The organism is Pelomonas cellulosilytica, from assembly GCF_021353265.1.
Lineage (GTDB): Bacteria > Pseudomonadota > Gammaproteobacteria > Burkholderiales > Burkholderiaceae_C > Pelomonas > Pelomonas cellulosilytica.
Window position 1 is genome coordinate 220,855 of the sequence record NZ_JAJTWU010000010.1, and the last position, 111,919, is coordinate 332,773.

General features: G+C 69.8%; 103 protein-coding genes, 5 tRNA genes and 1 pseudogene (2 of these 109 running past the window's edge). 57 read left to right on the forward strand and 52 right to left on the reverse strand.

The window, feature by feature from the left end:
• A protein-coding gene (locus LXT13_RS23740; RefSeq protein WP_233374794.1) for a B12-binding domain-containing radical SAM protein crosses the window boundary here: on the forward strand, positions 1-807 show its end. Its footprint begins 1,098 nt before the window's first position; only the last 807 of its 1,905 coding nucleotides appear in the window; its start codon lies off the left edge, out of view; it ends in the stop codon at positions 805-807.
• Positions 808-852: 45 nt separating this feature from the next.
• Positions 853-1,620 (forward strand): ParA family protein, encoded by a 768-nt coding sequence (locus LXT13_RS23745; RefSeq protein ID WP_233374795.1) that lies wholly within the window; start codon positions 853-855, stop codon positions 1,618-1,620.
• On the opposite strand, the gene LXT13_RS23750 is transcribed toward LXT13_RS23745, so the two are convergent.
• From LXT13_RS23750 to LXT13_RS23765, 4 genes are all read right to left on the reverse strand, one after another.
• On the reverse strand, positions 1,606-4,452 hold the full coding sequence (locus LXT13_RS23750) for a M16 family metallopeptidase (RefSeq protein ID WP_233374796.1): 2,847 nt from the start codon (positions 4,450-4,452) through the stop codon (positions 1,606-1,608). The two genes, LXT13_RS23745 and LXT13_RS23750, sit on opposite strands and share 15 nt — an antisense overlap.
• A 67-nt stretch (positions 4,453-4,519) precedes the next feature.
• On the reverse strand, positions 4,520-5,503 hold the full coding sequence (locus tag LXT13_RS23755; protein WP_233374797.1) for an AEC family transporter: 984 nt from the start codon (positions 5,501-5,503) through the stop codon (positions 4,520-4,522).
• A gap of 7 nt (positions 5,504-5,510) precedes the next feature.
• A complete protein-coding gene (locus LXT13_RS23760) occupies positions 5,511-7,379 on the reverse strand; it encodes an ATP-binding protein (RefSeq protein WP_233374798.1) in 1,869 nt (622 codons plus the stop codon).
• Between the two features lie 63 nt (positions 7,380-7,442).
• Positions 7,443-10,043, reverse strand: coding sequence for a DNA topoisomerase III (locus LXT13_RS23765; protein WP_233374799.1), 2,601 nt, complete (start codon positions 10,041-10,043; stop codon positions 7,443-7,445).
• A gap of 246 nt (positions 10,044-10,289) precedes the next feature.
• Here LXT13_RS23765 and LXT13_RS23770 point away from each other — a divergent pair, with 246 nt between their 5' ends.
• The 3 genes from LXT13_RS23770 to LXT13_RS23780 all read left to right on the forward strand — a co-directional run bounded on the left by LXT13_RS23770 (position 10,290) and on the right by LXT13_RS23780 (position 12,273).
• Entirely contained in the window at positions 10,290-10,754 is a 465-nt protein-coding gene (locus LXT13_RS23770) for an SET domain-containing protein (RefSeq protein WP_233374800.1), read from the forward strand.
• A 131-nt stretch (positions 10,755-10,885) separates the two neighbouring features.
• A complete protein-coding gene (locus LXT13_RS23775; RefSeq protein ID WP_233374801.1) occupies positions 10,886-11,611 on the forward strand; it encodes a biotin--[acetyl-CoA-carboxylase] ligase in 726 nt (241 codons plus the stop codon).
• Positions 11,608-12,273, forward strand: a complete 666-nt coding sequence (locus LXT13_RS23780; RefSeq protein ID WP_233374802.1) for a hypothetical protein — start codon at positions 11,608-11,610, stop codon at positions 12,271-12,273. The genes LXT13_RS23775 and LXT13_RS23780 overlap by 4 nt, the downstream gene beginning before the upstream one ends.
• On the opposite strand, the gene LXT13_RS23785 is transcribed toward LXT13_RS23780, so the two are convergent.
• The 6 genes from LXT13_RS23785 to rrtA all read right to left on the reverse strand — a co-directional run bounded on the left by LXT13_RS23785 (position 12,227) and on the right by rrtA (position 17,201).
• Positions 12,227-14,368 (reverse strand): S8 family serine peptidase, encoded by a 2,142-nt coding sequence (locus tag LXT13_RS23785; protein ID WP_233374803.1) that lies wholly within the window; start codon positions 14,366-14,368, stop codon positions 12,227-12,229. The genes LXT13_RS23780 and LXT13_RS23785 overlap by 47 nt on opposite strands.
• A 96-nt stretch (positions 14,369-14,464) precedes the next feature.
• Complete coding sequence (locus tag LXT13_RS23790) at positions 14,465-15,355, reverse strand: DMT family transporter (RefSeq protein WP_233374804.1); 891 nt, start codon at positions 15,353-15,355, stop codon at positions 14,465-14,467.
• Complete coding sequence (locus tag LXT13_RS23795) at positions 15,356-15,955, reverse strand: hypothetical protein (protein ID WP_233374805.1); 600 nt, start codon at positions 15,953-15,955, stop codon at positions 15,356-15,358.
• Positions 15,945-16,235, reverse strand: coding sequence for an ArsR/SmtB family transcription factor (locus tag LXT13_RS23800; protein WP_233374806.1), 291 nt, complete (start codon positions 16,233-16,235; stop codon positions 15,945-15,947). The genes LXT13_RS23795 and LXT13_RS23800 overlap by 11 nt, the downstream gene beginning before the upstream one ends.
• On the reverse strand, positions 16,232-16,597 hold the full coding sequence (locus LXT13_RS23805; protein WP_233374807.1) for a VOC family protein: 366 nt from the start codon (positions 16,595-16,597) through the stop codon (positions 16,232-16,234). The genes LXT13_RS23800 and LXT13_RS23805 overlap by 4 nt, the downstream gene beginning before the upstream one ends.
• A gap of 28 nt (positions 16,598-16,625) precedes the next feature.
• Positions 16,626-17,201 carry a rhombosortase gene (rrtA, locus tag LXT13_RS23810; protein WP_233374808.1) on the reverse strand — a complete coding sequence of 192 codons (576 nt, stop codon included), beginning with the start codon at positions 17,199-17,201 and terminating at the stop codon, positions 16,626-16,628.
• Positions 17,202-17,297: 96 nt separating this feature from the next.
• Here rrtA and LXT13_RS23815 point away from each other — a divergent pair, with 96 nt between their 5' ends.
• The 3 genes from LXT13_RS23815 to LXT13_RS23825 are packed head-to-tail and all read left to right on the forward strand — an operon-like array spanning position 17,298 to position 19,287.
• Complete coding sequence (locus LXT13_RS23815) at positions 17,298-18,440, forward strand: PP2C family protein-serine/threonine phosphatase (RefSeq protein ID WP_233374809.1); 1,143 nt, start codon at positions 17,298-17,300, stop codon at positions 18,438-18,440.
• A gap of 43 nt (positions 18,441-18,483) precedes the next feature.
• Positions 18,484-18,828, forward strand: coding sequence for an STAS domain-containing protein (locus tag LXT13_RS23820; RefSeq protein WP_233374810.1), 345 nt, complete (start codon positions 18,484-18,486; stop codon positions 18,826-18,828).
• A gap of 9 nt (positions 18,829-18,837) precedes the next feature.
• Positions 18,838-19,287: an ATP-binding protein gene (locus LXT13_RS23825; protein ID WP_233374811.1), complete on the forward strand. Its 450-nt coding sequence runs from the start codon at positions 18,838-18,840 to the stop codon at positions 19,285-19,287.
• On the opposite strand, the gene glnE is transcribed toward LXT13_RS23825, so the two are convergent.
• Positions 19,288-22,098, reverse strand: a complete 2,811-nt coding sequence (gene glnE / locus LXT13_RS23830) for a bifunctional [glutamate--ammonia ligase]-adenylyl-L-tyrosine phosphorylase/[glutamate--ammonia-ligase] adenylyltransferase (RefSeq protein ID WP_233374812.1) — start codon at positions 22,096-22,098, stop codon at positions 19,288-19,290.
• A gap of 61 nt (positions 22,099-22,159) precedes the next feature.
• Between glnE and LXT13_RS23835 the strand changes: the two genes are divergently transcribed.
• From LXT13_RS23835 to LXT13_RS23845, 3 genes are read left to right on the forward strand one after another with little or no spacing between them, the layout of a single operon-like run.
• Positions 22,160-26,218: a YhdP family protein gene (locus tag LXT13_RS23835; RefSeq protein WP_233374813.1), complete on the forward strand. Its 4,059-nt coding sequence runs from the start codon at positions 22,160-22,162 to the stop codon at positions 26,216-26,218.
• Between the two features lie 9 nt (positions 26,219-26,227).
• The gene (locus LXT13_RS23840; RefSeq protein WP_233374814.1) at positions 26,228-27,022 is read left to right on the forward strand and encodes a carbon-nitrogen hydrolase family protein; all 795 of its coding nucleotides are present in this window, start codon (positions 26,228-26,230) and stop codon (positions 27,020-27,022) included.
• A complete protein-coding gene (locus LXT13_RS23845) occupies positions 27,019-28,311 on the forward strand; it encodes an MFS transporter (protein WP_233374815.1) in 1,293 nt (430 codons plus the stop codon). Before LXT13_RS23840 ends, LXT13_RS23845 begins: the two co-directional genes overlap by 4 nt.
• On the opposite strand, the gene LXT13_RS23850 is transcribed toward LXT13_RS23845, so the two are convergent.
• From LXT13_RS23850 to LXT13_RS23860, 3 genes are all read right to left on the reverse strand, one after another.
• Entirely contained in the window at positions 28,271-28,825 is a 555-nt protein-coding gene (locus LXT13_RS23850; protein WP_233374816.1) for a hypothetical protein, read from the reverse strand. The genes LXT13_RS23845 and LXT13_RS23850 overlap by 41 nt on opposite strands.
• Before the next feature lie 68 nt (positions 28,826-28,893).
• Positions 28,894-30,276: a sensor histidine kinase gene (locus tag LXT13_RS23855; protein ID WP_233374817.1), complete on the reverse strand. Its 1,383-nt coding sequence runs from the start codon at positions 30,274-30,276 to the stop codon at positions 28,894-28,896.
• Between the two features lie 4 nt (positions 30,277-30,280).
• Positions 30,281-30,949 (reverse strand): response regulator, encoded by a 669-nt coding sequence (locus LXT13_RS23860; protein ID WP_233374818.1) that lies wholly within the window; start codon positions 30,947-30,949, stop codon positions 30,281-30,283.
• Positions 30,950-31,066: 117 nt separating this feature from the next.
• Between LXT13_RS23860 and LXT13_RS23865 the strand changes: the two genes are divergently transcribed.
• From LXT13_RS23865 to LXT13_RS23880, 4 genes are read left to right on the forward strand one after another with little or no spacing between them, the layout of a single operon-like run.
• The gene (locus tag LXT13_RS23865) at positions 31,067-31,906 is read left to right on the forward strand and encodes an alpha/beta hydrolase (protein ID WP_233374819.1); all 840 of its coding nucleotides are present in this window, start codon (positions 31,067-31,069) and stop codon (positions 31,904-31,906) included.
• The gene (locus LXT13_RS23870) at positions 31,890-32,147 is read left to right on the forward strand and encodes an acyl carrier protein (RefSeq protein ID WP_233374820.1); all 258 of its coding nucleotides are present in this window, start codon (positions 31,890-31,892) and stop codon (positions 32,145-32,147) included. Before LXT13_RS23865 ends, LXT13_RS23870 begins: the two co-directional genes overlap by 17 nt.
• Positions 32,147-33,367 carry a beta-ketoacyl-[acyl-carrier-protein] synthase family protein gene (locus tag LXT13_RS23875; protein ID WP_233374821.1) on the forward strand — a complete coding sequence of 407 codons (1,221 nt, stop codon included), beginning with the start codon at positions 32,147-32,149 and terminating at the stop codon, positions 33,365-33,367. The genes LXT13_RS23870 and LXT13_RS23875 overlap by 1 nt, the downstream gene beginning before the upstream one ends.
• 55 nt (positions 33,368-33,422) lie before the next feature.
• Positions 33,423-36,164: a M16 family metallopeptidase gene (locus LXT13_RS23880; protein WP_233374822.1), complete on the forward strand. Its 2,742-nt coding sequence runs from the start codon at positions 33,423-33,425 to the stop codon at positions 36,162-36,164.
• Positions 36,165-36,200: 36 nt separating this feature from the next.
• Here the strand turns inward: LXT13_RS23880 and LXT13_RS23885 are convergent, their stop codons facing one another.
• On the reverse strand, positions 36,201-38,126 hold the full coding sequence (locus LXT13_RS23885; protein ID WP_233374823.1) for a M61 family metallopeptidase: 1,926 nt from the start codon (positions 38,124-38,126) through the stop codon (positions 36,201-36,203).
• 122 nt (positions 38,127-38,248) lie between these two features.
• Positions 38,249-38,620 (reverse strand): hypothetical protein, encoded by a 372-nt coding sequence (locus LXT13_RS23890; protein WP_233374824.1) that lies wholly within the window; start codon positions 38,618-38,620, stop codon positions 38,249-38,251.
• A gap of 167 nt (positions 38,621-38,787) precedes the next feature.
• Between LXT13_RS23890 and LXT13_RS23895 the strand changes: the two genes are divergently transcribed.
• The 14 genes from LXT13_RS23895 (at position 38,788) to LXT13_RS23960 (ending at position 47,660) form a co-directional block, all read left to right on the forward strand.
• Entirely contained in the window at positions 38,788-38,964 is a 177-nt protein-coding gene (locus LXT13_RS23895; protein WP_233374825.1) for a hypothetical protein, read from the forward strand.
• Positions 38,965-39,331: 367 nt separating this feature from the next.
• A tRNA-Arg gene (locus LXT13_RS23900) sits at positions 39,332-39,409 on the forward strand.
• A gap of 7 nt (positions 39,410-39,416) precedes the next feature.
• A tRNA-Glu gene (locus tag LXT13_RS23905) sits at positions 39,417-39,491 on the forward strand.
• An 8-nt stretch (positions 39,492-39,499) separates the two neighbouring features.
• Positions 39,500-39,575, forward strand: a tRNA-Trp gene (locus LXT13_RS23910).
• Between the two features lie 106 nt (positions 39,576-39,681).
• Positions 39,682-39,757: transfer RNA gene (locus LXT13_RS23915), tRNA-Asp, on the forward strand.
• A gap of 22 nt (positions 39,758-39,779) precedes the next feature.
• Positions 39,780-39,857, forward strand: a tRNA-His gene (locus LXT13_RS23920).
• A 65-nt stretch (positions 39,858-39,922) separates the two neighbouring features.
• On the forward strand, positions 39,923-40,099 hold the full coding sequence (locus LXT13_RS23925; RefSeq protein ID WP_233374826.1) for an SEC-C metal-binding domain-containing protein: 177 nt from the start codon (positions 39,923-39,925) through the stop codon (positions 40,097-40,099).
• Positions 40,100-40,165: 66 nt separating this feature from the next.
• Positions 40,166-40,726 (forward strand): HNH endonuclease, encoded by a 561-nt coding sequence (locus LXT13_RS23930; RefSeq protein WP_233374827.1) that lies wholly within the window; start codon positions 40,166-40,168, stop codon positions 40,724-40,726.
• A 495-nt stretch (positions 40,727-41,221) separates the two neighbouring features.
• Positions 41,222-42,367 (forward strand): slipin family protein, encoded by a 1,146-nt coding sequence (locus tag LXT13_RS23935; RefSeq protein ID WP_233374828.1) that lies wholly within the window; start codon positions 41,222-41,224, stop codon positions 42,365-42,367.
• 153 nt (positions 42,368-42,520) lie between these two features.
• The gene (locus LXT13_RS23940) at positions 42,521-43,195 is read left to right on the forward strand and encodes a hypothetical protein (protein WP_233374829.1); all 675 of its coding nucleotides are present in this window, start codon (positions 42,521-42,523) and stop codon (positions 43,193-43,195) included.
• Between the two features lie 14 nt (positions 43,196-43,209).
• Complete coding sequence (locus tag LXT13_RS23945; RefSeq protein WP_233374830.1) at positions 43,210-44,427, forward strand: RtcB family protein; 1,218 nt, start codon at positions 43,210-43,212, stop codon at positions 44,425-44,427.
• Between the two features lie 139 nt (positions 44,428-44,566).
• The gene (locus tag LXT13_RS23950) at positions 44,567-45,439 is read left to right on the forward strand and encodes a Tll0287-like domain-containing protein (protein WP_233374831.1); all 873 of its coding nucleotides are present in this window, start codon (positions 44,567-44,569) and stop codon (positions 45,437-45,439) included.
• A gap of 19 nt (positions 45,440-45,458) precedes the next feature.
• Positions 45,459-46,943: a serine/threonine-protein kinase gene (locus tag LXT13_RS23955; protein WP_233374832.1), complete on the forward strand. Its 1,485-nt coding sequence runs from the start codon at positions 45,459-45,461 to the stop codon at positions 46,941-46,943.
• 90 nt (positions 46,944-47,033) lie between these two features.
• Positions 47,034-47,660 carry a hypothetical protein gene (locus LXT13_RS23960; RefSeq protein ID WP_233374833.1) on the forward strand — a complete coding sequence of 209 codons (627 nt, stop codon included), beginning with the start codon at positions 47,034-47,036 and terminating at the stop codon, positions 47,658-47,660.
• Here the strand turns inward: LXT13_RS23960 and LXT13_RS23965 are convergent.
• Positions 47,653-48,573, reverse strand: coding sequence for a class I SAM-dependent methyltransferase (locus tag LXT13_RS23965; protein WP_233374834.1), 921 nt, complete (start codon positions 48,571-48,573; stop codon positions 47,653-47,655). The two genes, LXT13_RS23960 and LXT13_RS23965, sit on opposite strands and share 8 nt — an antisense overlap.
• A 24-nt stretch (positions 48,574-48,597) precedes the next feature.
• Between LXT13_RS23965 and LXT13_RS23970 the strand changes: the two genes are divergently transcribed.
• The gene (locus LXT13_RS23970) at positions 48,598-49,521 is read left to right on the forward strand and encodes a glutaminase (protein WP_233374835.1); all 924 of its coding nucleotides are present in this window, start codon (positions 48,598-48,600) and stop codon (positions 49,519-49,521) included.
• Between the two features lie 174 nt (positions 49,522-49,695).
• Here the strand turns inward: LXT13_RS23970 and LXT13_RS23975 are convergent, their stop codons facing one another.
• From LXT13_RS23975 to LXT13_RS23995, 5 genes are all read right to left on the reverse strand, one after another.
• On the reverse strand, positions 49,696-50,301 hold the full coding sequence (locus LXT13_RS23975) for a redoxin domain-containing protein (protein ID WP_233374836.1): 606 nt from the start codon (positions 50,299-50,301) through the stop codon (positions 49,696-49,698).
• A gap of 2 nt (positions 50,302-50,303) precedes the next feature.
• The gene (locus LXT13_RS23980) at positions 50,304-52,397 is read right to left on the reverse strand and encodes a protein-disulfide reductase DsbD family protein (protein ID WP_233374837.1); all 2,094 of its coding nucleotides are present in this window, start codon (positions 52,395-52,397) and stop codon (positions 50,304-50,306) included.
• Positions 52,398-52,406: 9 nt separating this feature from the next.
• Positions 52,407-52,955, reverse strand: coding sequence for a tRNA-uridine aminocarboxypropyltransferase (locus tag LXT13_RS23985; RefSeq protein WP_233374838.1), 549 nt, complete (start codon positions 52,953-52,955; stop codon positions 52,407-52,409).
• Entirely contained in the window at positions 52,952-53,524 is a 573-nt protein-coding gene (locus LXT13_RS23990; RefSeq protein WP_233374839.1) for a hypothetical protein, read from the reverse strand. The genes LXT13_RS23985 and LXT13_RS23990 overlap by 4 nt, the downstream gene beginning before the upstream one ends.
• A gap of 126 nt (positions 53,525-53,650) precedes the next feature.
• The gene (locus tag LXT13_RS23995) at positions 53,651-53,821 is read right to left on the reverse strand and encodes a hypothetical protein (protein ID WP_233374840.1); all 171 of its coding nucleotides are present in this window, start codon (positions 53,819-53,821) and stop codon (positions 53,651-53,653) included.
• Positions 53,822-53,970: 149 nt separating this feature from the next.
• Between LXT13_RS23995 and LXT13_RS24000 the strand changes: the two genes are divergently transcribed.
• On the forward strand, positions 53,971-55,353 hold the full coding sequence (locus LXT13_RS24000; RefSeq protein ID WP_233374841.1) for a leucyl aminopeptidase family protein: 1,383 nt from the start codon (positions 53,971-53,973) through the stop codon (positions 55,351-55,353).
• Here the strand turns inward: LXT13_RS24000 and LXT13_RS24005 are convergent, their stop codons facing one another.
• From LXT13_RS24005 to LXT13_RS24015, 3 genes are all read right to left on the reverse strand, one after another.
• Positions 55,354-56,196, reverse strand: a complete 843-nt coding sequence (locus LXT13_RS24005; protein ID WP_233374842.1) for a ProQ/FINO family protein — start codon at positions 56,194-56,196, stop codon at positions 55,354-55,356. It lies immediately after the preceding gene.
• Between the two features lie 86 nt (positions 56,197-56,282).
• Entirely contained in the window at positions 56,283-56,957 is a 675-nt protein-coding gene (locus tag LXT13_RS24010; RefSeq protein ID WP_233374843.1) for a DUF4197 domain-containing protein, read from the reverse strand.
• Positions 56,958-57,005: 48 nt separating this feature from the next.
• The gene (locus LXT13_RS24015; RefSeq protein ID WP_233374844.1) at positions 57,006-58,004 is read right to left on the reverse strand and encodes a sensor domain-containing diguanylate cyclase; all 999 of its coding nucleotides are present in this window, start codon (positions 58,002-58,004) and stop codon (positions 57,006-57,008) included.
• A 211-nt stretch (positions 58,005-58,215) separates the two neighbouring features.
• Between LXT13_RS24015 and LXT13_RS24020 the strand changes: the two genes are divergently transcribed.
• Positions 58,216-59,154: a histone deacetylase family protein gene (locus LXT13_RS24020; protein ID WP_233374845.1), complete on the forward strand. Its 939-nt coding sequence runs from the start codon at positions 58,216-58,218 to the stop codon at positions 59,152-59,154.
• Positions 59,155-59,164: 10 nt separating this feature from the next.
• Entirely contained in the window at positions 59,165-61,861 is a 2,697-nt protein-coding gene (locus LXT13_RS24025) for a bifunctional acetate--CoA ligase family protein/GNAT family N-acetyltransferase (RefSeq protein ID WP_233374846.1), read from the forward strand.
• 6 nt (positions 61,862-61,867) lie between these two features.
• On the opposite strand, the gene LXT13_RS24030 is transcribed toward LXT13_RS24025, so the two are convergent.
• Together LXT13_RS24030 and LXT13_RS24035 are read right to left on the reverse strand one after the other, a co-directional pair.
• Positions 61,868-62,806 (reverse strand): nucleoside hydrolase, encoded by a 939-nt coding sequence (locus LXT13_RS24030; RefSeq protein WP_233374847.1) that lies wholly within the window; start codon positions 62,804-62,806, stop codon positions 61,868-61,870.
• On the reverse strand, positions 62,803-63,570 hold the full coding sequence (locus LXT13_RS24035) for a fumarylacetoacetate hydrolase (protein ID WP_233374848.1): 768 nt from the start codon (positions 63,568-63,570) through the stop codon (positions 62,803-62,805). The genes LXT13_RS24030 and LXT13_RS24035 overlap by 4 nt, the downstream gene beginning before the upstream one ends.
• Positions 63,571-63,630: 60 nt before the next feature.
• On the opposite strand from LXT13_RS24035, the gene LXT13_RS24040 reads away from it, so the two are divergent.
• From LXT13_RS24040 to LXT13_RS24050, 3 genes are all read left to right on the forward strand, one after another.
• Complete coding sequence (locus LXT13_RS24040; RefSeq protein ID WP_233374849.1) at positions 63,631-64,524, forward strand: DUF3108 domain-containing protein; 894 nt, start codon at positions 63,631-63,633, stop codon at positions 64,522-64,524.
• A gap of 123 nt (positions 64,525-64,647) precedes the next feature.
• A complete protein-coding gene (locus LXT13_RS24045) occupies positions 64,648-64,920 on the forward strand; it encodes a BTH_I0359 family protein (RefSeq protein ID WP_233374850.1) in 273 nt (90 codons plus the stop codon).
• Between the two features lie 90 nt (positions 64,921-65,010).
• Positions 65,011-67,323 (forward strand): ATP-binding protein, encoded by a 2,313-nt coding sequence (locus LXT13_RS24050; protein ID WP_233374851.1) that lies wholly within the window; start codon positions 65,011-65,013, stop codon positions 67,321-67,323.
• Positions 67,324-67,715: 392 nt separating this feature from the next.
• Here the strand turns inward: LXT13_RS24050 and LXT13_RS24055 are convergent, their stop codons facing one another.
• The 4 genes and pseudogenes from LXT13_RS24055 to LXT13_RS24070 form a co-directional block, all read right to left on the reverse strand.
• Entirely contained in the window at positions 67,716-68,144 is a 429-nt protein-coding gene (locus LXT13_RS24055) for a GNAT family N-acetyltransferase (RefSeq protein WP_349254862.1), read from the reverse strand.
• A gap of 57 nt (positions 68,145-68,201) precedes the next feature.
• Positions 68,202-68,708 (reverse strand): annotated as a pseudogene (locus LXT13_RS24060) (GNAT family N-acetyltransferase); the annotation flags it as partial.
• Positions 68,705-69,271 carry a helix-turn-helix domain-containing protein gene (locus tag LXT13_RS24065; RefSeq protein ID WP_233374852.1) on the reverse strand — a complete coding sequence of 189 codons (567 nt, stop codon included), beginning with the start codon at positions 69,269-69,271 and terminating at the stop codon, positions 68,705-68,707. The gene LXT13_RS24065 and the pseudogene LXT13_RS24060, both read right to left, overlap by 4 nt.
• 28 nt (positions 69,272-69,299) lie before the next feature.
• On the reverse strand, positions 69,300-70,295 hold the full coding sequence (locus LXT13_RS24070; RefSeq protein ID WP_233374853.1) for a questin oxidase family protein: 996 nt from the start codon (positions 70,293-70,295) through the stop codon (positions 69,300-69,302).
• Between the two features lie 51 nt (positions 70,296-70,346).
• Here LXT13_RS24070 and soxR point away from each other — a divergent pair, with 51 nt between their 5' ends.
• The 7 genes from soxR to LXT13_RS24105 all read left to right on the forward strand — a co-directional run bounded on the left by soxR (position 70,347) and on the right by LXT13_RS24105 (position 79,198).
• Positions 70,347-70,805 carry a redox-sensitive transcriptional activator SoxR gene (gene soxR / locus LXT13_RS24075; protein WP_233374854.1) on the forward strand — a complete coding sequence of 153 codons (459 nt, stop codon included), beginning with the start codon at positions 70,347-70,349 and terminating at the stop codon, positions 70,803-70,805.
• Positions 70,806-70,896: 91 nt separating this feature from the next.
• The gene (locus tag LXT13_RS24080; RefSeq protein WP_233374855.1) at positions 70,897-73,500 is read left to right on the forward strand and encodes a PKD domain-containing protein; all 2,604 of its coding nucleotides are present in this window, start codon (positions 70,897-70,899) and stop codon (positions 73,498-73,500) included.
• Positions 73,501-73,647: 147 nt separating this feature from the next.
• A complete protein-coding gene (locus LXT13_RS24085; RefSeq protein WP_233374856.1) occupies positions 73,648-74,424 on the forward strand; it encodes a ferredoxin--NADP reductase in 777 nt (258 codons plus the stop codon).
• A 172-nt stretch (positions 74,425-74,596) separates the two neighbouring features.
• Entirely contained in the window at positions 74,597-75,721 is a 1,125-nt protein-coding gene (locus LXT13_RS24090; protein WP_233374857.1) for a hypothetical protein, read from the forward strand.
• Positions 75,718-77,358 (forward strand): substrate-binding and vWA domain-containing protein, encoded by a 1,641-nt coding sequence (locus LXT13_RS24095; protein ID WP_233374858.1) that lies wholly within the window; start codon positions 75,718-75,720, stop codon positions 77,356-77,358. Before LXT13_RS24090 ends, LXT13_RS24095 begins: the two co-directional genes overlap by 4 nt.
• Positions 77,355-78,005, forward strand: coding sequence for a hypothetical protein (locus LXT13_RS24100; RefSeq protein ID WP_233374859.1), 651 nt, complete (start codon positions 77,355-77,357; stop codon positions 78,003-78,005). Before LXT13_RS24095 ends, LXT13_RS24100 begins: the two co-directional genes overlap by 4 nt.
• Positions 78,002-79,198, forward strand: coding sequence for a toxic anion resistance protein (locus LXT13_RS24105; RefSeq protein WP_233374860.1), 1,197 nt, complete (start codon positions 78,002-78,004; stop codon positions 79,196-79,198). Before LXT13_RS24100 ends, LXT13_RS24105 begins: the two co-directional genes overlap by 4 nt.
• A 156-nt stretch (positions 79,199-79,354) precedes the next feature.
• On the opposite strand, the gene LXT13_RS24110 is transcribed toward LXT13_RS24105, so the two are convergent.
• The gene (locus tag LXT13_RS24110) at positions 79,355-80,356 is read right to left on the reverse strand and encodes a bile acid:sodium symporter family protein (protein WP_233374861.1); all 1,002 of its coding nucleotides are present in this window, start codon (positions 80,354-80,356) and stop codon (positions 79,355-79,357) included.
• Between the two features lie 91 nt (positions 80,357-80,447).
• Between LXT13_RS24110 and LXT13_RS24115 the strand changes: the two genes are divergently transcribed.
• On the forward strand, positions 80,448-81,362 hold the full coding sequence (locus tag LXT13_RS24115) for a LysR family transcriptional regulator (protein ID WP_233374862.1): 915 nt from the start codon (positions 80,448-80,450) through the stop codon (positions 81,360-81,362).
• Here LXT13_RS24115 and LXT13_RS24120 read toward each other — a convergent pair.
• From LXT13_RS24120 to LXT13_RS24160, 9 genes are all read right to left on the reverse strand, one after another.
• Positions 81,349-82,170 (reverse strand): LytR/AlgR family response regulator transcription factor, encoded by an 822-nt coding sequence (locus tag LXT13_RS24120; RefSeq protein WP_233374863.1) that lies wholly within the window; start codon positions 82,168-82,170, stop codon positions 81,349-81,351. The two genes, LXT13_RS24115 and LXT13_RS24120, sit on opposite strands and share 14 nt — an antisense overlap.
• 15 nt (positions 82,171-82,185) lie before the next feature.
• Positions 82,186-82,581 carry a hypothetical protein gene (locus LXT13_RS24125; protein ID WP_233374864.1) on the reverse strand — a complete coding sequence of 132 codons (396 nt, stop codon included), beginning with the start codon at positions 82,579-82,581 and terminating at the stop codon, positions 82,186-82,188.
• Entirely contained in the window at positions 82,578-84,053 is a 1,476-nt protein-coding gene (locus tag LXT13_RS24130) for a sensor histidine kinase (RefSeq protein WP_233374865.1), read from the reverse strand. Before LXT13_RS24130 ends, LXT13_RS24125 begins: the two co-directional genes overlap by 4 nt.
• Positions 84,054-84,283: 230 nt before the next feature.
• A complete protein-coding gene (locus tag LXT13_RS24135; RefSeq protein ID WP_233374866.1) occupies positions 84,284-84,850 on the reverse strand; it encodes a YceI family protein in 567 nt (188 codons plus the stop codon).
• A gap of 50 nt (positions 84,851-84,900) precedes the next feature.
• Entirely contained in the window at positions 84,901-85,443 is a 543-nt protein-coding gene (locus tag LXT13_RS24140; protein ID WP_233374867.1) for a YceI family protein, read from the reverse strand.
• A gap of 14 nt (positions 85,444-85,457) precedes the next feature.
• Positions 85,458-85,994 (reverse strand): cytochrome b, encoded by a 537-nt coding sequence (locus LXT13_RS24145; protein WP_233374868.1) that lies wholly within the window; start codon positions 85,992-85,994, stop codon positions 85,458-85,460.
• A gap of 105 nt (positions 85,995-86,099) precedes the next feature.
• Positions 86,100-87,020 carry a DMT family transporter gene (locus tag LXT13_RS24150; protein WP_233374869.1) on the reverse strand — a complete coding sequence of 307 codons (921 nt, stop codon included), beginning with the start codon at positions 87,018-87,020 and terminating at the stop codon, positions 86,100-86,102.
• Positions 87,021-87,072: 52 nt separating this feature from the next.
• Complete coding sequence (locus tag LXT13_RS24155) at positions 87,073-87,849, reverse strand: substrate-binding periplasmic protein (protein ID WP_233374870.1); 777 nt, start codon at positions 87,847-87,849, stop codon at positions 87,073-87,075.
• A 42-nt stretch (positions 87,850-87,891) separates the two neighbouring features.
• Positions 87,892-91,434 carry an indolepyruvate ferredoxin oxidoreductase family protein gene (locus tag LXT13_RS24160; protein ID WP_233374871.1) on the reverse strand — a complete coding sequence of 1,181 codons (3,543 nt, stop codon included), beginning with the start codon at positions 91,432-91,434 and terminating at the stop codon, positions 87,892-87,894.
• A gap of 217 nt (positions 91,435-91,651) precedes the next feature.
• Here LXT13_RS24160 and LXT13_RS24165 point away from each other — a divergent pair, with 217 nt between their 5' ends.
• The 7 genes from LXT13_RS24165 (at position 91,652) to LXT13_RS24195 (ending at position 98,529) form a co-directional block, all read left to right on the forward strand.
• The gene (locus tag LXT13_RS24165; RefSeq protein ID WP_233374872.1) at positions 91,652-92,149 is read left to right on the forward strand and encodes an Lrp/AsnC family transcriptional regulator; all 498 of its coding nucleotides are present in this window, start codon (positions 91,652-91,654) and stop codon (positions 92,147-92,149) included.
• 121 nt (positions 92,150-92,270) lie between these two features.
• Positions 92,271-93,158, forward strand: coding sequence for an EamA family transporter (locus LXT13_RS24170; RefSeq protein ID WP_233374903.1), 888 nt, complete (start codon positions 92,271-92,273; stop codon positions 93,156-93,158).
• Between the two features lie 9 nt (positions 93,159-93,167).
• Positions 93,168-93,803 (forward strand): hypothetical protein, encoded by a 636-nt coding sequence (locus LXT13_RS24175; protein ID WP_233374873.1) that lies wholly within the window; start codon positions 93,168-93,170, stop codon positions 93,801-93,803.
• A gap of 157 nt (positions 93,804-93,960) precedes the next feature.
• The gene (locus LXT13_RS24180; protein ID WP_233374874.1) at positions 93,961-94,326 is read left to right on the forward strand and encodes a methylglyoxal synthase; all 366 of its coding nucleotides are present in this window, start codon (positions 93,961-93,963) and stop codon (positions 94,324-94,326) included.
• A 79-nt stretch (positions 94,327-94,405) separates the two neighbouring features.
• Positions 94,406-96,520, forward strand: a complete 2,115-nt coding sequence (locus LXT13_RS24185) for a putative bifunctional diguanylate cyclase/phosphodiesterase (RefSeq protein WP_233374875.1) — start codon at positions 94,406-94,408, stop codon at positions 96,518-96,520.
• A gap of 43 nt (positions 96,521-96,563) precedes the next feature.
• Positions 96,564-96,728 carry a hypothetical protein gene (locus LXT13_RS24190; protein WP_233374876.1) on the forward strand — a complete coding sequence of 55 codons (165 nt, stop codon included), beginning with the start codon at positions 96,564-96,566 and terminating at the stop codon, positions 96,726-96,728.
• Positions 96,729-96,816: 88 nt separating this feature from the next.
• Complete coding sequence (locus LXT13_RS24195) at positions 96,817-98,529, forward strand: NAD(P)/FAD-dependent oxidoreductase (RefSeq protein ID WP_233374877.1); 1,713 nt, start codon at positions 96,817-96,819, stop codon at positions 98,527-98,529.
• Positions 98,530-98,545: 16 nt separating this feature from the next.
• Here LXT13_RS24195 and LXT13_RS24200 read toward each other — a convergent pair whose 3' ends face one another.
• The 5 genes from LXT13_RS24200 to LXT13_RS24220 form a co-directional block, all read right to left on the reverse strand.
• A complete protein-coding gene (locus LXT13_RS24200) occupies positions 98,546-98,818 on the reverse strand; it encodes a DUF5063 domain-containing protein (RefSeq protein ID WP_233374878.1) in 273 nt (90 codons plus the stop codon).
• Between the two features lie 217 nt (positions 98,819-99,035).
• Positions 99,036-99,257: a DUF7661 family protein gene (locus tag LXT13_RS24205; protein ID WP_233374879.1), complete on the reverse strand. Its 222-nt coding sequence runs from the start codon at positions 99,255-99,257 to the stop codon at positions 99,036-99,038.
• Positions 99,258-99,259: 2 nt separating this feature from the next.
• On the reverse strand, positions 99,260-99,907 hold the full coding sequence (locus LXT13_RS24210; RefSeq protein WP_233374880.1) for a glutathione S-transferase family protein: 648 nt from the start codon (positions 99,905-99,907) through the stop codon (positions 99,260-99,262).
• 14 nt (positions 99,908-99,921) lie between these two features.
• Complete coding sequence (locus LXT13_RS24215) at positions 99,922-100,296, reverse strand: c-type cytochrome (protein WP_233374881.1); 375 nt, start codon at positions 100,294-100,296, stop codon at positions 99,922-99,924.
• Positions 100,293-100,544, reverse strand: a complete 252-nt coding sequence (locus LXT13_RS24220; protein ID WP_233374882.1) for a hypothetical protein — start codon at positions 100,542-100,544, stop codon at positions 100,293-100,295. Before LXT13_RS24220 ends, LXT13_RS24215 begins: the two co-directional genes overlap by 4 nt.
• Positions 100,545-100,570: 26 nt before the next feature.
• On the opposite strand from LXT13_RS24220, the gene LXT13_RS24225 reads away from it, so the two are divergent.
• The gene (locus LXT13_RS24225) at positions 100,571-100,852 is read left to right on the forward strand and encodes a DUF427 domain-containing protein (RefSeq protein WP_233374883.1); all 282 of its coding nucleotides are present in this window, start codon (positions 100,571-100,573) and stop codon (positions 100,850-100,852) included.
• Here LXT13_RS24225 and mltA read toward each other — a convergent pair.
• From mltA to apaG, 3 genes are all read right to left on the reverse strand, one after another.
• Complete coding sequence (mltA, locus tag LXT13_RS24230) at positions 100,842-101,945, reverse strand: murein transglycosylase A (protein WP_233374884.1); 1,104 nt, start codon at positions 101,943-101,945, stop codon at positions 100,842-100,844. The genes LXT13_RS24225 and mltA overlap by 11 nt on opposite strands.
• Positions 101,946-102,048: 103 nt before the next feature.
• Positions 102,049-104,025 carry a site-specific recombinase gene (locus tag LXT13_RS24235; RefSeq protein WP_233374885.1) on the reverse strand — a complete coding sequence of 659 codons (1,977 nt, stop codon included), beginning with the start codon at positions 104,023-104,025 and terminating at the stop codon, positions 102,049-102,051.
• 88 nt (positions 104,026-104,113) lie between these two features.
• On the reverse strand, positions 104,114-104,488 hold the full coding sequence (gene apaG / locus LXT13_RS24240; protein ID WP_233374886.1) for a Co2+/Mg2+ efflux protein ApaG: 375 nt from the start codon (positions 104,486-104,488) through the stop codon (positions 104,114-104,116).
• A gap of 73 nt (positions 104,489-104,561) precedes the next feature.
• Between apaG and LXT13_RS24245 the strand changes: the two genes are divergently transcribed.
• Both LXT13_RS24245 and LXT13_RS24250 read left to right on the forward strand, forming a co-directional pair.
• Positions 104,562-105,287, forward strand: a complete 726-nt coding sequence (locus LXT13_RS24245) for a substrate-binding periplasmic protein (protein ID WP_233374887.1) — start codon at positions 104,562-104,564, stop codon at positions 105,285-105,287.
• Positions 105,284-105,901, forward strand: coding sequence for a DNA-3-methyladenine glycosylase I (locus LXT13_RS24250; RefSeq protein WP_233374888.1), 618 nt, complete (start codon positions 105,284-105,286; stop codon positions 105,899-105,901). Before LXT13_RS24245 ends, LXT13_RS24250 begins: the two co-directional genes overlap by 4 nt.
• Before the next feature lie 168 nt (positions 105,902-106,069).
• Here the strand turns inward: LXT13_RS24250 and LXT13_RS24255 are convergent, their stop codons facing one another.
• Together LXT13_RS24255 and LXT13_RS24260 are read right to left on the reverse strand one after the other, a co-directional pair.
• Positions 106,070-106,522 (reverse strand): fasciclin domain-containing protein, encoded by a 453-nt coding sequence (locus LXT13_RS24255; protein ID WP_233374889.1) that lies wholly within the window; start codon positions 106,520-106,522, stop codon positions 106,070-106,072.
• 74 nt (positions 106,523-106,596) lie between these two features.
• The gene (locus tag LXT13_RS24260) at positions 106,597-107,544 is read right to left on the reverse strand and encodes a fasciclin domain-containing protein (protein WP_233374890.1); all 948 of its coding nucleotides are present in this window, start codon (positions 107,542-107,544) and stop codon (positions 106,597-106,599) included.
• Positions 107,545-107,745: 201 nt separating this feature from the next.
• On the opposite strand from LXT13_RS24260, the gene LXT13_RS24265 reads away from it, so the two are divergent.
• Genes LXT13_RS24265 through LXT13_RS24275 form a run of 3 tightly spaced genes read left to right on the forward strand, consistent with a single transcriptional unit; the run spans position 107,746 to position 109,538 of the window.
• On the forward strand, positions 107,746-108,360 hold the full coding sequence (locus LXT13_RS24265) for a TetR/AcrR family transcriptional regulator (protein WP_233374891.1): 615 nt from the start codon (positions 107,746-107,748) through the stop codon (positions 108,358-108,360).
• Positions 108,361-108,371: 11 nt separating this feature from the next.
• Entirely contained in the window at positions 108,372-109,061 is a 690-nt protein-coding gene (gene rpe / locus LXT13_RS24270; protein ID WP_233374892.1) for a ribulose-phosphate 3-epimerase, read from the forward strand.
• A gap of 3 nt (positions 109,062-109,064) precedes the next feature.
• The gene (locus tag LXT13_RS24275; RefSeq protein ID WP_233374893.1) at positions 109,065-109,538 is read left to right on the forward strand and encodes a low molecular weight protein-tyrosine-phosphatase; all 474 of its coding nucleotides are present in this window, start codon (positions 109,065-109,067) and stop codon (positions 109,536-109,538) included.
• Here the strand turns inward: LXT13_RS24275 and LXT13_RS24280 are convergent, their stop codons facing one another.
• Positions 109,539-111,919: the 3' portion of an efflux RND transporter permease subunit gene (locus LXT13_RS24280; RefSeq protein ID WP_233374894.1), read on the reverse strand. Its footprint extends 718 nt past the window's final position; only the last 2,381 of its 3,099 coding nucleotides appear in the window; the start codon falls outside the window, past its right edge; its stop codon occupies positions 109,539-109,541.

Genomic DNA, 111,919 nt, shown 5'->3' on the forward strand with positions numbered 1-111,919 from the left:
CATGGCTGCTACTGGAAAAAGTGCAGCTTCTGCGACGTGAGCCTCGACTACATCTCCCGCTACGAGGCCGCCTCGGCCGAGGTTTTGGTCGACCGCATCGAGGCCATCGTCAAGGAGACCGGGCAGACGGGCTTTCACTTCGTCGACGAGGCCGCGCCGCCAAAAGCGCTGAAGGCGCTGGCCGAGGAGTTGCTGCGGCGCGGTGTGGCCATCAGCTGGTGGGGCAACATCCGCTTCGAGAAGACCTTCACGCCAGAGCTGTGCCAGTTGCTGGCCGACAGCGGCTGCATCGCGATCTCAGGCGGGTTGGAAGTCGCGTCGGACCGGCTGCTCAAGCTGATGAAGAAGGGCGTCAGCGTCGAGCAGGTGGCCCGCGTGACCAAGGCGTTCGCCGACGCCGGCGTGCTGGTGCATGCCTACCTGATGTATGGCTTCCCGACGCAGACGGCGCAGGACACGGTGGACGCGCTGGAGTACGTGCGCCAGCTGTTCGAGGCCGGCTGCATCCACAGCGGCTTCTTCCACCGCTTCGCCTGCACGGTCCATTCGCCCGTCGGGATGAACCCGGCGGAGTACGGCGTCACACTGCAGCCGCTGCCGGCAGACGCGCGCTTCGCGAAGAACGACATCGCCTTCGTCGACCCGACCGGCACCGACCATGACCGCCTGGGCCAGGGGCTGAAGAAGGGTCTCTACAACTTCATGCACGGCATCGGCATCGATAGCGACATCCGGAGCTGGTTCCCCGTGCGCGTGCCGAAGACGACGGTGCCGCGGCGGTTCGTCGAGCGGGCCCTGAGCCATTGACATTGCTGCAGTGCACAATCACCGCAACCAACCGGAGGTGGCGGTATGCGGCGAGTCGTGTTCAACCAGAAGGGCGGCGTGGGCAAGTCCACGATCACGAGCAACCTGGCGGCCATCGCCGCGGCCCAAGGACGCCGCGTGCTGGTCATCGACCTGGACTGCCAGGGCAACACGACGCGCTACCTGCTGGGTGACGCGGCCGACGAGGACCTGGCCGGCTCGGCCGACTTCTTCGCGCAGACCCTCAAATTCAGCGTGCGTGACCGGGACGCCGGCGAGTTCATCAGCGAGACCCCGTGGGAGCACCTGCACGTGATGGCCGCCAGCGCGGAACTCGACGAGCTGCACGGAAAGCTGGAGAGCCGCTACAAGATCTACAAGCTGCGTGACGCGCTGCAGGCGCTGGACGCGCACTATGACGAGATCTGGATCGACACGCCCCCGGCGCTGAACTTCTACACGCGCTCAGCGCTGATCGCGGCGCAGGGCTGTCTGATCCCATTCGACTGCGACGACTTCTCGCGCCGCGCGCTGTACGGACTGCTCGAAGCGGTGCAGGAGATCCAGGCCGACCACGCGCCCGAGCTGCACGTGGAGGGCATCGTCGTCAACCAGTTCCAGGCGCGCGCGTCGCTGCCTCAGCGCGTCGTGCAGGAGCTGCTGGACGAGGGCCTGCCGGTTCTCGAACCCTATCTGTCCAGCAGCGTCAAGGTCAAGGAGTCGCACGAGCTGTCGATGCCCATGATCCACCTCGACCCGCGCCACAAGCTCACGCAGGAGCTCGTGGCGCTGTACGAGTCACTGCCCGGCTGAAGGCGCCACGGGTCGTCCGTCCGCATCGCGCACCTCGGCCTTGCGGCCGATGGCGTCGAGTTGCGGCAGCACCTTGGCCTTGTCACCTACGGCCACGACGATGAGCTGAGCCGGGTCCAGATGCTGCTGCGCCGCCTTGAGCGCGGTGGCCGGCGTGACGGCGCCGTACTGCTTGGGCAGGTCCGTGATGGCCGACAGTGGCAGACCCGACGACCAGTTGCCCGCGTAGCCGGCGACAACGGCGAGGTTCGTGTCGAACAGCCCGGGCAGCGACAGCAGCTGCGCATTGCGCACACGGTTGAGCTCGGCAGCGCCCATCGGCGTGGCGCGGATGCCCTCGATCTCCTTCCACATGTCCGCCAGCGCGGCGCCCGTCACGTCGGTGCGCACGCTGCCACGGATGCCGAACTGGCCACGCTCACGGCCCAGTGTGTAGCCGGAGTAGATGCCATAGGTGTAGCCCTTGACCTCGCGCAGTTGGTTGTTGATGCGCGACGTGAACAGGCCGCCCAACGCGGCATTCATGACCTTCAGCGGCGCCACGTCGGGTGTGGACGCCAGCGGCCCCGGGGCCACGACGGCCAGCGCCGTCTGCGGGGCGCCGGGCTTGTCGACGACGACGGTGCGCGCTCCGATGGGCCGGGGCGGCGGCAGCCGGGTTTCGGGGGGCGCCGTGCCCTCGACCTTCCACGCGCCGAACAGCGGCTCGACCAGCGCACGCAGCTCGGCCTCGGTCAGGTCGCCGGCCACGACCAGCGCCGCCTGCTCGGGCCGGTAGTGGGCCTGCCAGAAGCTGCGCAGCGCGGCCACATCGATGGCCTGGATGCTGGCTCCGGTGCCCAGCGCGTTCTCGGCCAGCGGGTGGCCGTCGCCGAAGACGACGCGGTTACCGATGGCACTGGCCAGCACCGGAGCCTGCTCGCGCTGCTGGGCCAGCGCTGCCAGGCGTTGTGCCTTCTGGCGCTCGATCTCGGTTGTGCCGAAGGCAGGATGCAGCGCCACGTCGGCCAACAGCGCGAGGCCCTCGCGCGCCGCGGCCTTGCGGCCGGAGAAATCGATGCGCACCTCCTCAGAGCCGGCCTGCGCGTTCAGCGTCGCGCCCAGCGCTGCGAGGCCCTCGGCGATCTGTTGTGCGCTGCGAGTCGTCGTGCCCTCGGGCAGCATGGCGGCCACGAAGCCCGCCAGTCCCGGGTGGCGCGCCGGATTCGCCGCCTGGCCGGCGCGCAGCACGAGGCTCGCGCTGACCAGCGGCAGGCCGGGCTTGGGCGAGTGGATGACCGTCAGCCCGTTGGCGAGCGTGAAGCTCTGCGCCGCTGGCAGCGCCAGCGCCTTGGCCTTTGCCGCCGCGGGCGGCTTGGCGCGCCAGGGTTCGGCGGCGTTCAGCGCCTCGCGTTCACCCTTGCCCACCTGGGTGGGCGCCGGCGGGGTCGGCACCTCGGGTGGCAACACCTGTTCGCCGGGCTTGGCGATGACGGCGACGCGGCGGTCCTTCTGCAGCCATTGCGCCACCGTGGCGCTGACGTCGGCCGGCTTGAGCTTCGCATAGCGTGCCAGGTCCTGGCCGACAAAGCCGGGGTCGTCGGCCATCTGGTTGTAGTGGTTGACGAGGTCGGCCAGCGACGCGACCTTCTCCATGCGCTGCAGCAGCTGCGTCTCGATGGTGGCGCGGGCCTGGGCGACCTCAGCCTCGGTCGGCGGCTCGGCAGCAAGGCGGGCCACTTCGGCGTCGACCAGCGCCTCGATCTCGTCCAGCGACGCCCCCGGCCGGGCCACCACCTCGATCTCGAACACCGAACTCAACGACTGCGAGCCCTGCCCCACCTCCACGCTCTGCGCTAGCTGCTTGTCGCGCACCAGCAGGCCGTACAGCCGGCTGGCCTTGCCACCGCCGAGCACGTGGGCGGCGACGTCCAGCTCGGCGTCACCGGCCTTGAACATGGGCGGGGTGTGCCAGGCGAGTGTCAGGCGGCTCAGCTCGACGCGGTCAGTCACGACGACGCGACGCTCCTTCGTGATCTCGGGCATGGCCACGTGAACCTCGGGCGGCTTGGGCCCGGCTTTCAGCGTACCGAAGTACTTCTGCAACAGCGCCTTGGCTGCCTTGGGATCGAAGTCGCCGGCCAGCACCAGCGTCGCGTTGTTGGGCCGGTAGTAGGTGCGGGCGAAGTCCTTCACGTCCTTGAGCTGGATGCTCTGGATGTCGGCATGCGAGCCGATGACCGACGCACGGTAGGGATGACCCGCGGGATAGAGCGCCTGGTACATCGCCTCGTCAGCGACGCCGTAGGGGCGGTTCTCGTAGCTTTGGCGGCGTTCGTTGCGCACGACATCCTGCTGGTTGGCCAGCGAGACCGAGTCCACCTCGTCGATCATCCAGCCCAGCATGTCCGCCTTCAGCCACAGGCCCAGCGCGAGTTGGTTGGACGGCAAAGTGAAGAAGTAGTTCGTGCGGTCGAAGTTGGTCGACCCGTTGGCGTCTGTCCCGCCGGCGGCGTCGATGTACTTGTCGAACTCGCCACGCGGGATGTGGCGGCTGCCGGCGAACATCAGGTGCTCGAACAGGTGGGCGAAGCCCGTCTGCCCCTGGGCTTCGTTACGGGGGCCGGCATGCACCCACAGGTTGAAGGCCACCAGCGGCAGGCGGTGGTCTTCCACGAGGATGACCTCGAAGCCGTTGGCCAGCTTGAACTTCTCATGGCGAATGGCGAGCTGGCCGGCTTCGGTGCTGACGGCGCCAGGCTGGGGAGCCACAGGCGCGCTCCAGGCAGGCAGCGACAGCGCGCCGGCCAGGGCCAGCAGCGCGACAAGACGTCGGGGGGCGGGAGAGTTCATGAGTCGGTCTGCAACAAGGAAAAACGGATTGGGCGACAACAGCCGGTGCGGCCCACAGTGCCGATGGTCACCATGGGGACACCCAAGCCAGCAACGCCAGCCACAGTGGTGCTGTGGCGACGTAGAGCACGGTGGACAGCACAGTCGCCGCGGTGACCTCGGCCTCCAGCGTACGGTAGCGCTGGGCAAAGATCAGCGCGTTGGAGCCGGTCGGCAGCGCCGCGAGCATGACGACGACGGCCAGCGGCAGTCCGTTCAGGCCCAGTAGCCCATGCGCGATGCCGAACACGACCGCGGGGATCAGCAGCAGCTTGGCCGACACAAGTCCGCCGAGGCCACGCCACGATTTGGGCCAGCCGTAGTACGCCAGCGACATGCCGATCAGCGTCAGGCACAGCGGCACGACGGCCGTGCCGAGGTTCTGCAGCACTTCGTCCAGCACGGCCGGAATGGGCCATCCGGTCGCGTTCCACGTCAGCCCCGCCAGCACCGGCAGCACGACCGGGTGGATGACGGTGTTGCGCACCGTTTGGCGCAGCGTCGTGCCGAAGGTGCGCGAGTGGCGCTCGCGGGCCACGTCCAGCTCCACGAGGCTGGTCAGCAGCGTCAGGATGGTCAGCGAATGCAGGCTGACGACGGCAATGTGGATGGCCAGGCCCTGCTCGCCGAACACGCCGGCCGCCACCGGCACGCCCACCTGCAAGGTGTTGCCGAAGCCGGCCGTGATGGCCTTGACGCTGGGCGCCGTGACCGGCTCGCCCGGCCGGCGCCGCCAGCGCTCGAACGCGTAGATGAGCGCGACGACCACCAGCACCGGCACGAAGAAAGCGAACAGGAAGGCCCAGGGCAGCGTGGACGTGTCCAGCCGCGCAGTCGTGCGGAACAACAGCGCAGGCACGAAGATGAAGAACGCCGCGTTGGCCAGCACGCGGGCCGGGTCGCTGTCGCTGCCCGCCGCGCCGCCACCCAGCCAGCGCATGCGGCCCACGATCCAGCCGATCGCCACGGCGACCAAAATGGCGACCAGCTTCGCGGCGATGGCCCAGGTCATCTCTGCATCAGGCCAGCGGCAAACGGAGTTCGAACGAGAAGCTGCTGCCCTGCCCCGACGTGCTCTGCACGACGATCTGGCCGCCCATCAGGCGCACGAGCTGCTGGCTGATCGACAGACCCAGGCCCGTGCCGCCGAGGTGCCGTGAGTCTTCCGACACCTGCTCGAAAGCCTGAAACAGCCGGGCTTGCTGCGCTGGCGTCATGCCGATGCCCGTGTCGGCCACCTCGAAGCGCAACCGGACCGGCCCGCCGTCCTGCGCCGCCTCGACAACCGACGCCGACAGCCGCACGGTGCCCGCGTCGGTGAACTTCACCGCGTTGGACAGGAGGTTCAACAGTACCTGGCGCAGCCGCTGGCCGTCCGCCACCACCTGGGCCGGCAACTGCGCGTCCACGTCGTGCAGGAAGCTCAGCCCCTTCTGCTCCGCCCGCAGCCGCACACTGTCGCTGGCCAGCTCCAGCAGCCCCAGCAGGTCGGTCCTCACCGGCTTCAGCGACACCTTGCCTGCCTCGATGCTGGCCATGTCGAGCACGTCGTTGATGAGTTCCAGCAGGTGCAGGCCCGAGTCGCGCATCAATTGCAGCCGCAGCTGCTGCGCCGCCGGCACCGCCGCGTCCATCTGCATGAGCTGCGTGAAGCCCAGGATGGCGTTCAGAGGCGTACGGAACTCGTGGCTCATCGTCGCCAGGAACCGGCCCTTGGCCTGGTTGGCCGCTTCGGCGCGAAGCTTGGCCTCGCTCAGCTCGGCCGTGCGCTCGGCGACGAGGTCTTCCAGGTGGTCGCGGTGGCGCGTCAGCTCGGCCTCGGCCTGATGGCGCAGCGAGATGTCGCTGACCATGCCCTCGATGCGCCGTTCGCCGCCCTCGGTTTCCACCCAGTGCGCATTGAGCTCCACCCACAGCGGCCGGCCGCCCGCGCCGCGCAGCTGCAACTGCGCCTGCTGGACCTTGCCCTGCTGGGACATGATCTCCGACACCCGCAGCATCTCTTCGCGGTCGATGCCCGTGACCTCGCGCAGCCGCCGGCCCACCGGGCTCTGGGCGCCCAGGCCCAGCATTTGCGTGAAGGCGCGGTTCATGCTGAGCACGCGGCCGCTGGCATCGGCCTGGAAGATGCCTTCCGTCGCGTTCTCGAACAGGCTGCGGTAGCGCGCCTCACTGGCACGCAGGCCCTCGGAACTGAGCTGCACCTGGTCGGACGCGCTGCGCAGCTTCAGGCTCATCGCGTTGAAGCGCATCGTCAGCTCGCCGATCTCGTCGTGCCGCTCCACGGCCTCCTGCGCGCCCAGGTCGCCCTTGGCCACGCGCTGGGCCAGCGCACCCAGCCGCGCGACGGGCTTGCACACCAGCCAGCGCACCAGCCACCAGCTCGCGACGACGATGCCCACGACGACGACGGCCAGCAGCTCCACGACAAAAAGCCGCGTGCGGTGCAGTTGCTCGTCGACGAGGTCGCGTGTGAAGGTCAACACGGCCGTGGCCACGGGGTCCCCCCGCGCATCGACCGTGGGCTGGTAGGCGATGGAGAACTCCCGTGTCACCGGCCCATTGGCGGGCTGGTCGCGCTCGCGCCGCGCGACGCCTCCGCGCAGGCCCATGCCGTGCAGCTCGATCGTGTGGACCTCGGGGTCGGCCATGACGGCATCGAGCAGGTTCTCGATGGCGACATGGTCCAGGTTCCAGATCGCGCCGGCAAAGCCCCGCTCGATGAGGCCGGCCATGCGCGTCTGGCGCTGGTCCAGCGCCCGCAGCAGCTCTTCCTCCTCGTGGGCTGTCCATGTCCAGCCGACGGCCAGCACCACCAGGCTGGCGACCAGCGCAATGCCGGCCGTCAGGCGCGTCTGGATGCCGAAGGTCAACGGCGCCATCGCCATGCGCTCTTCCTCCCCGGCCTTGTGTTCAGTGCCGTGCGGCGAGCATAGGGCCTTTGCCCGGGGTCAGGCCTTGGCGGCGGCCTTCTTGGCTGCCGCCTTCTTGGCCGGCGGTGCCTTGGCCGCGCGCGGCTCGAACTCGAAGACGACCTTGCCTTCCTTCTTGTCGTAGGCCAGGAAGGCCTTGAACTTGCGCCGCGTCTTGTTCGACACGAAGTTCTCCAGCAGGTCGGTCTTGCCGGCTGCCAGCAGCTTGTGCACCTGGGCCGCGTCGATGGGCTGCGTCAGGATCACCTTGCCGGTCTTGAAGTCGCAGGTTACCTTGTCGCCCACCGCGTGCTCGCAGACGTAGTTGGCGCCATGCTCGTAGACATGGCCCCGGCACTTGGGGCAGGGGCCCAGCGACGCCTGGCCGGTGAAGTCCACCGGCTCGCCGTCGCCTTCGGCCTTCTTCGCGTCCTCGCCGAAGTCGAACTCCAGCTTCCAGTTCTGGATCTCGTCGTCGTAGACCAGCGCCAGCTCCGCCGTGAACGGCCAGCCGGCCTTGGAGCGGAAGCCCTCCAGCGGACCGATCTTCTTGTCGCGCAGGAACTGCTCCACCTCGTGCAGCTCGAAGCTGCGGCCACCCGGAATCTTGCCGATGGAGAAGCCGCAGGCGTCGTCGCCGCCGCCGCTCTTGCCGGTACAGGTGAAGCGGCGGTAGTTCTCGCGCACGATGCCGCCACACTTGGGGCACGGCGCCTGGAGCGTCGCGTAGTCGCCGGGGATGGTGTCGCGGTCGTAACCCTTGGCCTTGGCGACCATCTTCTCCGTCATCGCCGCGATCTCAGCCATGAACTGCTCGCGTTTGAGCCGGCCCTTCTCCATCTCGGCGAGCTTGAACTCCCAGTCGCCGGTCAGCTCGGGCTTGGTCAGGTCTTCCACGTCCAGGCCGCGCAGCAGCGTCATCAGCTGGAAGGCCTTCGCCGTCGGGATCAGCTCGCGGCCTTCGCGCAGCATGTACTTCTCGGTGATGAGTCCTTCGATGGTGGCCGCCCGCGTGGCCGGCGTGCCCAGGCCCTTCTCGGCCATGGCCTCGCGCAGCTCGTCGTCGTCGATGAGCTTGCCGGCGCCTTCCATCGCGGAGAGCAGCGTCGCTTCGGTGTAGCGCGCCGGCGGCTTGGTCTGCAGCGCCTTCACGTCCACGCTTTCGGTGCGGACGATCTCGCCCGGCTGCACCGGCACGAGGTTGGCGTCCTCGTCGTCGATCTCCTTGCCGTAGACGGCCAGCCAGCCCGGCTTGACGAGCACCTTGCCATTGGTCTGGAAGTGATGGGTCTTGCCCGCAGCCTCCACCTTGCTGATGCGCGTCGTGACCAGGAACTCGGCCGGCGGGAAGAACACCGCCAGGAAGCGCTTGACGACCATGTCGTACAGCTTGGCCTCGGCCTCCGTCAACGCCTTGGGCGCCTGCAGCGTCGGGATGATGGCGAAGTGGTCCGACACCTTGGCGTTGTCGAAGACCTTCTTCGTCGGCTTGATATAGCCCTCCTTCAGCGCCGTGGCGGCGTGCTGGGACAGCAGCGCCAGCGGGCCGGGCAGGTCCTCGGTGGCCAGCATCTTGGCAGTGTCCTTGGCCACGGCCAGGTAATCCTCGGGCAGGAAGCGCGAGTCCGTCCGCGGGTAGGTCAGCACCTTGTGCTTCTCGTACAGTGCCTGGGCGATGGACAGCGTCGTCTTGGCCGAGAAGCCGAAGCGCGAGTTGGCCTCGCGCTGCAGCGTCGTCAGGTCGTACAGCGCGCCGCAGCTCGTCGTGCTGGGCTTGCTCTCCTCGGTCACGGCGGCTGGCTGGCCGAGCACGGCCTTGGCGATCGCCTCGGCTTCGTCCTTGGCCCAGAGGCGGTCGGCGCGGCGCTCGGCATCGTCGTTCTTCTTCCACGCCGGGTCGAACCACTTGCCTTCGTACTGGCCGGCTTGCGCATCAAACGAAGCGCGCAGCTCCCAGTAGTCGCGGGCGACGTGCTTGCGGATCTTCTCCTCGCGCTCGACGACGACCGACAGCGTCGGTGTCTGCACGCGGCCGACGGTGGTCAGGAAGAAGCCGCCGTCGCGCGAGTTGAAGGCCGTCATCGCCCGCGTGCCGTTGATGCCCACGAGCCAGTCGGCCTCGGAGCGGCAGCGCGCCGCGTCGGCCAGCGGCAGCATCTGCGCATCGCTGCGCAGCTTCTCGAAGCCCTCGCGGATGGCGGCCGGCGTCATGGACTGCAGCCACAGCCGCTGCACCGGCTTGTTCAGCGGCCCCTTGGCCGGCTGCGCATACTGCAGGATCAGCCGGAAGATCAGCTCGCCCTCGCGGCCGGCGTCACAGGCGTTGATGAGGGCCGTCACGTCCTTGCGGCGGATCAGCTTGGTCAGCGCGTTGAGCCGGCCCTTGTTCTTGTCGATCGGGTTCAGGTCGAAATGCGGCGGGATGACCGGCAGGTTGGCAAAGCTCCACTTGCCGCGCTTGACGTCGAACTCCTCCGGCGCCGCGATCTCCACGAGGTGGCCCACGGCCGAACTGACGACGTACTGCTCGTTCTCGAAGTGATCGTCGTGCTTGTCGAACTTGCCGGCCACGGGCGTCAGCGCGCGGACGATGTCCTGCGCGACGGAAGGCTTCTCGGCAATGATCAGGGTCTTGCTCATCGGTCGTTCAATCGCTCGTTCTGTCAGGTTGTGTGCTCGCCTTACGGGCCGAGCGCCAGGCCGCCCCAAGCCAGCCCGCGGGGCGACGTGCATGGCGGTCAATCCGTCATGCATCGCCGCCCCATCGGGGGGGCGGTTCAGCGCCATCGCTGAACCAGGGGCAACACTTCTTGCTGCCTACAATCCGGGCCTCGCGCGCACGCTCATACGTGCGCGCACCCATGAAATCACCGTACCACAGCGCCGATGACCGCCAAAACCCCACGCCGCAAGATCGAAGTTCGTGATTCCGGTGTGCACGGCCGCGGCGTCTACGCCAAGGCGCCAATCAATGCGGGCGCGCGCATCATCGAGTACACCGGCGAGCGCATCACGTGGGACGAGGCCGTGCGCCGCCACCCGCACGACCCGGCGCAGCCCAACCACACCTTCTACTTCCACCTCGACGGCGGCCTCGTCATCGATGCGCTCTACGGCGGCAACGACGCGCGCTGGATCAACCACGCCTGCGAGCCCAACTGCGAGGCCGACGAGGTCGACGGCCGCGTCTTCATCAACGCGCTGCGTGACCTGGAGCCCGGCGAGGAACTGTTCTACGACTATGGCCTCGTGCTGGACGAGCGCCACACGGCCAAGGTCAAGAAGCAGTTCGCCTGCTGGTGCGGCGCGAAGACCTGCCGGGGCACCATGCTCGCCCCCAAGCGAAGATGACTCCCGCTACCGGCTTCGCCGGCCCCCCATGGGGCGCTCCACGCAGCCCGGCAAAGCCGGTTCTGCGGGAGCCGCGCGGGAAGACACTCCACACCAACGCCTAGACGGTCGATCAGGTCCGCGCCGCACCCATGGAATTCGCCCGCCGCCACCTCGCCGAATGCGGCTCCACCAACACCGAGGCCCTCGCCCACCTGCGCGATGGCGGCGGACCGCTGCTGCTGTCGGCCAGCCGCCAGACGGCCGGCCGCGGGCGGCTGGGCCGCGCCTGGCAGAGTGACGATGCGGCGCTGACCTTCTCCGTCGCGCTGCCGCTGCCGGCCGAGCTGGAGCTGTCGGGCCTGTCGCTGGCCGTGGGCTGCGCCGTGGCCGACGTGCTGGACCCGTCGGCCGGCCGCATCCGGCTGAAGTGGCCCAACGACCTGTTCCTCGATGGCGCCAAGCTCGGCGGCATCCTCATCGAAACCGTGCCGCTGCCCGCGCAACAGCGCGGCGTCGTCATCGGCATCGGCCTGAACCTGCAGCCGCTGCCGCCCGACGCCGACCGCAGCGCCTACGCCAGCGGCCACGCGGCACTCGCCACGCTGCACCCGGCCGCAACCGCCGCCACGACGCTGGACCGGCTGGCGCCCGCGCTGCGGGCGATGCTGGCGGACTTCCAGACACTCGGCTTCGCGCCCTGGCACGCCGCCTTCGTGCGCCGCGACCTGGCTGCCGGCCGGCCCGTACGCGTGGGCGAGCAGCCAGGCATCGCCCGCGGCGTCACCGCCACCGGCGAACTGCTGCTGGAGACGGCCGAAGGCCTGCGGACCGTCAGCGCCGGCGAACTCAGCCTCAAGTTGGAGACCTCTGCGTGATGCGTGTGCTGGTGCTCGTGTTGCTGGCGGTCAACGCCCTGTTCTTCATCTGGTCGCGCGGCTGGCTGGACGCCGTCACGGGCCTGCCGGCGGACGGCGGCCGCGAGCCGCAGCGCGTCGCCGCGCAACAGCACCCGGAGCGCATCCAGCCGCTAGCGGCCAGCTCCGTCGTCGCGCTGGCGCAGAAGAGCTGCGTGGAACTGGGCCCCGTCGAGGGCGATGCGGCGCTGGCCGCCACGCAGGCCGCGCTGAAGGCCGCCGGCACCGACGCCCGGGTGCAGAGCAGCGAGCAGCCAGGCGTGTGGGTGGTGGCGACGATCAAGCTGGCCGACCCCGAGTTCCGCGCCCGCAAGGAAGAGACCTACAAGCGCCTGCGCCTGGCCTTCGAGCCGCTGGAAGGCCTGCCGGCCGAACAGCCGGCCTTCGTGCTGAGCCGGCATGCCACAGAGGCCGCCGCCAATGCTGACATCGCCGCGCTGGACAAGCGCGGCCTGAAGGGCCTGCGCGTGCTGGCTCTGAAGGCCCCCATCACGCGCCACACGCTGGTGATTCCGCAGGCCGATGGCCTGCTCGCCGGGCGACTCAAGGCCAGCCGCGACCCGGTGCTCGCCGGCGTCAGGCCTTGCAGCGTCGCGGCGCCGGCGTCGACCGCCTCACGCTGAACGCCGCCAGCAGCAGTGCTGCCAGCCAGGCGGCGCTCGCAGCACCACCGCCCCCGCCACCACTGCTGCTCGTCGTGCCCGTCGTGGCGGGCGGCGTGACGACCGCGGCGGCGACGCTGATCGTGGCGGTCTGGCTGTAGGTCAGGCCCGTGTTGTCGGTGATGTCGGCGCGCACCGTGAAGCTGCCAGCGCCGGTCGGCACGACGGTAGCCGTGGCCGTGCCGGCGCCGCTGGCGAAGCCGGTGACGATGCCGCCGCCGTCCGCGATCGTCCATGCCGTGGACGTGACGCTGCGGCCGCTGGCCAGGCCCGTCGCAGCGGCGGTCAGCGTCAGCGTCTGGCCGGCCGTGAGGCCGCTGGCCGGGCTGGGCGTGACGGTGACCGTCGCGTCGTTCAACAGCTTGGCCGTCGTCACGGCCGCCGCGGCGTCCACCATGCCGGCGCCGCAGGTGCTGGTCGTGCAGTAGCACTCGTCCTGCACAGCCGTCGTGGGTGCCTTGCATTGCTGAGGATTGCCATCGGCCGCGCTGCCGCCACCAGTCGTCGGGAACGCCCGGGCCGTCAGCTTGAGGATCTGCGTCGCCTCGGCGGACGTCAGGTTGGGACGCACCGACGCCATCAGCCCGACGATGCCGCTGACGATGGGCGCCGAGAAGCTGGTCCCCACGGACGCGCCGCTGCCGGTGTAGACACCGTCGCCCGTGTAGGCCACCGGCGACGTGGTGCCGCTGTTGGTCGTGCTGACCATGGGGTACAGGCAAGGCTGGCTGCCCAGCGTGTTGATGCAGTTGCCACCCGGCGCGGCGATGGTCACTTCGGGCCCAACGCTCGCGAAACCCACTTTGGTGCCCACATGGCGCAGCGCGGTCACCGTCACGACGCCGGGGCAATTGCCCGGCAGACCCACGGCCTGGCCCTCGGAGTTGCCGGCCGCAATGACGATGGTCGCGCCAGCAGCGTTGACCTGCGTGATGGCGTCACGGTAGAGCGCGCCGGTGCCGGTCGTGCCGCAGCTGCCACTGCCGCCCAAGCTCAGGTTCAGCACCTTCGCCTTGTTGGGATTGGCGGGCAGCCCTGGCACGGCGATGCCCGCGGCCCACTTCATGCCTGCAATGATGTCGCTGTCGTAGCCGCCGCATTTGCCGAGCACGCGCACGGGCAGGAGTTTCAGATTCCAGCCGACGCCGGCCATGCCGACGCGGTTGTCGCTCCCTGCGCCGATGAGACCGGCCACCCGGGTTCCATGCCAGGAGCTATTGATCGCGGGATAGTTGCCACTGCTGTCGGGTTCACAGTGGTAGTACTGGGTGCCGGGCGTCGTGTTCTCGGCCAGCGTGATCCAGTCCCCCGGATCGGAAGCGTCGGCGTCGGCACCATCACCGTCATTGGCCAGACTGACGGAATTGGACTCCTGAGTGGTGCCCTTCGAGCTGAAGCCGACCATGTCGTAACCGGCAAACGACTGCCCAGCCAGCACGGGCGGCAGCAACTTGGCCGCCAGGTCGGGATGGTCCGAACGCACGCCCGTATCCAGGATGGCCACGACGACGTTGGCCGAGCCCGTGGTCACGTCCCACGCAGCCGGCGCATTGATGCTCGACACGACCGCAGGATTGGTCGTGCTGCCCGGCGCCTTCAGGTACCACTGGTCGATGACACGGTTCTGGATGCCGCCGGAGGTCGTTTCGGAGTTGACGGTGGCCCCACCGAACAGCGGGTCGTCGGGCAGCGCCAGCGCCTTGCGCCGCCCGTCCACGGCGACGAACTCCACCTCCGGGTCCGCCGCCAGCTGGCGCGCCAGCTGGGCGCCACTCAGCCCGCTGGCCATGACGACATGCGTGCGTTCGTCCAGGCTCAGGCCGGCGCGCAGCGCATGGCCAGTGCGCATCCCGAGGGCCGTAGCACGCGTCTGCGCCACGTCGCGCGCCTCGCCACGGGTGGCGCGCAGCGCCAGCGCCTTGGCCCGCACACTGTCCGCCTGCGGCTTGAAGCGCACGATGACGCGCGCCTCGGGCGCGGCTGCCGTCTGGGCCAGCGCCGGGGCTGCGAGCACGACGGCGACAAGGGCGGTCAGCAGCGGGCGCAAGAACTTCATGGCGGCGGCGGAAGGCTGTGGCGAGCCGGTCAGTTTAGGCGGCGCCACCTGTCAGCAAGGCAACAAATGCCCCGGCTCGGTGACTTCTTGGCGTCGCTACCGGTTGACGCAGATGATGCCGATGGCCAGTGCGACGAGTGCCACGACGAGCCGGCCACTGATGCCCTCGCCCAGCAGCAGCGCGCCGGACAGAAGGCCGAACAGCGGCGTGCTCAGCGTGAAGACGGCCAGCCGCGTGGCCGCGTAGTGGCGCACGAGCCAGAACCAGACGAGGTAGCTGGCGAACGACACGATGACGGCCTGGAAGCCGAACAACCCGAGCAGCCGAAGCGACAGCTGCGCCGGCAGCGTCTCGCCGGCGGCCACGGCCGCGGCGCACAACGCCAACGCCGAGACGGCCAGCTGGTACAGCAGCGTCTTCTCGGCGGACGCCGCAGACAGCCGCGTGGCGCGGATGGCCAGCGTCGTGCCACCCCAGAACACCGCGGCGGCCAGGCCCATCGCATCGCCCCACCACTGGTGCGGGCCCTGTGGCGCGGCCAGGCCCTCGGCAAAGGCGAACGCCACGGCGCCAAACGCCAGCGCCAGGCCTGCCCACTGTCGCGGGCCGAGCCGCTCGGACCGGGCGATCCACGGCATGCCCAGCGCGACGACGAAGGGCGACAGGTACAGGAAGACGACCATGCGCGACGCGCTGGTGAACTGCAGCCCGAGGAAGATGCAGCCGAACTCCGCCGCGAACAGCGCGCCGGCCAGCAGCCCGCCGGGCAGGCTGCCGTCGCGCTCGAAGAGCCGGATGCCGCGCGCCAGCGCCCACAGCCACACCAGCAGACCGGCCACCGCGGACCGCAGCCCGGCCTGCCACAGCGGGCCGATCTCCACCAGCGCGGCCTTCACGGCCACTTGGTTCAACCCCCACAGCACGCAGCAGACCAGCAGCAGGATGATGGCGCGGGCGTCGAGCTCCGCCCGGCGGGCCTGCGGCATCTAGCGACGCACGTAGCGTGTGGCGGTCAGCTTGTCGGACACGGCGCTCGTCTTGTTGTCGACATAGCCGCGGCTGCGCAGCTCCAGACGGATCTCGGTGTCCGACGGGCTGGCGTCCGGACCCTTGGGGTGCACGACCCAGACAGTCTTGCAGCGCATGCCGGCATGGAAGTCGGCCAGCCGCGGCAGCTCGGCGGGCTTGCTGAGCACGGCCACCAGCATGGCCGCATCGCGCGGGTTGCCGGTCACGGCACCGGCCAACGCCTCGGCCAGCGCCGGGTCCAGCGCCCCCACGGTGGGGCCAATCAGCAAGGCCGGATTGTCGGCGCTGACGCCCAGCTTGGCGGCCAGCGTGGGCGGCGGCGTCTGCAGCTTCTTCAACCACCGCTCGGCCTCCTTCTCGCCCAGCTGCAGCGCGATGGCCTCGCCGCCCACGTCGAAGCGCAGCGCCTCGCCGTCGATGCGCAGCTGCTGCAGCGCGGCGATGTCCCAGCGGCGCTTGATGTCGCCGCGCAGCACGACGGTGGTCGACTCCAGCAGTGCCTTGACCTCGGCGGCCTCGTTGCCCACGTGGGCGGTGCAGACGGCTTCACGTCCCATGATGATCGGTTCCTTCAAAACTGGCCTGCAGCGCGGCCATGACTTCCTGCAGCCGCGCCGGATCGGTGCGGTACATCCAGAAGCGCCCGCGCACCTCCAGCGTCAGCAGGCCGGTCTTGCGCAACACCTTCAGATGTTCCGACACGCTGGCCAGCGCCAGCGACGACACCTCGGCCAGCTCGCCGGCCGCGCATTCTCGGTCCAGGCATTCGCGCAGGAAGAGCCGGCGCTCGCCGTGGGCCAGCGCGCGCAGTGCCTCGTCCAGCTCGGCCGGCGTCACGCGCGACGGTCGCCGCCCTGAATGAGCGTCAGCAGGTTGCCGGCCGGGTCGCGCACCTGCGCCTTGCAGACCCAGCCGTTGTCGGTGGCCGGCATCTCCACGCGCCCCCCGCACGCCTCGGCCTGTGCGAGCGCCCGGGCCAGGTCGGGCACCATGATGCCGAGCGTGACGGACGCGTCGGGCTGCTCCACGAGGGCGCCGTTCGGACTGCCTTCGGGCGTCTGCAGCTGCGCGTAGCCCGGGCCACGCGGCGCGACCTGCCAGCCGAATACGTCGGCATAGAACGGGCCCAGCCGGGCGAGGTCGGGGCCGGCCACATCGAAATGGCCGATGCCGAAGGCGGGGTGCGTTGGGAGGCTCATGACGGTTCCTGTAGCGCGGGTGCCGCCATTATTTCGGCCTAATACGAAACGTCAAGCACCAGCCCAGCACGCCGGCTAGCGCCCCAGCCAGGTGCGCGAAAGGCGCGACGGCGAAGTCGAAGCCCGGCGTGGCCCGCAGCGCCGGGCCCAGCGGCTGCTCCAGCACCAGCTTGGCCACAAGGCCGGCGAGCACGGCCACGCCGATCCAGCGGTCGCGCCCGCGGTGCGTCAACAGCGTCAGCGCGGCGATGGCCGCGAGCCCATGCAGCACGCCGGACAGGCCGGCATAGCGCAGCAGGTCGGGCCGCAGCAGCAGCGCCAGCTGCGTCAACGGGAGCGCGACGAGCGCGGCCAGCGTCTCGCTCCGGCCCAGCCCGGCGCGGTGACCCAGCAGCGCCAGCACCGCGCAGCCGGCCAGATTGGCAGCGAGGTGGATCGGCGTCCAGTGGACGAAGGCCGCCGTGACGGCCCGCCAGGGTTCGTGCGCGGCGAGCGCCGGCTGCCAGTCCAGCGCCTCGCGCGGCGCGGGCCAGGCCAGCAGGCACAGCAAGGCCAGCGCGGCGCACAACGCGGGCCAGCGGCGATCGGGGGGCGAGGCGGTCATGAGGGCGGCAGTGTGGCGCAGGCCACAGTGCGGCGCCCGAACGGCCTGTCCGCAGGTACGCTCGCGCCTTCGCGCCGCACCCCCAGCCAACCCACCATGAGCGATTCCGGCGACACCGAACACGCCTCCAACGACCGCACCACCATCATGACGACGCTGGCCCGCCCCAGGCCCGTGGTGGCCGACGCGCGGGAGCACTACCTCGTGCAGCTGGACGGCCTCACGCCCGGGCAGCGGATCCCGTTCGGCCGCCAGCCGCTGCGCCTGGGCCGGCGCGCACCCGCCCATGTGCTGCTGGCCGACCCCGAGGTGTCGGGCCTGCACTGCGAGGTCGTCGCGCGTGGCTCGGCAGGCGACGCGCTGGTGACCGACCTGAACTCCACCAACGGCACCTTCCTCGATGGCCGCCGCGTACAGGGCAGCATGCGGCTGGCGCAGGGCATGAAGCTGCAGCTGGGCCGGCAGGTCTTCGTGCACGAATACCGCACGCCGGCCGACGTGGCGCAGGCTGAGGAACTGGCCCACGACCTGGAAAAGGCCTGTCGCTATGTGCAGTCGCTGCTACCGGCGCGACTGACCGACGGTGACGTGCTGACGGACTGGTGCTTCCAGCCGTCGACGCAGCTGGGCGGCGACGCCTTCGGCCATTTCGCGCTGGATGACGACCGCTTCGCCTGCTACCTCATCGACGTGTCGGGGCATGGCGCCGGCGCGGCGATGCACAGCGTCTCGGTGATGAACGTGCTGCGCCGGCGCGTGCTGCCGGGCACGGATTTCGGCGACCCGGCAGACGTGCTGCGCAGCCTGAACGCGCTGTTCCCGATGGACGCGCACGACGGCCTGGTGTTCTCGATCTGGTACGGCGTGTTCGATCGGCGCGACCGCCGCCTGCGCTACGCGTCGGGTGGCCACCATCCCGCCTACCTGGAAACGCCGGCCGGCCTGGTGCCGCTGCGCACACGCAACCTCGTCATCGGCGCCTGGCCGGACGCTGGCTTCTCAGCCGCTGACGTGGCCGTGCCGCCGGGCGCGCGGCTGTTCGTGTTCAGTGACGGCGCCTTCGAGTTGCATGCGCGCGACGGCACGGCCTGGACGCTCAACGACCTGCTGCCGTGGCTGGCCCGCGTGCCGCCCGGCGACGACGCGCCCGCGCGCTGGCTGCAGCGCGTCGTGCTCGATCAGGCCCGCCCCGGCCCGCTCGACGACGACTTTTCGCTGCTGACTGTCACACTCATGTAGCAGCGCGAGGCTAGAAAGAAAGATTCACCTCGCAAGGCTCACCATGGACATCGACGTCACCCCGCTGGATCCCACCACGAACCTGCTGCGCCTTCAAGGCCGGCTGGACGCCCCGACCGTCGACCGCATCGAGGTCAAGGTCAATGCCTCGGCCGTGGCGCCCGGGCGCGACCTGCTGGTGGACCTGAGCGACGTGGCGTTCATCGCGTCGCTGGGCATCCGGCTGCTGATCACCGCGGCGCGCTCGCTGAAGGCCAAGGGGGCACGCATGGTGCTGTTCGGCGCGCAGCCGCTGGTGCTGGAGGTGCTGGAGCACACGGCCATCGACCAAATCGTGCCGGTCGTGGCCGACGAAGCCGCGGCCCGCGCGCTGCTGGCCGCCGGCTGAGCCCTGCCGATGCCGCCGCGAGACGCCATCCTGCCCGAGCGCCCGCCCGAGCTGTCGTTGGCGCTGCCGTGCGAACTCGCCTCCTGCGACGTCGCCCGGCAGGCGCTGCAGCGCCTCATCGCGCCGCATGAACCGTCGGCGCGTGCCGGCTTCGGGCTGGAGGTCGTGCTGGAGGAGCTGCTGATGAACCAGCTGCTGCACGCCCACCCGGGCGGCCACGCGTCGGCCAGCGTGCAGCTGCTGGCCTGGGTGGCCGGCGACACGCTGTTGCTGCAACTGGCGGACAACGGCATCCCGTTCGACCCGCTGGCACAACCCGCGCCCGTCGCGCCGGCCAACCTGGACGACGCCCGGCCCGGCGGACTTGGGCTGCACCTGCTGCGGCGTTACGTCAACACGCTGGCCTACGAGCGCTCGAACGGCGAAAACCGGCTGACCGTGGGCCTGGCCCTTCGCTGATCAGCCGAACACCGCGCGCCACAGCGCCAGCACCGCGTCGCGATGCGCCGCCAACGGCGCGGCGGCCTCGGCCGTCAGCGCAGTGGCTTCCTCGTTCAGCCGCGCGCGGTGCTGCACGCGGCGCAGCTCGCGGTACGCACTGGCCGCCGCCTCGCCCACGCCGGGCGGCAGCAGGCCCAGCGTCTCGGCCAGGCGCAGCAGCGCGATGTTGCCGAGGTCGTCCTGCAGCGTCGGATGCGCCGCCGAGTGCGCCAGCACGAGGAACTGCACGACGAACTCCACGTCCATCATGCCGCCCTCGCTGTGCTTCACGTCGAAGAGGCCGTCCTTCACTGGCCGGGCCGCGCGCACCTTCTCGCGCATGGCCTGCACCTCGCGCCGGAGCGCCTCGGCGTCGCGCGGCGCCGTCAGAACCTGGCGGCGCACGCTCTCGCAGCGCTCGGCCAACGCCGGGTCCCCCGCGCAGAATCGCGCCCGCGTGATGGCCTGGTGCTCCCAGGTCCAGGCGGTATTGCTGCCGCGGCCGGTCTGGTAGGCCTCGAAGTGGGTAAGCGACGTGACCAGAAGTCCCGAGTTGCCGTTGGGCCGCAGCGCCGTGTCGATGTCGAACAGCTCGCCGGCTGCCGTGCGCAGCGTCAGCCACGTGATGAGCCGGCGCACGAAGGCACCGTAGATCTCGGCCGCGTTCTCGTCGTCATCGTCGAAGACGAAGACGACATCCAGGTCGCCGCCATAGCCCAGCTCCTTGCCGCCGAGCTTGCCGTAGGCGATGACGGCCAGCCGCGGAGCGGGGCGGTGCGCCTGCAGCCGCCCGCCGGGCCGCCCCAAGGGCGGCGCCCCCCCCTCGGGAGGCAGTCCGGCCGCAGGCTGGGCCTGGGGGCTGCGCGGCATGCGGGCCCAGGCCCATTGAATCGCGATCTGCAGCACGGCATCGGCCAGCAGGCTGAGATCGTCGGCGACCTGCTCGACGGTGATGCAGCCCTCCACGTCGCGCACCAGCGTGCGGAAGACCTCGGCATGGTGGGCACGGCGCAGCGTGTCGAGCAGCGCCTCCTCGTCGGCCTGGCCGCTGCGGGCCCAGCCCTGCTCGCGGTCGCGCAGGTCGGCCAGGAAGGCATCGCGGTCGAAGCGGGCCGACAGCAGCAGCGGGTCGGCCAGCTCGTCGATGACGCCGGGATGCTGCATCAGGTAGCGCATCGGCCAGCGCGCCAGGCCCAGCAGGCGCAGCAGCCGCGCCTGCACGGCCGGGCGCTCCACGAGCAGCGCCAGATAACTCTCGCGACGCAGCAGCGGTTCCACCCAGTCGACGAAGCGCAGCGCCGCGTCCAGCGAACACTCTCCCGCCTCCACGGCCTGCGAGGCGCGCTGGAAGAGCTTGCCAAGCCGGTGGCGCGACTCCTCGCGCAGCCCCTGGACGCGCGGGCTCTCGGCCAGCGTACGCACGGCGGCGGCCAGCGGCGCCGGCAGGCCGGCCAGGAAGTCTTCGGCATCCACCGCTGGCTTCGGCCCGCCGCATTGGCCGCCCTTGCAGCTGCCCGGTGGCTTGCCGCCCTCGTGCAGCAGCGCGTCGAACTCGGTAGCCACGAGCTCGCGCACCTCGCCGAGCTGCTCGAACAGCTCGCACGTCTCCCGCGAGCATTGCAGCCCCATCGACGCTGCGATCCACGCCAGGTCGGCATCTGCCTGTGGCAGGCAGTGCGTCTGCTGGTCGTCGAGGAACTGGATGCGGTGCTCCACGCGGCGCAGGAAGACGTAGGCGTCGGCCAGGCGGCGTGCGGTCTCTGCCTTCATCAGGCCGCGCGCGGCCAGCCGGCCCAGCGCCTTGACAGTGGAGCGCGTGCGGATCTCCGGGAACTGGCCGCCACGCACGACCTGCAGCAGCTGCACGATGAACTCGATCTCGCGGATGCCGCCGCGGGACAGCTTCACGTCGTTGGCGCGCTCGGGACGGCCGGCGGCTCGCGCCTTGGCCTCGCTGCGGATCTTGCCGTGCAGCTGGCGCAGGCCCTCGAAGACGCCGTAGTCCAGGTAGCGGCGGTAGACGAAGGGCGCCACCAGGTCGCGCAGCGCCAGCGTGCGCGGGTCCGCCGGCGAGCCGAAGCCGGTCAGCGGCGCGACGACGCGGCTCTTCAGCCAAGCGAAGCGCTCCCACTCGCGGCCCTGCACGAGGAAATACTCCTCCAGCATGGCGAGGCTGACGACCGGCGGGCCGCTCTTGCCGTTGGGCCGCAGCGCCAGGTCCACACGGAACACCTGGCCGTCGTCCGTCACGTCGCCGATCAGCGCGTACAGCCGCCGCGCCACCTGCGCGAAGTACTCGTGCGCGGAGACGGGCCTGGGGCCGTGCGTCGCGCCGTCTTCCTCGTAGACGTAGATCAGGTCGATGTCGGACGACACATTGAGCTCGCGCGCGCCGAGCTTACCCATGCCGAGCACCCAGAAGGCAATGTCGCCGCCGTCCGCACTGCGAGGCGCGCCGTGGATCTCGTCCAGCTCCGCGCGGGCGTCCGTGAGCGCCAAGTCCAGCGTGATCTCTGCCAGATGCGTCATCGCCAGCGTGACGTCGTCCACGCTGGCGCCATGCTCGACGTCGAGCACGGCCAGGCGCTCCAGCACCAGGTGGCGGGCCACGCGCAGCGCGCTTGCCAGCGTCCGCCCGGCCGGATTTGTGAGCAATGTCTCGATCAGCGCGGCAATGGCGGCGCGGTCGGGAAGGCCCGGTGGCAGCAGCGGCAGCGCCTCGGCATAACGGCGCCGGACACGTTGCACATAGCGGCTGTGTTCAGCAACGACGGGAAACGTTTGGCTCATGACCCTGTGCTAGATTGCCTGACGGCCGGTTATCCACGTGCCTCACGTGCCCTTAGACAACGTGTCTGACTACTTCTCGGCCGCCTTCCACCACTGTTCTCGTGTCACCCACTGGCCCTTGCGCCTGTGCTGGGTCGGTCTGCGCTGGGCGCTGCTGCTGCTGGCGCTGCTGTGGGGACTGGGGGTGGTGGCCTGGAGCGTGTTGCACTGGGCCATTCTCCCGCACGCCAACGACTGGCGTCCGTGGCTGGAAAAGGAAGCCTCAAAGGCATTGGGGGTAGAGCTGCGCATCGGCCGGCTGGACGTGCAGTCCGGCGGCTGGATGCCGCGCATGGAGCTGGGCGACGTCAGCGTGCTGGACCCTGCCGGCCGCACGGCACTGCGGCTGCCACGGGTGTCGGCGGTGCTGTCGGCGCAGTCGCTGGTGGTGCTGCAGCCGCGCTTCTCCCAGCTGCTGATCGACGCACCGGAGCTGACCATCCGCCGGGACGCCGCCGGCCGCATCTACATCGGCGGCATCGACGTGGACGGCAGCGACCCGGCCGACACCGGCACGACCGAGGCGTCGCTGGACTGGCTGTTCAGCCAGCCGGAGCTGGCCGTCCTGCGCGGCCGGGTGCGCTGGATCGACGACCAGCGCAAAGACGCCCGACCGCTGGAGCTGTCGGCGCTGAACTTCATCATGCGCAACGGCCTGCGCAGCCACCAGTTGCGGCTGGACGCCACGCCGCCGGCCGACTGGGGACGGCGCTTCACGCTGATGGGCCAGTTCACGCAGAGCCTGCTGAAGCGCCCGGCCGAGTTCCAGCACTGGAGCGGCCAGCTCTATGCCGACCTGCCCTACGCCGACCTGAGCCAGCTGCGCCGCCATGTGGCGCTGCCCTTCCAGCTCAGCGAGGGCGACGGCGCCGTGCGCGCCTGGGGCCAGGTCAAGGACGGCCAGCCCGTAAGCGCCACGCTGGACGTGGCGCTGCGCACCGTGCGGCTCAAGTTGCTGGAAAGCGCGCCCGAGCTGAACCTGGACCACATCCAGGGCAGGCTGGACCTGACGCGCGCCAAGGACAGGCTCAGCCTGCAGGCCCACCAGCTCGGCTTCGTCAGCGGCGACGGCGTCATCTGGCCGCGCTCGGACTGGGGCGTGTCGCTTCAGCTGGGCCCGGCCGACCAGGTGTTGGGCGGCGAGGTCAATGCGCAGCGGCTGGACTTCGCGCTGATGGCGCAGATCGCCCAGCGCCTGCCGCTGGGCGAGCGCACGCACCAACTGCTGGCCGAGCTGGTGCCGCAGGGCGTGCTGACGGCGCTCATCGGCCAGTGGCAGGGTGCGCTGGACGCGCCGCGCAGCTACCGCGTCAAGGCCCAGCTCGACGGCCTGGCGCTCGCCGCCCGCGCAAACGAGCAGGACGGCCATGTCGGCCGGCCGGGTGTGCGCGGCGCCAGCCTGGAGCTGGACGCGAACGAGCGGGGCGGTTCTGCCCGGCTGGAAGTCCACGAGGGCGACGTGACGCTGCCGGGGCTGTTCGAGGAGCCGGTGCTGCCCATCACGCGGCTGTCGACGCAGTTGCTCTGGCAGCTCCCCCAGCCGGGCGCCAAGGGCGGTGGTGACGTGGAGCTCAAGCTGCGCGACCTGCAGCTGCAGACACCCGACCTCAGTGGCGAGTTCGACGCCACGTGGCGGCGTCCGGCCGGCGCAACGACGCCGGGCTTCCTGGACCTGTCCGGCAAGGTTCAGCGTCTGGCCGCCACGCATGTGGCCCGCTACATGCCCCGCCAGCTGCCCGCCACGCGCAGCTGGCTCGCGCGCGCGCTCCTGGCCGGCGAGGCTCGCGGCATCGGCGTGCGGCTCAAGGGCGAGCTGGCGGACTTCCCGTTCGACGCGCCACGGTCCGGCGGCGTCTTCCGTGTCGGCTTCCAGGCTCAGGGCGTCACGCTGGCCTATGTGCCGGCCGCCGAGCCCGGCGGCACGTCGAGCTGGCCGGTCATTGACGGCGTGGACGCCGAGATGGTGTTCGAGCGCGGCAGCATGCAGATCAAGGAGGGCCACGGGCGGCTGATGGGCTATGAGCTCAGCAATGTCAACGGCGGCATCCAGGACCTGCAGCACGGCCGCGTGCTGGCGCTGGACGGCAGCGGCCGCGGCGCGGGCGCCGACCTGCTGCGCTTCGTGCGCTCATCGCCGCTGGACGAATGGCTGGGCCACGCGCTGAGCAATGCGTCGGCCCAGGGCCCCACGGCGCTGAAGCTGGGCCTGAACATCCCGCTGGACGACAGCAACCAGACGACGCTGAAGGGCCAGCTGCAGCTGGGCGGCGTGGATCTGAAGCTGCGGCCCGAGCTGCCGCCACTGGCCGGCGCGCGCGGCCGCATCGACTTCGACCGCCGCGGCCTGCAGCTGGCCGGCATGACCGCGCGGCTGCTGGGCGGCGATGCCGGCATCGAGGGCGGCTCGCAGCGCGACGGCAGCCTGCGCTTTGCCGTCCAGGGCCAGGCCACGGCCGACGGGCTGCGGCGCGCGACCGAGCTGGGAGCCGTCGCGCGGCTGGCCCAGGCGGCCAGCGGTCAGGCGGCCTACCGCTTCCAGCTGGCCGTGGGCAAGGAGGGGCAGACGGAGCTCAGCGTGGCCAGCAGCCTGCAAGGCCTGGCGCTGGACCTGCCGGCGCCCGCGCGCAAGGACGCCGATGCGGCGCTGCCGTTGCGGCTGCTGATCGCACCGACCGGCTCCGGGCATGACGAAGTGCGCCTGGAAGTGGGCGCCGGCGCCGCGCCGCTGCTGCAGGCGCAGTTGCAACGCGACGTGTCGGGTGCCGGCTCGCAGGTGCTGCGCGGCGCGCTGGCCGTGCAGGACAAGCTGCCGGCACTGCCCGCCGCCGGCGTGCTGCTGCAGGCCAACGTCGCCGCGCTTGACCTGGACGCCTGGCAGCAGCGCCTGGGCGCGCTGGCCGGCGGCGCGGACGACGCGGGCGGCGGCAGCGCCGGTGCCGACGTGGGCGGCCTGCTGCCCGGCCACATCGCACTGCGCAGCCAGGCGCTGAAGATCGGTGGGCGCCAGCTGGGCCGCGTGTCCGCGGTCGTGTCGCGCGAGGGCAGCCTGTGGCGGCTGAACGTGGACGCCGAGCAACTGGCCGGCCGCATCGAACTGCGCGGCGTGAACCTCGACCGCGGCCAGGTCGACGCGGTGCAGGCGCGGCTGGTGCGGCTGTCTCTGCCGCGCTCGGAGGCCGAGTCGGTCAGCGAGCTGATGGACCCCGGCAAGGCGGCGGCCAGCAGCAGCCCGCTGCCGTCGCTCGACATCGAGGTGGACGACTTCGAGCTGCGCGGCAAGCGGCTGGGCCGGCTGGAGGTGCTGGCGCAGGCTCCGGCCGCCGCGCGCGACTGGAAGCTGGAGAAACTGCAGATCCAGTCGCCCGACGCGCAGCTGACGGCCAGCGGCCGCTGGGGGGGCGATGCCACCGGCCGGCGCCGCACGCAGTTGGACTGGAAGCTCGACATCGCCGATGGTGGCAAGCTGCTGGAGCGGTTGGGCCAGGGTCAGAAGGACAGCCCCATCCTGCGCGGCGGCAAGGGCGTGCTGGCCGGCCAGGTGGGCTGGGACGGCTCGCCGCTGGCGCCGCACTACGCCAGCATGGCCGGTGCGTTCAACATCCAGCTCGACACCGGCACCTTCCTGAAGGCCGAGCCGGGTGTGGGCCGGCTGCTGGGCGTGCTGAGCCTGCAGTCGCTGCCGCGGCGCTTCCTGCTGGACTTCCGCGACGTGTTCGCAGAGGGTTTCACGTTCGATGGCGCAACGGGCGACGTGAAAATCGCCGCCGGCGTGGCGCGCAGCGACAACATCCGCATCCGCGGCCTGCAGGCCGCCGTGCTGGTCGAGGGCAGCACCGACCTTGCCGCCGAGACGCAGGCACTTCGCGTGGTCGTCGTGCCGGAGGTGTCGGCCGGCGGCGCGTCGCTGGCCTATGCGGCCATCAACCCGGCCATCGCGCTGGGCGCCTTCCTGGCCCAGCTCATACTGAGCCGCCCGGTGGCCGCGGCCAGCACGCGGGAGTTCCACATCACCGGTACCTGGGACGACCCCAAGGTTGAGAAGGTGGAAGGGCTGGCGGCCCGGGCGGCCAGCGCCCCGTAGGATCGCGGCATGAAGATCGCCGCCCTCCAGATGGTGTCAGGCCCCGAAGTGGCCGCCAACCTCGCCACCGCCCGCCGGCTGCTCGACGACGCCGCGGCGCAGGGCGCCCGGCTCGCCGCGCTGCCCGAGTACTTCTGCCTGATGGGCCAGCACGACCGCGACAAGTTGGCCATCGCCGAGACGCCGGGCCAGGGGCCCATTCAGGCCATGCTGGCCACGGCAGCGCGCGAACTGGGCCTGTGGATCATTGGCGGCACGCTGCCGATGCGGGCAGATGCCCCGGACCGCGTGCGCAATGCGACGCTGGTGTTCAGCCCCGACGGCCGCTTGGCTGCACGCTACGACAAGATTCACTTGTTCGCCTACGACAACGGCCGCGAAAGCTACGACGAGGCACGCGTGCTGGAGCCCGGCACGGCGCCGACGGTGTTCGACGCCGGCGGGCTTCGCACGGGTCTGTCGGTCTGCTACGACCTGCGCTTCCCGGAGCTGTTCCGCCGCTACAACCCGTGTGACCTGGTCGCCGTGCCGGCCGCGTTCACTTACACGACCGGCGAGAAGCACTGGGAGCTGCTGCTGCGCGCCCGCGCGGTGGAGAACCAGTGCTACGTCATCGCCCCCGCCCAGGGCGGCCGGCATCCCAACGGCCGCCGTACCTGGGGCCACAGCATGGTCGTGGACCCCTGGGGCGAGGTACTCGCGGTGTTGCCGGAAGGCGAAGGCGTCGTCTGCGCCGACGTCGATGTCCAGCGACTCGCCCAGGTGCGCCAGCAGCTGCCGGCTCTGGCCCACCGCAAACTGTGAGCGCCGCCGTCGCCCCGTCGGCCGCCCGAGCCTGGCTGGTCATCCTGCTGGTGGCCGTGTCCGGCTATGGCAATTACTACTGCTACGACGCCATCGGCCCGGTGGCGGACCTGCTGCAGCAGCAGCGCGGTTTCAGCGACGCGCAGATCGGCCTGCTGAACGCGATCTACAGCCTGCCGAACGTCGTCATGGTGCTGGTCGGCGGGCTGCTGGTGGACCGCTTCGGCGCGCCGCTGATGACGCTGGCGACGGCCACGCTCTGCCTGGTCGGCGCGCTGCTGACGGCCTTCAGCCCCGATTTCTACGGCATGGCGGCGGGACGGCTGCTGTTCGGTATCGGCGCCGAGACCATGGGCATCGCGTCGCTGGCGGCCGCGGCCGACTACTTCCACGGCCCCGGCAGCCGCGTGGCGCTGGCCATGGCCTCGCTCCTGGCTATCGGCCGGCTCGGCTCCTACAGCGCCGACATGTCGCCCACCTGGTTCGCCGGCGCCTATGCGCAGGGCTGGCAACCGCCGTTGGTCATCGCCGCGGTGATGGCCGCCACGTCCTGCCTCGCCGCGGCGCTGTACTGGTGGGCCGACCGCGGCCCGCGCCGCGCGGGGCAGCTGCCGACGTCGCAGCGCGCCGAGGCTTTCGTCTGGCGTGACCTGCTGCACTTCGGCCGCGCCTACTGGGTGATGCTGCTGCTGTGCGTGCTCTGGTACGCCGTGATCCTGGCCTTCCGCAGCACCTTCTCGATCAAGTATTTCCAGCATGTGCACGAGCTGGACCTGGCCACGGCCGGCGAGATGAACAGCTATGTGTTCCTGGCCGCCGTCGTCGCAACCCCGGCCTTCGGCTGGCTCTGCGACCGCCAGGGCCGCTACGCCCCGTTCCTGGCCTTCGGTGCGCTGCTGCTCCCGCTGGCGCTGGCCATCCTGGCGCTGACGCACTGGAACCTGTGGATCACGACGGTGCTGATCGGCGTCAGCTATTCGCTGGTGCCGGCCGTCATGTGGCCGCTGGCGAGCCGGCTGGTGTCGGCGCAGCGCCTCGGCACGGCGATCGGCCTGATGTGGGTGGTGCAGAACGCCGGCGTCGGCGGAGCCAACCTCGTGGCCGGCTGGCTCAACGACCGCGCCGGTGCCAGCGCCGCCAACCCGGCGGGCTACGACGGCATGATGCTGTTCTTCGGCACGGCCAGCACCTTGGGCCTGGCCTGCGCGCTGGCGCTGTGGTGGACGGCCGGGCGCCGCCACCACGAGCTCAGGGCCGCAACGTCACCAGGTCACGCAGCAGCAGGTTGATGTTGGCGCGCAGCACGCGCTCGTTGGCCAGGCGCAGCCGCTCCGACGGCGACACGATGGCCTCGGTGAAGCCGGCCTCGTCGGTGTTGGCGATGCGCCGCTCGTAGACGGTGCGGCCGCTGGACTTGTCCACCAGCGCATAGCGCACGGCAGCCCCCACCGTGACGCCGGCCACCGGGATCAGCGGCTGGTCCAGCGGCAACAGCTGTGCCTGCAGCTCGAAGCGCGGTGCCGGCTCCGGCGCGGGCGGCTTCATGCCGACGGCGTAGAGCGACTCCTCCAGCGCCTGCTGCAGCGCCTCGGCACTGACCTGCGAGCCCCACCAGCGGCCCGTCATCGCGCCGCCCTTCACGGGCGCCACGGCGACCTGGTGAAGTAGCGCCTCGGGCACCCAGCTGCGGATCTGCAGCGCATCCACCGGCGTGACGGTCATCGGCAGCGGCTGGCTGGGCGTGCCGCAGCCAGCCAGCGCGAGGGCCAGCAGCACGGCAGGAGCAAGGACGAGGCGGCGCATGGGTCCCCCATGCTAGGTCGAACGGTCGGGCCTGGCGACGCGAATAGCGCGACCGCGGCCGGGCTTCTTCAACCTTCGGACACGGGCGGCAGCGTCAGCCGGGCGCGCAGGCCGGGACCGCCATGGGCGTCGAGCAAGTCCAGCCGCCCCCCGTGACGGGCGGCGATGTCGGCCGCGATGGCGAGGCCCAGGCCGCTGCCCGCGGTACGCATGGATTGGTCGCCACGGCGGAAGCGCTGCATCGCCGCCGGCCGCTCGGCAGGTGGGATGCCGGGGCCGTTGTCCTCGACTTCCAGCCAGGAACCCTCCTCATCGTTGCCGCAGCGCACCGTGATGCGCGCGCCGGGGCCGGCGTAGTTGACGGCGTTGTGGATCAGGTTCTCCAGCAGCTCGCGCAGCAGGAAGGCATGGCCCAGCGCCGGCGCCTCGGCCAGCTCGAAACCGAGGTCCACGTCGTGCGGCAGCGTGCGGTGAGCCCAGTCCTGGCCGCTTTCCATCGCCACGTCGCGCAGGTCGATGCGCTGGCCCACGTCCACGCTGCGGTCCTCTGCCCGCGCCAGCGACAGCAGCTGCTGCGCGAGGCGGGCGCTGCGCACGACGCGCTGGCGCAGCCGCTGCAGCAGCGGGTCCAGGCGCTGGTCGTGAGGCTCCAGCAGCGCCAGCTCGATCTCGGTCTGCAGCGACGTCAGCGGCGTGCGCAGCTGGTGGGCGGCATCGGCGAGGAACTCGCGCTGCGCCTCGGCGGCGCGGCCCAGGCGGTCGAACAGCCGGTTGAACGCCGCCTGCAACGGCACCAGCTCGCGCGGCAGCGAGGCCCTCAGCGGCGTCAAGCGGTGCAGGTCGCGCCGCTCCAGTTCGGCGCTCAGGCCGGTCAGCGGCGCCAGGCCCTGGCGCGTGGCCCACCACACAGCCACGCCCAACAGCAGCGCCAGCGCAATGCCGTTGACGGCGACGTAAGTCGCAATCTCGCGCTGCAGCGCGTCCCGCTTGTGCAGCGTCTCTGCCACGAGCACCTGGCAGGCACCCTGGCCGCACTCGCGGCCCAGCTGTACCAGGCGGAGCTCCCGGCCGCGCAACCACACGTCACCGTAGTAGGCGCTGCCGGCGACCTGCGGGTGGGGCCGCGGCTGCAGCTCGACGAGCCCGGCATCGCCCTGCAGCACCGTGCCGGCCGGCGACAGCACGAGGTAGAACACATCGTCCTGCCGGTCGAAGCGCAATGCGCGGTCCATCGTCGCGCTGATGTCGATGCGTGGCTCACCGCCCCGCAGGTCGATCTGGCCGGCCAGCGTCAGCGCCGTGTCCTCCAGGCCTTCATCCAGCCAGCCCTGCGCGCTGTGCTGCACCTGCCGGTACAGCGCCGCCCCCAGCAGTGGCAGCATCACCAGCAGCGGCAGCATCAGCCAGCCGAACAGGCGGCGCCGCAGGCTCGACCGAGCGGGCGCGGGCACCGCGTCAGCCTATTTCTTCGAGAAGGTAGCCCAGCCCACGCACAGTACGCAGCTGCACTCCGGCGGGCTCGATCTTGGCGCGCAGGCGCGACAGGCAGACCTCGATGGCGTTGTCGCTGACGCCCTGATCCCACGCATTGCTGGCCAGCGCGATGTGCTCCTTCGGCACCACCTTGCCGGCCCGCGCCATCAGAAAGCCGAGCACGTCCCACTCGCGGGCCGACAACGCCAGTGGCTCGTCGTCGATGTAGGCACGACGGGCCTCCTGGTCGATACGCAGGCGCGCAAGCTGCAACTGGTTGCTTGTGCGGGCCTGGCTACGGCGCACCAGCGCGCGGGCACGGGCGACCAGCTCGGTCAGCGCGAAGGGCTTGACGAGGTAGTCGTCGGCACCGCCCTCCAGGCCGCGCACGCGGTCCTCGACGGCGTCGCGCGCCGTCAGGATCAGCGTGGGCACGGCTAGGCCCTCGGCGCGCACGCGGCGCAGCGTCTCGAAGCCATCGATGCCGGCGAGGCCGATGTCCAGGATGAGCAGGTCGTAGGCGTCCTCGCGCAGCGAACGCGGCACCGGTTCGCCGCGCGCTGTGCAATCCACGACCCACCCCTGCGACCGCAGGGCCCGGGCCGTGGTTTCCACCAATTGCTCGTCGTCTTCCACAAGGAGGATGCGCATGACCGACAGTATGGCGCGAGCACGCCGGAAGCGCTGACGAGGGCCTGTCACGCCGCGTCAGCTCGCGGCAAGGCTTGAGTCAAGCGTGTGACGGCCGGGGTTTCGACACTGCCGGCCATGACTTCGTTGGATGCGCGCCGCCCGGCGGTACTGTTGTTTCACGGCCTGTGCGCCAACCCCCTTGAACTGGCTCCCGTGGCCAAATCACTGCGAGAGGCTGGCTATGTCGTCGAGACGCCGGCCATGGCCGGCTACGGCGTTAGCAGCAAGACGGGCGAGCAGTTGCCGGTGCCGCCGTTCGAGCATTGGCTGAACGAGGCCGAGGCGCTGTTCGACCGGCTCGCCGCCACGCATGGTCGCGTCGCCGTCGGCGGGCTGTGCATGGGCGCCGTGCTGGCGCTGGCGCTGGCGGCCCGCCGCCCCGCTGCGGCGCTGGTGCTGATCTCGACGACGCTGCATTTCGACGGCTGGAACGTCTCGCCCTGGCGCCGCCTGCTGCCGCTGGCCTACCTGCCGCCGCTACGCCGGCGCATGAGCTTCAAGGAGACAGCCCCCTTCGGACTGAAAAACGAGCGGCTGCGGGCCTGGGTCGAGCAGGCCATGGCGTCGGACCAGGTCTCTGCCGTCGGCGCCGCGCGGCTGTCGGCGGCGTCGCTGTACGAGGCCACGCGGCTGATCCGCCACGTGCGCGGCCGGCTCGGCGCTCTGAGCGCGCCGGCCATCGTGCTGCATGCGACGGAGGACGACGTGTCCGGCCCGCGCAGCGTGCACGAGCTGCAACAGCGCCTGGCCCAGGAGCCCGAAGTGCACTGGTTCCACGACAGCTATCACATGCTGACGCTCGACAACGAGCGCATCGCCGTCGCCCGCACCGTGCGCGACTTCCTGCTGCGGCGCTTGCCGCCGGCCCCATTCCGCCACCCGACTCCCGGAGCCCTTTATGAGCAACACGCTTGACCAACTCTGCACCATCGCCCAGCGCGAACTGGGCGCCGAGGCACTGAACGACAAGGTCGACACGCCCTTCGTCGAGCTGGGCCTCGACTCGCTGGGCCTCGTCGACTTCATGTTCACCGTGGAAGACCACTTCCACGTCAACATCGAACACGACCGCGCGCTGCAGAACCCGACGCTGGCTGGCTTGGCCGCGCTGGTCGATGAACTGCTGGCCGCGAAAGCGGAGCCCGCGATCGCCTGATGACGCCCGTCTGGATCACGGGCCTCGGCGCGATCAGCGCGCTGGGCGCCGGCGCCGACACGCTGGCCGATGCGCTGCAGGCCGGCCGCTCGGGCATCACGGCCCAGCCCGGCAGCGAGGCGCATGCCCTCAAGCCGTTCGCCGCGGGGGTCGTCACCGAGGCGCTGGCCGCCGGCATGCCGCCCGCACAGCGCAACCTGTACGACCGCCATGGCCTGCTGGCGCTGGAGGCGGCAGCCGAGGCCTGGGCGCAAGCCGGCCTGCCGGCCGCGGCGCCCGACCCGGAGCGCGCCGCCATCGCCTGGGGCACGGGCCTGGGCGGCTCGATCTCGATGGAGACGTCGTACACACAAATGTTCACGGCACGCCCGCCGCGCATCCACCCGTACACGGTCGTGCGCGTGATGGCCAACTCGGCGGCCTCGCACCTGGCGATGCGCCACCAGCTGCGCGCCGCACAGCTGGCCATCTCCAACGCCTGCGCCTCGTCGGCCCAGGCCATCGGCGAGGCGCTGTGGCTGCTGCGCAATGGCCGCGCGGACCTGGCCCTGGTGGGCGGCTCGGAGTCGATGCTGCATGTGGGCAGCGCGCTGGGCTGGCAAGCCATGGGCGTGATGGCGCCGCTGGACGCCGACGCACCCGCGCAGAGCTGCCGCCCGTTCGACGACGGCCGCAAGGGCCTGGTGCTCGGCGAAGGCGCGGCGGCGCTGGTGCTGGAGACTGAGGCACACGCCCGCGCCCGCGGCGCGACGCCGCTGGCGGTGCTGGCCGGCTACGGCCACAGCGTGGACGCGGTGCACCTGTCGCGCCCCGACGCCGCCGGCCAGGCCCGCGCGATGACGGCCGCACTCCGTGACGCCGGCCTGGCAGCCGCCGACATCGGCTATGTCAACGCGCATGGCACGGCCACCGAGGTGGGCGATGCGGTGGAAGCCGAGTCCATCGCTGCGGTGTTTGGCGAACGTGCCGTGGCCGTGTCCGCGACGAAAGCGCTGCACGGCCACCTGATCGGCGCTGGCGGCGCACTGGAACTGGTGGCCACCGTGCAGGCGCTTCGCCGCGGCCTGCTGCCGCCCAGCGCCCATGTGCGCAGCAGCGCGCTGGCCGCGCAGGTGGACCTCGTCACGGGCGAGGCCCGCCCGGCGGCTGCCCGCGCGGCGATGTCCAACTCCTTCGCCTTCGGCGGCAGCAACGTCGCGCTCGTCGTCCGCCTGACTTGAGTCATGCGGCCGCAGGGCTGGCTATGCTGGCCGCTCCCCAACCGCCCGTGACGCCATGCGACTCGCCCCACGCCTTGCCGCCCTGACGCTGCTGCTGCCGCTGCTGGCCGCCGCCGCGCCCGCCACGAACCCGCTCGCGCCAGTGCGCGAGGCCGAGGGCGTCAGCGAATACCGCCTCCCCAACGGCCTGCAGGTGCTGCTTATCCCCGATGCCAGCAAGCCCACGGTCACCGTCAACGTGACCTACCGCGTCGGCAGCCGCCACGAGGGCAGCGGCGAGACCGGCATGGCGCACCTGCTGGAGCACATGGTCTTCAAGACGTCGCGCCAGCACTCCAACATCGGAACCGAGCTGTCCAAGCGCGGCATGCAGTTCAACGGCACGACCAGCGCCGACCGCACCAACTACTACGAGACCTTTCCGGCTGATCAGGCGCAGCTGAGCTGGGCGCTGGCGATGGAGGCCGACCGAATGACCGGCGCCAAGGTGCTGAAGAGCGACTTGGACACCGAGATGACCGTCGTGCGCAACGAGATGGAGGCCGGCGAGAACAACGCGCTGGGCATCCTCGTGCAGCGCACGCACGCCGCCGCATACCAGTGGCATGCCTACGGCCGCAGCACGATCGGCGCACGTGCCGACGTGGAAAACGTCGACATCCCGCGGCTGCAGGCCTTCTACAAGCGCTACTACCAGCCCGACAACGCGACGCTCACCGTTGCCGGCGCGTTCGACGCGCGCCGCACGCTGGCGGAGATCGGCCAACGGTTCGGCGCGATCCCGAAGCCGGCACGCACGCTGTCGCCGACCTACACCGTGGAGCCGGTGCAGGAGGGTGAGCGCCTCGTGACGCTGCGCCGCATCAGCGCACAGCAGGGCGTGATCGCGAGCTATCACATCCCGGCGCTGGCCAGCCCCGACTATGCCGCCTTCGAGGTGGCCGTCACGGCGCTGTCCGACACGCCCAACGGCCGCCTGCACAAGCGCGCCGTCGAGCCGGGCATGGCGGCGCAGGCCTTCGGCTGGGCCGGCCGCAGCGCTGAGCCGGGCCTGCTGAACCTGGGCCTGGTGCTGAAGTCGGACAACGACGTGGACCGTGCTCAGCAGCTGCTCGTCGACACGGTGGAGGGCCTCGTCAAGGAGCCCATTACCGCCGAGGAGCTGCAACGCGCGCAGACCCAGTGGGCCAAGAACTTCGACGAGCTGATGGCCAACCCTCAACAGCTGTGCGTGGAGCTGTCCGAGGCCATCGCCGCCGGCGACTGGCGGCTGCTGTTCCAGCTGCGCAACCGCGTCGAGGCAGCCACGGTGGATGGCGTCAACGCGACGCTGCGCCAATGGCTGCTGTCCAGCAACCGCACGCTCGGCCGGCTCTATGCCACGGCCCAGCCCGAGCGCACGCCGCTGGCGCTGCCCGTCGCCGCGGCGGACGCGCTGAAGGACTACAAGCCGAAGGCCGCCGTCGCCGCCGGGGAAACCTTCGATACCAGCCCCACCAACATCGACCGCCGCACGCAGCGCTTCCAGCTGGCCAACGGCCTGCGCGTGGCGCTGCTGCCGAAGCGCTCGCGCGGCGAGACCGTGGAGCTGGCGTTGAACCTGCACTACGGCACGCTGGACACGCTGCGCGGCCGGCGCACCGAGGCCGACGTCATCGGCGAGACGCTGATGCTGGGCACGGGCCAGCACAGCCGCGCGCAGATCAGCGACCTGCTGGACCGCCTGAAGACGCGCGTGTCCGCGAACAGCGAGCCGACCGGCAGCGCCGTGCTGTCGCTGTCCAGCCACCGCCCGCAGCTGGGCGAGGCGCTTGCACTGCTCGCCGAGCTGTTGCGCGAGCCGAGCTTCCCGGCCGATGAGGTCGCGCAGTACGCGCGCCAGAAGATCGCCGGCGCCGAAGAAGCCCTGCAGCAGCCGCAGGCCGTCGCGTCGCACGCGCTTCGGCAGGCGCTCGCCGCGACCTACCCGGCCGACGACCCGCGCCACGTAGGCAGCATCGACGACGACATCGCCGCTCTGAAGGCCTTGACGCCACAGCAGCTGCTGGCCTTCCATCGCGAGTTCTGGAGCACGGCCCATGGCGAGCTGGCGCTGGTGGGCGACTTCGACCCCGCCGAAGTCAAGCCGCTGCTGGAGCGCCTGTTCGGCAGCTGGACGGTGCCGCAGCCCTATGCGCGCGTGCCGCGCCCTCTGCCGGCCGTGCAGGGGCTGCGCATGAGCACGACGCTGAAGGACAAGGCCAATGCCATGGTGTCCGGACGCCTGCTGCTGCCGATCGACGACGATCATGCGGACTACCCAGCGCTGCGCATCGCGACCCATGTGCTGGGCGCGAGCGGCTTCGACTCGCGGCTGCTGACGCGGCTGCGCCAAAAGGAAGGCATCTCCTACGGCGCGGGCGCCGGCCTCAGCGCGTCCAGCTTCGAACCCAATGCCCAGCTCGGCATGGGCGCGATCTTCGCACCCGAGGCCCGCGCCCGTGTGGAGGCGGCGTTGAACGACGAACTAGCCCGCCTGGTACGCGACGGCCTCACGCAAGCGGAGCTGGACACCGCCAAGCGCGCGATGAAGGCGGCCAGCGACACCTGGCGCAGCGATGACGCCGCCGTGGCCAGCGCCATCGCGGGGCAGCTGGAGCGCGGGCGGCAGTTCAAGTGGAACGCCGAGCTGGACGCCCGTGGCGAGGCGCTGACGCTGGCGCAAGTGAACGCCGCCATCAAGCGCTGGATCGACCCGGCCAAGGCCAACTGGTCGTGGGCCGGGGATTTCGACAAGGCGGCAGCCGCGGCGAAGTAAACACGACGGCGGCGCGATGCCGCCGTCGCGGGTGCTTCAGGCGCGCGGCGCCATGATTTCACTAAGCCGGTCGGGCGTGCTGTCTACGCGCACCAGCTGCGGGTAGCGCAGCCCGCCGCGGTAGTCGACGCGCACGGTGCGGAAGTCGTCGCCTTCGCGCAGCAGCAGCGCCAGCGGCGCCTGACCGCCGATGTTGGCCGTGATGGCGTCGGCCAGCAGATCGGCGTCGTAGGCGCGGTCGTTGACCGCCACCAGCTTGCCCCCAGGCGCCAAGCCGGCGGCAAAGGCCGGGCTGTCCCACAGCACCTCCTTCAGCCGCCCGTCCTTGGCGATGCGCAGGCCGATGGAGAAGCTCAGGTCCTGGCCCTCCTGACGGCCCGGCCGGCCGGCGGCGAAACGGGCGAATTCGCTCTCGCGCTCGGTGTAGCCCAGCCGCCAGCCGCTGCGGGCCAGCCCGTCCAGCGGTGCGCCGGGGCCGTGCCCGTCCAGCCGCTCGCGCAGGAAGCCGCGCCAGTCGTGCGGCTGCACGGCGGTGAGTGCCGCCACCACGTCCTCGAAGGTGTAGGGCAGCGGCTCCATGCGCCCGTCCTGCACGCCGAAGAGGGCGCGCGCGGCATCGTCCAGCGAGCGCCGGCCGCCGCTGCGCTCGCGGATCAACGTGTCCACGTCCAGCCACAGCAGCGTGCACTCGGCGTAATAGTCCGCCGTGCGTTGCCAGCTCGGCCAGTCCTTGAAGCGGGCCGTGGCATAGAACAACGGCTCGGAGGTCGTGTCCTGCAGGCTGCGCCATGTCCGGCCGCGTCGCATCTCCAGCGTGGCGGCGTCGTAGGCCAGCGCGTCGCGGGCCTGCTCCAGCGTGCACAGGCCGCTGCGCGGCGTCAGCACATCGCCCCAGTAGGTCGTCATGCCTTCGTAGACCCACAGCAGGCTACCGCGCATGGGTTGCTCGTAGTTGCGGGTCAGCAAGTCGGCCGGGCGGCGGAACTTTCCGCACCAGGAGTGCGTGTACTCGTGCGGCAGCAGGCCGCGTGAGGCGACGCTCTTGTCCCAGTCCTTGAAGTAGCCGGTGCGCACGGCGTTCTCGCTGGACTCGTGGTGCTCCAGGCCGATCCCGCCGAAACGGTCGCTGACGGCTAGCAGGAAGTCGTAATGCCGGTAGTGGCGCGAGCCGTAGAGCCGATCGGCCTGCTGCACGAGCGCCCGGTGGGCGTCGAGCTGCGCGGGCGTCGCGGCGATGTCGGCCGGCGTATCGCCGAACAGGTGCAGCACGACGGGCCGCGCAGCGCCAGGCGGATCGAGCTCGACGCGCCGGTAGTGCGGGCCGGCGAACAGCGGCGAGTCGATCAGCCGCTCCAGCGAACAGGCGCCGAACTGCCACCAGCCCTGGGCATCGGCCTGGGCGAGCTGGCCATCGGGCGCCCGCAGCGCCGTGGCGGCCTGCCAGCCCGCAGGCAGGCGCAGACGCACGACCGTCTCGATGGCCGCTGCGGTATGGCCCTCGGGGTATAGCAGCAGGTTGTTCCACTCCAGCCCCAGCAACGCGGGCGTCATCGTGACGCGGTCCTGCTCCTCGCTTTGTGGGCTCAGGTGCTGCAAGCGCAGCCGCAACCGGTTCACGCCCGCCGGCACCTGTAGACGGAAGGCCAGCGCGTCGATGGTGTCGCGCTGCCAGCGCAGCGGCGCGCCGCTCTCCGATTCGATAGTTAGCCCGGCCAGCAGCGCTGGATTACCGTTCGGCCCATGCTCGCCGGGGAGCCACTGCGGCAGCCGCAGCGTCAGCGGCCCGGGTCGCACTGGCAGTGTCTGCACGACCTGCACGACACGGTGGGCCAGATCGGTGGCGTCCACTTCGAGTTCGAGGCGGCCCGGATAGGGGCGGCTCGACAGCGGCGCGCCAGGCTGGGCCCAGGCCGACAACGCAACGGCGCTCGGCAGCGCGAGCAGCAGACCACGACGACGCATGGAGGGGGCGGAGAAGGCTGGCGGAATGGCGGGCACGTACGGACTCGAAGTCAGGGAGCCCGCACGCTAAGTGCTCGCTGGCGTCGGCGCAAGCCCGTCTTCCCGCAGGGCCGGCCGGGCCGTCACGCGCCCGACCCGAAACCTTTCAGCCATTGCCGCAGCTGCTTGCGGCCATCGCTGTTGGTACCACGATAGGCCTTTAGTGCCAGTGCCAGGAACTGCTGCTCGGCGGGTGTCAGCCCCGCCGGCTCGCGCTCCTCGTCGAGCCAACCGGCCTCCTTGCCACTGTGGTGCTCGATCTGCCGCGCGAGCTTGTCGCCGATGGGCCGCGAACCGCTCTTGGCCATGGACCATGTCGCGCCGCTGACGCCGATGCGCGCGGCCCACGCAGCCTCCAGCCCCTTGGGCGGATCGCCCGCGGTGATGCGCTCCTCCGCGAAGGACTGGAACAGCGCGAGCGCATTGAGCCGGCGGATGGTGGAGGGACTGGGCATGGTGAGCTGGTATGGCGGAGTGTTGTGAAAACACTTCACACTCATTCTAGGTGGCACGTCGCGCTTGACCAAGTCGTGAACGTTCTTAACAATGCGCTGATTCGCTCAACACTGCTTGAGCCGCAACATCAACCACAACCCAGACCGAACCGCTTTCGCGCCCTGACATGAACCGCCTTCTCGCCAACGTCATCGACTTCACCGGCTCCCTGAGCTGGTGCGATGCCGCGCGGCCGACACGGGATCAGGGACCGAAATCGCTGGGCATGCCCACGGTCGCCTATGCACACGGCTTCGGTCGTGAGCGCCATGACACCAATCCATCGGGTGAAGGCCCAGGCTAGACGCCGCCCTTCCACGCTCATTAGAGGCCCGGTCCCTGCCAAGGAACCGGGCCTTTTTGTTTTTCCGCGGTCAACCGCACCCAGCGCCGGGCACGCCCCGACGCCGCTGCGTTCGCGCAGTGCCTGCTCTTTCACAACTCGCATCGAGCACCCGCCGGCCACATCGGCGCGGCGCTCAAAACCGGCAGGCGCCGAGGGTTCGTCCCCGGCTGCCCTGCCCCATCTCGGGTGTGCCCACGCACAAGCACCGGCCGGTTCGGTGTGCATGTGCGCTCGGGCGGCCGCCTGTCGCGTGCAGCGACGCATCTCCAGCCTGCGCAGGCCGGTCGCGTCGCGTGTGGACACAGCCGAGATGGCTTCTCTTCTTGCCTCGTTAGCTCAGTGGAGTGAGAGCGCCGGTCTACGAAACCGTGGGTCGGACGTTCGAGTCGTCCACGCGGCACCACCACAACGCCCCGTTGGACTTCCGGTGAGGTCCTCGGCCCTTCAAGCCGAAGAGGCGGGTTCGACTCCCGCACGGGGTACCAACACCGATTGGTCATTGGCGCAACTGGCAGCGCAACGGTCTCCAAAACCGAAGGTTGCAGGTTCAAGTCCTGCATGGCCAGCCACCCAACGAAGCCCCTTGGCGAACTCACGCTTCGAGGGGCGCAAACCGGCCGCAACGATTGGGCGGCGTCGGAACCCGTCACCGACAACCCTTCTCATTTTTCTCACGTCGCCATAGCTCAGCGGGGAGAGCGTCGGTCTGTCGAACCGGAGGTTGCGGGGTCGGAGCCCGCTGGCGGCGCCATCTTTCCATCCGTGTGCTTGGGGGTGGTCGTCGCCTAGAGGCCGAAGGCTCCAGGTCGTGACCCTGGCATCACCGGTTCGAATCCGGTCGACCACCCCCAAGCGCATTCAACCAGCCACCCGGGAGCCATCATGAAGAAGACCACCCGTCACAGCTTTCGAAACGATGAGCAAGCGCCGCAAGGGCTTCCCGTCTGAAACGCAGGTCAAGCGCGGCGACCGCGTCGTGCACGGCCACAAGGAATTGGTCGAGAAGCTCGGCCGTAACGACCCTTGCCCATGCGGCTCCGCGAGGTCGTTTCAAGCGCTGCTGCCTGCGCAGCGGCTGCTTTCGACGGCATGAACCGCGACCACTACCAGCGTTGACCGCCACCCTCAACCGTGCCCTGCCCAGAGAAAGGAGGCTCCGATGCACGACGCTTTGCAGTTGGACATCACCGGCCTGCCGCAGGCCTGGATCTCGGTCGAGCAGGCCGCTACGCTCGTCGCCACCGACGCCGTCGTGTGGTCGGCAGGCGAGCGTCCGCTCGCGGTGCTGCGTGGCGGCTTCAACGCCGCCACCGGCCGCCAGTCGATGCTGGAGGTTCCGGCCATCGTGGCGCTGGGCGGTTCTTCGAGGCTCAACCTCTTCGACCTCGCGCCGGTCTACGGCAAGGCCAAGGTCATCAAGCGTGACCGCTGCACCTGCGCCTACTGCGGCGTGGTGCACGATGCGCGCGTGCTGACCATCGACCACATCGTGCCGGCCAGCCGCGGCGGCCCGTTGAGCTGGATGAACACGGTCGCGGCCTGCCGTGCCTGCAATGCACGCAAGGCCGACCGCACGCCGGACGAGGCCCGCATGCCGCTGCTGTTCGCACCGTTCGTGCCGAGCCGCTTCGAGGACTTCATCCTCAAGGGCCGCCACATCCGCACCGACGTGCACGAGTGGCTGGCCGCGCGCCTGCCGAAAGGATCCCGCCTCAACTGAGGCGGCCACGAATCTGCCGAAGAAGGCAAAGGCCCACGGGCCGGGGTTCCCACGCCCCGCCGGTGCGCCGTGACCGGGCTTCATCGCTCGTTGCCACGGCGTATGCCGCCCTGCCGGAATCGGCTGATCTAGGAAATGCATGGTGCCCCGCAAGGGTTGGGTTCGATTCCCAACTTTCCTGCCATTTGGATAGCTCAAACGGTAGAGCAACGAACTCGTAATTCGTCTGTCGTGGGTTCGACTCCCACTCCAAAACCAAACCGGTCGCAAGACCACTCCGCCGAACGTGCGCCCCGGCCCCGGCCGGATCGCGCATCAGCGGCCCGCGCTCGTGCGCCGGGCAAGCGGGGCTTCGCATCCACGGTCAGCCGAGAGCGTCTGCAGCGAGTAGGCGTTCGACGCGCGCCCTGGCTCCGGGCCCAGGCATCCGGCGTCCGCACGGGTCCCTGTAACGGCACCCTTTTCCAAACAAACACGCAACCCAAGGAGGATCCCATGAAGATCAAGCGTGTGACCGTGAAGAAGAACGAGCGCGGCCTGCTGCTGCGCAATGGCGATTTCGAGCGCGTGCTGCAACCGGGCACGCATTGGCTGTTCGCCGGCTTGGACGAGCTGAAGGTTGAACTCTTCAACCTCGGCGCACCGGCCTTCGTGCACCCGCTGACGGACTACCTGATGGCCCACGAGCCCGAGGTGGTGGACGCCGAGTTCACGCGCGTCGAGCTGGGCGAGCACCAGGTCGGCTTGCGCGCCGAGAACGGCGTGCTGGTCGAGCTGCTGCCGCCCGGCACGCGGCGCCTGTACTGGCGCGGCTTCGTCGACGTGCAGGTCGAGGTGATCGACATCCGCGAGTCGGCCGAACTGCCGGCGGCCGCGGCTGCGCGCCTCGCGCAACCGCAGCTGCGCCCCCGCACCCTCACCGGCCTGGCCGGCGTGCTGCAGGTCGAGGTGCCCGAACACGGTGCCGCGCTGCTGCGCGTGGACGGCAAGGTCGAGCGGCTGCTGGAACCCGGCGCGCACGCGTTCTGGAAGTTCGGCCGCAACGTGGCCGTGGAGCTGGTGGACCTGCGACTGCAGGCGCTGGAGGTGACGGGCCAGGAAATCCTGACCCGGGACAAGGTCGCACTGCGGCTCAACCTCTCGGCGAACTGGCGTTATGCCAGCCCGGCGGACGTACTGCGCGCGTTCGAGCAACTGTCCAAGCCGGCTGACCACCTCTACCGCGAGCTGCAGTTCGGCCTGCGCGCGGCGGTGGGCACCCGAACTCTGGACGAGTTGCTGGAGAACAAGTCGGTCATCGACGAGGTCGTGACGGCGCATGTCGTGCCCAAGCTCGCCGGCTTCGGCCTGCAACTGGACGGCGTCGGCGTGAAGGACATCGTGCTTCCGGGCGAGATGAAGACCATCCTCGCCCAGGTGGTGGAGGCCGGCAAGGCGGCCGAAGCCAACGTGATCCGGCGCCGCGAGGAAACCGCGGCCACTCGCGCCCTGCTCAATACGGCCAAGGTGATGGAGGACAACCCCGTCGCCCTGCGTCTGAAGGAGCTGGAAACGCTGGAACGCGTGGCCGAGCGCATCGACAAGATCTCCGTGTTCGGAGGTCTGGACCAGGTGCTCAACGGGCTGGTGAAGCTGCGTTGAGTGCCGCCCTGCCGGCGTGGCCGGCAGGGCTTCATTTCCAAGGAGAGACCCATGACGACGCCGGCTTTGAATGCGGCGGTCCGGCGCGCCTACGAGGTGTTCGGCGCCTACACGCCGCCCAAACACCCGCTGGACGTCTGCACGTCCTGCTGCATGGACGAAGAGCTCGAACGCGAGATGCGGGCCGTTCCGCTGCGCCAGCTGAAGCGGCTGCATTTCTACGAGTACAGCACCGGCGCCAAGTCCGTCGACGGCCAGCCGGCCGACGAGGTGAAGTACCTGCTCCCGCGTTTGCTGGAATTGCTGGCGAACGGCGAAGACACCCACCACTCGGTTGAGCTGACACTTGACCGCGTAGGCCGGTGCCCCACCGGCTCATTCGATGCCGACGAACGCGCCGTTCTCAACGAGTTCATGCTGGCCTCATTCGACGCCTGCCTGCGCGGCGAGTGGACGGCTGATGGCATCTGGTACGACCTCGAAGACCCACTCGCACTGCTGGTGATGGCCGACTACGCCAGTCTCGCGCTGGAGCCCTTGCTGCAACACTGGGCTCAACACCCCAGCACGCACGCCACCGTACGCTTTGTCGAAAGCACCTACTGGGGTTTCTGGCCGAGCCACAAGATCACCAACGCCTTCGCGAGCGACCGACCACGGTTGCAGGCAATTTTCAAGGACTGGATGCTGGCGCCCGGCACCAGGGCGGCCTTCACCCAAAGGCTGCTGCAACCTCAGTTTCTGGATCAGGTCGAACTGACAGCGTCCAACACCTGCGCACCGTTCCCGGTGATGGTGGATGCGGTGTTCGATCACCTGACCTATTGAAAGAAAGAACCACCATGGAACCCCAACACATCCACGAAGACGTCCCCGGCGGCGTGCCGCTGAAGCTGTGGACGCAGGGCGTGCCCGTCGAAGACGCCGCCAGGCGCCAGCTGCAGAACGCGGCCCGCCTGCCTATCGTGTTCAAGCACATCGCCGCGATGCCGGACGTGCACTTCGGCATTGGCGCCACCGTCGGCTCGGTCATCCCCACCGTCAAGGCCATCATCCCGGCCGCGGTCGGTGTGGACATCGGCTGCGGCATGATGGCCTGCAAGACGACGCTGGCTGCCGAAGACCTGCCCGACAACCTCGGCCCGCTGCGCGCGGCCATCGAGCGCGCCGTGCCGCACGGCCGCCAGCCGGGCAACCGCGACCCGGGCGCTTGGCAGAAGCCGCCCGGCTCGGTCAACACGGCATGGGCGCAGCTGGAGCCCGAGTTCACCGAGCTGTGCCGCAGCTACCCGAAGCTCGCCAAGACCAACCACATCCAGCATCTGGGCACGCTGGGTTCAGGCAACCACTTCATCGAGGTCTGCCTGGATGAGGCCGGCGCGGTCTGGTTCATGCTGCACTCGGGCTCGCGCGGCGTGGGCAACTTCATCGGCACGATGTTCATCGAGCTGGCCAAGCAGGACGCGCTACGCCACCAGGCGAATCTGCCGGACCGCGACCTGGCCTACTTCGAGGAAGGCAGCCGCTACTTCGGCGATTACGTACGCGCGGTCAGCTGGGCACAGAAGTTCGCGGCGCTGAACCGTGAACTGATGATGAAGCGCGTCATCGAGGCCGCGAAGACGGTCATCCGCAAGAACTTCCAGAGCCACATCGAGGCGGTGAACTGCCACCACAACTATGTGCAGAAAGAAACGCACTTCGGCCAGGAGGTCTACTTGACCCGCAAGGGCGCGGTGAGTGCCAAGGCCGGCCAGCTGGGCATCATCCCGGGCAGCATGGGCGCGCGCAGCTACATCGTGCGCGGCAAGGGCAACGCCGACAGCTTCGAGAGCTGCTCGCACGGCGCCGGCCGCGTGATGAGCCGCGGCGAAGCCAAGCGCCAGTTCACGCTGGCCGACCACCGGGCTGCGACCGAGGGCGTGGAGTGCCGCAAGGACAAGGACGTTATCGACGAAACGCCCGCCGCGTACAAGGACATCGACGCCGTCATGGCTGCGCAGCGCGAGCTGGTCGATGTGGTGCACTCGCTCAAGCAGGTGGTGTGCGTGAAGGGCTGATGGTGCGTGCCGCACCGCTGCAGGGCGTCTGACCTCGGTCAGGCGCCTTTTTTTTGGGACGCCGGTTCGCCACGGGAGCATTCACGAGGTCGCGACGACACATGCCCGCACTAACATTGCCGCCCTCCACGAGGTCACCATGAAACTGCTCGCCAAATTCAACCTGGTCTACCTGCTCGTCATGAGCCTGGGCATCGCGCTGAGCGGCTACATCGCCCGCCAGCTGCTGCAGGACAACGCCAAGCAGGAGACCGTGGCGAGCGCGCAGATGCTGATGGAGAAGGCGCTGGCGGTGCGGGCCTACACGAACACCCAGATCAAGCCGCTGCTCGTGTCGCAGATGGCCAACGAGTTCCTGCCGCAGACGGTGCCCAGCTACTCCGCCACCGAGGTGCTTGGCACCTTGCTGTCCAAGCACCCGGAGTTCGCCTACAAGGAGGCGACGCTCAACCCCACCAACCCACGCGACCGGGCCACCAGCTGGGAGGCCGACATCGTGGGCCAGTTCCGCAGCAACGCCGACCTGAAGGAAACCGTCGGCCAGCGCGACACGCCGGCCGGCCCGTCGCTCTACATTGCCCGCCCGCTGCGCATCACCGACCCCGCCTGCCTGGCCTGCCACAGCAGCGTGGAGGCCGCACCGGCCACGATGGTGGCGAAGTACGGCCCGGCCAACGGCTTCGGCTGGAACCTCAACGAGGTCATCGGCGCGCAGATCGTCTCGGTGCCGCTCGGCGTGCCGCTGCAGCGGGCGGACCAGACCTTCAAGGTGTTCATCACGTCGCTGGTCGGCGTGTTCATCGCCGTCGGCATTGTGCTGAACCTGATGATCTGGCTGCTGGTCGTGAGACCCGTCACCAAGCTCTCGGCGCTGGCCGACCGCGTCAGCCAGGGCGACCTGGAGGCCCCGGAGTTCAAGGCCAGCGGCCGCGACGAGATCGCCACGCTGTCCGACTCGTTCTCGCGCATGCGCGCCAGCGTCGTGCAGGCCATGAAGCTGCTCGACGCCTGACGCCGGCTCATCTCACGCCATGACTGAGCGCAAGCACCCCACCCAGCTCGGCAAGTACCGCATCACCGCGGTGTTGGGCGAGGGCGCGATGGGCGTGGTCTACAAGGGCTTCGACCCCGACATCCAGCGCACCGTCGCGCTGAAGACCATCCGCACCGGGCTGGACGCCGAGGACGACAGCCCCGGCGCGCCGGCCTCGCGCTTCCGCAACGAGGCGCAGGCGGCGGGGCGGCTGGGCCATCCGGGCATCGTGGCGGTCTACGACTTCGGGCGCGACCAGCACATCGCCTACATCGCGATGGAGTTCGTTGAGGGCCGGTCGCTGGCCAGCTACCTCAGCGCCAAGGTGCGCTTCACCGACACCGACATCCCCGGCATCATGAGCCAACTGCTCGATGCGCTGGACCATGCCCATGACAAGGGCGTGTGGCACCGCGACGTGAAGCCGGCCAACATCATCATGATGAGCAACGGCCGGCTCAAGGTGGCCGATTTCGGCATCGCGCGCATCGACAGCACGCACCTCACGCAGACGCACTACATGGTGGGCACGCCCAGCCACATGGCGCCCGAGCAGTTCCTCGGCAAGCCCATGGACCGGCGCGTGGATGTGTACGGCGCCGGCGTCGTGCTCTACCAGCTGCTCACCGGTCGTGCGCCGTTCGCCGGCACGACCGAGGCGCTCATGTACAAGGTCGTCAACGAGCAGCCCGAACCGCCGTCGCTCGTCGCGGGCGTGGACCGCCCGGCGTGGTTCGACCCCATCGTCATGCGCGCGCTGGCCAAGCGCGCCGAGGACCGCTTCGACACCGCCGAGGACTTCAAGCAGGCGCTGCTGGACGCCGTCGGCCAGAGCATCGACGACAGCAGCTGGGAGAAGACGGTGATGATGGCGCCGCCGCGCATGGCCCGGCCGCCGATGTCGCCGCCCACCTTCGCCCCGCCCTCGGTCGGGTCGCCCAGCAGCGGCGCGCCCAGCCTCGGCTCGGCCGGCACCGCCTTGCCCACGCACTGGGACAAGGCGCAGCTGACGCTGGCCGAGCAGTCTCTGGCCCGCTACGTCGGCCCGCTGGCCAGCGTGCTCGTGCGCCGCGCGGCCCGCGAGTGCCACGACCTCAACGAGCTGTACGGCAAGCTCGCCGAGCAGGTGACCGACCCGCGCGCCCGCGACGCCTTCCTTGGCCAGGCCAGCCTCGTCACAGGCGGCAGCCCCCGCACGGCGGGCGGCACGCGCGGCACGCCTTCGTCGCCAGGCTCCCGCGGATCGCTTGGCTCGGCAGGGTCTGCCGGAGCCACCACCATCGGCGGCCCGCTGAACGACGCCGTCATCGACAAGGCCCAGGCGCTGCTGGCCCAGTACGTGGGCCCGATCGCCAAGGTGTTGGTCAAACGCGCGGCCACGGGCATCGACAGCCGGGCGGTGTTCTTCAACCGGCTGGCGGAAGCCGTCAACGACCCCGCGGCGCGGGAGAAGCTGCTGAAGGACCTGGGCCGCCTGGGGTGAATACCCCCCGCGGGCCCGGCCCGCCATGCGTGGCAACATCCGGCGCCGCGGCCTGCCGCCGCCTCTCTGCCCCGCCACCGCCTTGACACCATGAACAAATCCGTCTTGTCCGCCGCCCTGCTGCTTGGTACCGCGCTGCTGGCGCCGCTCGCCTCGGCGCAGGAGCTCCGCGCCGTCACCGAGGACGGCCGCAGAGTCGTGCTTCTGCCGGACGGCAAATGGCGCTTCGACAACAAGGCCCGGCCGGCCGGCGCCGGCAGCGCGGCCTCCAACGACGGCATCTCGCCCTACCAGACCGCGGTCAAGAAGATCAGCATGGCCTTCAACGCCAGCGAGTGGACGCTGACGCCCCGGCGCGACAGCGAGGCCGCCAACAAGCGCATGTTCCAGCACCGCTCGCTGCCGCTGTACGCGATGGTCATCGCCGACGAGATGCCGGCCAGCAACGAGGCGATGAAGAACGTGCTGCTGACCAACGCGGCCAGCGCTGGCTTCGCGACGACGACGCTGCTCGATGAGCAGAAGCAGTTGTCCAACCACCAGATCGGCAACCTGCGCTTCACGGCGTCCAACAAGGGCGTGGACTTCGTCTTCTCGGCCTACTACTACGCCGACGAGGACGGCAACGTGCAGGCCGTCTGCTACACAGGCCAGGCGTTGTTCCACAAGTACCAGGCCGACTGCGAGAAGTTCCTGAGCGGCCTCGTCATCAAGTGACGCCCACCGCCGGCCGGCGGTAGACCACCACCTTCAGCGCCCGCTCGGGCGCGATGTCGTCGAAGGCCGGCGGGTTGTCCACCCGCCCGACGAGGGCCAGTTCTGGCGCATGCTCGGCCATCACGCCGTGCAGAAAGTCCAGGCCCAGTTCCGGCGCGTTCAGGCACAGCAGCGCGTGGCCACCGGGCGCCAGCAGCGCCGGCAGTCGCCTGGCCAGCCGCGCATAGTCCTTGGTCGCAACGAAGCTGCCCTTCTGGAAGCTCGGCGGGTCGCAGACGACGAGGTCGTACGGCCCGCCCCGCGTGAGCTTGCCCCAGGAGTTGAAGATGTCGTGGGCCAGGAACTTGGCGCCGGCCTTCACGCCGTTGAGCTCGTGGTTTGTGCGGCCGGCGGCCAGCGCGCCGGAGGCCATGTCCACGTTGACGACCTCGGCCGCGCCGGCCTGCAGCGCGACGACCGAGAACGCGCAGGTGTAGGCGAACAGGTTCAGCACCTTCGCCCCCGGGGCGACATGCTCGCGCACCCAGCGCCGGCCCTCGGCCATGTCCAGGAACAGCCCATGGTTCTGGCCGCGCAGCAGGTGCACCGCGTAGCGCGTGCCGGCCTCGGTGACGACATGCGGCTCCGGCACCGCGCCGGCCATCGGCCGCGTCTCGGCGCCCTCGCCTCGGCATTGGTAAGCCCAGTTCAGCGGCTCGGTCGATATTTCGCGCCAGCGGGCCGCCAGCACCTCGCCGACGGCCGCGAGCTGCGCATCGTCCAGCGGCTTGAACGAAGTCAGCAGCAGCACCGGCGGGTAAGCGTCCAGCGCCAGGTGCTCGCAGCCGGGAAAGCGGCCGCCGCGGCCGTGGAAGAGGCGCCGGGCCTCGGTGGGACAGGCCATCGTCGCGATGGCATCGAGCAGGGCTTGCATGGGCGGCATTGTCCGGGCCGCAGAATGCGGGCCATGGACTTCCAGCCCATCCTCGACGAGATCGACGACGAACTCCGCCCGATGCTCGGCACCGCGGGCGGTACCGTTGCCCGCTACATCCCGGCGCTGGCGCGCGTGTCGCCGCTGCAGTTCGGCATCGCGTTGCGCACCTGCAGCGGCGAGACGGCCGCGGCCGGCGACGCCGCCGTGCCGTTCTCCATCCAGAGCGTGTCCAAGGTGTTCTCGCTGACGCTGGCTATCAAGGCGCTGGGCGAGGCGATGTGGGACCGCATCGGCCGCGAGCCCTCCGGCACGGCGTTCAACTCGCTGGTACAGCTGGAGAGCGAGCGCGGCATCCCGCGCAACCCGTTCATCAATGCCGGCGCCATCGCCGTGGCCGACCGGCTCGTGTCGCTGGGCGATGCGAAGGCCGAGCTGCTGGCCATGCTCGGCCGCCTGTGCGGCGAGCCCATCCACATCGACGAGGAAGTGGCGAGCTCGGAAGCCGACACGGGCTTCCGCAACCGCGCGCTCGCCAACTTCATGAAGGCCTTCGGCACGCTGGACAACGACGTGGACGAGGTGCTGGACGTCTACTTCCACCAGTGCGGCATCGCCATGACCTGTGAGCAGCTTGCCTGCGCCGCCGGCTACCTGTGCCGCGACGGCCGCCACCCGCTGGCCGGCACTCCGGTACTCAGCAAGGCGCAGGCGCGCCGCGTCAACGCACTGATGCTGACGTGCGGCACCTACGACGCAGCCGGCGAGTTCGCCTTCCGCATCGGCCTGCCGTGCAAGAGCGGCGTGGGCGGCGGCATCGTGGCCGTCGTGCCGGACCGCCTCACACTGTGCGTCTGGTCGCCGGCGCTGGATGCGACCGGCAACTCGCTGCTCGGTCGACGGGCGCTGGAACTGTTTGTCGAGAAGACCGGGATGTCGGTCTTTTAGCCTCTCGCCCAGCCTCGCGCCGCTGAACGGGCGCCAACCTGTTCGGTCCCCCGAGGGAACACCGATGCTTGCAGCTTCGAGCCACAAGCACATCGCCATGGCGGGCCGGCTCGAGAGCGACCCAGCACTCGGCCCACGAGGCGCACCAAGGCGCCCACCGAGACGCCAGCCCTGTCAGCTTGCGTACTTCACCGAGCAGCCGTAAGGCCGCGTCGACGCCTTCTCCACCTTGCGACCCGCGGCCACCGCAGCGAGCGCGTTCGTCAGGTAGGGCTCGGCCTTGGCGATGTCGGCCGGGTCGGCGGTGGCGAGGCTGTCGATGCCGCCCTTGTAGGCCAGCATGCCGTCGCCCTTGATGACGTAGAGATGCGGCGTGGTCTGCGCGCCGTAGAGGCGGCCCAGCTCGCCCTTCGGGTCCAACAGCGTTGAGGTGGGCGCCGCGCCGCGGTCGGCGTTGAGCTTCTGCGCGGCGGTGCCGTCGACGAAGCCCTGCTGGCCCGGCGCGGACGAGATCACCTGCAGCCAAACGACACCCTGGCCGGTCGCCGCCTTCTGCTGCGCCTGCATGTTGCCGCTGCCGTAGTGCTTCTTGACGTAGGGACAGTCGTGGTTGGTCCACTCCAGCACGACGGTCTTGCCCTTGAAGTCTGCCAGGTTGACGGTCTTGCCGTCGGCCGTGGTGGCGGTGAAGGCGGGCGCCGGCGCGTCAACGGTGGCGGCGGCATGCGCCAGCACGGGTGCGATCAGGGCGGCGAGCAGGCTGCGGCGAAGCATGGGCATGGCTAACTCCTGGAGGCGGTGGTGGGAGGTGGGGAGACGGCCTCGATGACGAGGCCGGGGGTGAGGATCTGCGGCAGCACCTGGGCCTCGGCAGCGCCCGGCGCGTAGTAGAGGTACAGCGGCACGCCGGAGCGGCCGTGGGCCTTCAGAACGGCGGTGATCTTCGGGTCCTCGCGCGTCCAGTCGCCCTTGAGGTAGACGACGCCGGCCTTGGCGAAGGCGTCCTTCACCTCGGGGCGGGACAGTGCGACGCGCTCATTGACGAGGCAGGAGATGCACCAGGCGGCCGTCAGGTTGACGAACACCGGCTTGTTCTGCGCGCGCAACTCGGCCAGGCGCTCGGCGCTGAAGGCTTCGACACTCGAATCGCCGGCCGCTGCCTGGGCCGCGGCGGTGACCGGCTTGATCCACGTCGCCACGCTGAAGGCGAGCGCGAAACTCACGGTCATCACCACAGCACTCGCGAGGCTGCGGCTGGCGCGACGCAGCCACAGGCCGAACGCCAGCAGCACCAACCCACCCAGCGCCAGCGCGACGCCATCGGCTCCCGCCTGCTGCGCCAGCACCCACAGCAGCCAGACGACGGCCGCATACATCGGGAAGGCAAGGAACTGCTTGAAGGTGTCCATCCACGCCCCCGGCCGCGGCAGCCAGCGCTGCGCCGCGGGCCAGAACGCCAGTACGAGGAAGGGCAGCGCAAGTCCCAGGCCCAGCGCGAGGAAGACGGCCAGCATCACCGCCGCCGGCTGCGCCAGCGCGAACGCCAGCGCCGCGCCCATGAACGGCGCCGTGCACGGCGTGGCGACGACGGCCGCCAGCACGCCCGTGAAGAAGCTGCCGGCCAGGCCTTGCTTGGCCGCGAGACCCGAGCCGAGACCGGTGACGCCCGCGCCGAACTCGAAGAAGCCCGACAGGTTCAGGCCGACGAGGAACAGCAGATAGGCCACCACCAGCACGAAGACCGGCGAATGGAATTGGAAGCCCCAGCCCACCTGCTGGCCGCCGGCGCGCAGCGCAATGAGCACGGCGGCCAGCACGGCGAAGCTGGCCAGCACGCCGGCCGTGTAGGCAAGTCCCTCGGCCTTGTGGCTCCCTTCCTCGCGCACCAGCGCCAGCGCCTTGATCGACAGCACCGGGAACACGCAGGGCATCAGGTTCAGGATCAGACCGCCCGCCAGCGCCAGCGCGAGCGCGGGCAGCAGGCCCAGGTCGCTCTCGGGGGCGGCCACGGGCGTCGGGGCTTCCGTCACGGGTGCGGAGAGATCAGCCGGGCCGGGGCCCTTGCCGGCGCCTTCGGGCACGGGCGCCGAGACCGTCCAGGCCTGCTCACCAGACGCGGTCGTCAGCACGACGACGCCAGACAGCGGCTGGCCGGCCTTCAGCGGCTCGTCGCCGGCGGGAATGTCCAGTGCCCAGCCGCCGCCGTCCTGCGTGAGCGGTTGCGGCGCGCTGTGGGCGACGGCGCCCCAGGCGTCTGCGAAGAAATAGGCCTTGGTGACGCCCGCTGTCGGGCCGCTCAGCCTCACGCCCTGGGGCGCCGGCTGCAGCTTGACGGCGAACGGCGCCGGCTTGGGAATGGCGGCGCGCCACTCGTCGATCTGCGGCGCGTCGGCACCGGCCTTGGGCTCGGCGGCCACGGCGAGGTCCAGGCCCAGCGACACCTGCTCAGGGATGCAGACGTCCTTGCAGACCAGCCACTTCACGTCAGCCTGGGGCTGGAAGCGGGCGCCGGGCTTGGCATCGGCCGGCACGGTCAGGTCGACCAGCAACGCGGCGCGGCCCTCGTAGCCGTAGTTGACGATGGGGCCGATGGCCTGGATGGACGGCGTCGGCCACTGCAGCGGGCCGGCCTGGGCGCCTGTCCAGTCGATGGTCGTGGCCTGGCCGGAATCGCCGGGGTTGACCCAGTAGGTGTGCCAGTGCGGCTTGATGACTTGCTCCAGCGCCACCGTGAAGCGCTGGCCCGGCGCAACGGTCGACTGGCTGGACACCAGGCGCGCCTGGACATGTTCGGTCGACGCCTCGGGCGCGGCCGCGAAGGCGATGACGGGGGCGGCCAGCAAGGCCGGGAAAAGCAGGCGCAGGACGGAGAGCATCCCGAAATGCTAGGGCAAACGCGTTTCCCCCCGTCTCGACAAGCCCGCATGAACAAATGCGTGGAACGCCGCCCACAGCGGCGCGAAGCGCTCGGGGCTGCCTTCCAGCGTCGTGAGCGCAAGCAGGCCGGACTCCAGCGTCGACAGCTGTCCGGGCCGGTGCGCCCGCCGCAGCGCGTAGCGGCCGGGCTGTGGCGGCAGGCTCAGCCGCGGCAGCCCGGCCAGCCAGGGGTTGGCGGCCAGCAGGCGGCGGCTCTGGCGCCAGGTACCGTCGAGCAGCACAAGTTGCCCGACCGGGCCGCTCGGCGCCGGCCCATCACCGGGGTAGAGCAGCACCGCACCGCCGGCGGCGACGCTGGCGTCGAACACCTCGCCGCACAGCAGCCGCGCCCGTTGCAGGCCCAGCGTCAGCAGGGCCGCCGTGTTCTTGGCATGCCCGGCCTCGGCCGGATGCTGCAGGATGAGCAGCTCGGTGCGGTGCGCCAGCGGCGGCGGCAGCGTCGCGCAGAGGCAGGTGCGGGTCGGGCGACCACAGCGCCTGCAGGCGGGTCGCGTCAATGCGGCGGCGCGACGGTCTGCGGACCGGGCACAGACGCGGTGCTGTCGACGTCGTCCGCCGCTGCGCCAGCCGTCTGGGAGCGGCGCCGCGAGCGAGTGTGCGGCAGGCTCAACTGCTTGCGCCGGGCCAGCTTGCCCGCCAGCCAGACGCCGCCGATGACGCCGAAGATGTTCAGCGCGCCGAACAGCGGCGCGGCGTCGGACGCGAGCAACACGCTCTGCAGCGGCGCGGAGTAGGCGCGGGGTTTCAGCGCGAAGTTGAACGCGCCGAAGATCAGCCAGCCGGCCCAGGCCACGCCCACGCCGGACAGCATCCAGGCCGTGGCGGGCCGGTGGCGCCGGCGGGACGGCTTGAGGGACACGTAACCCCAGACTGCGGCCAACAGAAAGAGCAGCAGCGCCAGCACCACCGCCTCGCCGAGCATGACCGGCAACGCATTGCGCCCGCCGAACGGGACATAGACCTGGCGCGGCAGGCCGGTAGCGGCGTACTTCATGGCCGCGCCAATACCGAAGGAGTAGAGCAGGACGCCGGAGACGAAGGCGACGGAACGGCGGGCAGCTTTCATGGCGCGCATTCTCGCGGCAGCCGGCCGGGGCGCTGCAAGCGGGTGTGCGCCGGGCAAAACAAAACCCGCCGTCCGTGACAGATGGCGGGTCGGGTCGGAAGGCGCCGCGCGGGCGGCGCGGGAGGATCAGCGCTTGCGGTCGAAGCGCAGCGCGCGGGCGAGACCGCGGCGTTCGCCGCTGTAGAAGCCGGTGTCAAAAGCCTCGTGCTTGCGGCCCTTGTCGGCGCTCCCCTCGTGGCCCAGGTCAGGCATCGGGAGGCGGCGCTGGGGGTGGTCGTTGCGGGGTTGCATCTTCATCATGGTGGTTCTGGCCTGGCGGCCGTCTCGCGGTTTGGGGCGCGATTGCGAGTCACAACGCCGGCACTTCGCCGCCGGTTGACAGCGCGCTAACACTTCTTTGCATTCCTGATGGTTTGACAATCCCGGTTTCGATTCAGGCGCCCACCATGACCGTCAAGCTCAAGAAATCCCTCCCGGCCCAGGCCACCCCCATCACCGTCGTCGACCGCGCGAGCTTCCCCGCACTCGCGGCGACCCTGCCGGACGCCACCCGTCACTGGCTGGCCACGGTCGGCTTCACCGGCGCGCCGGACAGCCACGCGCTGGTGCCCAGCGCGGATGGCAAGCTCGGGCAGGTGTTCGCGGGCGTCGGCCACATCGCCCAGCCGTTTGCGCTCAGCAGCCTGCCGCTGGCTCTGCCGGCCGGCGACTACTGCCTGGACGGTGCCGGCCTGGCCCTGCGCGCTGACGCGGCGGCAATGTCCTGGGCGCTGGGCGGCTACCGATTCGACCTGTACAAGCCGGCCCAGCGCGAGCCGGCCACGCTCTGGCTCAAGCCGGGCGCCGACGCCGAACGCGGCCTCGCGCTGGCGGCGGCCATCGAGGCGGCCCGGGATCTCGTCAACACACCGGCCGAACACATGGGCCCGGCCGAACTGTCCGCCGCCGCCAAGCTGCTGGCCAGGCAGCATGGCGCGACCTTCTCCGAGGTGGTCGGCGACGCCTTGCTAAAGAAGAACTTCCCCAGCATTCACGCGGTCGGCCGCGCGAGCGTGCGCTCACCTCGCCTGATCGAGGTGAACTGGGGCAACCCCAAGCACCCGCGGCTCGCGCTGGTGGGCAAGGGTGTCTGCTTCGACTCCGGCGGCCTGAACATCAAGCCAGGCGAAGGCATGCGGCAGATGAAGAAGGACATGGGCGGCGCCGCCAACGCGCTGGCGCTGGCCGGGCTCATCATGGCCTTCAAGCTGCCGGTGCGGCTGCAGTTGCTGATCCCGGCGGTCGAGAACTCGATTGCCGGCAATGCCTACCGGCCGGGTGACGTCATCAAGACGCGCAAGGGTCTGCACATCGAGATAGGCAACACCGACGCCGAGGGCCGCGTCATCCTGTGCGACGCGCTGGCCTACGCGGCAGAGTCCCGTCCGGACCTCGTCATCGACCTGGCCACGCTGACCGGCGCCGCCCGCGTGGCGCTGGGCGCGCAGCTGCCGGCGCTGTTCGCCAAGCACATGGACACCGCGCGCGACCTCGTGGACCTCGGCCTGAAGCTGGAGGACCCGCTGTGGCACATGCCGCTGTGGGCGCCGTATCACGCGGGCATCGAGAGCAGCATCGGCGACATCGTCAACACCGGCCGGAGCCCGCTGGCCGGCGCGATCAACGCGGCGCTGTTCCTGGAAGACTTCCTGCCGCGCGACCAGGACTGGCTGCACGTGGACCTGTTTGCCTGGAACGACGCCGCGCGCCCGGGTCGCCCTGTGGGCGGCGAGGCGCAAACGATCCGCACGCTGCTCGCCTACCTGGAGCAGCGCTACGCGGCGGCCTGATTACTCGGCCGGGTCCTGGGGCGGCTGCTGATCGGCAGCAGGTTCCGCCTTTGCGGCCCGGGCGGCCTGCAGCGCCTGGGCCATCTGCGACACGACGGGCTGCTCGACCTGCTGGGGCACCGGCTTGCGGGCCGGCTGCGGCGAGCGGCCGCCGGCGCCGCGCGCGGGGCGGTCGCCACGCGGCGGGTCGCGCCGGTCCCCGGCCGCACGCTGGTCCGGGCGACGCGGGCCTCGGCCCTCGGGCCGGCCGCCACCGGGGCGGCGGTCGTCGCGACGGGGCTCCCGCGGCGGCGCAGGCGGCGCCTCGGCGCGCTCCTTGCGGGCGATTTCCAGCAAGCCGGGCAGTTCCTCGACCGGTACGCCCTTGAGCGCGCTGAAGTTGGCCTCGGTCAGCGTCGTGCGTTCGAAGTCCCACAGCAGCTGGGCGCGATTGCGGCGCTGCTGTACTTCCAGCTGCTCGCGCTCCTGGCGGGCACCTTTGCGGCGCGCCAGTTCCTCGCGGGCGGCGTTCAGGTGCTCCTCGGTGATCTCGCCAGCCGGCTGGCCATCGAGGTCGAAGCGGGTCTTGGACTGCGTCAGCGCGATCAGGTAGCCCGTGCTGCCGGTATGGCGGCGCAGAAAGGCGCTGAGCTGGGCCTTCGTGAACTTGCCTGGCGCCCGCTCCTGGATGTCGGCCTGGATGCGCAGCTTGACCGGCTTGGGCTTGCCGGTGAAGAGCGCAGGGAACAAGGCCTTGAGTTCGGCCGTCGCGTCACGCGCAGGCGCCTCGTCTGCGGCGGCTGGCGCTGCGGGCGTGGGGGTCTCGTCAGCCGGAGCGGCGGTCTCGGGAAGATCGGAATTCATGAACAAGGCCTGAAAGCAGGGGGCGGATTGTCGTTCACGTCACCGGCAAGCGGCGCGCCGGCGTTGGCGGCGCGTCCACACGGGGCTCAACCCAGTCCGCCGAAGACCTTTTTCAGGATGGCGCTACCCGTGCCGACCGGGTCGCGGCGGATCTTCTTTTCCTCCTCGCCGATGAGGCGGTAGAGGCCGTCCAGCGCCTTGCCGGTGACGTACTGCTGCAGGTTCGCGTCGTCGCCGCGCACGAGGCCGAAGCCGGACGCCTTTTTCGCCACGGCGTTGTACTTGTCGGCCAGCGCGACCTTCTCGGTGGCGCGGGTGACGATGGGCAGGAACTGCAACTGCAGCGGCTCGCGCGTCTTGCCGGCGAAGAAGGTCGTCACCGAATCATCGCCGCCGCGCAGGATCTGCAGCCCATCCTCCACGCTCATGTCCCGCACGGCCTTCACGAGCAGCGGCTTGGCGGCCGGCACCGCGGCCTCGGCGGCGCGGTTCATCGCCGTGACAAGCTCGTCGAGCCGCGCGCCCTGGCCCATGCCGCGCAGCAGCCGGGCCGCGTCCTTCAGGTGGCCGGGCAGCTCGATGCGGACCAGCGGGTTACCCAGAAAACCATCGGGCCGCCCAAGCAGCGCGACCGCGGCGGTGGCACCACGCTCCAGCGCGGTGCGGATACCGGCATTGGCATCACCTTCGCTCAGGCCCGCAGCGCTCGCGGGGCGCAGCAGCCAGGCGGGGGCACAGGCGATGAGGTGGCGGCGTTGCATGAGGGACTCCTGCGGGGCGAAGGCCCGCATCTTCCCACCGCCGCGGCGTCAGGCCACCAGGTGCGGCTGGCCGCGCTTGTGGTGGTACATGCGCTGGTCGGCCAGGTCAATGAGCGCGGACACGTCGCTGCCGTCCTCGGGGAAGCGCGCCGCCCCCATGCTCGCACCGACTTGCAACTGGCGCCCCTCGAACTCGAAGCTGCCATTGATCTGCATGGACAGCCGGCGCATCGTGGCCTCCAGGCCGCCCTCCGCGGCCAACGGCCGCAGCAGCACGCCGAACTCGTCGCCGCCCAGCCGCGCCGCGGTGTCGGACTGCCGCACGCCACCGTTCAGCCGGCGCGCGAATTCCAGCAGCGCCGCGTCGCCGGCCCGGTGGCCGTGATGGTCGTTGATGGGCTTGAGGCCATTCATGTCCAGCATCATGACCGCCAGCGGCTGGCGATCCCGCACGGCCTGGGCCAGCGAGGCATGCAGCCGGTCGAGGAACAGCGCGCGGTTGGGCAGGTCCGTCAGGCTGTCGTGCGTGGCCTTGTGGAACAGCTCGTGCGGCGCATAGCGCGTGGCAAAGTACAGCGCCGAGGCCACCAGCTCGGACACCATGTCCAGCAACGCCCGGTGCGGCGCACCGAAATGGCCCACGCGGCGCGACATCGCCTTGAGCACGCCCACCGTCTCGCCATGGTGGCGCAGCGGCACGACGAGCGTGGAGCGAAGGCCCAGCCGGGCGCAGGCGGCGCTGTCGACGCGCGGGTCGGCCAGCGCATCGTCACAGATCAGCGACAACCCCTGCTCGGCGCAGACGCCGGACAGACTCTGATGGCGCTTGAGCCGCAGGCCCAGGCTGCCGTCGGCCATGCCTGCCGTGGCGCGGTAGACCATCTCGTCGCCCTCGGCCAGTTGCACGGCGGCGCCGTCCGCGGCCACGAGCCCCACGGTGCGCTGGGCCACCAGCCCCAGCAGGCGCCCCAGATCGAGATCCCAGCCCAACGCGGCGACCTCGGTCTGAAGCGCAATGACTTCCAGCAGCTTGCCCCTGCTCGGCATCCAGCCCTCCTCGATGCACATGCCCGGGCGGCGCGGCCTGTCAGCCCGGCGCTGCCACCCTGTCTGTTAGCCGGCAAGTGTCTCACGCAAGCAGAAATGACCGCCGCGGGCGAGATCGGCGCAGCTATGGCGTCGCGGCCATCGCACGGTTGCTCTGCGTCAAAGGCGCGACCGACCGCGCTGCCTAGCATGGGCCTCAGGAGACGCCACCATGCTGCCCGCCTACATCAGCCATGCCGACTGCACGCGCCACGAGATGGGCGAGGATCACCCCGAGTGCCCCGAGCGCCTGGCGGCTATTGCCGACGCGCTGCTGCTGCGCGGCCTGCTCGACTACATGCTGCCGCATGACGCGCCACTGGCGACCGTCGAGCAGTTGCAGCGCGCGCATTCGGCGCTGCATGTGCGCCGCGTGTTCGACATGGCGCCGGATTCGGGCTATACGCAGGTCGACCCCGACACGCGCATGAACCCGCACACGCTGGCCGCCGCGCTGCGCGCCGCGGGCGCCGTGGTGCTGGCCACCGACCTCGTGCTCGGCGGCGAGGCCCCGTCCGCCTTCTGCGCGGTGCGCCCACCCGGCCACCACGCGGAGCGCGAGGCCGCCATGGGCTTCTGCTTCTTCAACAACGTGGCCGTCGGCATCCGCCATGCGCTGGATGTGCACGGCGTCGAGCGCGTGGCGCTGATCGACTTCGACGTGCACCACGGCAACGGCAGCGAGGACATCCTGGCCGGCGACGAGCGCGTGTTGATGTGCAGCATCTTCGAGACCGGCCTCTACCCGTTCAACGGCCCGGACGCCCGCTCGCTGAAGGACGGCCCCAACCTGCTGAACATCGGCCTGCCGCCACGCAGCGGCAGCGACGCCTTCCGCGCTGCCGTCACGCAGCACTGGCTGCCGGCGCTGGACCGCTTCCGCCCGGAGTTGCTCTACATCAGCGCGGGCTTCGACGCGCACCGCGACGACGACATGGGCAACCTGGGCCTCGTCGACGCGGACTACGAATGGGTCACGCGCCAGTTGATGGAGGTGGCGCGGCGCCACTGCCGCGGCCGCGTGATTTCCTGCCTGGAAGGCGGCTACGTGCTCAACCCGCTGGCTCGCAGCGCCGCCGCGCATGTCAAGGTGCTGATCGGCGCCGACTAGAGTCTCTCCCATGGACCACCATTTCCTCACCCCGTTGTTCATGCCCGCCTCGGTGGTCGTCTTCGCCGGCCCTCCGGACGCTCCCGACCGCCAGACCCGCCAGGCGCGCGTACTGCGCGCCGCGCTCGAAGCCGCCCCGGGCACCAATCCGCCGCAATTCCTGGACGGCGACACGACCGGCACGCTCGGCGAACTGGCACGCTCCCGCGCCGATCTGGCCATCATTGCGCTGCCGCCCGACGAGATCGCGCCAGCGCTGGAAGTGGCTGGCCGCATCGCCTGCCGCTCTGCGCTCATCATCAGCGACGGCATCGACGCCGAGCTGGCGGCGCAGCTCAAGCGCATCGCCCGCCGCGAAGGCGTGCACCTGCTGGGCCCGAACTGCCTGGGCTTTCAGCGCCCGCACCTGAAGCTCAATGCCAGCGCCGCCGGGCCGCTGGCCGCAGAAGGCTCGCTGGCGCTGGTGTCGCAGTCCGGCGCGCTCACGTCGGCGATGCTGGACTGGGCGCGGCAGAACCATGTCGGCTTCAGCCAGGTCGTCTCGCTGGGGCCTAACGCTGCGGTGGACCTCGCCCAGGTGCTGGACTTCCTCGCCGCCGACGCGCGCACGCAGAGCATCGTCGTCTACCTCGAAGGCATCTCCAGCGCGCGCCGCTTCATGAGCGCGCTGCGCTCGGCCGCGCATGCCAAGCCGGTGGTGGTGCTGAAGGCCGGCCGCCGCAGCGCCGGCAACGAGGCGGCGCTGACGCACAGCCGCGCCATCGTCGGCAGCGACGACGTGTTCGACGCCGCGCTGCGCCGCGCTGGCGCCGTGCGCGTGCGCAGCTTCGTCGAGCTGTTCTCCGCGGCCAAATGCCTGGCCGCACGCTACCGGCCCGTGGGCAAGCGGCTGGCCATCATCACGAACGGCGGCGGCCCCGGCGTGCTGGCGGCGGACTGGGTCAGCGAGATCGGCCTGCAGCTCGGCAAGCTGTCGACCGACGTGGCCCGTGCGCTGCAGCCGCGCCTGGCAGAGGGCGCCTCGCTGGCCGACCTCGTCGACCTCGGCGCCGCGGCGACGCCCGAGCACTTCCGCGCCGCCATTGAGGCCGCCGCGCAGGACGTGACGGTGGACGGCCTGCTGGTCGTCTACGCGCCGCAGATCGGCTCCGACGCGGCCGAGACCGCGCGAGCCGTCGTCGCCGCCAAGGCCGGCACGGCCAAGCCGCTGCTGGCCTGCTGGATGGGCGACGCGTCGGTGCAGGAGGCGCGCCGCGTGCTGAACGAAGCCGCCGTCGCCAACTTCCGCACGCCCGAGGCCGCCGTTGGCGCCTTCGGCAACATTGCCAGCTTCTACGCCAACCAGCAGCTGCTGATGCAGACGCCGCCGCCGATGTCCACGCTGGCCCAGCCGGACGTGGAGGCCGCGCGACTGCTCATCGAAAGCGTGCTGGCCGAGCGCCGCCGCACGCTGACCGAGATGGAGAGCAAGGCGCTGCTGGCAGCCTTCCACATTCCCGTCACGCAGACGGTGCTGGCGCGCAGCGCGACCGAGGCCATGATGCTGGCCACCCAGCTGGGCTTCCCCGTGGCGCTGAAGATCGACTCGCCCGACATCTCGCACAAGAGCGACGTGCAGGGCGTGGCGCTGAACATCCAGAGCGGCGCGGCCGCCCGCGACACCTTCAACGAGATGGTGGCCCGTGTAAAGCGGCTGCAGCCGCAGGCGCGCATCAACGGCGTGACGGTGCAGAAGATGGCGCGCGCGCGGCGCGGCCACGAGGTCTGCGTGGGCCTCGTAACAGACGAGGCCTTCGGCCCGGCCATCGTCTTCGGCGCTGGCGGCACGATGATCGAGCTGATCGCCGACCGCGCAATGGAACTGCCACCACTGAACCAGTTCCTGGCCCGCCGTCTCGTCGAGCGCGCCCGCGTGGCCGAGGGCCTGGCCGAAGGCCGCGGCGGCGGCGCGCCGGCCGACATGGAGGCACTGGAACGCGTGCTGTTGCGCGTATCGGAGATGGTCTGCGAGTTCCCGCAGCTGCGCGAGATGGATATCAACCCGCTGATCGTCGACGAGCACGGCGCCATCGCGGTGGACGCACGCGTCGTGCTGCAGCCCGGGCCGCAAGGCGGCATCGCGCGCGCCTTCGACTACCCGCACCTGGCCATCCTGCCGTACCCGGCACGCTTCGAACAGGTCTGGCCACTGGCCGGCGGCGGCGAGGTGACCGTGCGACCGGTACGGCCCGACGACGCGCAGATGCTGCAGGACCTGGTGCGTGGCCTGAAGCCCGAGAGCCGCTACTTCCGCTTCGCCAGCGTCATCAAGGAACTGCCGCCGCAACTGCTGGCGCGGCTCACGCTGATCGACTACGACCGCGAGATGGCGCTGGTGGCCGTCTACTGCGAGCGCACGGCGCGCGACGATGGCGGCTTCGACGAGCGCGAGCGCATCGTCGGCGTGAGCCGCATCATCACCAATGCCGACCAGACGAGTTGCGAATTCAGCCTGCTGGTGGCCGACGACTTCGGCGGCAAGGGCCTGGGCTCACGGCTGATGGAGGGCATCACCGATGCCGCCCGCGAGAAGGGTCTGAGTGACATCGAAGGCCTGGTGCTGAGCAACAACGCGGACATGCTCAAGCTGATGCGCGGCCTGGGCTTCACGGTCAAGCCGTTTGCGGACGATCCTGACTTCAAGCTGGTGACGCGGGCGCTCGATTAGCCGGGTTCAACGCAGGCGGGCGAGGCGCTCCGTCAGCAGCGCGAAGAAGCCGTCCGCGTCCACATGCCGCAGCACCTGCGCGTTGGCGGACAGGCCGGTGACGCCCCACCAGTCGATGACGCTCATGCCACGCGTCAGCTCGCTGTGCGTCTCGATGCGCACATTGCAGTCGCGCCCGCTGAACAGTTGCGGTTGCAACAGCCAGGCGATGACGCAGGGGTCGTGCAGCGGGCCGCCGTCCTGGCCGTATTTCTCTTCGTCATAGCGCTCGAAGAACTCCATCCACGCGGCCACAACCGTGCCCACGCGGTTGCCCACGCGGCGGATAGCGTCGATGCGAGCGGCCGTCGTCAGCACCTGGTGCGTGACGTCCAGCGGCGCCATCGTGATCGGCACGCCGCTGGTGAAGACTTCGTGCGCCGCCTGCGGGTCGACGTAGACGTTGAACTCGGCGGCCGGCGTGACGTTGCCGCCCTCGAAGAAGCCGCCGCCCATCAGCACGATGCGGCGGATGCGCGGCGCGATGTCCGGCGCCTGGCGCAGCGCCAGCGCGATGTTGGTCAGCGGGCCAAGCGGGCACAGCGTCACGGTGCCGGCCTCGCGCTCGCGCAGCGTCTGCACGATGAAATCGACCGCGTGGCGCGGGTCCACCGGCAGCGTTGGCTCGGGCAGGTCCACGCCGTTCAGGCCGGTATCGCCGTGCACATGCTCGGCGGTGACGAGATCGCGGTCCAGCGGCCGGTCGGCGCCGGCGCAGACCGGCACGTCGTCGCGGCCAGCCAACTCCAGCACCTTGCGAGCGTTCAGCGTCGTCAGCCGCAGCGGCACGTTGCCGGCCACGGTGGTCACGCCCAGCAGTTCCAGCTCTGGGCTCGCGGCGGCGAGCAGCAGTGCGACGGCGTCGTCCTGGCCGGGGTCGGTGTCGATGATGATGGGGGTGGTCATGCGGCAGGAAGTTCGAGGTCGATGGCGCCGAAGCAGGTGTTGCCGTCGGCTGTCTTGAGATCCAGGTGAAGGCTGTCGCCGGCTGCAAGCGCCACGTCCAAGGCGCCGAGCGACGCGCCGACGACCTGGCCGGCGCGCAGCGCACGCAGCCGGGCCACACGGGCGAGCGCGTCCCCGGGCTCGGCGCTGACGTCGCGCGGCTCGCGCTTGCTACCGTTGTGCAGCGCGACGAGCCGTGCCTGCAGCCGGCCGGCGTTCCAGCCCTCACCCAGCTCGCCCGGCGTCACGGCCAGCGGCGCGGCCTGGGTGGCGACCAGCTCGCCGGCCACGCGCCAGTCCACCGCCAGCGTCAGCAGCCGCAGCGCATCGAGCGCGGCCGGCGCATCGCTGGCAGCAGAGAGGTCGCCCGTCAGGCCGGCCAGGACCGCCTCGCCCATGGCCGGCGCGCGCAGCGGCTGGTGCGGCGGCGCGAAGTGGCCGGCGTCGCGGCGGATGCCGCCTTCGCCATCTACCACCGCCCAGCCGAAGGCACGCGGCAGCGGAGCCAGGCACTTGTCAGGCTCGAACGCGAAGGCATGGCGCAACTTGCCGTGGTTGAGCTGCACGGCGAGGTCCTCCAGCTGCGGCGCGAGGAAGCCCCAGTCGTCCAGCACCTGTTGCAGGCGCGTGGCGATGCCTGTGGCGTAATGGGCTTGGGTCAGGTCGCGCGAGACGACGACGAGGTGGCCGTCGCGCGAGCCGTCGGCGTAGCTGGCGAGTTTCATGGGAAGTCGCGGAGTGTGAGGGGCCGTCCGGGGTCGGCCGACTGATGGCAGCATTGTGCGATGCGCGCCCGCCTGCTCCCGCCTCGCGCCGCCTGGTTCGCGCTGGCGGCCAGCCTCGCGGTGCATTCGCTGCTGTTGGGCGGGGATCGCGAACGCCGCGACGCGCCACGCCCGCCCCGCGCCGTCACGCTGGCCCTGCCGATCGCGCCGGCCACGCCACGGCCCGCCCCGCAGGCCGAGGCCGCACCGCCCGCACCACCAAGCCGTTCGCGCCCGCCGCAGGACAAGCCCGCGGCTCCGGCCGCCGAGACACCGGCGGCGGCGGCGGCCGAGGCGCCGCCGTTGCGGCTGGCCGGCCCCGCGTCCTGGCCCTACCGGCTGCGCCAGGACGGCCAGGACGGTGACGCGCTGCTGGACTGGCAGCCCCAGCCCGATGGCCGCTACACGCTGCGGCTGACGCGCCGCATCGGCGAGCGCGCGCTGCCCGCGCTGGAAAGCCTGGGCCGCACCGGCGGTGGCGGCCTGGCGCCCGAGCGCTTCGCCTTGCAGCGCGGCGGCCGAGACCGGCAGGCCATCAATTTCGACAGCGAGGGGCGGCGCGTCAGTTTCTCCGCCAGCCCCGCGCAGCTGCCGCTGCCGGACGGCGCACAGGACCGTCTGTCCTGGTGGCTGCAGCTGGCCGCGCTGGTGCAGGCCGCGCCGGCACCGGGCGGACGCTGGCGGCTGTGGGTCGCCGGCGTGCGCGGGGAGCTGCGGGAGTGGGTGTTCAAGGCGGTCGATGGCGACCCTGTCGATGCCGGCGCGCTGCACCTACGACGTCAGTCGCTCGGCGAGCACGACCCGGGCATCGACGTCTGGCTGGACACGTCCCGCGGCTACTGGCCCGTCCGTCTGCGCTACGGCGACCCGGAGACGAAGGGTTACGAAATCACGTTGGCCGACGTGAACTCCTGACGCTTCCTACACGTTGTCAGGCCAGGGGATGACCCGATTTGAACCCCGTTCTGCCAGTATCTGTCCCGACCGGGGCTTGAAACGCCCCGCCCAAGCCGCAGTTGAAGCCCCGAGGAGAACTCCATGCACATGCTCTACAACTCCGACAGCTTCATCGTCGTCCAGTTCGACGTGCCGCCCGCTGAAGAGCTGGCCGGCCCGCAGCTCAACCGCGGCGGTTTCGAGATCGTCGACAAGTTCGCCCGCAAGGAAATCTTCATCGAAGGCGCGCTGGCCGAATCCTTCCAGCAGGGCGTGCAGGCGCTCATCGAGGACGGCGAGCCGTCCGAGGACGAACTGGACGCCTTCATCGAGCGCTACGCGCTGATGGGCCAGCAGCCGGTCGTGATGCACTGAACACTGTCGGGCCGCCTCTTACATTTGATCGGCCTCCAACCCTGATACAAGATGGGCAGCGCCGGCCTTCAGCCGGCAAGGAGCCCATCGATGGTGAAGCGAGCCGCCGCCGCAGAGACAGCCCCCCGGGCCTCCGCCGCCCGCGTGCTGCCCTCGCCCGGCCTGGACAGCGCCCCGGTGCTGGACCGCATGTGCTCGCAGTTCGTGCTGACGCTGACCGTCAAGCACGCCGGGCGGTTCAACCTGCGCCGCGACTTCAACGGCCTGCTTTCCTTCACAGGTCGCCACCTCGTGTGGCCTGTGCGCGTGCTGCAGCGCTTGCGTGGCTACCTGGGTCAGCGCTGCACCGGAAACGAGCTGTGGCGCGGCCATGAAGCGCTGCCGGACGACGTCTTCCTTGAACGCTTCGGCCAATGGAGCGGCCCGTTCTCCGAGGGCACGCTGTTCTTCTACCTGGACGAATACGCCAAGGACGCGCCCAAGGACATGATGGCGCTGCTCGCCACCACGTGCGAGCACCTGGACCGCCAGCTCAAGCGCGAGTCCACGCTGGTCGAGAAGAACATCGACGCGCTGGGCCAGTTGCTGCAGCTGAACCCGGCCGAGCGCGCCATCCTGCTGTATGGCACGCTGGCCCGCTACCAGCGCGAGCTGCGCGGCGCGTTGGTCGAATTCAAGGTCAACACCGCGCAGGAGGCCTTCGCCGCTATCGCCGCGGTCGCCGGCGTCGACGAGCGCGAGGTGGCCGAGGCACTGCGCGCCGGTTCGCGGCTGGAACGCATCGGCATGGTGGAGAACCTGATCTCCGAACACAACATCACCGACCTGGCCGACCTGATGAAGGTCAGCGACCAGCTGCCTCCGGTGCTGATGCGCGAGTACCAGGGACCGCACGACCTGATGGCCGTCTTCACGCGGCCCGCCGTGCCCAGCACGCTGGCGCCGGCCGACTTCCAGTTCGTCGCCGAAGACCTCAGCCTGCTGCAGGGCCTGCTGCGCCGCGCCGTGGCCACGCATGCCACCGGCGTCAACATCCTGCTCTACGGCCCGCCGGGCACTGGCAAGACGGAACTCGCCAAGGTGGCCGCAGCCGCGGCGGGGCTGGACCTGTACGAAGTCGAGTACGCCGACCGTGACGGCAATTCGCTGTCCGGCCGCGACCGCTACCGCTCCCTGCAGATCAGCCAGGTGTTCCTGAAGGCCAGCGCCAACGTGGCGCTACTGTTCGACGAGGTGGAGGACGTGTTCCCGCCGCTGTCTAGCGACACGGCCTCGCTGCTGAACCGGCTGGACGCCAGCGCCGAAGGTGGTGTCGGCAACTCCGTCAGCGGCAAGGCCTGGGTCAATCAAATCCTGGAAACCAACCCGGTGCCGGTCATCTGGGTGACCAACCGCATCGAGCAGATCGACCCCGCCTTCCGCCGCCGCTTCCAGTACCACCTGGAGCTGAAGTCGCCACCGCCCGGCGCCCGCCGCGGGCTCGTCGCCAAGGCGCTGGGCGAGGTGGCCATCAGCGAGGCCTTCATCGCCAAGCTGGCCGAACGCCCGGGCCTGACGCCGGCGCAGATCCGCACGGCGGTGCGCTTCGCGCAGCTAGCCGGCTCGCCCGACGACGCCGAGAAGCTCATCGAACGGCAATTGCAGAACGCCGACAAGGCGCTGGGCCGTGACGACGGAGCCAGCCTGGCCCGCCCCTGCGTCACGCAGTACACGCTGGACCTGCTGAACTGCGAGAGCCGTTTCGAGATCCCACGCATCGTTGAGGCGCTGCGCCGCAAAGGTCGCGGCCAGCTGTGCTTCTACGGGCCTCCCGGCACCGGCAAGACCGCGCTGGCCGAGCACATCGCGCAGGCACTCGGCCGGCCGCTGATGGTGCGCCGCGCCAGCGACATCGCCAGCAAGTTTGTCGGCGAGACCGAGCAGAACATGGCGCGCATGTTCGAGAGCGCGCAGACGGAAGGCGCCGTACTGCTGCTGGACGAGGCCGACAGCTTCCTGCGCAGCCGCAGGCACGCGGAGCGCAACTACGAGGTCAGCGAGGTCAATGAGATGCTGGCCGGCATGGAGCGCTTCAATGGGCTCTTCATCTGTACGACCAACCTGTTCGACGACCTTGACGAGGCCGCGCTCAGGCGCTTCGCGTTCAAGATCCGCTTCAAGGCCTTGAAGACGGAGCAGCGTGTGGCGATGTTCGAGCGCGAGGCGGGCGCGGCACCTACCGACGAACAATGCTCGCGCCTCGCGGCGCTGGACTGCTTGGCACATGGCGACTTCGCCGCGGTTCGTCAGCAGGTAGACATCCTGGGTGAAGCCTTCACGCCGGATGAGTTCCTGGCGCAGCTGGAGGCCGAGCATCGGGCCAAGCCGCAGGTACGAGAGCGCAGGGGTATCGGGTTCCGCTAGAACAGCGCGCCTGGTCGATGTCGTCGTCCATCAAAAGTACGAAAGGGCCTCTGACATCAAGCACGCCGCGCCTGGCACCAGCGGCGGCGTCTTGGGTGGTCTCGTTGCGGCGTCGGCCACGACGCAAAACGGCGGCACAGTGGCATCGACGGCGGCCATCAGGCCGCGGGGAGAGAGGGAGGAGATCTACATCCGATCGGTCGAAAGCACCTCATCGATCCTTTAGTTTTTGGAATCGATTGGGGCCAGCCGGGCGATGTCGCGCCGGTGCATTTGAAGGCGAGCGGCACTACCGGTCATGCTGGTGACGCCGCGGGGGCGGAGGCCACCTTCTTGTTCAAGGACTTCAACCCCTGGAACAACCAAGCCCAATCGATCTATCGCCACATCCTTCAACCCCTCGTCCTCGTGCAACGCATGGGCGTGAAGGCGACACCGTGACGCCGGACCGCCGGGCCGCTCTCGACAAAACCGAGCGCACGATAGGCTGGCACGGCATTCAGGCTCGCATTGACCGTGTAGGGCTCTTCGGCCGACGCGGGACCAGCTTCGGCCAGCATGCAACGCCACAACGTCCGAGCGAGTCCACGGCGCTGAAATCCGCGGTCGACGAAGAGGTGGAAGACGTGCCTGGCATCTCGCGACGCGATGAAGCCGAGCAACTCTCCGGTCGGCGCATGCGCCAACCAGAAGCGATATCGAGCATCGGCAAGGTAGCTCCGTTCCCCGGCCGAGCTGACGGACGCCATGAAGGCCTCGGCCCCTTCGCCTCCAGGATCTGACAAAAGCTCCTGCTCATAGCTCGCAATCAGCGCGGCCACCGCGTCAGCATCCTCGGGCCGCCCGCGCCGGATGACTGGCGAAGGCGTGAGGTGCAGGTAGTAGTAGGTTGTCGAGCAGGGTCGGCCATCGGGCATCAACGCGTAGTTCGGGATATCCCCCGCCCTCTGCCACCCCAGCCGCTCGTAGACCCGCGACGCCTCGCTGCCCGTGACGGTGTCCAGCACCAGCGTCGTCCGGCCCAGCTCGCGGGCCTTCACTTCCAACGCGCGCAGCAGCCGTTCGGCGATGCCGCGACGGCGCGCGCCGCGGTGGACCAGCATCTTGCTGACGTCGGCGCGGTGCGGCTGGTTGTCGGGCATGTCGATGACCAGCGACAACGTGCCGCAGATGCGGCCGGTCTCGTCTTCGGCGACGAACAGATGGCGCTCGCCAGCTGCGACGGCGTCGGCCACGCGGCGCCAGAAGGCCTCCGGCCGCCCCTCGGCCAGCGGCAGCATGAAGCCCACCGATGCGCCGCCCTCGACGCAGTCACGCAGCACCTCGGCCAGTTCGTCGACATGGGCCAGCGCCTCGGCACTATCGAGTTCACGGATCGTAGTCATCGCTCGGCTCCAGTGAGTGCAACGAGGTAGCGCGCCGGTCTGGCGCCCGGGTTGTGGAAACTGATCGGCGCGTCCAGCCGCACGGCCAGGCAGTCGCCGGCCTGCAACTGCCATCGGTCGGCACCGTGGCCGATCTCCATCGTGCCGTCGATCATCCAGATGAGCTGGTGGATGTCGGCATCGCGCGCCGAAGTCTCGAAGGCCACGCGCTGCCCGGCGGGGAAGATCACGTCCACCAGCTGCAGCGGCGACGCGCCCGGCGGCGACACGTTGCGGCGCACATAGCCCGAAGCCGGGTCGCTCCACACCGGCTGGTCGGCCACGCGGGCTAGGGGCGACGGGGCGGCGGGCGCCGGGGCGGCCTCAAACATCGAAGCGACGCTTACGCCCAGCGCCGACGACAGCTTGTCAAGCACGACGGCCGTCGGGCTGCTCTGGCCGCGCTCGATCAGCGAGATGTTGGAACGGCTGACGCCGCTCTTTTGCGCCAACGCGTCCAGCGACAGGCCAGCCGCCGCACGCAGCTCGCGCAGGCGGCGCCCGATGAGTTCGGTGATGTCCATTCCTCCAGTTTACTGGAGGACAAATCCATCAAACTGGAATGGCCCGCTCCACCGCGCTGCGCCAGGCCGGGTCGGGCCACTGGCGGTCCAGCCGCCATGCCGCGTGCGTGAGCTTGATGACGTGCAAGTCGTTATGGGCACAGGCCGCCGCGATCAACGCCGGCCAGGGGCGGCTGGGCGAGTTGCCCAGCGCGAACGACGGTGTGGCGCCGCTGGCGAGCAGGCCGGCGGCAGCGGCCACGCTGAAACCATGCGGCAGCTCGGAGGTGGGCCACCAGGGCTGCAGCACGCTCATCGCATGGCTTGCGGTCAGCAGGTGCAGCACGGTGAAGTTCCCGCTGGCAGCGTAGGTACGGGCCGCCAGCAGCGCGAGGTCGCGCAGCGAGTCGGGCCCGGTCTGCAGCCGGCCGGCGACGGCGGCGAAGCCGGGCGTACCGCCCCAGGCCTGCATGCGGTCGGCGATGAAGCTGCCGACCGGGTAGGCGGGGCGGAGCAGCGACCTCAGCGCCTGCAGCCAGCCGGCCAGCGCCAGCGGGGCGCCGTCCGCCACCGCCAGCGGCGTGAAGTGCGACGCCCAATGCGCCAACCCCGCGGCCAGTTCGCCGTCATGGCCGGCCAGCACCGCGTGGCCTGTGCGGATCAGGCCATGGAAGGCGATCGCGCCGGCCCCCGGCAGCAGCACCGCCAACGCCTCGCGCAGTGCCGCGTCCGCTCCCACGTCGGCGATGCGGCCGGCAAAGTGCGATCGCCAGGCGGCGTCGCGGTCGGGCCGGCCCAGGTCGCGTGAGGCGTCGCTGCGCGCCGGCCACGCCACGGCCTGCGGTTCAAGATGAGACTCCTCGGCCTCGGTGAAGGCCTGCAGCCGGCCGGTCGACGCGCCCAGCTCCAGCAACGCCTGCTGGGCCATAGGCAGGTGATTGCTCATCCGTTCGAGATAGGTGGCGGACCAGGCCCGGCCGGCATCGAGCAGGTGGTGCAGCTGGGCCGGCGTGGCGGGCGTGAAGGTGGCAGTCTCGGGCGACATGGGAGCCTCGGGTCGTGGGAACATGGCGCCATGCTCGAAGTTGAAGTTGACTTGAAGTCAAGCGCGGTGTTGCTGACCATCGGCCAGCTGGCGCGCCGCGCGGGCGTCGCGACCAGCGCCTTGCGCTTCTACGAGGCCGAGGGCCTGATCGCCGCCACGCGCAGCGCGGGTGGCCATCGTCAGTACCCGCGGCATGTGCTGCGCCGCGTGGCCTTCATCCGGGCGGCCCAGGTGGTGGGGCTGACGCTGCCGCAGATCAGAGCCGCGCTGGCTACGCTGCCCGATGGCCGCACGCCCAACAAGGCGGACTGGACGCGGCTGTCGGCCCAGTGGACGCCGCTGCTTGACGAGCGCATCGCCGCGCTTCAGCAACTGCGCGAGCGGCTCACCGGCTGCATCGGCTGCGGCTGCCTGTCGCTGAAGGCCTGCGCGCTGTACAACCCGGCGGACGTCAAGCGCGAGGAAGGCCCGGGGCCACGCCTGCTGAAACTGCATCCAAACTCCCCCTGATTGCTGGTGGCACGCGCGGAGCCGCCCTGGCCTTGATTAACATGCCGCCGCCAGCGGCCAGCCCAAGGCGCTGAGTTATCAGGGAGAAGTCATGATCAAGAAGATTCGGCACGCGGCCGCCGCATGCCTGGGAGCAGCTTTGCTCGCGTTGAGCGCCTGTGGCGGCGGTGCCGGCAGCAGCGCACCTTCCACGGCGCCCGCTGCCGCGGAACCTCCGACGGCCGTCATCCGCGCAACGGCGCTGGCGGCGACAGGCACGAGCAACGCCACGGTGCAGGCGCCCGTCGGCAGCACCCTGACGCTCGACGGAAGCAGCAGCACTGCCGCCGGCAGCATCAGCAGCTATCTGTGGACGGTGAGCGCCAAACCCGCAGGAAGCACGGCTGCACTGCAGAACGCCACCGCAGCGACTGCGACGTTCGTCCCCGACGTCGCGGGTAACTACCAGTTCACGCTGCAGGTCGGCGCCAACGGCACGACCGCCAGCACCGTGCTGCCCGTGACCGTCACGGCGGCCGTGCCGGTCGTGAACGTCGATGCCGCGGTGAACTTCGCCGGGCCGGTGAGCAACCGCCCGACCCAGTCGGTGTCGGCCGGTTCCGTCGTGACTCTCGATGGCGCGGGTAGCACGGACGCGAATGGCGGTGCGGTGACGCTCGCGTTCACGCTGCTTTCGGCGCCCAGCGGCAGCACTGCGAAGCTGTCGTCCACCAGCACGACGGCCCGGTTGACGCCCGATGTCGTGGGTACCTACCAGGTCCGCGTGCGCGCAACGTCGCTGTCCGGTCTCTACGCCGATGCCGTGCATACATTTGACGTCGGCAATCTCGCGCCGACCGTCGTCGTGTCGAGCAGCGTGTCGACAGTGTCGGCCAGCAGCAGCCTGGACGCTCCGGTGGGCAGCCTTGTGTCGCTGGACGGCGGCGGCAGCTATGCGCCAAGCGGCAGCGCCGACAGCAGCTGGTCAGTCGTGGACAAGCCGTGGGGCAGCGCGCTCACGCAGCTCATCAACGTGTCGCCAACCGCCATCAGCTTCGTGCCCGACGCGGCAGGCTCGTACACGCTGCAATTCGCGGTGCTGGACCGCATCACCGGCGCGTCGGCCTTCCATCGGGTCACCGTCAAGGCCGCCTTCGGCCCCATTGCCGTCGTTTCCGCCAGCGCTGCCCCGGTGGCCCAGGCCGGCGGGCCTAGCTATGTGGCCGTCGTCGGCAGCGCCATCACGCTGCGTGGCAGCGGCAGCCAGGATCCTGCCGGCGGCGCGCTGACCTACAGCTGGACGCTCGATACGCGCCCCGCCGGCAGCACGACCACGCTCAGCGATGCAGGCACCGCCACGCCGAGCTTCACGCCGGACCGGGACGGGCGCTACTCGGCCACGCTGACGGTCACCAATGCTGCGGGGCTGCGCGCCGTGCAGTCGGTCAACGTCGACGTCGGCAATCGCCCGCCTGTCGTCGTGCTCGACCGCAGCCAGGCCATGGTGCTGCTGGGCGGCAACATCACGGCCTCAGCGGCCAGCAGCTACAGCAGGAACAACAACGGCACGCTGACCTACAGCTGGGCGCTGGACACCCGCCCGGCGGGCTCCAATGCCAGCCCCGCAACGACCAACACAGCCACGCTGAATCTGACGCCTGACGTGCCGGGCGACTACTACGCGTCCGTCACGGTCAGCGACGGCCAGGTCAGCGCGGTGGCCGGTGTGAGCATCAGCGTGCTGAGCGCCACGGCCGGCACGGTGCCGCTGGCGTACAAGCCGTTGCTGATGCGCTTCAGCCGCTCGCAGAACAAGCTCGTCGTCGTCTCGGCCAATCCCAACCAGCTGCACCTCGTCGACCCGTCGGCCGGCACTGACCTGGCGATTGCGCTGCCGACAGCCGTCAAGGCGCTGTCGCTGTCTGCCGATGGACGGCTGGCAGGGGTGCTCTATGAAGGCAGCGTGAGCCTGGTCGATGTGGCAGCGGGCACGCTGCTGAACACGACGAGCACGAACGGTACGCAGACCGAGGTGCTCACCGCCAACTCCGGAATCGTGTTCGTCATGGGGCAGTCCTCTGGCTCGTACGGGAACCAGCCCATCACGGCCATCAACGCCCGGACCGGGGCGATACTCGGCAACAACGGTCCGTACTACTCGGGCTACTACGGCGTCACGCGAGGCGTGCTGTCGGAGTCACTCGGACGGGCGTACCTCTTGCCAGACGGATATGGCTCAACCTCGTGGACGGCCGTCAATGTAGCCAACGGCAGCTTCCCCGGCAGCACGGGGGGTACGCCGTCGTCCGCCACAGGCGACTATTCGATGACCAACCCTTTGTGGCTGTCGACGGACGAATCGCTGCTGTTCTCCGCCCGAGGCAACTACTTCCGGACGTCGGACCTGCAGTACTTGGGTACGCTGGGTGGCCCCGTGCTGTCGGTGAGCCACAGCGCCACGGCCGCCGAGGCGATCGCCATCGTGAATGCGGCTCCCAATGGCAGCTACTCGCCGCAGTACCCCGAGGTGCTCAAGCGCTTTACCGGCTCGCTGCTGTTCCCCGCCGGGGACATCCGGTTGCCCGTGATCGGTGGGACGCAGTCCTATGGCATCGCCGTGTTCCACGCCAGCGACGACAGACGCGTGGCGGTGGTGCAGACGGGCAGCAGCGACACGCAGGCCAGCGGCGTGCAGTACTTCCTCGTGGTGCGCTGAAGCCGCGGCCGAGCCTCCGGGAGGGGGCTCGGCGCCGCCTGGCTCGACGTAGCGCGAAGGCGGCCCACGCGATTGCTTGACCTTCCTCAGACCGGGGAAGGCCACTTCCCGGCGAAAATATGGGGTTAACCCACAAACCTGATCGCCATGAGTGCCTTCCACGAAGAGACCGTCTTGACCGTCCACCACTGGACGGACCGCCTGTTCAGCTTCACGACCACGCGCGACCAGGCGCTGCGGTTCTCCAATGGTCACTTCACGATGATTGGGCTGAAGGGCGACAACGGCAAGCCGCTGCTGCGCGCGTACTCCATCGTCAGCGCGAACTACGAGGAAAACCTCGAGTTCCTGAGCATCAAGGTGCCGGACGGCCCGCTGACGTCCAAGCTGCAGCACATCAAGCCGGGCGACAAGATCATCGTCGGCCGCAAGCCCACCGGCACGCTGCTGATCGACTACCTGCTGCCGGGCAAGCGCCTGTACCTGCTGGGCAGCGGCACGGGCTTGGCTCCGTTCATCAGCATCGCGCGCGACCCTGTGACGTACGAGCGCTTCGAGAAGGTCATCGTCGTGCACGGCGTGCGCGAGGTGGCCGAGCTGGCCTACCACGACCACCTGGCGATGGACCTGCCCAAGCACGAGTTCCTCGGCGAGTTCGCGAGCGAGCAGCTGATGTACTACCCCACCGTCACGCGCGAGCCCTACCGGAACATGGGGCGCATCACCGACCTGATCCAGACCGGCAAGCTGCAGGCTGACCTGGGCCTGCCGCCGCTGAACCCGGAGGAAGACCGCATCATGCTGTGCGGCAGCCCGGCGCTGCTGCGCGACATGAAGCAGATGCTGGAGATCCGCGGCTTCAAGGAAGGCAGCACGACGACGCCGGGCGATTACGTCATCGAGCGCGCTTTCGTCGAGCAGTGACGCGCCGGCCGTCGCGGGAGCGGCGGCCCACCATCGCCGGCCCCACCATTGCCGGCATCAGGAATGCATAAGTCCGGCGTGCCTGTGGCCGGGTGATTCGTGACTTTCGGCGCCGCCGGCAGAGCGGGCACACTCCGCACCTGTCGAAACCGGCAGGAGGCTGGAAGCACCGATGAACACCCCCAAGCGCATCGCCGGCACGCTCGTCGTGTTGGCCTTGTTCGGTGGCGCCCTGTTCTGGGCATTGCGCAGCGAGCACCAGACCCAGACCCTTGAACACGAGCAGACCGTCATCGCGCAGACGTCGCCGCTGAAGGGCCTCATCGCGGTCGACGTCGAGCCGTTCTTCAAGGACGAGCGCGTCACCCGGCTGCTGGCCAGCGAGCGGCTGCCAGTACAGGCGGTGCGCGTCGGCAGCCGCGACATGGCGGCCAAGCTGGGCGAGGCGCCGGACTTCTTCCTCGCCAGCGGCGTGGTGGCTGCCAACATGATCCTGGACGCCGCGCGCAAGGCCAACAAGCCGGCGACCCAGAGCTCTCCCTTCCACACGCCGCTGGTCGTGGCCTCCTGGGAGCCGGTGGCCAAGATCCTCGTCGCCAACCAGATGGCCAAGCCGATGGCGCCCAAGGTCTACGGCCTGGACATGGAGAAGCTGACCGAGGCGATGCTGGCCAGGAAGCGCTGGCGCGACCTGAAGGACAGCGGCGAGTACGCCGTGTCGCGGAGCGTGCTGGTGTCGACGACGGACATCCGCCGCAGCAACTCGGCCGCGATGTACCTCGCGCTGACGTCGCAGGCGCTCAACGGCGAGGTCGTCAGCGACCGCGCGCGCGGCAACGAGCTGGCCGTGAAGCTGGCTGAGCTGTTCAAGCGCCAGGGCTTCCAGGAGAACTACGTCAACGGCGCCTTCGACGACTACCTCGCCATCGGCATGGGCAAGACGCCGCTGGCCTTCATCTACGAGAACCAGATGCTGGCGCAGGCCCAGAAGCCCGGCGGCAGCTTGCGACCGGAGATGGTGCTGATGTACCCGCAGCCGACCATCGTCAACAAGTGGGTCGTCGTCGCGATGACCGAGCGCGGCAAGCGGCTGGCCGAACTGCTTGCGACGAACAAGGAGCTGCAGGCTGTAGCGCTGGAGCAGGGCTTCCGCACCGGTGACCCGGCCGCCTTCGCCGCCGCCGCCAAGCAAGCCGGCCTGGCCGTGGACACGCAATTGCGCCAGGTCGTCGACCCGCCGGGCTTCGACCTGATGTTCGAGATGATCGACACCGTCAGCCGGGAGATGAACCAATGAAGCGACGCCTGGCCCTCATCCTGCTGACCGTGGCGCTCGCCGCGTGCAGCAAGCGCGACGAGCCCTCGCCCGCACAGGCGGCGCCTGCCGCGCCCCAGAACACGCTGAACGTGCTGGCCACCAGCGACCTGAAGGACGTGGAGCCGCTGGCCGCGCAGATCGAGGCCGCGACCGGCGTGGCTGTGAAGTTCCGCTTCGGCGGCACGATGGAGAGCACGCAGGAGGTACTCAGCGGTTCATCGGCCGACGCTGCCTGGTTCGCCAACGCCAAGTACCTGCTCAGCGACGCCGCCGGCCAGCGCCGCGTGAAGCTGCAGGAGAAGATCATGCTGTCGCCCCTTATCCTGGGCGTCAGCGAAAGCGACGCGGCGCGTATAGGCTGGAACAAGCCGGACACCAAACTCACCTGGGCCGACATCACGAAGGCCGCCAAGCGCGGCGACCTGCGCTACGCGCTCAGCAACCCGGCCACGAGCAACCAGGGTTTCATGGCGCTGCTGGGAGTCGTCGCCGCGGCGGGCGGCAAGGGCGAGGCGCTGACGGCTGCAGACGTGGACCGCCAGGCGATTGCCGACTTCCTGACCGGCTACAAGATCGTCGGCGACAACTCCACCTACCTCGCCGAACAGTTCATCAAGCAGCAGGGTACGCGGGCCAATGCCTTCATCAACTACGAGAGCTGGCTGCTGAGCCTGAACGCCAATGGCAAGCTGCGCGAGAAGCTGCACCTCATCTACCCGTTCGAAGGCGTTTCCACGGCGGACTACCCCTTCATGCTGCTGAACGACGCGAAGCGCGCCGACTACCTGAAGGTCGTCGACTACCTGAAGAGCGATACGGCCCAGCTGTGGCTGGCCCGCCAGACGCTGCGCCGGCCGATGAAGGCCGACCTGGCTGCGCAGGTGGCCGACCTGCTGCCCGAGCGCGGCGTACAGGTGGAGCTGCCGTTCTCGCCCGACCGGCAGCTGGCCGACGGCCTCATCGACGCCTACCTGAACGAGTTCCGCAAGCCCATCGCGTCGACGTTCGTGCTGGACACCAGCGGCAGCATGCAGGGCCAGCGGCGCGAGCAGCTCGTGGAAGCCATCCACTACCTGGCCGGCGCCGACGTGTCGCTGACAGGCCGAGTCGCCAAGCTCACCAACCGCGAAAAGCTGTGGTTCCTGCCCTTCAGCGACCGGCCGCGCGAGCCGGTGCTGTTCGAGATTCCGGCCGGCAGCCCTGTGCGCAAGGGGGTGGCGCCACAGGCCGACACGGAGGCCAAGAAAGCCGCGCTGCAGCAGGTGCGCGACGCCGCGGACGACCTGCGCATGCAGGGCGGCACGGCGCTGTACGACGCCGTGCTGGCCGCGCTGAACCACATGCTGGAAGAGCGCAAGCAGCACCCCGACTACCAGTACTCCGTCGTCGCCTTCACTGACGGCAAGAACAACCAGGGTCGCAATCTGCTGGCCTTCAAGCAGGCCTACGAGCAGCTGCCCGAGGACGTTCGTGGCATCCCCGTCTTCATGGTGCTGTACGGCGAAGCGGCCGAGGGCGACCTGCAGCAGCTCGTGAACATCACCGGCGGCAAGGTGTTTGATGCACGCAAGACGCCGCTGTATGCGGTGTTCAAGGACATCCGGTCTTATCAATGAGTGCCTTGTTCCGCTGGCTCAACGCCCCGGCCAATTGGTGCGGCCTGCTGGCCGCCACCGGCGTGCTGGTGCTGAAGGCACTGGGCCTGCTGGGCGGCCTGGGCCTGGGCGTGGCGGCGCTGGGCTATGCGGGAGGACTCGTCGTCGGCGCGATGTGGTGGGGCTGGCCCAGCACGAAGGAGGCCGAGTGGCAGGCGCTGGAGTTCAAGGACGAAGGCGACGCCCGCGAGGCCATGGGCCGGGCGCTGTCCGGCGTGCGGCGGCTGACCGAGCACAACCCGGGCCAGCGCATCCCCGGGCCGCTGGCCACGCGCATCCAGCAGCTGTGCGCCAAGCTGGAGAGCCTGCTGGACCAGTGGGAGCGCAGCCAGGGCCAGCTGCCGCTGCAGGAGAGCTTCCACGCGCGGCACATCGCCATCAGCTACCTGCCCGATGCGCTGAACACCTACCTCAGCATTCCGCCGCAGTTCGCCACCAGGAAGCTGCTCAGCAACGGCAAGACGGCAGAAGCGACCTTCGAGGGCGTGCTGGCGGAACTGGAAGCCAAGGTGGAGCAACTCGGCGACGACCTGGCCGCGCAGGACGCCCAGGCCTTCCTGCGCCACAGCGAGTTCCTGCAGCAGAAATTCGGAGCCAAGACCCCATGAGCGACATCACCACCAAGCCCGCTTTCACGCTGACGCCACCCGAGGTCATCACCCCGGTCGAGCCGCCCCAGGCGGTCGACGCTGTGCCGCTGAAGCCCGAACTCGCCACGCAGGTTGACGAGCAGGTGCGCCGCTTCATCGACGCGCTGGAGAAGGAAGACCTGCACAGCGAGCCCTTCAAGGCCAAGCTGGACAGCGCCTTCCAGCTCGGCCGGCAGGAGATCAGCCTGGCCGCCAGCCTGATGCAGGGTAGCCTGATGCAGCGCAACTTCGTCGGCGCCACCGACACACCGGCCTACCAGGCCATCAACGCCATCCGCGCGCAGCTCGACGAGCTCAACCCCGGCAAGGACGGCGACCTGCTGCAGCCGCGCAAGTTGCTCGGGCTCATCCCCTTCGGCAACAAACTGGAGGCCTACTTCCGCAAGTTCGAGAGCGCCGCCAGCCAACTACAGACCAGCATGACGCAGCTGTACGCGGCCAAGGACGGCATCCAGAAGGACGTCATCGACATCGAGGCCACGCGCACCAAGCTGTGGGAGGCCATGCAGGCGCTCGCGGCCGCCGCGCGCTTCGCCCGCACGCTGGACACGAGGCTGGCCGAACGCGTCGACCAGCTCAAGCCGACGGACCCGCTGAAGGCCAAGGCGCTGGAGCAGGAAGTGCTGTTCTATGCGCGCCAGAACCTCGCCGACATCCAGACCCAGCAGGCCGTCTGCGTGAACGGCTACCTGGCGCTGGACGTGCTGAAGAAGACAGGCCGCGAGATGATGATCGGCTGCGACCGCGTTGCCACCACCGGCATGAGCGCGCTGGCCGTGGCGCAGACCGTGGCGCGCGCCACGGGCAACCAGATCGAGGTCATGAAGATGCTGCAAGGCGTCAACGCGACCATCGGCAACCTCATCCACCAGACCGGCCAGGCGCTGAACCAGCACGTCGACCAGACGGCCGAGTTCGCCGCCAATCCCATGCTGGGCATTGAGCAGATCCAGTCCATGTTCGACCAGACCTTCCAGGCGATGGACGCGATGGACAACTTCCGGTCGAAGGCGATCGCGACGATGGGCGCGAACAACAAGCTCATCGAGGCGCAGCTGCAGCGGGCGGACAGCTATGTGGACCGCACGCGGCAGCAGCACGCGCGGGAGGCGGTGTCGGGTGGGGGTGTGGCGGGGCCGGTGAAACTTTAAGAAGGTCGAATCTGCTGTTGGTATTGGAGGAAGGCGAACAAGCCTAGCCAATCGCGCGCCATCCAGGCAGGTCTGGCTAAACGTAAGCCCATCTCAGCAGATGAACCCTCTGGCGAATCATGACCATCCGACTCGTCGCCGAGACGGCGTCACAGGTCAAACCGCGACGGGGTGCTGCGGAGCCTCCCGCGCATACCGCCGCGCCACCGACGCACACACCATCAGCTGCATCTGGTGGAACACCATCAACGGCAGCACCAGCAGGCCCACAGCCTGGCCGGCGAAGAGGATCTGGGCCATCGGCACGCCGCTGGCCAGCGTCTTCTTGGACCCGCAGAAGACGATGGCGATCTCGTCCTCGCGCGAGAAGCCCAGCACCCTGCTCAGCCACGTCAGCAGCGGCATGACGACGGCCAGCAGCAACGCGCAGATGCCCAGCACGGCTGCGAGCGTGGCCGGAGGGAGGTGGCTGTAGAGGCCTTGCACCGTCGCCGCGCTGAAGGCGCCATAGACGACCAGCAGGATGGCGCCTTGATCACTCGCACGCACCCAGGCCTTGTGGGCGGCCACCCAGGGCCCGGTCCAGCGCTGCAGCGCCTGGCCGGCGACGAAGGGCAGCAACAGCGTCGTGACGATGCCTTCGAACGTGTGCCAGCTCAGCTGCACCGCGCCCGCCCCCGCCGAGGCGCCCACCCAGCGGGCCATGCCGGCCATCAGCAGCGGCGTGATCGCCATGCCGACGATGTTGGACGTGGACGCGCTGCACATGGCCGCGGCCACGTTGCCGCGCGCCAGCGACGTGAAGGCGATGGACGACTGCACGGTGGACGGTAGCGCGCAGATGAACAGCACGCCGAGGTAGAGCGTCGGGCCAACCAGCGGTTCCAGCCACGGCCGCAGCGCCAGGCCCAGCAGCGGGAAAAGCACGAAGGTGGCGGCAAACACCAGCGCATGCAGCCGCCAGTGCAGCAGGCCCTCCCACACGGCGCGGCGCGACAGCTTGCTGCCGTGCATGAAGAACAGCAGCGCGACGGCTGCCTGCGTCAGCGCGTCCAGCACCGCGACACCGCGGCCATGCACGGGCGCCAGCGTGGCGAGCGCGATGGTGGCGCAGAGCATCAGGACGAGGTTGTCGGGCAGCCAAGCGGGACGTTTCATGGCCGCGATTGGAGCGGAGCGGGGTCGCGCCGTGAAATGGATTAATCAGATGGTTTAATCCGTACAACCAATCAATAACCGCGCTGCACCGATGCCCACTTCCGCCATCACGCTGCGCCAGCTGCGCGTGCTCCTCGCCGTGGCGCGGCATGGCGGCTTCGGCCGCGCGGGCGACGACATCGGGCTGTCGCAGCCGGCCGTTAGCCAGGCGGTGCGCAGCCTGGAGGCGGAGCTGGGCGTCAAGCTGCTAGACCGCACGACGCGCGAGGTGGTGCTGACGGCGGCCGGGCAGTCGCTCGTGGCGCCGCTGCAGCGCGCGCTGGACGAACTGGACGGTGTGCTGGACGACGCCCGCGGGCAGGCGGCCGCGGCGCGCGGCGTCGTGGACATCGCGAGCGCGCCGACGATCTCGGGCGGGCTGATGCCGCAGGTGCTGGCCGCCGCGCGCGAGCGCCACCCGGCAATCCAGGTGCGGCTGCGCGACCAGGTGCAGCAGCTGGCCATCGAGGGCGTGCGCAGCGGTGCGGTGGACTTCGCCGTGCTGGTGGGCATGGAGGACGACGCACCGGACCTGGAGCAGCAGCCGCTGTTCGACGAACGTTTCGTGCTCGTCTGCCCGGCCGCGCATGCGCTGGCACGGCGCCGGCTCGTGAGGATGGCCGACGCGGCCGGCTGGCCGCTGGTACTGCTGGACCACAGCTCCGGCAGCCGCCCGCTGATCGACCGCGCCTTCGCCCGGGCGGGCGTGGCCTTGCAGGCGGCCATCGACGTGGGGCATGCGGCCACGGCCTTCCGCATGGTGCAGGCGGGTCTGGGCGTGTCGGTGCTGCCGGCGCTGAGCCTGCCGCTGCCCGACACCGCCGGCCTGTGCGCCGTGCCGATGGAGCCGGCGCTGAGCCGGCAGGTGGTGCTGGCCCGGCGCCGGCAGCGGTCGCTGGCGCCGGCCGCGCAGACGCTGTGGACGCTGGTCGCCGAGCTGGCGGCGCCCCGCGCTACATGCCCTTGAACAGGTGCGTGTAGCTGCGGCTGACTTCGAGCTTCTCGGTCAGGCCTTTCACACCCACCAGCTGGCGGCCGCGGAAGTCGCGCGTGATGCCGTCGATGGCGTGTGCGTTGACGAGCGTGGAGCGGTGGATCTGCCAGAACAGCTGCGGGTCCAGCTCGTCCACCAACTCCTTGATGGGCTTGCGGATCAGCGCCTCGATCTTGGCCGTCTGCACGCGGGTGTACTTCTCGTCGCTGATGAAGAACAGCACGTCATCGACCGGGATCATCTGGATGGCCTGGCCCACGGTGGCCTGGATCCACTGCAGGTACTGCGGCTTTGCAGCCGGGTTCATGCCGGCGGACAGCTGGTGCAGCAGCTGCTGCAGCGGCACCGGCGCGCTGTCGGTGAAGTCGCCGGTCGGCGCGTCCCGCTGGGCCAGGCGCTTCTTGATGCGCGCGACCGTCAGCTGCAGGCGCTCGCGCTCGGCGGGCTTCAGCACATAGTCGGCCACGCCCTGCTCGAAGGCCTCCACCGCGTACTGGTCGTAGGCCGTGATGAAGACGATTTCCGGCACGAGCCAGTCGTCGTCTTCCGGCAGCTGGGCGATCTGGCGGGCAGCGTCCACGCCGGTGAGGCCCGGCATGCGGATGTCGAGGAAGACGAGGTCGGGCTTGTGCTCCTTCGTCAGCTCGACGGCCTCCAGGCCGTTTTTGGCCTCGGCGACGATGTCCAGCTCGGGCCAGACTTCCATCAATCGGCTGCGCAGCTGCTCGCGCATCAGGCGCTCGTCATCGGCCAGGACGGCTCTCACGGGGGGGGTGCTCATGAACGCGATGCTAGTTCAGCTCGGGTCCACGCGGCGCGCTTGGTTGGCACGGTGGCGGTTGCGCAGCACGACGAACAGCAGCAGGCCCAGCACGATCAGCGGCGAGCTGACGACCGCGCCGACGCCCAGCACGCTGGCCACGAGCAGCGCGACGACGCAGCCGACAATGAGCAGCGGCAGCGCCACGCCCAGCAGCAGCACCAGCGGCACCACCAGCACGCACACAGCGGCGGCGATGAACAGGCCGATGCTGGCGCCCAGCCAGTCGCCGAAGCCGCCGAGCTGCAGTTCGTCGTCGTTGACGACGATGTGCATGTCGGAGCCGTGGTGCAGCAGCGCCAGGCCGCCCAGCATGGCCAGCACTACCATCAGCGCGGTGCCGATGAACAGGATCTTGAACAGGGTCTTCATGCGGACGCTCCTTCGTCGTTGCGGCTGCGGTAGGGCACGGTGATGGTGACCACGGTGCCGGACGGTTGGTTCTCGGTGACGGTGACGGACGCCTTGTTGCCGTGCAGAAGCTGCAGGCGTTCGCGGATGTTGGCCAGGCCCACGCCGGTGCCGCTGGTGGCCGCGCGGCCGAAGCCCAGGCCGGTGTCAGCCACGGTGACGGCCAGCTTGCCGTGCAGGATCTCGGCCTTGACGGTCAGCTTGCCGCCCTCGGCCTTGGGCTCCAGGCCGTGCTTGATGGCGTTCTCGACGAGGCCCTGAATCATCATGGGCGGGAACTCGGCGGACATCAGGCCTTCGGGCACGTCGATCTCGGTCTGCAGCCGCTCTTCCATGCGCATCTTCAGGATTTCGAGGTAGGGCCGGATGACGGCCAGCTCGCGGCCCAGATCGCGCACGGCGCCGTTGGCGTTGGCCTCGCGCATGGTGGGCATGGAGGCCCGCAGCAGCGCGATGAGGTTCTTCTGCATCTTGCTGGCCGTGGGCGGGTCGACCTCGATGAGGTGGTCGATGCTGGCCAGCGTGTTGAACAGGAAGTGCGGCTCGACCTGCGCCTGCATCGCGGCCATGCGGGCTTCGACGACCTGGCGCTTCAGCGCCTCGGCCTCGGCGTTCTCGGTGGCCTGCGCGGCCTTGACCTCGGCCTGGATGCGGCCCTTGTACATGGCCTTGATGACGGCCGAAGCCAGGACCCACAGCGTGGCCAGGTCCACCAACGAGTCGCCGAGCTGCACGTACGTGACGTGCCGGCGGGTGCCCGACGACGACGCCTGCTCCGCGGCCTGCGCGGCCGTCTCCGCGGCTGCCTCGGCGGCGGCCTCCTGGGCTTCCTGGGCGGCCTCCGCTGCCGCGTCCTGCGCCGCCTTGGCGGCCTCGGCGTCGCGCTTGAGCTGGTGCAGCTGGTCCTTGGCTTGGTCGATGGCGATGCGGACGTCGTCGGGCTTGGCGCTCTTGGGGAAGTCAATGGCGATGGCCGGCGCATCGTCGCCGCGGGCCTCGTCGCCATCGCCATCGGCGCTGCTCGCGGCGGACGCCGCCGGGCGCACGGGCTGGATGCGCACGCCGCGCTCGTCGATCTTGATCTCGTAATGCACCGACTTGTCCGGCGCCTTCGTCGTGGCCTGCTCGGCGGCCTTCTTGGCCCGCTCAGCCGCGCGGCGCGCCTGCGCCTCGAGCTTGGCCTGGCGGCGGGCGGCATCGCCGTGATCATGCTCCTCGACGATCTCGCTGACGCGCCAGGTGAAGGGTGGCAGGCCCTTGAGCACGTTGGCGCCGATCAGCAGCGCCAGCGACAGCAGCGCGAAGCGCTTCCAGCTGATGCCCACCAGCCAGCCGGCGTAGGCATGGAAGTAGCGCAGCGCGGCGGCCAGGAAGCGCTGCCAGCGCTCGATCCAGAGCTGCTGCTGCGGGCTGGGGGTGAAGGAAGGAGTCATGGCCGGGTGTCGTCGTTGGAGGCCACTGTACGCAAGCGTTCCGGGCGCCGTGGGGCCTGCGCGACACGCCGGCCGGTGCGGGGGACGAACTGCAGCGGCGGGCGACAGGCGGGAGCGGTGTTGAGCCGCAAGCAGATCGTCAGCGGGTCGGTTTGGGGCGGCTCGGCGCCCAGCCCGTGGCCATAAAGCAAAAGCCCGCCATTGGCGGGCTTTTGCTGGTGCTGAAGGGCTTACTGCTTGACCGCTTCGATCTGGATCAGCAGGCGCACGCTGTCCGGGATGCCCGGGATGCCGTACATGACGCCCCACTGGCTGCGCTGGATCGTGGCCTCGAAGTCGCCGCCGCAGACCTCGCGCTTGAGCATGGGGTTCTGGTAGCAGTTGAAGCTGCTGGCCGTCAGCGTGACCGGGTTGGTCTTGCCGCGCAGCGTCAGGTCACCGGTGACGCTGACCAGCTTGTCGCCGTTGAACGTGAACTTGTCGCCGACGAACTTGGCCGTCGGGAATTCCTCGACCGCGAAGAAGTCCTTGCTCTTCAGGTGACCGTCGAACGGGCCGATGCCGGTGGAGATGGAGGCCATGTCGATCGTGATGTCGACCTTGCCGGTCTTGGCGGCCTTGTCGTAGGTGATCGTGCCTTCCTTCTTGTCCCAGCGGCCACGGTTGGTGCTGGTGCCGAAGTGCTTGGCCTCGAAGTAGACCTGGGTGTGGGTCGGCTCGAGCGAGTAGGTGGCGCTTTGCGCGTGGGCGGCGCCGGCGGTGGCCAGCAGGGCGGCGAGCAGCAGGGTGGTCTTCATCAGGGAGGTCTCCTGGACAGTGGGTTGAAACGAGGAAAGGAAACGGCCCGTCACAGGCCGGAGAACGACAGCTTGAACTTGACAGTGACGTCGTTGGCGACGACCGAGGTGTCGGCCCATTCGCCATCACCGACCTTGAAGTCCAGCCGCTTGATCGGCACGCTGCCGGCGGCCACGCCGCTGCTGAGCGTAATGGGCACGACGACGTCGCGGCTGGCGCCCTTGATCGTCAGCTTGCCGGCCACGTCGTACTTGCCTGCGCCGGTGGGCTTGATGCCGGTGGACACGAAGGTGGCCTTGCCGTTGCGCTTGGTGTCGAACCAGGTCGAGCCGGCCAGCTCCTTGTCGAAGCTCGGGTCACCCAGCGACACGCTGCCCAGGTCCACCGTGAAGGCGATCTTTCCGGCCTCGGGCTTCTTGGCGTCGAAGTCGAGCTGGGCTTCGAACTTCTTGAACTTGCCGTCGACCGGCACGCCCATCTGCTTGAAGGTGAAGCTGAGCTCGCTCTTGTCGGGCTGCAGCGTGGCGCCGTGGGCCGGCAGCAACGCGGCGCTCAGCGCGAGGGCGGCGGCGAATGTGGAGAGGCGGTTCATGGCGGTTCCTTCCTTCAGGAGCGGCGCAGCGACATGCGGGCCAGCAGCCCGTCGCGGTCGACGAATTGGTGTTTGAGGGCAGCGGCCACATGGGCCAGCACGAGGGCGGCCAGGCCCCAGGCCAGCGCGGCATGGACCCGTTCCAGCAGTTCGCCCAGGTCGTGGTCCTTGGGCACGAAGTCGGGCAGCGGCAGCACGCCGAACCAGACGATGGGGAAGCCCTTGGCGGAGCTCATCGCCCAGCCGGTCAACGGCACGGCGAAGAAGGCGATGTACAGCAGCACGTGCACGGCATGCGCAACGCGCGCCTGCCAGGCGGGCATCGGCAGGTCGGCCGGCGGGCGGTGGCTCAGGCGCCACAGCAGGCGCAGCGCCGACAGCGCGAGGATGGTGACGCCAGCCCACTTGTGCCAGTTATAGAGCTTGAGTCGCGTCAGCGAGAACGGCAGGTCCGACATGTAGACGCCCACGCCGAAGGCGCCGACGATGGCCAGCGCCAGCAGCCAGTGCAGGACGATGGCGACGGGGGTGTAGCGGTGGGCTGGGCTCATGATGGGAACGAAGTGTGTGCCCGGGAAGCAGTGCTTCGGTTCACCGGGCTTGTTGCCAATGTTCAGCCATTTTGAATTGCGAGGGCCCGGGCTCGTCAAGCCGGTTCAGCGCGCAGCCGCCCGCGGCCGGGCGCCAACGAGGAAGACGCCGGCCAGCACCAGCCCCGTGCCCACGGCGATCCATGCATTCATCGGCTCGCCGAGGATGGCGTAGCCCATCAGGATGGTGCTCATCGGCCCGACCATGCCCACCTGCGAGGACAGCGGCGCACCGATGCGCGAGATGGCCAGCATCACCATCAGCACCGGCGCCACCGTGCAGGCCGTGGCATTGACCACCGACAGCCACACGACAGGCGCGGGCACGACCGCGGCGGACAGCGGCCGCAGCAGCACGAACTGGCCGAGGCACAGCATGCAGGCCACGCTGCTGGCCAGTCCCGTCAGCCGCAGCGGGCCCAGGCGCTGCACGACCCGCCCGCTGAGCGCAAGGTAGATGGCGTAGCTGATCGCGCTGCCGAACACCAGCGCAGCGCCGATGGCGGTGGACATGCCTTCGAAGTGCAGCTCGTGGCCGAACACCGCGACGACACCGCCATAGCTGAGCGCCAGCGCGAGCGCCTGGCGGCGCTCGATGCGGTGGTGGAAGCACACCGCCGAGATCAGCAGCACCAGCGTCGGGTTCAAGTACAGGATGAGCCGCTCCAGGCTGGCAGAGATGTAGGCCAGGCCGGCGAAGTCGAGGTAGCTCGCGAGGTAGTAGCCGGTGAAGCCCAGCACGGCGATGTCACGCCAGTCGCGTCGCGTCAGCGCCGGCTGGCCCCGGCCCGCCCACCAGGCCATGGCCAGGAAGAACGGCAGCGCCAGCAGCATGCGCCACATCAACAGCGTCACGGCGTCCACGCCATGCCGGTAGGCCAGCTTGACGATGATGGCCTTGCCGGAGAAGCCGATGGCGCCCAGCACCGCGAGCAGCAGACCGGGCCAGCGGGAACGGGACGACGGGGCTCGGGACGGCTCGGGCATCGAGTCAGTCTAGGGCTGGCATCCTGCGTGCGCCGCGAAGCGCAGTCGCTCCTCAACTGAAGCCGTGGCTGGCCCGAAGGCGGGCCGCGGTGCCATTGGCCTCAATGGCCTGCATGGCAGCCGTGAGCCGCGCCAGCCGCGCCGGCTGCACCGTCGGCGACACGGCCACCAGCAGCGGTTCCGCGGCGAACACCGCGGGCAGCATGCGCACCTGATCCTGCAGGCCCTCGGCCTGAATCAGCTGGCGGATCATGCCCTCCGACTGGTAGAAGAACCGGCCGCGGCCCTTCAGCAGCTTGCGCAGGTTCTGCAGGTGGTCGGTCGCACCGTCATCCACCTTCAGCCCCGACTGCTGCAGCAGGAAGCTGGTGTAAGCCGTGCCCCGCGTGGCCAGCACGACGCCGTCGTCACCCAGCGCGCGGATGTCGTCGAAGTTGCGCACCGCGTCGGCGTCATGATCGTCCGCCCGCACCGCGGCGCGGTGCCGCGACACATAGAGTGCCGGCTGGTCGATGAAGCGGAAGCGCTCCAGCCGGGCCGGCGTCTTCAGCAGGCCGAAGAACACGTCCAGCGAGCCCAGGGCCAGTTCACGCTCGATGCGCAGCACAGGCAGGTAGCGATCCAGCCCGTCGAGTTGCAAGTGCGGGTCGTGATCGGTCAGCGCGCGCATGTAGGCCAGACAGAAGCCCGATGACGCCGCCCCGGGCGGGCCGAACTTGTGCGGTGCACCGGCCTCGGCCACCGTCTTCAACCGGACGACCGGCGCCGCTGCCGAAACGCCGGTGCTCCAGGCCAGGCTGGCAGCCAGCAGGGTTCGGCGGCGATTCATGACGCCATTATTGGGCGGCGCGGCGGCACCGGCCAGCCGCCGCTAGACCTGCGCGAGCAACTCCTGCCAGCGAGCGCGTGCAGACTCCTCATGCCGGGCCTTCACATGGCCGTAGCCGCGGATGCCTTCTGGCACGCGGGCCAGCTCCACTGCGGTGGGCAGCGTCAGGGCATTGAGCCCGGCCAGCGCCTTCTCAATGCCGGCGCGGTAGTCCACGATCCAGCGGCGCTCCATCCGGCGCTCTTCGGTGTGCCCGAAGACGTCGAAGGCCGTGCCGCGCAAGCCTTTCATCTTCGCCAGCAGCCGGAACGCCGGGCGCACCCAGCCGCCGAACGGCTGCTTGACCAGCTCGCCCTTGGCGTTCTTCTTCGCCAGTAGCGGCGGCGCGAGGTGGTGGACGACCTTGTAGTCGCCCTCGAACATCTCGGCGATCTTCTCGTCGAAGCCCATCTGCGTGTGCAGCCGCGCCACCTCGTACTCGTCCTTGTAGGCCATCAGCTTGAAGAGATAGCGGGCGACGGCCTCCGTCAGCGCCGTGCCCCCGCCGAGCGCGCTCTCCGCGGCGCGCACCTTGTCGACGAAGGCCTTGTAGTCGGCCGCGTAGGCGGCGCTCTGGTAGCCGGTCAGGAACTCGACGCGCCGCGTGACGACCTCGTCCAGGCCCGGGCGCTTGACAAACTGGATGACGGCCTGCGCCGCATACAGCGCCTGCACGGCTTTGAGGTCGTGCGCGCATCGGCGGCCCCACTCGAACGCGGCCTTGTTGTTGTCCACCTGCACGCCGTTGAGTTCGATGGCGCGCATCAGCGCGTCATAGCTCAGCGGCACGCGGCCCTGCTGCCACGCGTAGCCCAGCATCAGCGGGTTGGTGTAGAGCGAATCGCCCAGCAGCTTGACGGCGACCTCCTCGGCGTCAAAGGCGCCCAGGTGGCCCGCACCAACGGCCTTGCCCAGCGCCTGCTCGCAGGCCGTGCCGGGGAAGGTCCAGTCGGGGTTGTTGACCAGCGTGGCGGTCGGCGAGCCATGGGTGTTCAGGGCGACGAAGGTGCGGCCCTCGCGCATGACGGCCAGCGTCGCCTTGTTGGCCGCGACGATGGCATCGCAGGCGATGACAAGGTCGGCCTCGGCCGTGCCGACCTTGGTGCAGTAGATGGCCTCGGTCCGGTTGGCGATCTGGATGTGGCTCCACGTCGCGCCGCCCTTCTGCGCCAGGCCCGCGGCATCCTGCGTGATGACGCCCTTGCCTTCGAGGTGCGCTGCCATGCCCAGCAGCTGGCCGATCGTGATGACACCCGTGCCACCCACGCCGGCCACGACGATGCCCCAGGCTTCTTCCGCGTTCGGGATGACCGGCAGCGGCAGCACGCCCAGCGCCGTGTCGAATGGGCTCTTGCGGCCTTCCTTCTTCGGCTTCTTCAGCGCGCCGCCCTCGACTGTGACGAAGCTCGGGCAGAAGCCCTTCACGCAGGAGTAGTCCTTGTTGCAGGTGTTCTGGTTGATCTGGCGCTTACGGCCGAACTCGGTCTCCAGCGGCTCCACGCTCAGACAGTTGGACTGCACGGAACAGTCGCCGCAGCCCTCGCAGACCAGCTCGTTGATGACCACACGCTTGGCCGGGTCCACCATCTTGCCGCGCTTGCGGCGACGGCGTTTTTCGGTGGCGCACGTCTGGTCGTAGATGATGGCTGTCGTGCCCTTGATGTCGCGGAACTGACGCTGGAGGTCGTCAAGCTCGTCGCGGTGGTGCACGGTCACGCCGGGCGCCAGCGCGACGCCTTCGTACTTGGCCGGCTCGTCGGTCACGATGACGAGCTTCTGCACGCCCTCCGAGATCACGCTGTTCATGATCTGGATGACGGTGTGCCCCTCGGGCCGCTCGCCGACGGTCTGGCCGCCGGTCATCGCGACGGCGTCGTTGTAGAGGATCTTGTAGGTGATGTTCACACCCGCGGCGATGCTCTGGCGGATGGCCAGGCTGCCGCTGTGGAAGTAGGTGCCGTCGCCGAGATTGCTGAAGATGTGCTTCTCGTTGGTGAACGGCGCCTGGCCCACCCAGGGCACACCCTCGCCGCCCATCTGCGTGAACGTGGCCGTGTTGCGGCCGGGCATCCACGTGACCATGTAGTGGCAGCCGATGCCGCCGACGGCGCGCGAGCCGTCAGGCACGCGCGTGCTGGTGTTGTGCGGGCAGCCCGAGCAGAACCACGGCGTGCGGTCGGCGCCGCCGGCGGTCTTTTCCTCGGCCTTGAGCGACGCTTCCTTGGCGTCGATGACGGCCAGACGGGCATCCAGGCGGGCGCGGATGTCGGCGTCCACGCCCATTCTTCTAAGCCGCTTGGCGATGGCGCGGGCAATGAGGGCCGGCGTCAGGTCGGCCTGCGGGCGCAGCAGCCAGTGGTCGCTCGGGTTGGGCACGCTCCACTCGCCGCCCTCGCCGTCACCGGCGTCGAACTTGCCGAGCACGTTGGGCCGTACGTCCGAGCGCCAGTTGTAGAGCTCTTCCTTGACCTGGTACTCGATGATCTGGCGCTTCTCCTCGACGACGAGGATCTCCTGCAGGCCCTGCGCGAACTCGCGCGCCACCTGCGCCTCCAGCGGCCACACGACGTTGACCTTGTGCAGCCGGATGCCGATGCGCCGGCAGGTGTCGTCGTCCAGGCCCAGGTCGTGCAGCGCCTGGCGTGTGTCGTTGAAGGCCTTGCCGCTGGTGATCAGCCCGAAGCGGTCATTCGGCCCCTCGATGACGTTGTAGTTCAGCCGGTTGGCGCGGATGTAGGCCAGCGCGGCGTACCACTTGAAGTTCATCATCCGCGCCTCTTGCTCCAGAGGCGGGTCGGGCCAGCGGATGTGCAGGCCGCCCGGCGGCATCTGGAAATCCTCGGGCAGCAGGATGTTCACGCGATCAGGATCGACGCTGACGGAGGCCGAGCTTTCGACGATCTCCTGGATGGTCTTCATGCCGGCCCACAGGCCCGAGAAGCGGCTCATGGCAAAGGCATGCAGGCCCATGTCCAGGATGTCCTGCACGCTACTCGGGAAGAAGGTCGGGAAGCCGACTGCCTTGAAGACGTGGTCGCTCTGGTGCGCCGCTGTCGAGCTCTTGGCGATGTGGTCGTCGCCCGCAATGGCGATGACGCCGCCGTGCTTGGACGTACCGGCCATGTTGGCGTGCTTGAAAACGTCGATGCAGCGGTCCACGCCCGGGCCCTTGCCGTACCAGAGGCCGAACACGCCGTCGAACTTGGCCTTCTCGGGGAAGAGGTCCAGCTGCTGCGTGCCCCACACGGCGGTCGCGCCGAGTTCCTCGTTGACGCCCGGCTGGAACACGATGTTCTGCTTCGCCAGATGCTTCTTGGCGGCCCACAGCGCCTGGTCGTAGCCGCCCAGCGGCGAGCCGCGGTAGCCGCTGATGAAGCCGGCGGTGTTCAGGCCGACAAGAGCGTCGCGCGTACGCTGCAGCATCGGCAGCCGCACCAGCGCCTGCACGCCGCTCATGAAGGCGCGACCGGCGTCGAGGGCGTATTTGTCGTCGAGCGTCACTGTCTGCAGGGAGCGCAGGACGTGGTCGGGCAGCGGGGCGTTCATCGGGTGCGGGCTCCAGCGTGGGGGCCGGACGCGAGGCGCCCTCGTGAGGCGGGCGCGTGCGGCGAACGGACAGTATGGGCGTCGGGCCAGTGTAGGAAAAGCATCGAGCGTGATGCTTTCTCATTCGCGCTCTGATCCAATGTTGTCAGCAAGATTCTTTCTTCCAAACGAGAATCAGAAACCATTCATATCGCCGCCTAGCCGATCAGGGCAAACCATGACTTCAGACGCCACGTCATCCGGCGACCTCGACCGCTACCACATCGCCATCCTGGCCGAGCTGCAGAGCGACGCCCGCCAGTCCAACGCCGAGCTGGCGCAGCGCATCGGCCTGTCGGCCGCGCCCACGTGGCGCCGCGTCAAGTGGCTGGAGGAGCAGGGCTACATCACCGGCTACCGCGCCGAACTGGACCGCCGCAAGATCGGCCTGGGCGTGCTGGCCTTCGTGCGCGTGGACGCCGAGCGCAGCGCCGGCTCGGCCACCAAGGCGCTCGAAGACGAGATCCGCCAGCTGCCCGAGGTCATTGCCTGCCACTACATCTCGGGCACCGGCACCTTCGAGCTGCAGGTCATGGCAACCGACCTGGACGCCTTCTCGCGTTTCTCCATCAACACGCTGCTGAAGCTACCCAACGTGAAGGACATCCACACCAGCTTCTCGCTGGGCGAGGTCAAGGCTGGCGGCGCGCTGCCGCTGACGCACCTGCAAGGTTGACGCCGCTCGCCAGAGCGCGGCCACACCGCGGCGACGTGGCCGACCGGCCGTGCGGGCCGACGTGGCACCCCACCCTCCGCCGCTGCGCTAGGCTGCCCGAATGCCCGTCGCCAACCACGCCCTGCCTCTTCGCCACCTGCTGCTCGCCCTCGCCGTCGTGGCGGTGTGGGGCAGCAACTTCGTCGTCATCAAGGTCGCGCTGCACGCGCTGCCGCCAATGCTGCTAGCCGTGCTGCGCTTCGCCATCGCGTTCGTGCCGGCTTGCTTCTTCCTGCCCCGGCCGGCGGTGAGCCTGAAGAACCTCGCCGGCTACGGGCTGTTCGTCGCGGTGGGCCAGTTTGGGCTGCTGTACCTGGCCATGCGCAGCGAGATCTCCCCGGGCCTGGCCTCGCTCGTCATCCAGACGCAGGTGTTCTTCACGCTGCTGCTGGCCGTGCGGCTGGCCGGCGAGCGGGTGCTGCCGGCACAGTGGCTCGGGCTGGCGCTGGCGGTGGCGGGCATCGCCGTCATCGTGGCGCACACCGACGGCAGCACCACGCCGCTGGGCCTGGGCATGGTGCTGGCCGCGGCCTTCTCCTGGGCCTGCGGCAACCTCGTCGGCAAGCGCGCGGGCCAGGTCAACATGCTGGCCTACGTCGTGTGGAGCAGCGCCTTCGCCGTGCCGCCGCTGCTGGTGCTGACGCTGGTCGTCGACGGCCCGTCACAGATCGCCGCGGCGCTCGCCCGGGCCGACGCCGGCACCTGGGCGGCCGTGCTGTGGCAGAGCTTTGCCAACACGCTGTTCGGCTACGGCTGCTGGAGCTGGCTGCTGTCGCGCCACCCGGCGCCGCGCATCGTGCCGATGGCGCTGCTGGTGCCCGTGTTCGGCATGGGCGCCAGCAGTCTGTTGCTGGCCGAGCCGCTGCCGGGCTGGAAGCTGGGCGCCGCGGCACTGGTGCTGGCCGGTCTGGCGATCAACCTGTTCGGCCCCCGGCTTTTGCCCGCGCGGCCCAAGGCACCTGAGGCCTAAGCTCGCCGCATGAAGCGCCGTACCCTGCTCCCCTGCCTGCTGATGCCCGGCCTGGCCGGCGCCGCGCCGCCCGCGGTGACGCTGGCCGTCGAGTGGCGCTGGGTGGAATCTGCGCTGCCGCCATCGGCCCAGGCCGGCGTGCGCGATGGCGCCGTCGTCGTGGGCACGGCCGGTGCCGTGTCACCGCGCGGGCCGGGTGTCGTCACTGCGACTGCAGGCGCCGCGCCACCGCCCGCGGAGCGCCTGCTGGTGCTCAACGGCCAGCGCGCCAGCCTGCGGCTGGCCTTGCAGGAGCCGCTGCAGCCGGTGGACGCCGTCGTGGAGATCGACGCCGGCGCGGCGCCGGCCAGCGCGGTGCGCCGCATCTACGCCCGCCCGGGCCAGGCGGCGCCGCGCTCCACACAAGGCATCACCGTCACGCCGACCTGGCCCGGCGGACGCGCGCCGGTGCGCGTGGCCTTTGCCATCGACGGCGAACATGGCGAGCTCTGGCAGTCCACGCTGGACCTGCCGATGGAGCGCTGGCAGACCGTGGCGCGCACGGGCGCCGCCGCGCCACCGTCGCCGCGCGGCACCGTCAGCAGCGGCGATGCTGAGGGCCGGCCGGAACGGGCGCTGCAGCTGCGCGTGTCTGTGCAGCCCTGAGGCCCCGTCGGCCGCCTCATCTCGAAGGCGCGGCCAAAAAGACGCCCAACGCCGACCAGGGTACGGGCTCGGCCCCCGGGCTTGTGCCAACTACTTCGCAGTACCCCCAGCCGACTGCGTGTAACGTGACCGACTTCAACAGCCCACCACTCGCCCGATGAGACTCGCCCTGATCGCCCACGACCACAAGAAGGACGACATGATCGCCCTCGCTGCGGACTTCCTGCCGCTGCTGCGCCGCTGCACGCTGCTGGCCACCGGCACGACCGGCGCGCGGCTGACCGCGGCACACGGCCTCACAGTGGAGCGCATGCTGAGCGGCCCGATGGGCGGCGACCTGCAGATCGGCGCGCGGCTGGCGGTGGGCGAGCTGGACGGCGTCATCTTCCTGCGCGACCCGATGACGCCGCAGCCGCACGAACCCGACATCAATGCCCTCGTGCGCGCCTGCGACGTGCACGACGTGCCCTGCGCCACCAACGTGGCCACCGCGCGACTGCTGCTGGGGCAGTGGAGCGCCTGATGCGATGCAGGCGGCGCGGCGGCATCCAGCGCCCGTGCCCGGCACGCCGCGCGCAGCGCTGCCGGTGGCAGGGTCGCGCGTGAAGCGTCCGCTGGGCCGCCTGGCGAGGCGCCTGCGCATCCGCACGCGGCTGGGCCTGGCCTTCGGCGTGCTGCTGCTGTTGCTGCTGGCGCTGGCGGCGCTGTCCGTCATGCGGCTCACGAGCCTGTCCGAGGCGCTGAACCAGATCGTCGACGAACAGTCCGCCATCCACGACTCGGTGACGGAGATCACCCGCAACGCCGAGACGGTGGCGCGCAAGCTGCTGGTCGTCATGAGCCCCGACGACGAGGCGCGCATCGCCGCCTACCCGGAGATCAACAACGCCAACGCCAGGCTGGACGACGCCATGCAGCGCCTGGGGCTGGTACTGCCGCCCGGCCCACGCGCCGAGCGCCTCGTCGAGGTGAAGCAGCGGCTGTCGGAATACCGCGCCAGCTACGTCCAGGTGCGCAACCTCATCGAGAGCGACGACTTCCAGGCCGCGCGGGCCATGCTCGGTGGCGACACCGAAGCGTCGCTGTCGCTGTTCGTGTCGGCCATCCACCAGCTCGCCGCCAGCGAGGAGCGCACCGGCACCGCCAAGGCACGTGCGCTGCGCGACGAGATCGATGCCGACCGCACGGGCGTGCTGGCGCTGTGCATCGGCGCGCTGGTGGCTGGCGCGGGCCTGGCCGTGGGCGTCACGCGCTCCATCGTGCGGCCGCTCAAGCGCGCGGAGGACGGCGCCGAGCTGATCGCCCGCGGCCAGTACGGCCACCGCATCCAGGTGGACTCGGCCGATGAGCTGGGCCGCATGGCCGCGGCGATGAACACGATGGCCACGGCCGTGGGCGAACGAGAGGCCGAGCTGCGCCGCCTGGCCGACGTGGACCTGCTCACCGGCCTGCCGCAGCGCGCCCGCTTCATCGCCGACGGCGACCGGCTGCTGGCCAACCTGGTGGAGCGGCACCAGATGGCCGTGCTGATCTGCATTGACGTGGACCGGCTGAAGGCCGTCAACGGCGTGCTGGGTTTCGACGCCGGCGACGCGCTGCTGAAGGGCGCGGCCGAGAAGCTGTCGAAGCTGTTCAAGGGCGTAGCCGCCTACGGGCGCCTGGGCGGCGGCACCTTCGCTGCGCTCGCGCCGGTGCACCGGCCGGAGCTGGGCGCCGCGATGGCGGCGCAGCTGCGCGAGGAGGTGGAGCACAAGCTGTCGTGGCAGGGCCAGTCGCTGGACCTCTCCGTCTCGCTGGGCGTGGCGCACTGGCCCGAGCATGCTGACACCACCGAGACGCTGCTGCGCCGCGCCGAGCAGGCAATGTTCGAGGCCAAGCGGCTGCGCCAGGCCGTGTCCATCTACAACCCCGGCGCCGAGGCGGCACGCGCGCTGCACCTGAGCCTGCTGTCTGACCTGCACACCGCCATCCAGCATGACCAGCTGCGCCAGTTCCTGCAGCCCAAGCGCGAGCTGGCCACCGGCCGCATCCTCGGCGCCGAGGCGCTGGTGCGCTGGCAGCACCCGCAGCGCGGCTGGCTGCCGCCGGCCGACTTCATCCCCTTTGCCGAGCGCAGCGGCCGCATCCGCCAGGTCACCGACTGGATGCTGACCCGCGCCGTGCGCACGCTGGCCGAGCGCGCCGCCGCCGGCCTGCCGCCGCTCTACATCGCCGTCAACATCTCCACGCTGGACATCCAGGACCAGACGCTGCCCGCCCGGCTGGCCGCGCTGTTGGCGCAGTACCATGTAGATCCCGCCCAACTGCAGCTGGAAGTGACCGAGACCGGGTTGATGGCCAGCGGCACCGACCCCATCGCCGTGCTGCAGGCGCTCAAGCGCTGGGGCGTGCGTCTGGCCATCGACGACTTCGGCACCGGTCAGTCATCGCTGGCCTACCTGCAGCACCTGCCGGTGGACGAGTTGAAGATCGACCGCAGCTTCGTGCAGGACGTCAACACCGACCCGCGCCGCCAGGCGCTGCTGACATCCATTGTCGGCGTCGGCCACGGCCTGGGGCTGACGGTCACCGCCGAAGGCGTGGAAAACGAGGCCGAGCTGGCCGTCATCCAGGCCGCCGGCTGCGACCTGATCCAGGGCTATCTGCTCGCGCGGCCGATGGACCTGCAAGCCCTCGAGATCTGGCTGCGCGGGCCCGGGCTAAAATCCGCGCCCTGATTCGTCATTGCCCCTGCTGTGGGCTTGTTTCACTGGAGCCATCATGGGCAACAAGATCGTCACCGAAGCGGACCGCAAGGCCACTCCCCGTCCCTCCGCCCCCAAGGGCGTCACCTTCACGGCCGGCAAGGGCCAGCTGCGCAGCCTGGAGCGCGGCTCGCACACCCGTTCCAAGAAGAACCCGGGCAAGCGCCCGCATTCGGGTTGATATCGGGCTGATCGCCTGACGGCATCACCCCAAGCACAGGCCCCGCGGGGCCTGTTTGTTTTTGTCGGCTAAATATCGACCAAACGCCATGATCCGCATCACCGAACTCCGCCTGCCGCTGAACCACGCCGACGACGCGCTGCGCCCAGCCGTGCTGGCCCGTCTGCAGCTGGCCGACGCCGAGCTGGCCCACGTCCACGTCTTCCGCCGCGGCTACGACGCCCGCAAGCGCAGCGACATCCAGCTGGTCTACACGCTGGACTGCACGCTGACCGACCGTGTCGACGAGGCGGCCGTGATGGCCCGTTTTGCCGGCGACCACCAGATCCGCCCGACGCCCGACACCGGCTACCACTTCCTCGCGCAGGTGGGCGAGTTCACCGGCCCGCGGCCCGTCGTCGTCGGCTTCGGCCCCTGCGGCCTTTTCGCCGCGCTGATCCTGGCGCAGATGGGCCTGCGGCCGCTGGTGCTGGAGCGCGGCAAGTCCGTCCGCGAGCGCACGCAGGACACCTGGGGCCTGTGGCGCGAGCAAAAGCTGCACCCCGAGAGCAACGTGCAGTTCGGAGAGGGCGGCGCCGGCACCTTCTCCGACGGCAAGCTGTGGAGCCAGATCAGCGACCCGCGTCACCTCAGCCGCAAGGTGCTGACCGAGTTCGTCAAGGCCGGCGCGCCGGAAGAGATCCTGTTCGTGAGCAAGCCGCACATCGGCACCTTCCGGCTCGTCAGCATGATCATCAAGATGCGCGCCGAGATCGAGCGGCTGGGCGGCGAGATCCGCTTCCAGCAGAAGGTGACCGACGTGCTGATCGAAGACGGTCCCGACGGCCGGTGCATCCGCGGCCTCACGCTGGAAAGCGGCGAGCAGATCAGCGCCAGCCACGTCGTCATCGCGCTGGGCCACAGCGCGCGGGACACTTTCAAGATGCTCCACGAGCGCGGCGTGCAGATGGAGGCCAAGCCCTTCTCCATCGGCTACCGCATCGAGCATCCGCAGTCGCTCATCGACGCGGCCCGTTTCGGCCCCAACGCTGGACATCCGATCCTCGGCGCGGCCGACTACAAGCTGGTGCACCACGCGAAGAATGGTCGCTCGGTCTACAGCTTCTGCATGTGCCCCGGCGGCACGGTCGTGGCGGCGACGAGCGAGCCGGACCGCGTCGTCACCAACGGCATGAGCCAGTACTCGCGCAACGAGCGCAACGCCAACGCCGGCATCGTCGTGGGCCTCATGCCCGAGGACTACCGTCAAGACGGCAAGCGCGACGGCAGCCCCGTGAACCCGCTGGACGGCATGGCCTTTCAGCGCCAATGGGAAAGCCGCGCCTACGAGCTGGGCGGCGGCGGCTACCTCGCACCGGGCGCGCTGGTGGGCGACTTCATCAAGCGCCAGGTCAGCAAGCAGTTTGGCGATGTGCTGCCGAGCTACAAGCCGGGCGTCACGCTGACCAACCTGCAGGAAAAAGGCCGCGGCTCGCTGCCGTCGTACTGCCTGGACGCGATCCGTGAGGCGCTGCCCGCGTTCGCCCGCCAGATCCGCGGCTTCGACCGGCCCGACGCGGTGCTGACCGGCGTGGAGACGCGCACGTCGTCACCACTGCGCATCAACCGCGGACGGGACTACCAGAGCCTCAACGTGCGCGGGCTGTTCCCGGCCGGTGAAGGCGCCGGATATGCAGGCGGCATCATGTCGGCCGGCGTCGATGGCATCGAGGTGGCGGAGGCTCTGGCGGCCGATCTGCTGGGCATCACGGATGCACCAGTGCTACTGGGCAAGGGGTCGAAGGCGGGTGGGCAGGTGTGACTAGCCGTGGGCGATCTCATTCCTGCTTCGACAGCACCATGCCGTGCAGCCCCATGAGCGCCCCAACACAATGCCGCCCCCAATGGATGCGATGGCTGAATGACCAATGCCAGAGCGCCTTTTGGTCCTCCCCTCGTTCGAAAGTCAGCAGCCCTCGCCGCAGGTCCAGATAGATGTCGAGCAGGTCATCGGCCACGTCACCGATGACGACTTCGTCGTTCAGCTGCGGGTCCGGATCGAACACCTCGCGGTAGTAAAGACCGCTGAATTGCGACAGGTTCGCCTTCACACAGTCGATCATCTACGCCGGAAGCCTGGGCAGCCCCTCCTCGTTCTCGCATTCGACAATTGGCAGCGCGAGCGCCAGCCGATACAGCTCGCAAAGCCAGGCCGCAGCGCAAGTTGCGGTGATGTCGGCAGAGTCGCCTTCGCACCACGCGCTGAATCGCCGCACAGCCTCCGCGAAGGCGCTGACGGCTGGGTGGTCTGTCCCCGTCATCTCGCTGCTACCGCTGCACTCGAAAAATCCCACCCGCTTTCCCCACCGCGTCCTCGTGGAACAAGTCGAACAGGTACTGCTCCAGTTCCTCGTCCGCCACGAACTCCGGAATGACGAAGTGGGCCGGCGCGCGCTTGCCGTCGTTGCCGACCGCAAGCACGGACCAGCCGCCGCCGGTGCGCTCGATGTCGAACAGGCCGCCGAAGATGTTGAAGCGTTCCGAGATCATGGTCATTCCTCCGTGAACCGCTGCTGCCACAGCCCCACCAGCCGCGGATCGCTATCCACGCGGTGCACCACCGGCGTCATCCGCGGCGCCACCTCGTAGAAGCGCTCGCGCCACGGACCGAAGCGAGACACGACGGCGACATACAGGTCCAGCACCGTCAGCTCATCACCCAGCAGGTAGTCGCCAGGGTTGAGCTGTTCGTCCATGTTGGCCCAGCAGAAGGCGATGCGTTCGTGGACCGCGTCGACGACGGCATCGCGGAACGCCGGCGGCGCGCCGATGCGGCTCACGTCGGGCTTGATCCAGTGCAGCGCGTAGATGGCCGACGAGACGTACAGCATCCAGCGCAGGAACTGCCGACGCAGCGGCGCCGTGGGCGCGGGCGCGAGCGTGGCAGCCGGGTCCAGATCGGCGAGGTAGATCAGGATGGCGGCGCTCTCCGTCATCACCTCGCCGTCGGGCATGACGAGCGTGGGAATCTGGCGCATCGGGTTGCTCGTCGCGACGCGGTCGCGTGCAGCTTCCTCGGCCCACGTGGCGCCTTCTATCAGCGTGTAGGGCAGGCTCAGCAGCGTCAGCGCAGCTTCCACGGCCACGGCGCCCGAGTCGGCCGCGCCGTAGAGCGTCAGCGGAGCGTGCAGTTGGTGCATGGCGGGGGGCTCCTTCAACGAGGCTGGGTGGCGGCCAGGTAGGCGAGCAGGTCGGCCACCTTGGCTTCGTTGATGCCCAAGCCCCAATAGCGCATCTTGGTGCCGGGCACGACGGTATTCGGGTCGCGCAGGAAGGCGGTCAGCGTAGCCTCGTTCCAGACCAGGCCGGACGCCTTCATCGCCGGCGAGTAAGCATAGTCCGCGACGCTGCCGGCCCTGCGGCCGGCAAGGCCATTGAGCTGCGGCCCGAAACCGTGGCGCGCGCCGGGGCCGACGGCATGGCAGTTGGCGCAGCTGGCGAAGAGCTTGCGGCCGGCAGCCACGTCGGCGGCGGCGCCGGCGAGGCCGGGCGCCACCAGCCCCAGCAGCGCGGCCACCGCCACCTTCATGCGCCGGCGTCCCCCACCGCCATCAGCTCGATCAGCTCCTTCACGAAGGCCAGCGCGTCTTCCGGTAACTCGAAGTGCATGTCGTTGTTGAGCTCCATGACATCGCCGCCCGGCCCCTTGTGCACGACGGACCAGCCGCCCGCGCCGCCGTCGATGGCCAGTACGCCGAACTGGCCGGGTTCGAGGTCGCGGGCGCTGCCGGCGGTGAGGACGATGTCGCGGCCGAGGTGGGAGTGGTAGCGTTTCACCCGGCCCATTCTGAAGGAGAGCGGCAATGAAAGCAGTCTGGAACGGCGTGACCCTCGCCGAGAGCGACAACACGGTGGTGGTGGAAGGCAATCACTACTTCCCGCCCGAGTCATTGAACAGGCAGTACACGACTTTCTCGAACCACGTGAGCCGCTGCCCATGGAAGGGCGAAGCCAAGTACCTGAGTCTGCTGATCAACGGCGAGATGAACCCGGACGCCGTCTGGTACTACCCCGACCCGCTGCCGGCGGCCGCCGAGATCAAGGGCCGCTACGCGTTCTGGAAGGGCGTGAAGGTCACGGAGTGAGTCCCTGGGGCAGCAGCGCCCACAGCCGCAGCGGCTGCCTGGTGCGACTGGCGCGCAGCGCCGCGTCGTCGCCCCATCCCCAGAACAGGTCGGCCCGCACGGCGCCGGTGATGGCGCTGCCGGTGTCCTGCGCCAGCACGAGGCGGCGCAGCGGCGTGGCCGGTGCGCCGGGCGACCAGGGCTCGGTGCTGTCCAGCCACAGCGGCGTGCCGAGCGGGATGTGCGCGCGGTCCACGGCCACGGAGCGGCCCGGCGTCAGTGGCACGCCCTGGGCGCCACGCGGGCCGAGCGTCAGGTCTGGCAAAGGCTCTTCGCGGAAGTAGACGACGCGCGGGTTGACGGCCATTGCGTCGCGCACCTGGGCCGGGTTGCGACGAGCCCAGTCACTGAGCGTGCGGGGCTGCGCGTCGGCCACCTCGCCGCGGTCCAGCAGCGCGCGGGCGACGCTCTGGAAGGGCTGGTCGTTGTGGCCGGCCCAGGCGACGCGGCTGGCGCGCTCGGCGCCCGAAGCGTCGCGCAGCATGAGGCGGCCCGAGCCCTGCACCTGCAGCTGCAGCAGCGCGAAGGGGTCGTCCAGCCAGGCCAGCGCCAGCGCGTCGAAGCGGGGGTTGGCATCGATGTCACGGCGCGGCAGGCGGCGCAGCGCCGGGTCGCTGGGCAGCGCCAGCACGGGCCACTGGAAGGCGCCCTGGCGCGTGCGGCTGGCGGCGACCTGGGGCTCGAAGTAGCCGGTCAGCAGCCCCGTGTCGCCGCCATCACCGGCCAGCCGCCAGGGCCGCAGGTGCTTCATCAGCAGCAACGTGGCTTCCATCGCATCGGCGGGCGACTGCAGCGCGGCGCGCGCGCAGAACTCGGCCCAGCCCGGCGCCGGGCGCTGGCAGCTGGCGAGCAGCGCGGGCCAGGCCGCGGGCAGGTCGTCGTCGCCCCAGCCGGGCAGGTCGCGCCAGTCGGCGGCCACCCAGCGCGCAGCCGCGGCGGGCTGGGGCCGGACGGCTGGCGACGCCGGCGTGGGCAGCGGCGGCGTGGAGGAGCACGCGGCCAGCGTTCCTAGAATCGCCGCCAGCCCCCAACGCGCCACCGTCGCCATGCTCATCCTGCTGCTCGAAGCGCTCGGCGCGCTGCTCATCCTCGTGCTCATCGTCTGGTGGACCATGTTCGCCGGCCGCGACAAGGGCGAACGCCGCAAGGACGACTGATCACCGCGGCGGCACCAGAAAGCTCCGCGGCTCGCGCCACAGCCGCGCGCGGATTGCCGCGTAGACGCGGCGGCGGTCGGCCAGCTTGACGCCGCGCGAGCGCATCGCGACTTTGAACGCGCAGAGGAAGCTCACGCCGACGTTCAGCGCGCCGATGCCGGCAATGCACAGCACGCAGGACCAGAACGGCCACGTGCCAATGACGCCGAAGCCCAGCGCGCCGACCGCCGCCGCAAGCTGGCCGGTGGACAGCGTCACATGGCGCACGTCCAGCCCCAGGCCCACAAAACCCAGCAGCGCCGGCGTGAGGCCCAGCATCATCCCGAGGCTGATGTTGGCCGCCAAGCCCGAGATGTTGGCCCGCCACCAGCGGGACCAGCGCTGCGCGCGCGCCTGGCCCAGCGTGGCCACCAGCCGCGGGTTCCATGCGATGGCGCTGTCTAGCCGGTTGAAGACGAACCAGTTCTCCACCCAGCCGGCGACAAGGCTGGACGCAAACAGCAGCACGCCGGTGAACGCTGCGAACAGCAGCGACGGGCCGGTGAGGCTGAGCGAGTGCAGCACGTAGTCGGCCTGCTTGGGGCTGACGGGCGTTGCGCCGAGCGCCAGCCCGGCCAGCAGCTGCACGGCCAGCACGATGGGCGCCACCAGCGCGAGGTTGCCGACGATGCCGGCCACTTGTGAGCGCACCAGGTGGGCCACCTCGTCGACGAAGCCCTGCACGCCATCGTCGCGGTCGATGTGCAGCAGCTTGTCGGCCATCGCGGGCGCCGTCATCGCCGGCTGCTTGGTGGCCACCGTCCAATGCAGCACGTGGACGAACACGAAGCTCATCGCGTAGTTGACGCCGGCCCAGAAGCCGCCCCAGAAGGCCGTGAGCCCGAGCGCAGCAATGCCGAACTTGATGAAGGTGGTGCCGGCAATCACCGCGCCACCGCCGGCCGCACGCGCGAGCATGTCGCGGTACTCGGCGCGGTTGCGGGTGATGTAGTGCTCGCCGGTCTCGGCGCTGCGCTCAGCCACCTTGCGCGCCAGCAGCGAGTAGTGCCGGCTGAACAGCGTGCGCAGGCTGCGGCGCTCGTGCACGACGCGCACGAGCCCGGCCACCAGCCGCAGCAGCTCGCGCTGCGGCTCGCGCGACAGCAGGCAGGCCAGCAGCGCCTCGATGCGCTCGATGCGCGCGGTCAGCTGCTCGACGGAGAACATCAGGTCCACCGACACGCCGTGCGCCTCCAGGTGCTCGGGTACGGTCAGCGCCGCGGCGCGGCAGCGGTCCAGCAGCGCATGCAGTACCTGCAGCGCCGGCTGCAGCGCCGCCTCGTCCACCGTGGGCTGCGTGAGCAGGCGTTCGACGGCCTCCCACGCGGCGGGCAGCTGGTGGAACGGCCGGTCGCGCAGCAGCGGGCCTTCCATGCGCACGCGCAGCGCGCCGGCGAGGCCGGCGGCATGGACGCTGCTGACGAGCACGGTGATGGCTGCTCGCGTCTCCACGCGCCAGCCATCGTCCGGCGCGGCGGCGAACAGCAGGCTCAGCCGCGCCAGTAGCTCGTCGTCGATGGCGGCGATCCAGTCCTCGTCGGCCTCGTCGCCGAACAGCAGCTCGAACAGCGCGGCCAAGTCGCGCGTGTCGGTCGTGTGAGGCAGCACGCGGCGGCGCAACCGGCCGAGGAACTCGTGCCACAGCGCCATGCGAGGCGCGAAGCCGACCTCGGCGAACAGAGCGACCGCGTCCACGTCGTTCCAAACGCCGGCGATGACGTGGGCGAACTTCCACGCATGCTCCGGGTGGCGCTCCAGCACGTTGAGCAGGTGCTTGAGACGCACGACGGCGCGCGGCGTGCCGGCGGCGGCCTCCTCGCGCGGCGTCTGCCTCAACCACTCCAGCAGCCGCACGAGCCACAGGTTGCGCTCAGCCAGAGGCGCCTGCGGGTCAGCGGCGTTGAGAAGGGCAGTGAGGTCCCACGTACGCCGGTTCAAGGTGCGTGCGTCCTTGGCTTTGCGGGCCGGGCGCCGGGCCGCTCGCAAGCCGGCCCCGCGGCCGGCCTGGACGAGGGGACGACATCCATCAATGCAGGCTGGCGCTGTCGGCGAGCAGGAACTCGGCGACGTCCGTGTGGAAGATCTCGCAGCCCTCCGTCACGCACAAAAAGCGCCCGCGCATCGTGCCCTGCGGCGTGCCGATCTGCGCCCAGGAGCTGTACTGGAACTTCTGCCCCGGCGCCAGCACGGGCTGGTGCCCCACGACGGCCAGGCCGTCGACGATCTGCACCTGACCGCGCGCATCGGTTATCTCCCAATGCCGGCCAATCAGCTGGGCCATCACGTCTCCGGTGTTCTCGATGGTGACCGTGTAGCTGTAGGCGTACACACCTTGCTCGAGATGCGTCTGCTCGGGCAGGACCTGCACGGCGACGCTGCAACTGAAACGGGGGTGGGGCATGGGGGGATTGTGGCTATGCTCGGGAATTTCCGTCTGCGAAGGGGGCATCGTAGTGCTTCGATGGATGGCCTGGATGATGGCTTTCCTGTGCCCGGGCGTGTTCGCACAGGACATCAGCCTGCGCACGGTCCAGCAAGGCGGCGCCGTCATCAAGTACGACCCCGCCGGCCCGGCGCATCGGCCAGGGCTGTGCCTGGAGATCCTGCGCGCGGTCACGCGTGTGGACCCGGGGCTGCACTTCACGGGGCTGGAACAGCAGGTGCCGCTCAAGCGCGTGGAGCGCCTGCTGGCCGAGGGCCAGGTCGATGCCTTCTTCTGCCTGCTGAAGTCGCCCGAGCGCGAGCGCCAGTGGCGCTATGCGTCGGTGCCGCTGTACACGATCCGCCACGTGCTCGTGCAGCGCAGCGACGACCGGCGGCAGCTGGAGTCGCTGGCTGACCTCGCGAGCGTGAGCCACCAGAAGCCAGTGCTCGTCATGCGCGGGACGGCGCTGGGGCGTCACCTGCTGCAGGCCGGCGTGACCATCGCGGAGGTGGGTTCCGAGCGCGAGGCGCTGACGATGCTGGCGCTGGGCCGAGCCGACGTGATCTACGGCCAGGACATCAGTCTGCGCCACCACCTCAACGACGTGCGTCCCGGCGAGCGGTTCCGGTTTGGCCGCACCGTCTTCCAGGAAGAGCCGCAGTTCCTGGCGATGCGGGCCGACCTGCCCGCCGCGCACGAGGAGCGGCTGACACAGGCGCTGCTGAAACTGGAGCGCGACGGCACTCTGCGCCAGCTCTACGAGAAATACCGATGAGCCCGAAACCCCTGTACCTGCCCCCCGACGGCCGTCCGCGCTGCGCCTGGTGCGCCGCCGCCCCCGGCGACGCGGACTATCTGCGCTACCACGACGAGGAATGGGGCCGCCCGGTTGCCGACGACTTCCGGCTGTTCGAGAAGCTGTGCCTCGAAGGTTTTCAGAGCGGCCTGTCGTGGCGGACCATCCTGAACAAGCGCGAGGCTTTCCGGGCGGCGTTCAAGGGTTTTGACTACCACCAGGTCGCCGCGTTCACGGAGCAGGACGTGAACCGGCTGCTGGCCGACCCGGGCATCGTGCGCCACCGCGGCAAGATCGAGGCGGCCGTCCACAATGCCGGCCGCTGCCTGGCGCTCGTCGCCGAGACGGGCTCGCTGGCCGCCTACCTGTGGCGCTTCGAGCCGCCGAAGAACTCGGTGGCGCACAACCTGTCGCAATCGGCACCGTCGGAGGCGCTGTCGAAGGACCTGAAGCAGCGCGGCTGGAAGTTCGTCGGCCCGACGACGATGCACGCGCTGATGCAGGCCATGGGCCTCATCAACGACCACCAGCCCGGCTGCCATCACTGGGCCGAGGCGCAGAAGGCGCGGGACGCGTTCCAGCGCCCGCGCTGAGTTCGGCAAGCACGCGGATCGGTATTGCCCCCGGGCCGAGCGTCGGGTCGCGCCCAGGCCGGCCCGTCTGGCGATGTGCAAGAAGCTCGACGCCGCTTGCATCGCCGTCCCGACGGGGGCCGGCTGGGCGAGCGCGCGTTCCGCGCGAGCGCGACCCGACGAGGGGCCTCACTTCGGCATCACGACGCTGTCGATGACGTGAATGACGCCGTTGTCGGCCGCGATGTCTGTGGCCGTCACCTTGGCGTTGTCGACCATCACGCCGTTCGCGGTGGTCACCGTGAGATCGCTGCCCTGCACGGTCTTGACCTTGCCAGCCTTGACGTCCTTGGCCATGACCTTGCCCGGCACGACGTGGTAGGCCAGCACGGCGGCGAGCTTGGCCTTGTCCTTCAGCAGCGCGTCGAGATCGGCCTTGGGGATCTTGGCGAAGGCCGCGTCGGTGGGCGCGAAGACGGTGAATGGGCCGGGGCCCTTCAACGTGTCGACGAGACCGGCGGCTTGCAGGGCCGTGGCCAGCGTCTTGAAGTTGCCGGCTGCAACGGCAGTGTCGACGATGTCCTTGGCCTGGGCCGCGGCTGCGGCGAAGGACATGAGGCAGATGGCGAGATAGCGCTTCATGGGAGAACTCCTTGGAGGTGATGCCGGGGGGGCGGAAAGCGCCGGGTCTTGCGGGCCCGGCAGGGAACGGGAACTCAGGCCGCGGGCAGGATGACCGTGTCCAGCGTGTGGATGACGCCGTTGCTGGCCAGCACGTCGGTGGCCGTGATCGCCGCCTTGCGGCCGCGGGCGTCGGTGATGGCCAGCGACGCATCGACGGTGAAAGTGCCGCCCTGCACCGTGGTGATGGCCGAGCCGACGGGCACCTGCGCCTTCAGCACGCGGGACGGCAGCACGTGATACGTCAACACCTGGGTCAGCAGCGGCTTGTTGGCCAGCAGCTGCTCCTTCGTGACGCCCAGCTCGGCCAGCAGCTTGGCGAAGGCCGCGTTGGTCGGCGCGAAGACGGTGAACGGGCCGGTGCCGTTCAGCGTCTCCACCAGGCCGGCGGCGACGACGGCCTCGACGAGGATGGAGAAGTCCGGCACTGCCTGCGCCGTGGCGACGACGGTCTTGTTGGCCGGCAGCAGCACCTTGTCGATGACGTGGACGAGGCCGTTGCTGGCCGTCACGTCGGTGGCGGTGATGCGCGCCTGGCGGTTGCGCCCGTCGGTGATGACGAGGCCATTGCCGGCCGTGTCGACCTTGAAGATGCCGCCCTGCAGCGGGGTGACGGGCTTGCCCAGCGGCACGTCGGCCTTGGCGACGCGGCCGGCGATGACGTGGTACTGCAGCACGGCGGTCAGCGTCGCTTTGTCAGCCAGCAGCTGCGCCTTGGTGACGCCCAGCTCGGCCAGTAGCGCCGTGAAGGCGTCGTTGGTGGGAGCGAACACCGTGTAGGGGCCAGCGCCGGACAGCGTCGTGTCCAGGCCCGCGGCGGTGATGGCCTCGACCAGCACGCTGAACTGCGCATCGGCCTGCGCCACGCCGACGACGGTCGGGTCGCCGTCGTCATCACCGCCGCCACAGGCGGTCAACAACGGGGTCAACAGCGGTGTCAGGCACAGGGCGGCGGCGAAGCGCCGGCGGGAGGTTGTCTGCATGCATGTCTCCTTGCGTGGGGGGTGGGGGCGCCGCGTGAGGCGGCGGGAGCATTCCGGCAGTGAGCTCGGCAGCAAAACTGCCTGGGCCAGAATGTGAACTATTCAGTTCACGTTTGCAACCATTCAGTACTGTTTCATACTGTAAATTCTCAAATTGGACCAGCCGGTTCAGGCGCCTCCTCCCCCTCCTACAATCGCGAGATGAGTCGCCCGAGCTTCCGTGAACAGGTGCAGCAGGCCCGCCAGGAGGCCGTCGTCGATGCGGTGGAGCGGCTGCTGGCGGACAAAGGGTTCGACGCGATGACGATGGACGCCGTCGTCGCGGAGGTCGGCATCTCCAAGGCCAGCCTGTACCGGCACTTCACGTCTAAGGAGCAACTGGCCGCCGCCGCGATGGCCCGCGTGCTGGAGCGCGCGCTGGCCGAGACGGCCCGCCTGTCCGCCCTGCCCGGCCCGGCGCTGGGCCGGCTGGACGCGCTGGCGCGCTGGGCCTATGAGCAGCAGATCGCCGGGCGGATGCCTGCCCTGCCGGCGCAGAGCTCCTCGCTGCGCGACGCTCTGGCCGGCGACACGGGCTACACCGACCGGCTGGTTCAGCTGACGAACACGCTCGGCCAATGGATTGCGCAGGCCCAGCGCGACGGCCACATCGACCCGGCACTGCCGTCGGACTTCGTGCTCTACACGCTGTTCGCCCGTGCCTGCGACCCGGTGCTGGGCGTCATGCGGACGGCAGGCACGCATGGCGACGCGCAGATCGTCGACTGGCTGGTGCGCAGCTGGCTGCGCGGGCTGCGGCCGGAGCCGACTCCCTAGAATCCGCGGCCATGCCTGCCGCGTCCCCCGTCATTGCCCCCAGCCTCCTGTCCGCCGATTTCGCCCGCCTGGGCGAGGAGGTGAAGGCCGTCCTGGCCGCCGGTGCGGACTGGATCCACTTCGACGTGATGGACAACCATTACGTGCCCAACCTGACCTTCGGGCCGATGATCTGCGAGGCGCTGCGCAAGCACGCGGTCAAGCCCGACGGCAAGCCCGCCGTGCTGGACGTGCACCTGATGGTGCAGCCGGTGGACAGCCTGGCCCAGGCCTTCTGCCGCGCCGGCGCCGACCTGGTTACCTTCCACCCCGAGGCCAGCGCCCATGTGGACCGCACGCTGCAGCTCATCAAGGGCGAGGGCAAGCAGGCCGGCCTCGTGTTCAACCCGGCCACGCCGCTGGACGTGCTGGAGTGGGTCATCGACAAGGTGGACCTCGTCATGCTGATGAGTGTGAACCCCGGCTTCGGCGGGCAGAGCTTCATCCCCAGCGCGCTGAAGAAGCTGCGGCGCGCGCGCGAGATCATCGACGCCTCCGGCCGCGACATCCGGCTGGAGATCGACGGCGGCGTGAAGGTCGACAACATCCGCGAGATCGCCGCGGCGGGCGCCGACACCTTCGTCGCCGGCTCGGCCATCTTCGGCAAGCCGGACTACAAGGCTGTCATCGATGCGATGCGCGCCGAGCTGGCGCGGGCCTGACGCATGGCCGCCGTTTTGCTGGTCTGCACGGCCAACATCTGCCGCTCGCCCATGGCCGAGGCCATCTTCAAGGCCACGCTCGGCGACGTGTTCAAGACGATCACCTCCGCTGGCGTGCATGCCGACCCGCGCGGCGGCCCGGTGGATGCGCGGGCCGCCGCCGCACTCGGCCGTCACCAGTACAGCCTGGACCGCAAATGGCGCTCGCGCCGTGTTGAGCCGGAAGCACTCGGCCAGTACGACCTCGTGCTGGCGATGGAGACCGAGCATGTCGAGCTGCTACGCAAGAAAGCGCCGGCCGACCTGCACGGCCGCATCCGGCTGCTGACTGACTACCTGCCCGACATGGCCGGCGAGGACATTCCCGACCCCTACTTCGGCCCGATCGCCGGCTTCGATGCCGTCATCGGCATGATCGAACGCGCAGCGCAGCGGCTGCTGGCCGACAGCCGAGAAGGCCGGCTGAAGTTCGCCTGATCAGGCTTTGGTCGCGAAGTCCGCGACATCGCGCGTGTCGGGCCCCGTGCCGCTGAAGCGGTCCAGCGCCAGGTAGATGACCGGCGTGATGTAGAGCGTCACCGCCTGCGACAGGATCAGCCCGCCCACCACCGCCAGGCCCAGCGGCTGGCGCAGCTCGGCGCCGGCACCCAGGCCCAGGGCGATGGGCAGCGCGCCCATCAAGGCCGCCAGCGTCGTCATCATGATGGGCCTGAAGCGCAGGATGGCCGCCTGGCGGATCGCGTCGGCCGGCTTCAGGCCCTGGCTGCGTTGCACGTCCAGCGCGAAGTCGATCATCATGATCGCGTTCTTCTTGACGATGCCGATCAGCATGACGATGCCGATGGTGGCAATGATCGTCAGCTCCATGCCGAACAGCTGCAGCGTGATCAGCGCGCCCACCGCCGCCGACGGCAGCCCGGCCAGGATGGTCAGCGGGTGGATGTAGCTCTCGTACAGCACGCCCAGCAGCACGTAGATGACGGCCACGGCCAGGCCGATGAGCAGCAGCTGGCCGCCCTGAGAATCCTGGAACACGGCCGCGTCGCCGCCATAGCTGGTGATGACGCTGGGCGGCAGCTGGATCTGCTGCGTGAACGCCTCGAGCTGCTTCGTTGCATCGCCCAGCGGCACGCCTGGCGCCAAGTTGAAGCTGATCGTGACCGCCTGCAGCTGCCCCTGGTGGTTCACCGCCGTCGGGCCAAGCGTGCGCTGTACGCTGGCGAACGCCGTCAGCGGCACCTGCGCGCCGTTCCTGCCGCGCAGGTAGATCTTGTCGAACGCGGCTTCGCTGCTGCGGTCGCTGTCGCCGGCTTCCATGATGACCTGGTAGGTGTTGCTCTCGGCATAGATGCTGGAGACCTGGCGCTCGCCGAACGCGCCGTACAGCGCATTGCGCAGGTCCTGCATCTGCACACCCAGCAGCGCAGCGCGCTCGCGGTCGATGACGAGGCTGGCCTGGAGCCCGCGCATCTGCGAGTCGCTCGTCACGTCGCGGAAGCGATCGTCGCCGCGCAGCTTGTCCTGCAGCTTGGTAGCCCAGCTGTTCAGTTCGCCGGCCGACACGCTCTGCAGCGTGAACTGGTAGCGGCTCTTGCTCTGGCGGCCACCAAGCTGCAGGTTCTGCACCGGGCTGAAATAGACCTGGATGCCAGGCACCGCGCGCATTTTCTGGCGCAGGCCCTCGAGCACCGCCTTCATGCCCTGGCGATCGCCGCGAGGCTTCAGGTTGATGAACATGCGGCCGGTATTGGTTCCACCGCCGCCGCCGCCGCCGCCCACCGCTGAGCTCACCGCCGCCACGTTGGGGTCGGTGCGCACGATCTCGGCGACGCGGTCCTGCAGCCGCGTCATCGCGTCGAAGGAGGTGTCCTCCGGCGCCTCAGTGCTTGCGCGGATCTGGCCGATGTCCTCCTCAGGGAAAAAGCCTTTGGGGATAGACGCGTAGAACCAGACGGTGGCGACGAAGCTGAGCAGCGCGACGCACAGCACCCAGTTGCGGTGGCGCAGTGCGAGGTCCAGCGTGCGGGTGTAGGTGTCGAGCGTGGCCGTGAAACCGCGCTCGAACAGCCGGCCCAGCGGTCCGTCCTCGTGGTGCTCGTCGGCCTTGAGCAGCCGGCTGCACAGCATCGGCACCAGCGTCAGCGACACGACGGCCGACACGAGGATCGACAGGCCCACGACGACCGCGAACTCGTGGAACAGCAGGCCGATGACGCCCGGCATGAAGAAGATCGGGATCAGCACAGCCACCAGCGACACCGAGATCGACAGGATGGTGAACGCCATCTCGCGCGCACCGCGAACGGCGGCGTCGAACGGCTTCATGCCGTCCTCGACGTGGCGGACGATGTTCTCCAGCATGACGATGGCATCGTCCACTACCAGGCCCACGGCCAGCGTGATGCCCAGCAGCGAGATGTTGTCAAGCGAATAGCCGAGCGCGAACAGCAGCGTAAGCGCGCCGATCAGCGAGATCGGCAGCGAAGCGGTCGGGATCAGCGTCGCCACCGCGCGCCGCAGGAAGATGAAGATCACCAAGACCACCAACCCGACGGTCAGCGCGAGCGTCACGTAGACGTCGTGCAGCGATTCGCGGATGGACACCGAGCGGTCATTCAGCGTGCGCATCTGCACCGACGCGGGCATCTGCTCGGCATAGCGCGGCAGCAGCGCCTTGACGCGGTCGACCACCTGCACGGTGTTCGCGTCGGGCTGGCGCTGGATGGCTAGCGTGATGGAGCGCTCGCCCTGGTAGGTGGCGTAGGTCTTTGCAGTCTCGACACTGTCCTCCACGGCGGCCACGTCGCGCAGATAGACCGGCGCGCCGTTGCGCGAGGCGACGACAATGAGGCCGAACT

Excerpts from the sequence above, each read along its gene's own strand:
- LXT13_RS23745 (WP_233374795.1), top strand. The coding sequence starts at position 853 with ATGCGGCGAGTCGTGTTCAACCAGAAGGGCGGCGTGGGCAAGTCCACG.
- LXT13_RS23750 (WP_233374796.1), bottom strand. The coding sequence starts at position 4,452 with ATGAACTCTCCCGCCCCCCGACGTCTTGTCGCGCTGCTGGCCCTGGCC.
- LXT13_RS23755 (WP_233374797.1), bottom strand. The coding sequence starts at position 5,503 with ATGACCTGGGCCATCGCCGCGAAGCTGGTCGCCATTTTGGTCGCCGTG.
- LXT13_RS23760 (WP_233374798.1), bottom strand. The coding sequence starts at position 7,379 with ATGGCGATGGCGCCGTTGACCTTCGGCATCCAGACGCGCCTGACGGCC.
- LXT13_RS23765 (WP_233374799.1), bottom strand. The coding sequence starts at position 10,043 with ATGAGCAAGACCCTGATCATTGCCGAGAAGCCTTCCGTCGCGCAGGAC.
- LXT13_RS23770 (WP_233374800.1), top strand. The coding sequence starts at position 10,290 with ATGACCGCCAAAACCCCACGCCGCAAGATCGAAGTTCGTGATTCCGGT.
- LXT13_RS23775 (WP_233374801.1), top strand. The coding sequence starts at position 10,886 with ATGGAATTCGCCCGCCGCCACCTCGCCGAATGCGGCTCCACCAACACC.
- LXT13_RS23785 (WP_233374803.1), bottom strand. The coding sequence starts at position 14,368 with ATGAAGTTCTTGCGCCCGCTGCTGACCGCCCTTGTCGCCGTCGTGCTC.
- LXT13_RS23790 (WP_233374804.1), bottom strand. The coding sequence starts at position 15,355 with ATGCCGCAGGCCCGCCGGGCGGAGCTCGACGCCCGCGCCATCATCCTG.
- LXT13_RS23795 (WP_233374805.1), bottom strand. The coding sequence starts at position 15,955 with ATGGGACGTGAAGCCGTCTGCACCGCCCACGTGGGCAACGAGGCCGCC.
- LXT13_RS23805 (WP_233374807.1), bottom strand. The coding sequence starts at position 16,597 with ATGAGCCTCCCAACGCACCCCGCCTTCGGCATCGGCCATTTCGATGTG.
- rrtA (WP_233374808.1), bottom strand. The coding sequence starts at position 17,201 with ATGACCGCCTCGCCCCCCGATCGCCGCTGGCCCGCGTTGTGCGCCGCG.
- LXT13_RS23815 (WP_233374809.1), top strand. The coding sequence starts at position 17,298 with ATGAGCGATTCCGGCGACACCGAACACGCCTCCAACGACCGCACCACC.
- LXT13_RS23820 (WP_233374810.1), top strand. The coding sequence starts at position 18,484 with ATGGACATCGACGTCACCCCGCTGGATCCCACCACGAACCTGCTGCGC.
- LXT13_RS23825 (WP_233374811.1), top strand. The coding sequence starts at position 18,838 with ATGCCGCCGCGAGACGCCATCCTGCCCGAGCGCCCGCCCGAGCTGTCG.
- glnE (WP_233374812.1), bottom strand. The coding sequence starts at position 22,098 with ATGAGCCAAACGTTTCCCGTCGTTGCTGAACACAGCCGCTATGTGCAA.
- LXT13_RS23840 (WP_233374814.1), top strand. The coding sequence starts at position 26,228 with ATGAAGATCGCCGCCCTCCAGATGGTGTCAGGCCCCGAAGTGGCCGCC.
- LXT13_RS23850 (WP_233374816.1), bottom strand. The coding sequence starts at position 28,825 with ATGCGCCGCCTCGTCCTTGCTCCTGCCGTGCTGCTGGCCCTCGCGCTG.
- LXT13_RS23860 (WP_233374818.1), bottom strand. The coding sequence starts at position 30,949 with ATGCGCATCCTCCTTGTGGAAGACGACGAGCAATTGGTGGAAACCACG.
- LXT13_RS23865 (WP_233374819.1), top strand. The coding sequence starts at position 31,067 with ATGACTTCGTTGGATGCGCGCCGCCCGGCGGTACTGTTGTTTCACGGC.
- LXT13_RS23870 (WP_233374820.1), top strand. The coding sequence starts at position 31,890 with ATGAGCAACACGCTTGACCAACTCTGCACCATCGCCCAGCGCGAACTG.
- LXT13_RS23875 (WP_233374821.1), top strand. The coding sequence starts at position 32,147 with ATGACGCCCGTCTGGATCACGGGCCTCGGCGCGATCAGCGCGCTGGGC.
- LXT13_RS23880 (WP_233374822.1), top strand. The coding sequence starts at position 33,423 with ATGCGACTCGCCCCACGCCTTGCCGCCCTGACGCTGCTGCTGCCGCTG.
- LXT13_RS23885 (WP_233374823.1), bottom strand. The coding sequence starts at position 38,126 with ATGCGTCGTCGTGGTCTGCTGCTCGCGCTGCCGAGCGCCGTTGCGTTG.
- LXT13_RS23890 (WP_233374824.1), bottom strand. The coding sequence starts at position 38,620 with ATGCCCAGTCCCTCCACCATCCGCCGGCTCAATGCGCTCGCGCTGTTC.
- LXT13_RS23895 (WP_233374825.1), top strand. The coding sequence starts at position 38,788 with ATGAACCGCCTTCTCGCCAACGTCATCGACTTCACCGGCTCCCTGAGC.
- LXT13_RS23925 (WP_233374826.1), top strand. The coding sequence starts at position 39,923 with ATGAGCAAGCGCCGCAAGGGCTTCCCGTCTGAAACGCAGGTCAAGCGC.
- LXT13_RS23930 (WP_233374827.1), top strand. The coding sequence starts at position 40,166 with ATGCACGACGCTTTGCAGTTGGACATCACCGGCCTGCCGCAGGCCTGG.
- LXT13_RS23935 (WP_233374828.1), top strand. The coding sequence starts at position 41,222 with ATGAAGATCAAGCGTGTGACCGTGAAGAAGAACGAGCGCGGCCTGCTG.
- LXT13_RS23940 (WP_233374829.1), top strand. The coding sequence starts at position 42,521 with ATGGACGAAGAGCTCGAACGCGAGATGCGGGCCGTTCCGCTGCGCCAG.
- LXT13_RS23945 (WP_233374830.1), top strand. The coding sequence starts at position 43,210 with ATGGAACCCCAACACATCCACGAAGACGTCCCCGGCGGCGTGCCGCTG.
- LXT13_RS23950 (WP_233374831.1), top strand. The coding sequence starts at position 44,567 with ATGAAACTGCTCGCCAAATTCAACCTGGTCTACCTGCTCGTCATGAGC.
- LXT13_RS23955 (WP_233374832.1), top strand. The coding sequence starts at position 45,459 with ATGACTGAGCGCAAGCACCCCACCCAGCTCGGCAAGTACCGCATCACC.
- LXT13_RS23960 (WP_233374833.1), top strand. The coding sequence starts at position 47,034 with ATGAACAAATCCGTCTTGTCCGCCGCCCTGCTGCTTGGTACCGCGCTG.
- LXT13_RS23965 (WP_233374834.1), bottom strand. The coding sequence starts at position 48,573 with ATGCAAGCCCTGCTCGATGCCATCGCGACGATGGCCTGTCCCACCGAG.
- LXT13_RS23970 (WP_233374835.1), top strand. The coding sequence starts at position 48,598 with ATGCGGGCCATGGACTTCCAGCCCATCCTCGACGAGATCGACGACGAA.
- LXT13_RS23975 (WP_233374836.1), bottom strand. The coding sequence starts at position 50,301 with ATGCCCATGCTTCGCCGCAGCCTGCTCGCCGCCCTGATCGCACCCGTG.
- LXT13_RS23980 (WP_233374837.1), bottom strand. The coding sequence starts at position 52,397 with ATGCTCTCCGTCCTGCGCCTGCTTTTCCCGGCCTTGCTGGCCGCCCCC.
- LXT13_RS23990 (WP_233374839.1), bottom strand. The coding sequence starts at position 53,524 with ATGAAAGCTGCCCGCCGTTCCGTCGCCTTCGTCTCCGGCGTCCTGCTC.
- LXT13_RS23995 (WP_233374840.1), bottom strand. The coding sequence starts at position 53,821 with ATGAAGATGCAACCCCGCAACGACCACCCCCAGCGCCGCCTCCCGATG.
- LXT13_RS24000 (WP_233374841.1), top strand. The coding sequence starts at position 53,971 with ATGACCGTCAAGCTCAAGAAATCCCTCCCGGCCCAGGCCACCCCCATC.
- LXT13_RS24005 (WP_233374842.1), bottom strand. The coding sequence starts at position 56,196 with ATGAATTCCGATCTTCCCGAGACCGCCGCTCCGGCTGACGAGACCCCC.
- LXT13_RS24010 (WP_233374843.1), bottom strand. The coding sequence starts at position 56,957 with ATGCAACGCCGCCACCTCATCGCCTGTGCCCCCGCCTGGCTGCTGCGC.
- LXT13_RS24015 (WP_233374844.1), bottom strand. The coding sequence starts at position 58,004 with ATGCCGAGCAGGGGCAAGCTGCTGGAAGTCATTGCGCTTCAGACCGAG.
- LXT13_RS24020 (WP_233374845.1), top strand. The coding sequence starts at position 58,216 with ATGCTGCCCGCCTACATCAGCCATGCCGACTGCACGCGCCACGAGATG.
- LXT13_RS24025 (WP_233374846.1), top strand. The coding sequence starts at position 59,165 with ATGGACCACCATTTCCTCACCCCGTTGTTCATGCCCGCCTCGGTGGTC.
- LXT13_RS24030 (WP_233374847.1), bottom strand. The coding sequence starts at position 62,806 with ATGACCACCCCCATCATCATCGACACCGACCCCGGCCAGGACGACGCC.
- LXT13_RS24035 (WP_233374848.1), bottom strand. The coding sequence starts at position 63,570 with ATGAAACTCGCCAGCTACGCCGACGGCTCGCGCGACGGCCACCTCGTC.
- LXT13_RS24040 (WP_233374849.1), top strand. The coding sequence starts at position 63,631 with ATGCGCGCCCGCCTGCTCCCGCCTCGCGCCGCCTGGTTCGCGCTGGCG.
- LXT13_RS24045 (WP_233374850.1), top strand. The coding sequence starts at position 64,648 with ATGCACATGCTCTACAACTCCGACAGCTTCATCGTCGTCCAGTTCGAC.
- LXT13_RS24050 (WP_233374851.1), top strand. The coding sequence starts at position 65,011 with ATGGTGAAGCGAGCCGCCGCCGCAGAGACAGCCCCCCGGGCCTCCGCC.
- LXT13_RS24065 (WP_233374852.1), bottom strand. The coding sequence starts at position 69,271 with ATGGACATCACCGAACTCATCGGGCGCCGCCTGCGCGAGCTGCGTGCG.
- LXT13_RS24070 (WP_233374853.1), bottom strand. The coding sequence starts at position 70,295 with ATGTCGCCCGAGACTGCCACCTTCACGCCCGCCACGCCGGCCCAGCTG.
- LXT13_RS24080 (WP_233374855.1), top strand. The coding sequence starts at position 70,897 with ATGATCAAGAAGATTCGGCACGCGGCCGCCGCATGCCTGGGAGCAGCT.
- LXT13_RS24085 (WP_233374856.1), top strand. The coding sequence starts at position 73,648 with ATGAGTGCCTTCCACGAAGAGACCGTCTTGACCGTCCACCACTGGACG.
- LXT13_RS24090 (WP_233374857.1), top strand. The coding sequence starts at position 74,597 with ATGAACACCCCCAAGCGCATCGCCGGCACGCTCGTCGTGTTGGCCTTG.
- LXT13_RS24095 (WP_233374858.1), top strand. The coding sequence starts at position 75,718 with ATGAAGCGACGCCTGGCCCTCATCCTGCTGACCGTGGCGCTCGCCGCG.
- LXT13_RS24100 (WP_233374859.1), top strand. The coding sequence starts at position 77,355 with ATGAGTGCCTTGTTCCGCTGGCTCAACGCCCCGGCCAATTGGTGCGGC.
- LXT13_RS24105 (WP_233374860.1), top strand. The coding sequence starts at position 78,002 with ATGAGCGACATCACCACCAAGCCCGCTTTCACGCTGACGCCACCCGAG.
- LXT13_RS24110 (WP_233374861.1), bottom strand. The coding sequence starts at position 80,356 with ATGAAACGTCCCGCTTGGCTGCCCGACAACCTCGTCCTGATGCTCTGC.
- LXT13_RS24115 (WP_233374862.1), top strand. The coding sequence starts at position 80,448 with ATGCCCACTTCCGCCATCACGCTGCGCCAGCTGCGCGTGCTCCTCGCC.
- LXT13_RS24120 (WP_233374863.1), bottom strand. The coding sequence starts at position 82,170 with ATGAGCACCCCCCCCGTGAGAGCCGTCCTGGCCGATGACGAGCGCCTG.
- LXT13_RS24125 (WP_233374864.1), bottom strand. The coding sequence starts at position 82,581 with ATGAAGACCCTGTTCAAGATCCTGTTCATCGGCACCGCGCTGATGGTA.
- LXT13_RS24130 (WP_233374865.1), bottom strand. The coding sequence starts at position 84,053 with ATGACTCCTTCCTTCACCCCCAGCCCGCAGCAGCAGCTCTGGATCGAG.
- LXT13_RS24135 (WP_233374866.1), bottom strand. The coding sequence starts at position 84,850 with ATGAAGACCACCCTGCTGCTCGCCGCCCTGCTGGCCACCGCCGGCGCC.
- LXT13_RS24140 (WP_233374867.1), bottom strand. The coding sequence starts at position 85,443 with ATGAACCGCCTCTCCACATTCGCCGCCGCCCTCGCGCTGAGCGCCGCG.
- LXT13_RS24145 (WP_233374868.1), bottom strand. The coding sequence starts at position 85,994 with ATGAGCCCAGCCCACCGCTACACCCCCGTCGCCATCGTCCTGCACTGG.
- LXT13_RS24150 (WP_233374869.1), bottom strand. The coding sequence starts at position 87,020 with ATGCCCGAGCCGTCCCGAGCCCCGTCGTCCCGTTCCCGCTGGCCCGGT.
- LXT13_RS24155 (WP_233374870.1), bottom strand. The coding sequence starts at position 87,849 with ATGAATCGCCGCCGAACCCTGCTGGCTGCCAGCCTGGCCTGGAGCACC.
- LXT13_RS24160 (WP_233374871.1), bottom strand. The coding sequence starts at position 91,434 with ATGAACGCCCCGCTGCCCGACCACGTCCTGCGCTCCCTGCAGACAGTG.
- LXT13_RS24165 (WP_233374872.1), top strand. The coding sequence starts at position 91,652 with ATGACTTCAGACGCCACGTCATCCGGCGACCTCGACCGCTACCACATC.
- LXT13_RS24175 (WP_233374873.1), top strand. The coding sequence starts at position 93,168 with ATGAAGCGCCGTACCCTGCTCCCCTGCCTGCTGATGCCCGGCCTGGCC.
- LXT13_RS24180 (WP_233374874.1), top strand. The coding sequence starts at position 93,961 with ATGAGACTCGCCCTGATCGCCCACGACCACAAGAAGGACGACATGATC.
- LXT13_RS24190 (WP_233374876.1), top strand. The coding sequence starts at position 96,564 with ATGGGCAACAAGATCGTCACCGAAGCGGACCGCAAGGCCACTCCCCGT.
- LXT13_RS24195 (WP_233374877.1), top strand. The coding sequence starts at position 96,817 with ATGATCCGCATCACCGAACTCCGCCTGCCGCTGAACCACGCCGACGAC.
- LXT13_RS24205 (WP_233374879.1), bottom strand. The coding sequence starts at position 99,257 with ATGATCTCGGAACGCTTCAACATCTTCGGCGGCCTGTTCGACATCGAG.
- LXT13_RS24210 (WP_233374880.1), bottom strand. The coding sequence starts at position 99,907 with ATGCACCAACTGCACGCTCCGCTGACGCTCTACGGCGCGGCCGACTCG.
- LXT13_RS24215 (WP_233374881.1), bottom strand. The coding sequence starts at position 100,296 with ATGAAGGTGGCGGTGGCCGCGCTGCTGGGGCTGGTGGCGCCCGGCCTC.
- LXT13_RS24225 (WP_233374883.1), top strand. The coding sequence starts at position 100,571 with ATGAAAGCAGTCTGGAACGGCGTGACCCTCGCCGAGAGCGACAACACG.
- mltA (WP_233374884.1), bottom strand. The coding sequence starts at position 101,945 with ATGAGCATGGCGACGGTGGCGCGTTGGGGGCTGGCGGCGATTCTAGGA.
- apaG (WP_233374886.1), bottom strand. The coding sequence starts at position 104,488 with ATGCCCCACCCCCGTTTCAGTTGCAGCGTCGCCGTGCAGGTCCTGCCC.
- LXT13_RS24245 (WP_233374887.1), top strand. The coding sequence starts at position 104,562 with ATGATGGCTTTCCTGTGCCCGGGCGTGTTCGCACAGGACATCAGCCTG.
- LXT13_RS24250 (WP_233374888.1), top strand. The coding sequence starts at position 105,284 with ATGAGCCCGAAACCCCTGTACCTGCCCCCCGACGGCCGTCCGCGCTGC.
- LXT13_RS24255 (WP_233374889.1), bottom strand. The coding sequence starts at position 106,522 with ATGAAGCGCTATCTCGCCATCTGCCTCATGTCCTTCGCCGCAGCCGCG.
- LXT13_RS24260 (WP_233374890.1), bottom strand. The coding sequence starts at position 107,544 with ATGCAGACAACCTCCCGCCGGCGCTTCGCCGCCGCCCTGTGCCTGACA.
- LXT13_RS24265 (WP_233374891.1), top strand. The coding sequence starts at position 107,746 with ATGAGTCGCCCGAGCTTCCGTGAACAGGTGCAGCAGGCCCGCCAGGAG.
- rpe (WP_233374892.1), top strand. The coding sequence starts at position 108,372 with ATGCCTGCCGCGTCCCCCGTCATTGCCCCCAGCCTCCTGTCCGCCGAT.
- LXT13_RS24275 (WP_233374893.1), top strand. The coding sequence starts at position 109,065 with ATGGCCGCCGTTTTGCTGGTCTGCACGGCCAACATCTGCCGCTCGCCC.